The organism is Roseateles noduli, from assembly GCF_050626985.1.
In the GTDB taxonomy this organism is placed as follows: Bacteria; Pseudomonadota; Gammaproteobacteria; order Burkholderiales; family Burkholderiaceae_C; genus Roseateles; species Roseateles noduli_A.
In genome coordinates this window covers 5,938,031-6,051,377 of the sequence record NZ_CP192463.1, presented here as the reverse complement: position 1 = coordinate 6,051,377, position 113,347 = coordinate 5,938,031, and the positions used below count along the sequence as shown (strand labels likewise).

The following is a 113,347-nucleotide window of genomic DNA, read 5'->3' as shown; positions in this document are numbered from 1 at the left end:
TCCATCCGCAGCTGCCGAACGAGCCGCTGATCTTCGTGGAGATCGCGCTGCTGCCCGACATGCCGGACGCGATCGCGCCGCTGATCGGCAAGCGCAGCGAACCGATGCCGCCGAACAGCTTCAAGACCGCCGTCTTCTATTCGATCAGCAACTGCGAGCCGGGGCTGCGCGGCGTGTCGCTGGGCAACTTCCTGATCAAGCGCGTGGCCGAACATCTGAGGCAGGAGCTGCCGCGGCTCAAGCAGTTCTGCACGCTGTCGCCGCTCCCGGGCTTCGCGGCCTGGCTGCAGGCGATCCGGTCGACGGACGACGAGTCCTCCGCCCTCTCCGGCCACGCCGGTTTTTCAGGCTTGAAACCGGCGCAACGCACGCGCATCGCCGAAGCGCTCGCGCGATTGAAGCACCACACGCCGGCCGAGCTCGCCAGCCCGGGAGCCCTCGACGACGAGGCGCTGCAGGCCGACCTGCGCCGGCTGGCCGCCGTCTACCTCATCGCCCAGACGCCGCTGCCGGGCGGGGATCCGGTCGCGCGTTTCCACCTCGACAACGGCGCCCGGCTGGAGCGACTCAATCCCGGCGGCGACCGCTCGGCCAAAGGAATGAAACAGTCGCACGGGATGATGGTCAATTACCTGTACGACCTCGACCGCATCGAGCAACACCACGAAGCCTTCACCCAGGGAGAGATCGCGACGTCGCGCGCCGTCGGCAGCCTGCTCTGAGCGGGTCGCTTGCGCCACGGCCTACACGTCCTCCACGCCGCCCGCCGACGTCCTTCCAGCCCTCCGATCCATCCGCACCAACACCTTCCCCTTCCACCCTTGCCCAACGACACCGTGGCCCGCAGAGGCCCCCAGGACCCACAGGAGACACGCATGACCCAGAGTTCCACGACCCGCCGCCGCCTGCTGGGCGCCGCCGCCCTGGCTTCCCTGTCCGCCGCGGGCGCGGGCATCGCGCCGTCGGCGTTCGCGCAGGCCGCCTGGCCGAGCCGGCCGGTGGTCATCGTCGTGCCCTTCCCGGCCGGCGGCGGCACCGACGCCTTCGCGCGGCCGCTGACCGCCGTGCTGACCAAGCAGACCGGCAAGCAGTTCATCATCGACAACAAGGGCGGCGCCGGCGGCACCGTGGGCGCGACGCTCGCGTCCAAGGCCGCGCCGGACGGCTACACCTTCTTCATGGGCGCGGTGCATCACGCCATCGCGCCGGCGATGTACCCGAAGCTCGACTACAAGCTCGAGGAGGACTTCATCCCCGTCGCCCTGGTCTCCAGCGTGCCGCAGGTCATCGTGATCAATCCGCAGAAGGTGCCCGTCACCGACGTGAAGGGACTGCTGGAGCTGCTCAAGAAGAACCCCGGCAAGCTGAACTACGGCTCGGCGGGCAACGGCACCTCGCACCATCTGGCGGGCGAGCTCTTCAAGCTGCAGACGCAGACCTTCATCACCCATATCCCGTACCGCGGCGCCGGCCCGGCGCTGCAGGACCTGATGGCGGGCCAGGTGGACCTGATGTTCGACGGCCTGGGCTCGTCCGCCGCGCACATCCGCGGCGGCCGCATCAAGGCGCTGGCGGTGGCCTCCTCCAAGCGCGCGCCGGGCTTCCCGGACATCCCCAGCGCCGTGGAAGCCGGCATCCCGCAGTACCAGGTCGCCACCTGGTACGGCCTGTGGGCCCCCAAGGGCACGCCGAAGGAAGTGATCGCCGCGATGCAGGCCGAACTCCGCAAGGCCTACGCGACGGAGGAACTGAAGAACATCTGGACCGGCCTGGGCACCGACATTCCCACGCTCTACGGCGACGCGTTCGGCAAGTTCGTGCACGGCGAGGTCCTGCGCTGGGCCGACGTGGTCAAGCGCAGCGGTGCGAAACTGGATTGATGAACACCGCCAACGCCAACCTGTTCGCCGCGCTGCGCGCGAATTTCTCCGACGACCTGGACGCCTGCGCGATCGAGCTGGCCGACGGCCCCGACGCCGGCCAGCGCTACAGCTGGCGCGACATCGACCGCGCCACGGCGATGATCGCCAACCTGCTGGACTCGCTGGACCTGCCCGCGGGCAGCCGCGTCGCGGTGCAGACGGAGAAGAGCGTCGAAGCGCTGCTGCTGTACCTCGCGGTGCTGCGCGCCGGCTACGTCTACCTGCCGCTGAACACGGCCTACCAGGCCGCCGAGCTCGAGTACTTCATCGGCAATGCGGAGCCGGCGGTGGTCGTCTGCGCCGGAAAGAATTTCGGCTGGATCAGCAAGCTGGCGTTCCAGGCCAAGGTGCCGTGGGTGTTCACGCTGAACGAGGACCGCAGCGGCACGCTGCTGGATCGCGCGGTGCAGATGCCCGACACGCACCAGGTGGCCGAGAAGAAGGCCGATGACCTGGCCGCGATCCTCTACACGAGCGGCACGACCGGTCGCAGCAAGGGCGCGATGCTGAGCCACGGCAACCTGCTGTCCAACGCCGAGGTGCTCAAGCACTACTGGGGCTGGAAGGCGGACGACGTGCTGATCCACACGCTGCCGATCTTCCACGTGCACGGGCTGTTCGTCGCATCGCACGGAGCGCTGCTGGCCGGGGCGAAGATGCTGTGGTTCAACCGCTTCGATCCGCGCGGCGTGATCGCGCGGCTGCCCGACGCGACGCTGTTCATGGGCGTGCCGACGCTGTACGTGCGGCTGCTCGAGCAGGCGACCCTCACGAAGGACGCGTGCGCGCGGATGCGGCTGTTCATCAGCGGTTCCGCGCCGCTGCTGATCGAGACCTTCCACGAATGGCAGCGCCGCACCGGGTTCACGATCCTGGAGCGCTACGGCATGAGCGAGACGGTCATGCTGACGTCGAACCCGTACAAGGCCGAGGACGGCGAGCGCCGCGGCGGCACGGTCGGTTATCCGCTGCCGGGCGTGGGCCTGCGCGTCGTCGACGACGCGGGCGCGCCCTGCCCCAGCACGGGCGACGGGGAGATCGGCCACCTCCAGGTGAGCGGGCCCAACGTGTTCGCCGGCTACTGGCGCATGCCGGAGAAGACGAAGGAGGAGTTCACCGCCGACGGCTGGTTCAAGACCGGCGACGTGGGCCGGCGCGACGACCGCGGCTACGTGACGATCGTGGGGCGGAGCAAGGACCTGATCATCACCGGCGGCTACAACGTGTACCCGGCGGAGATCGAGGGCTGGCTCAACGAGCTGCCCGGCGTGGCGGAGTCGGCCGTGGTCGGCGTGCCGCATCCGGACTTCGGCGAGGGCGTGATCGCCGTGGTGGTGCCGCGATCCGGCGCCGCGCTGGACGGCGCGACGCTGGTCGCGGCGCTGAAGGACCGCATCGCCGGCTTCAAGGTTCCGAAGCGGGTCTTCGTCGAGACCGAACTGCCGCGCAACGCGATGGGCAAGGTGCAGAAGAACCTGCTGCGCGAGCGGCATCGGGGGCTGTTCGGCTGAGCATCGCCGACAATCCGTCGTCATGAGCACGCCGACGCCGCTCCCCGCCGACACGGTCAACACCATCAACACCGCCTGCCCGCGTTGCGGCGGCGGGTTCCATTGCGGCGTCGACGACGGCTGGTGCGCCTGCTTCGGCACGCGGTTGGGCGAGGGCCTCAAGCGCGAACTCGCCGCCCGCTGGCCCGACCAGTGCCTGTGCCTGCGCTGCCTGACCGAGCTGGCCCGCGACGATCCGGACAGCCACGTGCCGGACCCGCCGAACAACCCGCCCGTGCCCCCGTTGTTAGGCGTTTGAAGGCGTACCTGGCACGGCCACAATCCGACCGATGCCCCCCTCCCCATTCAGCCAGTCCGTCGCGGAGCGCCTCCAGGTGAGACGCCTGGTGGTCTTCGGCCCGTTCCTGGCGCTGGGGCTGGTGCTGGTCGTGCTGTGGGCGCTGGTGCTGTGGTTCGCGCTGCTCTATCCGAAATCGCTGGTCGCGGACCTGCAGGACGACCTGCACAGCATCGCGCTCAACGCGGCGCAGGACACCGAGCAGTTGCTGCGCGAGACCGAAGGCAGCCTGCGCACGCTGGACCTGCTGCTGCTCACGCGCAGGAACGAGCGCCAGGACCTCGACGCCACCGTGTCGCTGCTGGCCGATTCGATGCGCGACAACTCGCGCGGGATCACCGACGTGATGCTGGCCAGCGCCGACGGCCGCCTGTGGCGCATCCCGTCGGTCACCGGCGAGCCCTATGTCGACCTCGGCCCGAAGAGCTTCCTGTCCGAACTCGGCCGTCCCGGCGGACCGAGCGTCGTCCTCGGCACGCCGATCCGGCTGCGGCCGGGCGCCCACTTCGTGCTGCCGATGGCCACGCGCCTGAGCGCGCCGACCGGCGCGTTCACCGCGACGGTCGGCTTCATCGACCTCGACACCCTGCTGCGCGTGTACCGCACGCGATCGATACGCTCGGGCATGGCCGTGCTGCTGGAACGAGACGACGGCGTCGCCATGGCGCGCTGGCCCGAAGTCCCGGGCCTGGTCGGCACCAACATGCGACAGGTCCCCGGCGGCGAGGTGCTGCCGCCGAGCCCGCCGGCCAGCGGTCAGTTCATGGTGACGAAAAGCCCGGCCGACGGGCGCGATCGCATCGTTTCCTACCGCGTGCTGCAGGACTACCCGCTGCGCCTGTTCGTGTCCTTCGAGCGCGACCGCATCCTCGCCGGCTACCTGCAGCAGCGGCGCGCGGTGCTGGGCTTCTCGCTGGTGGTCACCGCGATCGCCGTCGGCCTGATGGCCTGGTTCACGCGGCTGCAGCAGCGCACCCGGCTGCGCGAGGCCGAACGCGAAGCCACCGCCGACGCATCGCCGATGGGCCTGTTCCGCTGCGATCTGCAGGGCCGCACCGTGTATGCCAACGAGACCTACCTCCGCCTGCTGGAGGTCGACCGCAAGGACCTGGCCTGGGGCTGGCTGGACCGTCTCTCCCCATCGGAGCGCGAATTGACGCGCGAGCAGTGGGCCGCACTGGTCGCCGTGGGGGAACCGGTCGACCGCGTGCGGCAGCTGACGCGCCGCGACGGCTCGGAACTGATGGTGCGTCTGCGGATGCGGCCGATGCGCCTGGGCGGGCGCATCGTCGCGCACGCCGGCACGATCGCCGACATCACGCCCGAGCTCGCCGCCCGGCGCGAGCGCGAGCGCAGCCAGGCCGTCATGAGCGCGATGGCGCAGAGCGTCAACGTCATGATGCTGGCCGTCGACACCGATGAACGCGTGCTGTTCTGCAACAAGGCCTTCGAGCGCCGCTTCGACATCCCGGAAAGGTCCTGGCAGGGCCGCCACGCGGCGGACGTCTTCGATGACCTGTACCCGGCCGTGCATCCGCTGATCCAGCGCGCCTTCGAGGGCGAGACCAGCGTCGTCGAGATGCGCGACGACGACGGCGTCAGCCGCCCGATGCCGCTGGACGGCGACGACCGCGGCGAGACGCGCTACGTCGAGCTCACCTACGCCCCGCTGCTCAACGACGACGGCGCGATCATCGGCGCCTACGGCGTCGCGCGCGACGTCACCGACGTCAAGCAGGAACAGATGCGGCTGCTGCGGGCCTCCAACACGGACCCGCTCACCGGGCTGCTCAACCGCGCCGGCTTCGCGTCGCAGGTCAACGCCGCGCTCGGGCGCGCGACGGACCGCGACGAACTGGTGGCGCTGCTGTACCTCGACCTCGACCGCTTCAAGCCCGTCAACGACGAGTACGGACATCCCGTCGGCGACGCGCTGCTGAAGGCCGTCTCCGGCCGGCTGCGTCACGCGCTGCGGCCGCAGGACCTCGTGGCCCGCATCGGCGGCGACGAGTTCGCCGTGTTCCTCACCCATGTCGCGAAACCGGTCGACGCGCAGGTCGTCGCCGACAAGCTGGTGCACGCGCTGACGATGCCGTTCCGCATCGGTGCGCTCGAACTCCACATCGGCACCAGCGTCGGGTTCTGCGTCCAGTGGGCGAGGCAGGCCGACATCGACGATCTCGTCACACAGGCGGATGAGCAGCTCTATCGCGCGAAGCGGGCGGGGCGGGGGAGATCGAGCGGGAGCCTCTGCGCGGAGCGCAAGCCTGCGTCGGGTGCGGTGGGTGCGGCGGGCGCGGTGGGCGCGGTGGGCGCGGTGGGTGCGGTGGGCGCGGTGGGCGGGGCCGCCGACTCCGGCCTGCCAGGCGCGGGCTCTCCACGGGGCATGGGGGATCCCTCCAGGACCCCCAAGCCCCATTCCGGCCCCACGGAGATCAGCTGACGTCGGAACGATCCGGGATCGGCGGACGTCGTTGCCGGGTGCGGGTCAGCCGCAGTTGCCGAAGTCGCCCGGGTCGCGGCCGTCCAGTGATGCGGTCGGCGTCGATGCGCCGTGCTTGAGGCGCATCAGCGTCATCTGCAGGACCTTGGCGTCGGCGCTGGCACGGTGACGACGCAGTTGCGCCTCGGCACGGACCTCCTGCTGGACCGCGTTCCAGCGCTGAGCCTCGTCTTCGCTGAGCAGGCGGCGCAGGTCCTCGATCCGGAAACGCGGCAGGCGACCGACGCTGTCGAAGAGCTTGCTCATCCACGGGTAGTCATGGCCCCAGCTGTCGGAGTAGACCGTCTGGCCCGCCAGGCGCTTGTTGAGCTCGTCGGCGACCCAGTCGCGCGGGCGGCCATGACGCAGCAGCAATTCGCGCGAGATGCCGTGCAGCGCCTCGGCCTGTTCATCCCAATGCTCCCACTCCGGGGCCGGCTGGATCAGCGAGCAGAACGGCAGGCCGCCCGCCTCGACGAATCCGATCTCGATCGGGTAGCTGCCGCGCCCGAAACCGGACGCCTCCAGGTCGAGGATGGTCGGCGCAAGGACCGGCGAGGCGACGGGCAGGACGGCAACGGTCATGGGCGCCAGTATGCAAGCGCCGGGCCAGCCGCGGGCGCCACCCCTCCTCAGATCAGGGGACGGCGGGCGTCGCCGAGTGCAGGGCCGCCGGAGCCGCGGGAGCGGCGGCAGGTGACGTCGGGCCCTGGGGCGCCTGGCCCGCCGCATCACCGTCGCCGCTGTCGCCCCGGTCCCGTCCCTGGCGTCGCTGCAGTTCGTGCCAGCCGTCCAGGCCGCCGTCCAGCGCCAGCACGCGCGGATGACCGCGCTTCATGAGCTCATGCGCGCCCTGGATGGCGGAGACCTCGTTCGGGCAGTTGCAGTAGAGGACCAGCAGGCGGTCGTCGGGCAACTGCTCGGCGTATTCCGGCAGGCGGGTCAGGGGGATGTTGAGCGCGCCCGGCAGCGTGCGCGGATCGGCGGCGCGGCCGGGATCGCTGCGGACATCGATGAAGAGCGGCGCCATGTCCTGCTCGCAGAGCGCGGCGGCGTCCTCGACGCTGATGCGTTCGACCTCGCCCTGCAGCTTCGCCATCTGGCGGCGGCGGCGCCAGCGGTTGCCGATCAGGAGCGCGAGCACCGCGACGATCGCAGCCACCGCCAGCAGGCCGGCGTTGGAGAGGAAGTCCAGCACGTCCTGGATCTGGTCGCTGAAGATCAGTCCGAGCCCGAGGAAACACGCCGTCCAGACCAGCCCGGCGACGGCGTCGTAGGCGATGAAACGGCGCCAGCCCATGCCGAGCGCACCGGCCATCGGCGCCGCGACGACGGAGATGCCGGGCAGGAACTTCGCGGCCAGCAGCGAGCTGCCGCCCCAGCGCGCGATGAGGCTCTCGCTCTGGCGGACACAGACGTCGGGGGACAGCGAGACCCGGCACAGCAGCCGCAGCACCCGGTGGCCGTAGCTGCGGCCGGCGATGAACCAGATGGCGTCGCCCAAGACGTTGGCCAGCACCGCCGCCACGACCAGCGACACCGCCGACAGGCGCCCCGCCGCCGCCAGTCCGCCCGCCACCACCAGCAGCGGCGCCGCCGGCACCGGCGCACCGATGCGCGCGGCCAGCGTCACGAGGAAGACGAGCAGGAAGTCGTGTTGGATCAGCAGGTCGATCAGGGCGCGCATGCGCCGCATTGTCGCGGCTGCCGAGGTCACCCGTCGGCGGTGGGGCGATTCTTCGCGCCGTTCAGGACACCAGCCGGGGCGCCTTGGGCCGGGCGACGAAGGCGAACTGCACCCACTTCGTCTCCTCGAGCTGCCGTCCGAAGAGCCGGAAGGCCAGCCGGCGCTTGAGCGACGGGGTGTACCACTGCTCGTTGATGCCCTGGACGCTGACGACCTCGTAGCCGCACTCGTCGAACATGCGCTGCGCACTGGTGCGGGTGAAGAAGCGCAGGTGCGTCCGGTCGCGGACGCCGCAAGGCTCGTAGCGGAAGTCGCGGTCGTGGACCAGCGGCCAGATCGTGTCCAGGTGCAGCAGGTTGGGCAGCGAGGCCAGCACCACGCCGCCGGGTGCGAGCAGCGGCGCGGCCAGGTTCAGCGCGGCCCAGGGATCGGGCATGTGCTCGAGCACGTCGTTGAAGACGATGGCGTCGAAATGGGCTTCGGGCAGCGGCAGCATCGGATCGAAGAGGCCTTGCATCACCCGGTCCAGGTGGGCGCCGGCACGTTCCGCGGCCCCCGCGTCGGGCTCCACGCCCCAGACCTCGGTGCCGGGGCGGGTCTGCTTGACGGCCTCTCCGAAGGCGCCGGTGTTGCAGCCGACGTCCAGCACGCGCCGGCAGTCCTGCGGGAGGAAGGCCAGCATTTCGCGACGCGCCGCGTGCGGATAGTCGAAGCGGGCCAGGGGACTGGCGGAACGGAGAGCCGGCATGGATACCTCCTCGGCGCCCGCCACGAGCACCGCGGCGGTGCGCGAAGCATAGTCAGGAGCGGCCCCGCTCGACATCCTTCTCTTACGGGACAGGGAAGTCCCGACCGGCCGGCTTCAGGACGGGGTATGCGCAACACGCGAGGACGGCGCCATCCAGGCAGCGGGCCCGCACGCTTGCCCGCTTGCTTCGACGTGCTGCCCCGGTGGCGCCGGGGCACTCCGGAACCATCGCTCCATGACAGGCGTGTGTCAGCCAGGCCTGCGGAAGCACCCTGCTCGGGCGGTGCCGCGCGGCACCCGGGCCTCCTAGCATCGCCTGAATCTTTCACACGAGACTCATCGCGCCATGGCCCACCTCCCGCCCCGCCGTTCCGCCTCCGTCCTCCGCAGCGCACCGGTGTTCCGCCTGAGCGGTCTGGCGCTCGCCGCCCTGCTGCTGCAGGCGGGCCCGGCCTTCGCCGCGTCGTTCGACCTCTGCGGCGCATTCACCGCGGCGCAGACGCTGGGCAGCGGCAGCGGCCAGACCGGCGCACTGTGCGCGACGGGCACGCTGACGGTGGGCGGCTCGACGGTCGCGGTGACGGTCAGCGGCAACAACGCGACGCTCAACAACCTCGGCAGCATCGTGCAGACGGGCACGGGCCGCGTCATCCGCGACAACACCGGCGTGCAGAACCTGGTCATCGTCAACGGCAGCGCGAGCAACAGCACGGCGCTGATGCGCGCGCAGGACGCGGACCTGATCCAGATGAACAAGTCGCCGGCCAGCGTCACGCTGACCAACTGGGGCAGCATGATCTCGACGAACGCGTCGGCGGGCGGCAACCAGGTCGTCGACTTCAACGCGATCGGCTCGGGCAGCAACATCGTCAACAACCAGGCCGGCGCGCTGATGCTCGCCTACGAGGCGGACGCGATCCGTCCCGGCGTCAACGGCATCGTCAACAACGCCGGCACCATCCGCTCGGTCACGACGACGGGTGCCAGCAGCGACGGCATCGACTTCCAGGCCAACAGCGGCATCACGTTCAACAACCTGTCGGGCGGCCTGCTCGAAGGCGGCCGCCACGGTGTTACCGGCGGCCCGGAAACGGCGATCGCCTGGACCGGCACGATCGACAACGCCGCTGGCGCGACGATCCGCGGCATGAACGGCGCCGGGCTGAACTTCGACGGCTTCAACGCGCTGCAGGTGATCACCGTCCGCAACGCGGGACTGATCACCGGCAACGGCCGGACCGGCGACGGGGACGGCGTCGACGTGGACGGTCCGCTGGACCTGAGCAACAGCGGCACGATCCGCTCGATCAACGCCTTCTCGCCGCTGGGCAGTGGACTGGCGTTCAGCGAGGGCATCTCGGCGGGCGGCGGCACGATCCGCAACACGGGCCTCATCGAAGGCCTCGTCGCGGCCGGCAACACGAACGCGGTGGGCCGCGGGATCTCGCTGGTCGGCAACGACATCACCAGCGGACCGAACAGCGGGCTGCGCGAAGCGCTCTACACGAACGCGACGGTGATCAACGGCGCCGGCGGCGTGATCCGCGGATCCAGCGACTCGGCGATCTACATCGGCGGACTGGGCGGCAGCGGCAAGCGGGTCCGCATCGACAACCAGGCCGGCGGCACCATCATCGGCGGCGGGAGCGCGGCGGCCATCCGATCGGCCTCGGACTACGACACGACGGTGATCAACGCCGGCCGCATCGACGGCAGCGCGAGCGGCGTCGCCATCGACCTCGGCGCGGGCCGCAGCACGCTGGTGGTCAGCGGCGGCCAGGCGGTGATCCTCGGCGACGTGCGCGGTGCCAGCGGCGCGGGCTCGGCGACGGTGCGCTTCGAGGTCGGCAACGGCAACCAGTTCAGCTATGCGGGGGCGTTCAGCAACGTCCACCAGATGCAGGTCGAGAACGGCCGCGTCGTGCTGACCGGCCAGAGCCAGAACGTCGGCACGGTCACGCTGGACGGCGGTGTGCTCGAGCTGCGGGGCGACCAGCGGCTGGGCGCCGCCGGCGCGTTGGAAGTGAACGGCGGCACGCTGAAGCTGAGCGGCGGCGACCAGAGCTTCGCGAGCCTGGCGCTGCTCGGCAGCGGCGCGTTCGAGCTGGACGGCGCGGGGCTTAACTTCGGCGCGCTGGGCAGCATCGTGGCGGGCAGCGTGCTGCAGGTGACGCAGGTCGGCGCGGGCTACGCGCTGCGTTTCGCGGGCGACCTGTCGCACGACCCGAGCTTCCTGAGCCTGGTCGCCGCGACGAAGATCAACGGCCTGGCGGCCACCTACAGCTTCAGCAACGGCTTCACGACGCTGGGCGCGAGCGCGGTCCCGGAGCCGTCGACCTACGCGATGCTGCTCGCCGGGATCGCGGTGCTGGGATGGCGGCTGCGCAAGCGCGGCGCGGCCGCCTGATCACGCCGCGCCGGGAGTCGCCAACCCTCCTCAGCGCATCGCCACCGGCGACCAGAAGATGTAGTCCGCCTGGTAGTCGACGACCTGCTTCAGGCCGACCGCCGCGGCATCGCAGGCGGTCTGCGGCGCGACGCCGCCCTTGGTGGCCACGCGCTGGATGTGGCTCACGCCCTGCATGGCGCCCATGCCGACGGCGGGATTGGCCTTCACCAGCTGCAGCGGAATGCTGCCCGGGGTCGCCGGCGCCACCGCGACCTGCGTGCCCGTGACCTTGGAGCCGTCGCGGGCTTCCCAGGTGGCGGGCGGGCCGTAGTACTTGCCGACCACGGTGCTGCGCCGGTCGCTCAGGGTCGCGTCCGGGCCGACGAACACCCACTCGAACTGCCCGGCCATGTCCTTCTTCGCGCGGCATTCATAGGTGATCTTGCCGACGCCGACGGTCTCCATCGACACCTTGTGCCCCTCGGGCACCTGCACGGCGGCGGGCAGGCCGGCCTGGGAGAACGCCGGGGCGTTCGAGCCGGACGGGCCGGACATGGCGCAGGCGCCCAGCAGGGCGACGGGCGCCAGCAGGACGAAGACAGACGTCGGCGACTTCGCGCGGGGGGACAAGGTGGTCATCGCAGCTCCTCAGGGTTGGCGGCAAGGCCGGAAGGCCTCACTGGAACGCTGTACGCAAACGCCGTCTTAACGGATTCGTTTTCCGCGAAAAAGGTTCGCGCACGGTCTGCGCTACGATCAGCCGATAGACCGTGAGCCTGTCATCCCGAAGTCTTCGCTTCGTCTCTCCTGTCGGAAGCCGTGCAAGTCCTCGCCTTGATTGCTTGGCGAATCTGTTCGAACCGCATGTCGCGGGGCGATTTCGGAGGAGGAGCACCATGCCTGTCCCACAAACCCTCGACGAGCTCCGTGCTTCGTTGCGGCAGAGTGTCGACGCGCTCCAGCGGCGTCAGGCCAATGAGATCCCGGAGAAGCTGATCGACCGTCTGGTCGATCTGGACTGGCTGGAATGGCATGGCGGCGGCCTTCGATTGACCACCACCGGGACCAACGTCCACCGGCAGGAGCTCGCCCGGATTCGCGCAATGGCGGAAACGTCAGGCTCATCGATCACCCCCAACCTATCGGAGGCCGATATCGCTACCCCCAACTACTCATACGAAAAACGCCAACGCGAGCTGGCCAAGAAAAAGAAGAAGGAAGAAAAGGCCCATCGCAAGGCCAGCGGTGCAGGCTCGGACGCGCCGGCGGATGAGCCGAACGCCCAAGGCGCACCGGCCGGAGGCAACGCCCCGGCGGACGACAAGCCGCAAGGCCAGGCATAACGCCAGGCAGACGGCCAGGCAGACCGCCAGGCATGCCGCCTGGCACAGCGCCTGGCGCAGCGCCTGACACGGCGCCTGACACGGCGCCTGACACGGCGTCAGGCGTGACGCCCGGCAGTACGCCAGGCCCCGAGCCTGGCGTCAGGTCGGGAAGGGGCAGTCAGCCGCACTGCCCCACGAACCCGCACGCGGTGCAGAACTCGCACCCGTCGCGGTGGATGAGCGTGGCGTTGCCGCACTCGGGGCACTTCTTGCCGGCCATCGCCACGATGCCGCCGGCTTCCGAGGCGGCGCGCGCCGTCCCTGCGGCCGCTCCCGCGGCCTTCAGCGGCGCCTGCTGCATCAGTCCCATGTCGACGAGCGGATAACCATGCTCGTCCAGCACCCCCAGCATCGCGTAGCGGTGGATGACCAGGCGCGCGACATACGCGACCGTCGACGGCCACACCTGCTGCCGTCTTTCCCCCGACAGCGTCGGCACTGGCGCCATGAAGTGGCCCAGCGGCTCGCCGACGTTGAGCAGCTTGCGCAGCTTCATGCCGATCCAGCCCGGATCGAGCACGCGCATGTCCAGTGACAGCAGCCGCGCCAGTCCATCGAGCGCCTTCGGGTAATTGCCCGAGAACCCCATCGCGCAGGGCCGCGTGACGCTGCCCCCATCGGGCGTGGGCAGACTCACCTCCTTGAGCGTGAGCGTGAACAGCTCGCCGGTCGCGGGGTTGTCGACGTCGACCGCCCAGGCGAGCGTCCCGGCCGTCCCGGTGCGCGGCTCCTCGCGCGAGAACATCGCGTCCAGCACCGGCGTCGGTCCGCCTTCCTGCAAGGCCCCGAGCTGCTCGCAGCGCCAGCGGATCACCGCCGCCGTCGCCGCGACGACGCCCGGGAACAGCCGCGGCTCGCCGAGCGGCGGCATCGGCATCTCGAACGCGCGCTCCTCGGCGACGGTCGCCAGCGCGTCGAGCTTCAGGCGCAGCCAGGCCGCGTCATTGGCGCGCAGGTCCATCGACAGCGTCTTCGCCAGCGCGCCGAGGCCGCGCGGCTGCTCCGCGCCGTTGACCCAGACCTCGAATGGCAGCGTGCGGCCGAAGAGGCCCGCGTCCGGCCCCTCCGCCGGCAGCTCGCCGACGAAGAGCGCGAAGTCGCCATGCGGGTGACGGATCATGGTCGACCACGCCGGATTGCCGCCGGGCATCTCGGGCCGGCTCGGCCAGCGCAGCGACGCGAGCACCGGCTTGGGCAGGCGCTCGACGCGCAGCCGTTGGTTGGGGCCGATGTCGGCCTTGAGCGGCTCCGGCTGGGCGATCGGCTCGACGCTGAGCACCGCGCCGAGCACGCTGTTCGGACGGTAGGTCGCGAGGCCCTTCAGCCCGCTCTTCCAGGCCAGGCGATAGAGATCCTGGAAGTCGGCGTAGGGATAGTCCGCCGGCACATTGACGGTCTTGGAGATGGAGGTGTCGACGTAGGGCGCGACGGCCGCGACCATCGCCTCGTGGTCTGACGCCTGCAGCTCGAGCGCGGTGACGAAGGCGTCGGTCAGCGGCGCGTCGGCGCCGAACAGGTGGCGGTAGAGCCGCCAGGCGTGGTCCTCGACGGCGTACTCCTTGAAGGAGTTGTCGGGCATGCGCTTCCTGCGGGTGTAGCTCCACGAGAACGCGGGCTCGATGCCGTTGCTGGCGTTGTCGGCGAAGGCCAGCGAGATCGTGCCGGTCGGCGCGATCGACAGTAGGTGCGAGTTGCGCAGGCCCTGTGCGCGGATCTTGTCCTTCAGCCACGGCGGCAGCCGCGACGCGAAGTTGCCGCCCGACAGGTAGAGATCGGCGTTGAAGAGCGGGAACGCGCCGCGCTCGATGGCGAGGTCGGCGGACGCCTCATAGGCGGCGTCGCGCATGATCTCGCTGATGCGGCGCGCCATCGCGCGGGCGGGCTCGCCGTCGTAGCGCAGGCCGAGCATCACCAGCGTGTCGCCCAGGCCCGTGAAGCCGAGCCCCACGCGCCGCTTGTTGGCGGCCTCGCGCGCCTGCTGCGGCAACGGCCACGGGGTCACGTCCAGCACGTTGTCGAGCATGCGGGTGGCGGTCCTGCAGACATCGGCGAACTCGGCCTCGTCGAACGAGGTCTTCGCCGTGAAGGCGTCCTTGACGAAGACCGTCAGGTCGATCGAGCCGAGGCAGCAGCAGCCGTAGGAAGGGAGCGGTTGCTCCGCGCAAGGATTCGTCGCGCTGATCGACTCGCAGTAATGCAGGTTGTTGTCCGCATTGATCCGGTCCAGGAACAGCACCCCCGGCTCCGCGTGGTCGTAGGTGGACCGCATGACCTGGTCCCACAGCTTGCGGGCCCGCAGGCGGCGGTAGACCCACACGCCGTCCGCCCGCTGCGTCGCGCCGGCCGCGCGCTGCTTGTCGCCGGGCGCCGCCTTGTGCACGAGCTCGATGTCCGCGTCCGCCTCCACCGCCTCCATGAACGCGTCCGTCACGCCCACCGAGATGTTGAAGTTCTTCAGGTCGCCCTGGTCCTTGGCGTGGATGAACTCCTCGATGTCCGGGTGGTCGCAGCGCAGGACGCCCATCTGCGCGCCGCGCCGCGAGCCGGCCGATTCCACCGTCTCGCAGCTGCGGTCGAACACCCGCATGTAGCTCACCGGCCCCGACGCGCTCGATTGCGTCGACTTCACGTACGCGCCCTTGGGTCGGATCCGGGAGAAGTCGTACCCGACGCCGCCCCCGCGCCGCATCGTCTCGGCCGCCTCGGTCAACGCGGTGTAGATGCCGGGATGGCCGTCCTCCTCCTCCGCGATCGCATCGCCCACCGGCTGCACGAAGCAGTTGATCAAGGTCGCCGACAGCGCCGTCCCCGCCGCCGAGGCAATCCGCCCCGCCGGCACGAAACCGCGCCGCTGCGCCGCCAGGAACTTCGCCTCCCAGTGCGCGCGCTGCTCCGGCGACTCCGCCACCGCCAGCGCCCGCGCCACGCGCGCCCGCACCTCCTCGAGGTTGCGTTCGCCGCCCTTCGCGTATTTCTCCAGCAGGACCTCGGCGCTGATGTCCTGCGGCGGGAGCGTCTCGGCGGTCGCCTGCAGCGGCAGTGGCGACGAGGCCGCGAGCGCGGCGGAAGGAACGGACGGGGGCACGGTCTGCTGGGTCATGCGGGGGTCTCCATCGGCGTCGACACAAGAGTCCCGGACCATCCTAGTCCCGCCTTGCCCGCCGTCCTGTCCCTCATCCACGAATGCGTCATGGCCTCGACGCCTGATCGTCATCCGCTCCGCCTGCCGCACCGATCCTTCAGCCGTCGCGATCACCACATCCGCTCGTCACCAAGCAGTGGTCCACGTGTCCACCGGTAAGCACGCACTTGCAGCGCGCACACCATTTGATGCGACTGCAACGGCGTTTCCCCGGGTTGGCCCCATAGATTGGTCGGATAGCGGACGCTATTCTTTTCGGTTATGACTCCCGATAAGGTCTTGCGGTCCAGCCCCAACACGTTGGGCGATCTGGAACAAGGCTGCGCCGATGCCCGTCGTCTGATCCTGGACGGCCAACTCGACGCAGCCCGTTCCCGTCTGGACGAGCTGCGCAAGATCCACGGTGACAACCACGCGCCGGTGCAGGAAACCTTCAGCGCCCTGGCCGAGGCGCATGGCGACTTCAGCGTCGCCCTCGCCCACTTCAAGCGCTTCCATCTGCTGGCCATCGAGTCCGGCGCGTCCTCGCCGCTGGCCTCGCGCGATCAGTTGCTCGCACGGCTCGTCGAGCGCCAGCAGCAGAACTCCCCGGACATGGCCTGGTGCCTGGTGGCGCTGGGCGCGGCGCGCGCGCCCGCCGGCGCGCTGCCGCACATGCTGCGCCAGCAGTGCCGCGCGCAGGACGTGCTCGCGCTCGGGCAGGGCGAGGCCATGCTCATGCTGCTGCACGACGTCGACCTGCCCACCGGCCGCAAGGTCTGCGAGCGCTTCCGCGCAGTGTGGATGCAGCAGCAGCCGGCGGCCGGTCCGCTGAGCATGGGCCTCACGGCCTGGCGCGGTCCCGGCGATACCGGCAGCGGCCTGCTCGGCCGTGCCGAGCAGGCGCTCGCGCGCAGCCAGCGCGAAGGCGCCCCGCTGCGCACCGGCTGAACGCCGGCCGAGCTCCGGCCGCCTGCACCACCGGCGGCCTTCCGCCCTCCGACCTCAGAACGGATTGATCGACTTCTCGCGCCGGTAGTGGACGTAACCGACGCTCGCCCCCGCGCGCAGCCCGACGCCCAGCCGGATCGGCGCCAGCGTGATGCCGTTGGCGCGCTGGTAGTTCACGCCCGCGCCGCCGATGTAGTACAGGCTGCCGTCCACGCCGGGGAAGCGGCGATAGATCGCGCTGGCCTTCGGCAGCTTGTAGACCAGCGTGAAGACCTTCGACGCATTGCCGCCGACGTCGAACCCCACCGACGGCCCCGCCCAGTAGACCTTGCCGCCGCCACCGCGCTTCATGATCAGCTGGCCATCGCCGTAGCGCAGGCCCACCGTCACGGCGCCGCTGGCTTCCTGGCCCTTGATGTAGGCGTTCGGGCGCCCTTGGTCCTTGAAGGCCTTCTCGATCACCTTGGCCAGGCCTTCGGTCGTTTCGCCGAAGAACTCGGTCGCCTCATGCAGGACCGAGTCCTGGTCGTAGGTGTCGTCCTCGTTGTCGGCGGCCAGCGCCGGCAGCACGGCCAATCCGGGCGGCAGCACCAGCCCCGCGGCGGCATAGCGGCCCAGCCGTCCCAGCGCGTCGCGGCGCGTGCGCATCGACGGCGCCTCGCTGAGATCGATCAGCCCCTCGGTGGGGATGTCATGACGGTCCATGTGAATCTCCGGGTAAGTCTGAATGGCGTCGGGTGATGGCGTCGCCCGCGCCGGGTCGGGTGGGACGGCAAGGGAAGTGCCCGCCCTCCGAACCGATGGATGCTACCCGCCGCCGTGACAAACGGTGTGCGCAGCGCCGCGGCGCGCCGATACACTCCCCTTCACGCCGTCGAGAGGGAACCGGTTTCCAGAACAAGGAGCGGCGATGCATGCAAAACGCAGTCGTGACAAGAGTGCATCAAGGAGGACATGCAGTGAGCAGTGATCTGCCCCGTCTGGCGCGAGCGCTGGAGTACCTGGACATGGCGTCGGCGCTTTACGTGGGCGGCGGCGCGGACCATTCCGCGCAGCTGCTGGCCGCCGCCGGCGAGCGCCTGCTGGGCGACCTCGCGCGGCTGATCCAGTCCCCCGAGCACGGCCATGAGGTCCAGCAGCTGCTGGGCCGGCTGACCCAGGCGCATGTCCCGTCGCAGGTGCCGGAGGTGGTCGGCCACAACCAGCCGCGCCAGCTCCAGGCGATGCTGTCCCGCGCGGAGACGCCTGAATCGACCGAGCTCCGCCAGGCCACGTCCGCGCTGCTGCGCGCCTCGTGGTACCTGCTGGAGACGATGGGGCTGGAACCGCTCGCGCCCTCGCGCCTGCACCAGGCGATCGAGAAGAGCACGATCTACGCCGAGCTCTGACCGCCGGCTCAACCGGAAGACACCATGAGCGCCGCCGAACGCCGTCACTTCTCCCGCATCGCGTTCGCCGGTCCGGCGCAACTGGTGACGGTCGATCAACGCCTGCCGGTGCAGGTGCTGGACCTGTCGCTCAAGGGCGCGCTGCTGCTGCTGCCGCCCGGCTCGGACGTCGAGCCCGGCGCGCTGTGCCTGCTGGACCTGCCGCTGGCGCCGCACGACGGCCGCATCACGATGGCGGCCCAGCTCGCGCACGTGGAGAGCGATCGCGCCGGGCTGCTCTGCCTGGGCATCGACATCGAGAGCATCACCCACCTGCGCCGCGTCATCGAGCTCAACCTCGGCGACGCGACGCTGGCCGAGCGCGACCTCAAGGCGCTGGTGGCGTCCTGAGCGGCAAGCGGCACTTCGCCGGCCGCTGGCCCTCACGCCCGCCCGCTCCCGCGAGCAAGTCCGGGTCGCCCGCGATCCACCCGCCGATCACCCGGCGATGAACTTCCTCAGCACCGCGAAGGCCGCGACCGGGTCGTCCCGCCACGCGCCATGCCCGACACCCGGGAAACGCGCCAGCTGACGCCACTGCGCGGGCAGCGCGTCGTGGATCTCCAGCGCGTCCTCGAGCGGGCAGACCGGGTCATCCTCGCCCACCATCACCAGCACCGGGCACAACGCCTTCTCCAGCCCCTTGAGGAGCCCGAGGTCCTGCTTCTCCCCGCTGACGAAGTGCAGCAGGATGTCCAGGTTCAGCAGCGTGCGGCCGCCCGCCTCGGGATCGGCCGCGGGCTGCGTGTTGTAGAGATGGCGCACGCCGGCCCAGTAGGCCTCGAAGGTCTCGCGCGTCGGACGGCTCCAGAAGGCCTCGGCCAGGGCGCGGGCCTCGGGGCCGCCGCGCCGTTCGAAGGCATCGAGCTTGCGCGCCAGCCCCATGTGGTGCGAGGTGCTGGACAGGATCACCTTCGAGGCGTGCCCCGGATGCCGCGCGATGTAGCGCTGCGCGACGAAACCGCCGAAGGACTGGCCCAGCACGATCGGCTTCTCGATGCCCAGCGCATCGCACAGGCGGACGATGTCGTCGGCCCACAGGTCCAGCGTCCACTCGGACGACGGACGCGGATCGCTGCGGCCATGGCCGCGATGGTCGTAGTAGACGATCTGCGCGAGGTCCGCCAACTGGCTGAACGCCGGCTTGAACGCCGCATGGTCGAAACCCGGCCCGCCATGCATGCAGATCAGCGTCGGCTTCTCCCGCATCCGTGCCCCGTCCGGCACCAGGCCGGGTCCCTCGACGTCCACGAACAGGCGGACGCCATTGCCGATATGGATCTTCATGGGCGGCGAGTATGCCGCGTCCGTCCCTCATCCGTCCCTCATCCGCGCCGCGTCCGCCCCACGGATGCCGGACTCGTCCGACCCTGGGCGGCTTCGTCGCACGCCCGCTGGCAGGCCCCGCGCACGGCGGCCAGAATGCCGTCCATGTCCGATGCGTCCTCCGCCCCGCCCGCCGGCGACCCGTCCGAGCCCCGCCGCTCGGCGCGGGACGCGGCGTTGCAGCTGTTCAACCTGCGCATGATCGCGGCGTGCTTCTATTTCTGCCTCGCGATGGCGGGCTCGCGATCGCTCACCTGGATGACGCAGGACGACGGCATCGCCGACTGGCTCATGGAGTGGCTGCGCTTCACCCGGCAGACGCTGCTGACCGCCCTCAGCGTGCTGGCCGCGCTGGCGCTGGCCGAGGCCCTGCTCACCCGCTGGCGGACCCGGTGGCCGGTCGGCTTTCGCGCCGTCGCCATCACCGCGGGCGCCACCGTCGGCACGCTGCTGCGCTACAAGGTCGCCAACCTGGGTGCTCCCGATGCGCCGCTGCATTGGGACTGGGTGTTGTCCACCTCGCTGCTGTGGCTGGTGCTGGGCGGCTTCTTCGCCGCGCTGCTGCACGGCGTGCGCGAGGAACGCAGCGCCCAGGCCCGGCTCGCCGAACTCGCCCGCCAGCACGACACGCTGCAGGCCCAGCAGATGGAGGCCCAGTTCTCCGCGCTGAACGCGCAGATCGAGCCGCACTTCCTGTTCAACACGCTGGCCAACGTGAAGCGTCTCTACGAGACCGCGCCCGAACGCGGCCGCGACATGATGGGCAGCCTGATCGCCTACCTGCGGGCCGCCCTGCCCAGCATGCGCCAGGGCATGTCCACGCTCGGCCAGGAGCTCGAGCTCGCCCGCAGCTACCTCACCATCCTGCAGATGCGCATGGGCGAGCGGCTGCGCTTCGACATCGAGGCCGACGCGGCGCTCTTCGCCACGCCGCTGCCGCCGATGGTGCTGCCGACGCTGGTGGAGAACGCCATCAAGCACGGCCTGTCCCCGCTGCCCGAAGGCGGTCGCATCGACATCTCCGCACGGCGCGACGCCGGCGGCCAGGGCCTGGTCCTGGAGGTGCGCGACACCGGCCAGGGCTTCGCCGCCAGCGGCGGCAGCGGCGTGGGCCTGGCCAACACCCGGGCGCGGCTGACGGCGATGTACGGCCGCGAGGCCTGCCTGGAGCTGGAGGCGGCGGCGCCGCGCGGCGTGGTCGCGCGGGTGCGCGTGCCGCTGGGCGGCGCGTCGCCGCTGTCGCACCCGGCGCACGCGACGCAGGCGAACGCCGCGGCCACGGCCGGGGCCGCCCCATGAGCGCGGCCGCCTGGCTGCCCCACGTCTGGCGGTCGTGGCGCTCGCTGCGCCGCGAGGAACTGTCGTGGTTCCTGCTGATGGGCATCTTCTTCGGCCTGCTGGACGTGTCCTCGATCTTCTACGTGATGGACAACCCGCGCTGGCCGGCGGCGCTGATCAACCAGATGGCGACGCCGCTGCTGGTGGCGCTGGCGCTGCTGCTGACCTGGCTGCCCGCGGCGCGCAGCGCGCTGGACGATCGCTGGCGGATCGCGCGCCTGGGCGCCGCGGTGGTGATCGGCGCGCTGCTGGCCAAGCTGCTCTACAGCCAGCTGATGCCGCTGCTGCACCTGCCCTCGATCGCCGAACTGGCGCGCGAACGCAAGGGCGAGGGGCCGTACCTGCCGATCCGCTCGCTCAACTTCATCGGCGAGAGCCTGTCGATCTGCGTGAACGCCGGGCTGTCCGTGGCCTGGATCGAGATGGTCATGCGGCGTCGCCACACCCGCGCCCGGCTGGAGGCGCTGCTGCGCGAGCAGAGCGCGATGCAGCGCGACGCGGTCGCCGCGCGGCTGGCCGCGCTGCAGGCGCAGGTGGAGCCGCAGTTCCTGTTCGACACGCTGGTCGACATCGAGCGCGCCTACGGACGCGCCGACCATGAGGCGCCCGATCAGATGGAGCGCCTGATCCGCCACCTGCGCGTGGCCCTGCCCCGGTTGCGCGATCGCGGCGTGACGCTGGCCTCCGAGGCGGCGCTGCTGGACAGTTACCTCGCCGTGGTCGCGGGGCGCCATCGCCGGCTGCTGCCCTTGTCGACCGAGTGGTCCGCGTGGCTCGCCACGCGTCCGTTGCCGCCGATGCTGCTGCTGCCGCTGGCGCAGCTGATGCTGCGCGACACCGCGCGGCTGCCCTCGCAGGCCCGGCTGAGCGCACAGGAAGCGCCCGGCGGCGGCCTGCGGCTGCGACTGTCCTTCGACCGCGGCGGACTGGGCGGCGAGGAAGCCGCGCTGCACGCGCTGGGCGAACGGCTGGAGCGCCTCGAACGCGCCCCCGGCACGCCGCCGCCGCGGCTGCAGTGCCGCAGCAATGCCGACGACACCGAATTCACGCTGGAGCTGCCCGCATGACCCCGCACCCGACCGCCGTCGTCGCCGAGGACGAGGCCACGCTGCGCCATGAACTGGTCGAGCGCCTCTCGCAGCTCTGGCCGGAGCTGGACATCCTCGGCGAAGCCGCCGACGGCGTGCAGGCGCTGCGCCTGCTGCACGAGGTCAAGCCCGACGTGCTGTTCCTCGACATCGAGATGCCCGGCGCGACCGGCCTGGACGTGGCGCGCCAGGTGCAAGGCCGCTCGCACGTCGTGTTCGTCACCGCCTACGACCAGTACGCCGTCGCCGCCTTCGACGAGGGCGCGGTGGACTACCTGCTCAAGCCGCTCGAGCCCGCACGCCTGTTCACCGCGATCCAGCGCATCAAGCAGCGCCTGGCGGGTCCGCCCGCCGACCTCAGCGCGGTGCTCAGCCAGCTCGGTGCGCAGGCGGGCGCGACCACGAAGCGGCAGTACCTGCGCTGGATCAACGCGTCGGTCGGGCAGACGCTGAAGCTGATCACCGTCGACGAGGTGCTGTACTTCCAGTCCGACAGCAAGTACACCCGGGTCGCCACGCGCCAGGGCGAGGCGCTGATCCGCAAGCCGCTCAAGGAACTGGTCGAGGAACTCGATCCGCAACAGTTCTGGCAGATCCACCGCTCCACGCTGGTCAACGCGGCGGCGGTCGCCGGCGTGTCGCGCGACTTCCGCGGCCGCATGCAGGTCAAGCTCAAGGAGAGCGAGGACGCCCTGATCGTCGCGGAGAGCTACACGCACCTGTTCCGGCAGATGTGATGGCCACGCCGCTGTCGCGTACATGACCACGAGGGCACACGACGACTCCCACAATCGTCCACAAACGACGGGAGACAGCCATGGCCATCGACGCCGCCGCGGACACCAGCACCACCGCCACCGAACACACGCACACCCGGATCTGCCCGCTCTGCGAGGCCTGTTGCGGCCTCGAGATCCGCACCCGCCCATCCGCCGAGGGCACGTCCATCGTGTCCATTCGCGGCAATGACGCGGACCCGTTCAGCCACGGCTACATCTGCCCCAAGGGCTTCGCGCTGAAGGACCTGCACGAGGATCCCGACCGCCTGCGCCAGCCGATGCGCCGCCGCGCGGACCGCTCGGGCTTCGACCCGATCGGCTGGGACGAAGCCTTCGAGGAGATCGCGCAGCGCCTGCCGCCGCTGCGCGCGCAGTTCGGCGCCGACTCGGTCGCGCTGACGATCGGCAATCCGGCTTCGCACAAGATCGGCCTGTTCAGCTACTTCCCCCACCTGGCGCGCGCGCTGGGCACGCGCAACCTGTTCTCGGCCTCGACGCTGGACCAGATGCCCAAGCAGCTCGCCTGCGGGCTGATGTACGGCCACTGGCTCAGCGTCCCGGTGCCGGACCTGCCGCGCACCGACCTGTTCATCTGCCTCGGCGCGAATCCGATGGTCAGCAACGGCAGCCTGTGGACCAGCCCCGACTACCGCGGCAAGGCCAAGGCGATGCGCGCGCGCGGCGGGCGGATCATCGTCATCGACCCGCGCCGCACCGAGACCGCGCAGGCCGCCGACGAGCACCTTGCGATCCGCCCCGGCGGGGACGTCTTCCTGCTGCTCGGCCTGCTGCACACTGTGTTCGAGGAAGGGCTCGTGACCCTCGGCCGGATGGCCGATCATGTCGAGGGCCTGGACGCGCTGCGCGCCGCCGTCGCCGACTTCCCGCCTGAACGCGGCGCCGCGCACTGCGGCATCTCCGCGGACGCGCAACGGCGGCTCGCGCGCGAGTTCGCCACGACGCCCAAGGCCGTCCTCTACGGCCGCTTCGGCACCTGCACGCAGCGCTTCGGCTCGCTGAACAGCTGGCTGATCGACGCGCTCAACATCGTCACCGGCCACTTCGACACCGAAGGCGGGCTGATGTTTCCGAAGGCCGCGGCCTTCGCCGCCAACACGATGGGCCGGCCGGGCCAGGGCAAGGGCGTCGCGACCGGCCGCCGCCAGAGCCGCGTCGCCAAGGCGCCCGAGGTGATGGGCGAGTTCCCGATCAGTTGCCTCGCGCAAGAGATCGAGACGCCCGGCGATGGCCAGGTCCACGCACTGATCACCGTGGCCTGCAACCCGGTGCTCTCGTCGCCGAACGGCGCGCGGCTCGCTCGCGCGCTCGAAAGCCTGGACTTCATGGTCAGCCTGGATCCGTACATCAACGAGACCAGCCGCCATGCCGACCTGGTGCTGCCGCCGCCGTCGCCGTTGGAGGACTGGCACTACGACATGGTGTTCGCGCAGTTGTCCTGGCGCAATCATGCGCGCTGGTCCGGCCCGGTGATGCCTGCCGATGCCGACGCGGGTGCCGGCGAGCGCGCGCCCTCCGAAGCGCCGCGCGCCGAGTGGCAGACGCTCCTGCGACTGGCCGCGATCGCCGCGGGCCAGCCGGCCGACGCGGACTTGCAAGCCTTCGACGACGCCGCGCTTCGCGCCGAGCTCAAGCGCCAAGCGGGCGACCACGCCGACACGATCTTCGCGATGCTGGACGGCGGCGCGGGCCCGGCGCGATGGCTTGACCTGGGCCTTCGCTCAGGTCCGTACGGCGACGGCTTCGGCGCGAAGCCGGACGGACTCACGCTCAAGCGCGTGCGCGCCGCGCCGCATGGCATCGACCTCGGCGAACTGCAGCCGCGGATCCCCGAAGTCCTGCGCACGGCCTCGGGCCGCATCGAGCTGGCCCCGGCCGCGCTGCTGGCGGACCTCGTCCACGCGGATGTCGCCCTGCGCCATCCGACCGGCGACGAGCTGCTGCTGATCGGCCGCCGCGAGACCCGCAGCAACAACAGCTGGATGCACAACCTGCCGGTGCTGGCGAAGGGGCGGGACCGCTGCACGCTGCTGGTCCACCCCGACGACGCCGCCCGCGCCGGCCTGACGGACGGCCAGGCCGCGCGCCTGAGCAACGCACGCGGCAGCCTGATCGCGCCGATCACGCTCAGCGCGGACATGCGACCGGGCGTCGTGAGCCTGCCGCATGGCTGGGGCCACGACCTCACCGGCAGCCGGCTCTCGGTCGCCGCCCTGCACCCGGGCGTGAACATGAACCTGCTGCTGGACGACGAGGCCCGGGACCCGGTCTCGGGCACCTCGGTGCTCAGCGGGATTCCAGTGCGCCTGAGCGCGGCGGCGTCGTGAGCAGACTGTCCGGCACACCGGCCGCCGGTGTCGCCGGGAAGCGTCCCGCCAGCACGCCGCTGACCAGTTCGAGGTGGTGCATCACCTCCCACTGCTTGCTCAGCGCCCGCGTCGGCACGATGCCGTCGATGAGGCCGGTGAGGTAACGCCGCACGGCCTCCGTGGGACCGAAGCTGACGTCGGTCCGGTCCAGCGCCGCATGGAAGGCCAGCAGCGCCTGGCGGAAGCGGGCATCCGCGCCGCCCTCCTCGGGACCGAGTCGCCCGCCCATGAAGTGCTCGATCCAGAACTCGCCGGAGGCGGGCGCGGTGCGCAGGCAACTGAGCCGGAAGGCCGCGAGCCGCGACGGCAGCTCCGGCGCTTCCGGCCGCGACGGCAGCGTCGTGTAGTCCGAGAACCCGGCCAGCCCGTCACTGCGGAAGGTCAGCGCGCGATCGGTGAACAGGTGCCGCTCGCTGACGCGCAGCTCCGGGTTCTCCGGCAGCCGGCGGTCTTCCACCCAGACGCATCCGGCAGCGCCCACCGCCGCGCGCGCCGCGGGCGTGGGTTCGATGTCCTTGAAGAACACCATCCGCACCTGCGCGCCGCCGAGCAGCGCCATCATGTCCGGCAACGGCGGCGCATCCGGCCCGACGACGATGCCCAGCGGCCGCGATCCGAACAGCTGCACGAAGCGCCGCATCACGGCCGGCGTCAGCGACGGACCGAGCATCAGGGTCGGATGGATCCATTGCCGCTGCGGCAACGACGTGAACAGCTGACGGCCCCATTCCAAGGATTGCGCCGGCGGCAGCAGTTCGAAATCCTGCCGCACCGGATTGACCACCAGCCAGACCTGCAGCCGGTGCGTCTCGCAGGCCTCGAGCGTGTGACGCACCGAGGTGGCCGCCTGGCGCACCGGCTCCAGCACCGGCTGCAACCGGCCTTCCGACCCGAGCAGCGGCGCGAGGTGCCGCAAGGCCAGCACCTCCTTCTGTTTGCCATGGAGATAGGGAAAGTACATCGACTCGGCCTCCGATTTGCCTGTTGAGGGAGGCGCGATGATGGGGAGCACTGACCGATCCGTCAGCAGCGAATGCCTTCATGTGTGAGGCAAGTCAAAGGACTCGCAAAAATGCTCGAAAGCGACGAGTCGAGATCGCACCGCCCACGGAGGTCGCGACACTGATGCGCCCCTTTTTCCGGGGAGGCGTCGCAGGCATGAAAAAGGGACCGCGTGTGCGGTCCCTGCGAGGAGAGAAAACGGTCGGCGCATCGCGCCGCCGGTCCCGTTCAAGCAGCGCTGTTCAAGCGCGGCCGTTCAAGGATTGCTCGTGGGCTTGGCCTGCTGCGCCTGGCCCATCGCGGCCAGCTCGGCCTCGCTGATGATCTCCATCGCGCGCACGACCTTCTGCACGCCGCGCACACCGCGCGCGATGTCGGTCACGCGGGTGGCTTCGCGCTCCGTCACGCGGCCCATGATGTACACGTTGCCGCGTTCGACCACCACGTAGAACGCGTTCGAGATCAGATCTTTCGCATCGACCAGGCTGGCCTTGACCTTGGCCGCGATGGCGACGTCGTTGGCGCGGCTGGACAGCGAACTCAGCATGCCGACGCCGACCTCATTGAGCACGCTGCTGACGTTCTCGACGCCCTGCGCGATGCGCTCGACGGCGGCCTTGTCCTCGTCGTTGCGGGTCTCGCCGGTCAGCAGCACCATGCGGTTGTAGCTGTTGACGCTGATATGCACGCGGTCGCCGAGCTGCTCGCGGATGCGGTTGGAGGTCTTGAGCTCGATGCCCTGGTCCTCGAGCTGCGTGCCGGAGGTGCGGCGGTCGGTCGCCACGAGGGCGCCGCTCACCGCGGCGCCGCCGACGATGAGCGGGACGCACGCGGTCTGCAGCAGGGCGGCGCCGAGCGCGGCGGCAAGCATCAGGCGGCGGTTCCAACGGGTCTGGGTCGTCATGCGGAAGTCCTTGGAGAAGTCGGAGAGGTCGGAGGGGGTCGTCGGCATCGCCGTCGGGTTCAGGATCTGGTTCAGGATCGGGTTCGAGCGCAGGGTCTGGCGCGGGGTCGAGGCCGGATCGGCGTCCGGATCATTCGCCCGCACCGAGGAGCTGCAGGTCGATCGCGTCGCTGAGGCAGTGGGAGAGCAGTCGGTGCGCCTCCGCCACCCGCGCGAAGCGGCTGTGCGGCACGCGCAGCTGCACGTCGGTGTCGAGCAGCGTGCCGCGCCACTCGTCGTCCTGCGTGCCGCTGAGCACGATCACGCTCATCTCCTGGTTGTGCGCCACCTGCAGCAGCGCAGCGGCGGCGCCGCTGGCCTGCGCCTCGAACAGCAGCAGCAGGTCGCCCGGATGGCCGAAGGTCTGGATCTGACGCATCAACGCCGACGCCGGATCGGCATAGCCCTGCGCCTGCGCGTCCAGCGCCATCGCGGCCAGGCCGGGCCGTTCCTGTTCGAAGCGGCCGGACAGCAGCGAGGCCATGTAGGTCGCGTCCGCGGCCGAGATGCCCAGGCCCGCGCTCAGCACGCGGCCGCCACCCGTCAGCGCGTCCACCATCATCTGTGCCGCGACCGCCAGCGGGCGCGACAGGCCCTCGGCGATCTGGTACAGCAGGTCCGCGCTTTCGAAGAATTGTTGTTGTATGCGTTGTTCCAACATAGGTGCGGGGATGATAAAGGCGGACGGCGGTGCCACCGGCGCCGGCGCGACCGTCGTCAATCGGGCGCCCAGCCGTCGCGCGACCACGGCGATGCCGCGTCGAACGCGCCGCGCAGCCACTCGATGCGAGTCGCCGTCGATCGCGACGACATCGAACCGGCACGGCGGCACGACGCGCTGCGTGCGAAGGAAACATTCCGCCGCGAAGATCACACGCCGTTGCTTGAGCCGGGTCACGCTGGCCGCCGCGCCGCCGTGCGCATCGCTCTCGCGGGCGCGGACCTCGACGAACACCAGCGTGCCGTCGCGGTCGCGCAGGATCAGGTCGACCTCGCCGCCGCGCGCGGACGGTCCGCGCGCCACCCGATAATTGCGCGCCACCAGCCGCAGACCCTGCCGCCGCAGATGGTCGAGGGCGCGCTGCTCGGCCTCGGCACCGCGCGCCTGCTTGTCCACGGCGTCCGTGGCGCCCGTGTTTCCCCTGGAGAATTTCTTGAACATGTCGACGTCCCCGTCCGCTTCGCTGATCGCCGCCGCTTCCGCCGCGGCCGGTCATCAGCAACACCCGGGCGGCACGCTCTACGTCGTCGCGACCCCGATCGGCAACCTCGCCGACCTGAGCCTGCGCGCGATCCACGTGCTGGGCCTGGTCGACGCGGTCGCCTGCGAGGACACGCGCGTCAGCGCTCAGTTGCTGCGCTGGCTCGGTTTGCACAAGCCGCTGGTGGCCCTGCACCAGCACAACGAGCAGCAGGCGGCCGAAGGCCTCGTCGCGCGGCTGCTGGCCGGCGAGCGCATCGCCTATGTCAGCGACGCGGGCACGCCGGCGATCTCGGACCCGGGCGCGGTGCTGGTCGCCGCGGCGGCCAAGGCCGGCGTGCGCGTCATGCCGCTGCCCGGCGCCAGCAGCGCCGCGGCGGCGCTCAGCGTCGCCGGGGACGCGCGGGCGCAAGGCTTCCGCTTCGTGGGTTTCCTGCCGACCAAGGCCGCCGAGCGCCGCACCGCGCTGCAGGCGTTGACCGGCGCGCCGCACAGCCAGGTGCTGTTCGAGGCGCCGCATCGCATCCAGGAGCTGATCGCGCTGCTGGCCGAGCTCGCGCCCGAGCAGACGCTGACGGTGTGCCGCGAGGTCACCAAGCAGTTCGAAACCATCCATACCGCGCCGTGCGCGACGCTGCCCGCGTGGCTGGCCGAGGACAAGCAGCGCGAGCGCGGCGAGTTCGTGCTGGTGCTGCATGCGGCGCCGGCGGCGTCCGCCACCGATGGTCTGCCCGACGAGGCGCTGCGCACGCTGCGCGTGCTCGTGCGCGACCTGCCGCTGAAGCAGGCCGCGGCGCTGGCCGCCGAGCTGACGGGAGAATCGCGCAAGGCGCTTTACCAGCAGGCGCTCGAATGGAAGCAGGACGCCGAAGGCGACGAGGATCAGGACCTCGACACTGACCACGACGCGGACCGCTGATCGCTTCAGCGCCGGCATCGCGCCGGCATGGCACGCCGGCATCGCGTCAGCACCGCAAGACAGACCCGACGCCCACAAGCACCGAACGCCCCGAGGGGCGTTCTTGCTTTCCGGCGCCCAGTCGGGGTTGGCGCGCTCGGACACTCAGCCGGCGGTCACTTGCCGGCAGTCCGGTTGTTGTGCTTCGCGCGGCGGATGTCGGCACTGGCGACGTCCTGCTTGCGCTGAAGCTGGCGGCGTTCCTTGGCGGTGACCACGCCGTCGGACTTGGCCTTCGCCTCGGCGTTGTTCACGCGGGCCTGTTCCTTCTCCAGATGCTGGGTTTCCTTGGCGGTCAGCTGACCGGAAGCGGCGCCGTTGGCGATGCGCTGCTGCTGGTTCGCTTCGCGCTGGTCGACGCGCGGCGTCGCGGTCGCGGCGGGGGCGGCGGTCTGGGCGAACGCCGAAGCGGCGATCAGGCTGGAGACGAGGGCGATCGACAGGGACATGCGCTTCATCGAGGTTCTCCTTGGGAGGTTGGCTGCGGTTTTCGTTGCCGCTGGGGAGACAACGAGGGTCCTGTCGGAAACGGTGACCGGGTCACCGTAAAGATCGGTGAAGCGATTGCTACCGGCGGTCACCATCCCTCCGGGAGGGTCGGCTCCGCCCGCCCCCGGGCGGGCGTCCCGGGCGATGCCTACAATCAGCCGATGATTTCGCGCGAACCCACCCTCGCCCGCCTGGTCACCGCCCGTGCCCAGCTGCTCGAACCCTTCGGCCTGACCGATGCGTCGCTCTCGCAGGCCCTGCGCCTGATCACCGAGCACCGCGTCGACGACGCCGACCTCTACTTCCAGACCACCCGCGCGGAGGGCTGGAGCCTGGAGGAAGGCATCGTCAAGAGCGGCAGCTTCTCGATCGACCAGGGCGTGGGCGTGCGCGCCGTCGCCGGCGAGAAGACGGCGTTCGCGTACTCCGACGACATCTCCGAGGCCGCGCTGCTCGACGCCGCGCGCACCGTGCGCGCGATCGCCTCGGCCGGCCAGAGCCGCCGCGTCAAGGTGCCGAGCGAGCCGATCGTCTCCGGCAGCCGCGCGCTCTATGGCGACGCCGACCCGATCGCCAGCCTGGACAGCGCGCAGAAGGTCGCCCTGCTGGAGCGCACCGAGCGCCTGGCCCGCGCCAAGGACCCGCGCATCGCGCAGGTGATGGCCGGCCTGGCCGCCGAGCACGAGGTCGTCCTGATCGCCCGCGCCGACGGCACGCTGGCCGCCGACGTGCGGCCGCTGGTGCGCCTGTCCGTCACCGTCATCGCCGAGAGCAACGGCCGCCGCGAGGTGGGTTCCGGCGGCGGCGGCGGGCGTTTCGGCCTGGCCTACTTCACCGACGAGATGATCGCGTCCTACGTCGAGCAGGCGGTGAGCGCGGCGCTGACCAACCTCGAATCGCGCCCGGCCCCGGCCGGCGAGATGACCGTCGTCCTCGGCCCGGGCTGGCCCGGCGTGCTGCTGCACGAGGCCGTCGGCCACGGCCTGGAAGGCGACTTCAACCGCAAGGGCTCGTCCACGTTCTCGGGCCGCATCGGCGAACGCGTCGCCGCCAAGGGCGTGACGGTGCTGGACGACGGCACCATCCCCGACCGCCGCGGCTCGCTCAACGTCGACGACGAGGGCTGCGCCTCGCAGCGCAACGTGCTGATCGAGGACGGCATCCTCAAGGGCTACATCCAGGACGCGATGAACGCCCGCCTGATGAAGGTCGCCCCGACCGGCAACGGCCGCCGCGAGAGCTACGCCCACATGCCGATGCCGCGCATGACCAACACCTACATGCTGGGCGGCGACAAGGATCCGAAGGAGATCATCGCCAGCATCGACAAGGGCCTGTACGCGACCAACTTCGGCGGCGGCCAGGTGGACATCACCTCGGGCAAGTTCGTGTTCTCCGCCAGCGAGGCCTTCTGGGTCGAGAACGGCAAGATCCAGTACCCGGTCAAGGGCGCGACCATCATCGGCAACGGCCCGGACGCGCTGACGCGCGTGAGCATGATCGGCAACGACATGCAGCTGGACACCGGCGTCGGCGTCTGCGGCAAGGAAGGCCAGAGCGTGCCGGTGGGCGTCGGCCAGCCGACGCTGCGCATCGACGGCCTGACCGTCGGCGGCACGGCCTGACCCTCCTGACCGTGCCAACCCTGGAATCCACGAAGGATGCCTTGCCCGATGTCGTAGTGCGACACGGGCGGCTGTCACCCCGCGGCGCTTGACGCGCCGCATTGAGCACAGGCACTATTGGCCCCATGCGTTCCGCACCCAAGTTTTACTTTGCTTATTTTTGGTTCTCGCACCGCCCCGGCGGAGGAGAGGCGAACGCATAAGCAGAGCGCCAAAGAATCCTCAAGAAACCGCCGGGCCCACAGCCCGGCGGTTTTTTTTTCGGCCGGGCGCAGTGACTACCCAGCAGCAGCCCGTCCACCACGAGAAAGCGTGATTCCCATGAATGCCAAGTCGACCAGTCCTTATCCCAGCGCCACCCAGGCGGAGCGCTGGTATTCGCCGCAGGACAAGACCTCCCAGACCGACGACGAACGCATCCTGGACATCACGCCCTTGCCGCCTCCTGAACACCTCATCCGCTTCTTCCCGATCCGTGGCACGGCCATGGAGCAGCTCGTCGTCGGCACGCGCCAGCGCATCCGCGACATCATGCAGCGCCGGGACGACCGCCTACTCGTGATCATCGGACCGTGCTCGATCCACGATCCGGCCGCGGCGCTGGAATACGCCAAGCGCCTGGTGACGCTGCGCGAGCAGCACGCCGACACGCTGGAGATCGTGATGCGCGTCTACTTCGAGAAGCCGCGCACGACGGTGGGCTGGAAGGGCCTGATCAACGATCCCTACCTCGACGAGAGCTACCGCATCGACGAGGGCCTGCGCATCGCACGCCAGCTGCTGCTGGAGATCAACCGGCTGGGCATGCCGGCGGGCTCGGAGTTCCTGGACGTGATCTCGCCGCAGTACATCGGCGACCTGATCAGTTGGGGCGCGATCGGCGCGCGCACCACCGAGAGCCAGGTGCACCGCGAGCTGGCCTCGGGCCTGTCGGCGCCGATCGGCTTCAAGAACGGCACCGACGGCAACATCAAGATCGCCACCGACGCGATCCAGGCGGCGGCGCGGCCGCACCACTTCCTGTCGGTCCACAAGAACGGCCAGGTCGCGATCGTCGAGACCAAGGGCAATCGCGACTGCCACGTGATCCTGCGCGGCGGCAAGGCGCCGAACTACGACACCCAGAGCGTCGCGGCGGCCTGCGCGGACCTGGCGACCTCGAAGCTCGACACGCGGCTGATGGTCGACTGCTCGCACGCCAACAGCAGCAAGAACCATGAACGCCAGCTGGATGTCGCGCGCGACATCGCCGCGCAGATCCGCGCCGGCGGCACCAGCATCTTCGGCGTGATGGTCGAGAGCCACCTGAAGGGCGGCGCGCAGAAGTTCAGCCCCGGCAAGGACGATCCGGCCAAGCTGGAGTACGGCAAGAGCATCACCGACGCCTGCCTGGCATGGGACGACTCGATCGAGGTGCTGGACGTGCTCAGCGCGGCGGTCCGTGCCGCGCGCACGGAGACCGTCGCACGCTGATCGCGGCGAGCGGCGTCACCCCGACACGCTCACCACGACCAGCGCTGGTTCTCGCCGCCGTTGCAGCGGTACATGATGACGGCCGTGCCCGGACGGGCGCGGCCGTTCTCGATGTCGAGGCACTTGCCGGAGTCCGCGCTGCGGATCTCGCTGCCGCGCGTGCGCCAGCGCTGGTTGGCGCCGCCGTTGCACTCGTAGGCCATGACCCGGGCGCCGTCCGAGGTGTTGCCGTTGGCGACGTCCAGGCACAGGCCCGACACGCGCAGTTCGCCGTTGCGGTTCCACTCGAAGCGCTGGTTCCCGCCGCCGTTGCAGTCGTAGACGATGAGGTTATGGCCGGGACGCGCGCCACCCTCGATGTCGAGACAGAACCCGCCCTTGCCGCGGATCTGGCGACTGTTCCAGCCGGAGTCGCCGTGCCAGTCGCCGTCGCGGTCCTTGTCCTTGTCCTTGCTGGCCAGCAGCGCGATGCCGGCGATCACCGCCGCGGCGGCCACGGCCGCGCCGACGTTGCTCGAGTTGTCCGAGCTGCCGCTGTCGCCCGTGCCGCCCGCCGCCACCGTGACCTTGAACCGGCCGCCGCAGCCGCCGTCGACCCACATCTCCTTGCTGGTCAGGTCGAAGCCCCAGGTCCGGCCGAAGCGGCAACCGCCGGCGGTCTGCTGCAGGAGCTCCACATCGGTCGCGCCGTCCGGCAGCCGGTGGCTCTGATAGCCGCCCCGCGAGTTCAGCTCGATCGTCTGTTCGGCGGCTCGTGCCGGCGCACCGCCCAGCACCAGTCCCGCCGCGACCAGCGCCGCGATGACGCGTCGCATCCAGCGCACGCGCTGATCCTGCCGACCTGGTTGGCCCATCGTGTCCTCCCCCACGTTGCCCGATCCGCGCGCCAATCGCACACGGCTTCAGGCGATGCTAAAGCGGGTCAGGCGGTGACGTCCAGCACGCGCGGCGTCCCGCCGGCGCGGTCGACATGGCTGACAAGCATCGGCCCGAGCTCGACCTGCACCCGCAGGTCGGGGAAGTTCGCGGCCGTGTAGGTGCCGTGGGAGTACGGCGGCGTCTCGATACGGCTGACCGGCGGCGCCTCCTGGCCGAGCGGATGACGGCCGTAGGTGACGTCGGCGCTGTTCTGCGCGTACATCTCCTGGAGCGGCCCTTCCGTCCCGATGAACGGGGACAGGCGCAGCACCACGGACGGCGGCGGGCCGTCCAGCATCTCCTGCTGGACTTTCGCGCGGTACTGCTGCAGCGGACTGACGTCGAACGGCGAGGTCCTGAGCGACGTCGCCTGCACTTCCGAAAACTTCAAATCGCCTCGACGGCCACCGCGCCTTCCAGCCGGTTGCCGCCCTCCCTCATGCCCATCGGTTCGTATCAAGGCGACCGTCCGGGGGGTGGCGCTTCAATCAGCGCTCAAGTCCGCGGTCGTCCAGGCCGAAATTGTCCGGGCCGCGCGTGACCGGAACGGGCCTCGCCGCCCTCGTGCCGACCGTCAATCGCCCCGGGCGCCGGACTTCGTCGCGCCGATGCCGCAGTCCTGTTCGGACAGCGGTTCCCGACGCGATCGCCGGACCGCAAGACCTGACCCGCACTTGAAAAGCGTTCGATGCGCGCGCATCTTGGAAGTCTTGCAGCGAAGCGCCGATGCGCTCACCGCCATGACCCTGCTGTTGCTCGCGCTGATCGCGGCGCTGATCTGCTTCTGGCTGATGAGCCATTCCTGGCGGCAGGCACGCCGCCGCGCCGCGCTGCGCGCGAAGGCCTTTCCCGCCGTGTGGCGCGCCATCCTGCGCCGCAACGTGCCGCAGGTCGCGCGGCTGCCGGCGGACCTGCAACTGAAGCTCAAGCGCCAGATGCAGGTCTTCCTCGCGGAGAAGTCCTTCATCGGCTGCGCTGGCCAGGTCATCACCGACGAGGTCCGCGTGACCATCGCCGCGCTGGCCACGCTGCCGCTGCTCGGCCGCAGCCGCGGCTACTACCCGAAGCTGCATACGGTGCTGGTCTATCCCGGCGCCTTCATCGTCGACCGGGTGCGGCATCAAGGCCCGCTGCAGATGCAGGACCGCCAGGTGCTGAGCGGCGAATCCTGGGGCGAGGGTCAGGTCGTGCTGTCCTGGGACGACGTGCTGCGGGACGCCGCGCAACCGGAGCGTGGTCACAACGTCGCGGTGCACGAATTCGCGCACCAGCTCGACCAGGTCAAGGGGATGGCCAACGGCGCACCGTGGCTGGGGAACCGGGCGCGTCAGGCGCGCTGGGCGGTGGTCATGCAGCAGAGCTTCGACCTGCTGCGGGCGCGGCTCGCCGCGGGCGAGCCCGATCCGCTGGGCGACTACGCGGCCACCGAACCGGCGGAGTTCTTCGCCGTCGCGAGCGAGCGCTTCTTCGGGCAGCCGTGGGCGCTGGCCCAGGCGCATCCGGCGCTGTATGCGGAGCTGCGCCGGTATTACGAGGTGGATCCTATGCTCTGGTCCTGAGCGAGGACCTCGGAGATCGTCGACGGGCCGGGGACGGCCTCAGAAGCTCTCAGAAAACCTCAGAAGCCCATCTCCGCCAGCAGCGCGTCGACGTCGTCCTGCTGCAGCGCCTTGTCGGGCGTCTGCACGCCGGCGAGCTGCTCTTCCACGGCCGCCTGCGGGGCTGCCTGTTCCTGCGCGGCAAGCAGCTGTTGCAGCGGCTCCTCGGCGGGGCGCAGCATGTTCAGCACCTTGTTGATCACCTGGCCGGACAGGTCCTGGAAGTCCTGGGCCATCATGATCTCGGTCTGCAGGCCCTTCACGCGGTCCGCGAACCCGGCGGCGCCGGCCGCATAGGCCGCGCACAGCCGCATCATCGCGCGGGCGCGTTCGACACTCAGGTCCGGCGCGGCGGCCAGACGCTGCAGCGACTCCGACAACTCGTGACCCTGTCGCGCCACCGCCTGCGCGTCCTCCTGCGCCGATTCGACGATCCCCAGCACCTTGTTGGCCGCCTGATCGGTCATGCGCTTGACGTAGTCCAGGCGCTCGCAGGCATCCGGCAACTCGTGCGACAACTTCTGCAGCGCCTGGTGCGCGGCGGCCGTGAGAGGGGTAGCGGATTGGGACATGGTGATCGAGCTCGCGAAGGGGGTCGCAGGGTCGGCGGGTGGGTTTGCGCGATGTGCGCACGGCGCTGTTGGCGGCGCTTCAGAAGCGCTCGGACGGCGCTCTTTTCAAGTGCAGAAATCTTAGTTCTGCAACTGCTGTAACCAACGGAAAGGGACGCGGGCGCCCGTGCATTTTTGGTGGGGAGCCCCGCATTTAAGTAGTTGACCCACGCCGTCGCCTGTAGCCTTCATCCCGTCCGTCTTCGGTCCGCCCTTGCTGGTGTTTGTCTTTGGCAAAGCGATCCGTTTCATGAACATGGCCACCACCCGTCCTTCGCCCGGCTTGAATCGCACCAACGCGCGGTCTGGTTCGACGTCCTCGTCGCGTTCGCCCTCGAGCGCCTCGCGCGACGACGGACGAAGCTTCGCTGCGGCGCCTCGTGCGCAGGCCGCGCAGCCGGCGCCGCCGTCCGCCTTGCGCGACGTCAGCGACATCGTCGTCGGCGTGGCGTTGATGCTGGGCGTGCTGTTCGCGTTGCTGATGTTGACGCTGTACACCCGGGACTCGATGGTCGTCGGCAAGGCGCTGCAGGAGCAGGGCCAGGCGCGCGGCACCATGATCTGCAAGGACGGGAAGGTCGCCCGCGGCGACGGCTCGCTGCCGGACCGCATCGTCGAGGACGGCGTCTTCGTCTGCACCGACTGGCGCACGCTGCAGGCGATCGAGCAGGAAGAGGCCGAGCGCGGGATGCGCAAGTACTGACCCCCAGGGGGCGCAGTCGTCAGGACCAGAGGTCCAGCGGCGGTTCGTGCGTCATGCCGCGCAGCAGGTCGCTGCGCGAGAGGAAGCCGATCAACTGGCCGTTGTCGTCGCCCACCGGCAGGCCGGGCAGGCCCAGGTCGAGCATCAATTGCGCCGCCTCGCGCAAGGGCGTGTCGGATTGGGCGACCGGCACCGGCGTCCACATCACGTCGTCCACCGGCGCGGCCAACCGCCGCGCGATGACCATGATCTCGGCCATCTCCTCGAGATCCTCCGCCAGACCGCGCGTCAGATCGCCGCGCGACACCAGACCGCGCACCTCGCCCTGGTCCCCGAGCACCGGCGCCTGCGCGACGCCGGCGCGCGACATCGTCCGCATCGCCTGGCGCAGCGACGAGCCCGACATCACGCTGATCAGCTTGCGGCTCATCAGCTGATGCACCTGCGTCAACGGCACCCGCGTGGTGTCGCCGGCGTAGGCGGCCAACGCCTCGTGCGCCATGTAGGCCGAGGGCCCGAATCCCGGCGTACCGCCGACACCGCCGCCGCCCTGCCCGACGCCGGCCAGCACCACCGTCGACGGCGTCAGGTCGCCCTGGCGAGCAATCGGCGCCACCGCGCGCGTGCGCGCCACCGCCTGCACCGGAGCCAGGTCGCGAACCTGCTCCAGGCCGCCGGTGAGGATCTTTCCGGAGGTGCCGTAGACGGAGAACATGGCGTCAGGATCTCACGTCGAAAACGCGATGCCCATTGAGGAGAACGCGCACTGCGGTGGTCGACCTCCTGCGAGTCGCCAGGCGCGGGCACTCCACGACGCAGGGGGCATCCCTCCGGGAACCCCCAGCGTCATTCCGGCCCCACGGCCAGTCTCTGACTGCACGTTGAACGGTCGACGGGGATCGGCGGCGATGCTCACGGGACCGGGTAGGCGGTCTCGTACTTCACCTCGCGAAGCACCACGTTGCTGCGCACGCTCGCGATGCCCGGGACACGGAAGACCTTGCTCTGCAGGAACTGGTCGTAGGCCTTCATGTCCGGCGCGACGATCTTGATCACGTAGTCCGCCTCGCCGGTGATCGCCTGGCATTCGACGATCTCCGGGCTGCCCGCCACCATCGCCTCGAAAGCATCCACCGCGCCTTCGGTGTGCCGCACCAGGCTGACATTCGCCAGCACGCAGATCGACAGGCCCAGTTGCTCCCGGTCCACCAGCGCCACGTGGCGCCGGATCACGCCCCGCTCCTCGAGCTCCTTGACGCGGCGCCACACCGGCGTCGCCGAGAGGCCGACCTTCTCCGCCAGCTGCTGCGTGCTCTGCCGCGCGTCGGCCTGCAGCGCCTCCAGGATCAAGCGCGTCGCTCGATCGAAACGTTCGTTCTCCATATCGGCACTTTCTGAGAATGATCTGGTCGATCCGTGCCACCGCTTTAGTAAACGGAGCAAGAAAGTGCGCATTGTCTGGGAAAGAATCCCTTCATTCATTCTTCTGACCATCCGAGCCGACCGGCGCCCCGCCCGGCCGGCTCGCCCCATTGGGGAGACAAGCCATGACCGAAGCCAGTCTTGCCGCCGCGCCGGCCCTGCGCCCCTACCAGCTGTCCGACAACCTGGCCGCCAGCGCCGGGCCGGTGTTCCTGACCGGCACGCAGGCGCTGGTGCGCCTGCTGCTGATGCAGAAGGCCCAGGACGAACGCCAGGGCCTGAAGACCGCCGGCTTCGTCAGCGGCTACCGCGGCAGCCCGCTGGGCATGGTCGACCAGCAGCTGTGGAAGGCGAAGAAGTTCCTCGACAAGGCCGCCGTCAACTTCCTGCCCGCGATCAACGAGGACCTCGCCGCCACCGCCTGCCTGGGCGTGCAGCGCGTGGCGCTCGACCCGAAGCGCACCGTCGATGGCGTCTTCGCGATGTGGTACGGGAAGGGGCCCGGCGTCGATCGCTCCGGCGACGCGCTCAAGCACGGCAACGTCTACGGCACGGCGGAACAGGGCGGCGTGCTCGTCGTCTGCGGCGACGACCACGGCTGCGTGTCCTCGTCGACGCCGCATCAGAGCGACCTCGCGCTGCAGGCCTGGTCGATGCCGCTGGTGCATCCGGGCAACGTCGCCGAGTACCTCGAGTTCGGCCTCTACGGCTGGGCGCTGTCGCGCTTCTCGGGCGCCTGGGTCGGCTTCAAGGCGATCTCGGAAGTCGTCGAATCGGGCATGACGGTCGACCTCGACGCGGTGCCGATGGACTTCGAGCTGCCCGTCGACCACACGCCGCCGACCAACCTGCACATCCGTTCCGTCGACCTGCCGTCGCTGGAGCTGGAATCGCGCCTCGCGCACAAGATCGATGCGGTGCTGGCCTTCGCCAAGGTCAACTCGATCGACAAGCACATCGTCGTCAGCCCGCGCGCCTCGCTGGGCATCGTCACCGTCGGCAAGGCGCATTACGACTTCATGGAAGTGCTGCGCCGCCTGGACCTCGACCCCAACGCGCTGGCCGCCGCCGGTGTGCGGGTCTACAAGGTCGGCCTCGTGTACCCGCTGGAGCCGACGCGCATCCGCGAGTTCGCGCAGGGCCTGACCGACATGCTGGTCATCGAGGAGAAGGCGCCCGTCGTCGAGCGCCAGATCAAGGAACTGCTGTACCACCTGCCCGACGCGCAACGTCCGCGCGTCGTCGGCAAATCCGATGAACACGGGGCCGCCGTGCTGAGCGCACTCGGCGAACTGCGGCCCTCGCGCATCATGCCGACGGTGGCCGACTGGCTGGCGCGGCTGAATCCGGCGCTGGACCGTCGCCACCTGGTCGTCGATTTCCTGACGCCCTGCCTGCTGTCCAACAGCGCCGACGCGGTGCGCCGCCAGCCCTACTTCTGCTCGGGCTGCCCGCACAACACGTCGACCAAGCTGCCGGAGGGCTCGCGCGCGCTGGCCGGCATCGGCTGCCACTTCATGGCGAGCTGGATGGAGCGCGGCACCTCGGGCCTGATCCAGATGGGCGCCGAGGGCGTCGACTGGGCCGCGCATTCGCGCTTCACGACCGAAAAGCATGTCTTCCAGAACCTGGGCGACGGCACCTACTACCACTCGGGCTACCTGGCGATCCGGCAGGCCATCGCGGCCAAGGCCAACATCACCTACAAGATCCTCTACAACGACGCGGTCGCGATGACCGGCGGCCAGCCGGTCGACGGCCAGACCTCGGTCCCGCAGATCGCGCGCCAGGTCGAGGCCGAGGGCGTCAAGCGCCTGGTCGTGGTCTCCGACGACATCGTCAAGTACGAGGGCCACCACGGCCTCTTCCCGACGGGCACGACCTTCCACGACCGCTCCGAGCTCGACGCCGTGCAGCGCGAGCTGCGCGAGATCGCCGGCGTCACCGTGCTGATCTACGACCAGACCTGCGCCGCCGAAAAGCGCCGCCGCCGCAAGAAGGGCGAGTTCCCCGACCCGGACAAGCGCATCTTCATCAACGAGTCCGTCTGCGAGGGCTGCGGCGATTGCGGGCAGGCGAGCAACTGCCTGTCGGTCGTGCCGGTCGAGACCGACTTCGGCCGCAAGCGCGTGATCGAACAGAGCAGCTGCAACAAGGACTTCAGCTGCGTGAACGGCTTCTGCCCGAGCTTCGTGTCCGTGCACGGCGCGAAGCTGAAGAAGCGCGCCGGCGCGGCCTTCGGGCCGGCGGACCTGGCGCGCGAGATCGCCGCGATCCAGCCGCCCGCGCCCTGGGCGTGGACGGGGCCCTTCGACATGCTGGTCACCGGCGTGGGCGGCACCGGCGTCGTGACCGTGGGCGCGCTGGTCACGATGGCCGCGCACCTGGAAGGCAAGCAGAGCTCGGTGCTGGACTTCATGGGCTTCGCGCAGAAGGGCGGCGCGGTGCTGTCCTTCGTGCGCGTCGCGCCGACGCAGGACCTGCTCAACCAGGTCCGCATCGACACGCAGCAGGCCGACGTGCTGCTGGCCTGCGACATGGTGGTCGGCGCGAGCGCCGACGCGCTGGCCACGATCAAGGCCGGCCGCACCGTGATCCTGGCCAACACGCATGAACTGCCGACCGCCGCCTTCGTCCGCAACCCGGACGCGAGCCTGCAGGCCGATGCGCTGATCGCCAAGATGCGCCACGCCGTCGGCGAGGGCCAGGACCTGCTCGCCAGCATCGACGCGCAGGACATCGCCAAGCGCCTGATGGGCGACACGATGCCCAGCAACATCATCATGCTGGGCGCCTGCTGGCAGCGCGGCCTGGTGCCGGTGTCCTTCGAGGCGCTGATGCGCGCGATCGAGCTCAACGGCGTCGCGGTCGAGAACAACAAGACCGCCTTCGCGCTGGGCCGCCTCGCGATCGCCGCGCCGGAGGCGCTGCGCCGCCTGGCCGGCGAGCAGAGCGGCTCCGCCGTGCAGTGGTTCAACTTCGACCAGCTCGACGACAAGGACGGCCAGCCGGGGCTGGTCTCGCGCCGCAAGGCCTTCCTGACCGACTACCAGGACGCCGCCTACGCGTCGCGCTACGAGGCGCTGGTGCAGCGCGTGCGCGCCGCCGAGTCCGCGCTCGGCGACGCCGGCAAGGGCCTGCGCCTGACCAAGGCCGTCGCGCGCTACTACGCCAAGCTGCTCGCCATCAAGGACGAGTACGAGGTCGCGCGCCTGTACACCGACGGCAAGTTCGAGGCCGCGCTGAAGGCGCAGTTCGAGGACTGGGATCACCTGAGCTTCCACATGGCTCCGCCACTGCTGTCCAAGCCGGGCGCCGACGGCCGCGCGAAGAAGATCGAGCTCGGCTCCTGGACCTTCAAGGCGCTGAAGACGCTGGCGAAGTTCAAGGGCCTGCGCGGCGGCGTGCTCGATCTCTTCGGCAAGACCGAAGAGCGCCGCATCGAGCGCCAGCTGGTGCGCGACTACGAAGCGCTCGTCGACGACCTGCTCGCGCACCTGACCGCCGCGAAGCTCGACGTCGCCATCAAGCTCGCGCGCCTGCCCGAAGGCATCCGCGGCTACGGCCACGTGAAGCTGGCGAACGTCGTCACCGTGCGCGCGCAGTGGAAGGATCTGCTCGACCGCTTCCACGGTCGCGCGGTGGAGGCGCCCATCGCTGTCGTGCCGCTGACGAAGACCCCCGAACGTGTGAAGGGCGTGGCCGAACTCTGAGGACGGGCAAGCTACAACTGTGAAGTAGCGCAAAGGCCACTGGACACGGCCGACACGGGGGCGGCATGCTTGCCGCATGTCACGCTCGAACTCCGCGCTCCGTCGTCGCTCGCTGCTGCTGGGCGCAACGGCCTCCGCCGCGCTCGCCGCGTGCGGCGGCCTGCCCTCCGCGCCCGACATGCCGATGGACGCGTCGCAGCGCCTGCGCGCGGCCAACCGCATCGGCTGGGGCGCGACGCAGTCGCAGTTGGGCGAGATCGAACGTCTCGGCTGGGGTCGTTATGTCGAACGCCAGCTCAAGGCTGATCCGAAGGCGCCGATGCCCGGGGCTGTCCAGGCCCGCATCGACGCGATGGGCATCAGCCAGGGCGATCTGCCCTCGCGCGTGTGGGCGGCCGAATCCTTCCGGCGCAACGGCGACAACAAGGTCGCGACGGAAGAGGAACGCGTCGCCGCGCGCAAGGCCTACCAGGACGCGCAGGGCCTGGCCGCGCGCGAGACCGGCGAACGTCAGCTGCTGCGCGAGCTCTACGCGGAACAGCAGTTGCTCGAACAGCTGTCATGGTTCTGGTTCAACCACTTCAACGTGCACCAGGGCAAGCGCGACATCCGGCTGCTGCTCGCCGACTACCAGGACCGTGCGCTGCGACCGCATGCGCTGGGATCGTTCCGGACGATGCTGGGCGCGGTCGCGCGGCATCCGGCGATGCTGCGCTACCTGGACAACGACCAGAACGCCGCGCGCGCGATCAACGAGAACTACGCGCGCGAGTTGCTGGAGCTCCATACCCTGGGCGTCGACGGCGGCTACACGCAGCGCGACGTGCAGGAGCTGGCGCGCGTGCTGACCGGTTTCGGCGTGCGGGTAGATCCCGAGCCGGCCAAGGTCGCGCCACGTTTCGAAGCGCTCTACCAACGCAACGGACTCTTCGAGTTCCACCCGGCCCGGCACGACTTCGGCGACAAGCAGCTGCTGGGCCGCACCATCAAGGGCCGCGGCGCCGATGAACTCGACGAAGTCCTCGACCTGCTGGTGGCACAGCCGGCGACGGCGCGTTTCGTCTGCGGCAAGCTGTCGGTGTTCTTCCTCGGCGAGCAGCCGCCGCGCGAGGTGGTCGACGCGATGTCCGCGGCCTTCCTGAGAACGAAGGGCGACCTGCCCGCCACACTGCGCCCGATGCTCTACGCGCCGCAGTTCGCCTCGGCGGACGCGCCGCGTTTCAAGGACCCGCACGTCTACCTGCTCTCGAGTCTGCGCGCCGGCTTCGAGCAGCGTGAGCTGCAGAACGCGCAGCCGCTGCAGAACTGGCTGCGGCGATTGGGCCAGGGCCTCTACGACAAGCAGACGCCGGACGGTTATCCGCTGACGGCGGATGCCTGGAACAGCCCGGGGCAGATGACGCTGCGGTTCGAAGTCGCGCGCCAGATCGGCGGCGGTGCGGCCGCGCTGTATCGACCCGAGGGCACGAACACGCCGGTGCCGCTGCCCGACCTGCAGCCGCTGCGCTTGCGCATCGAGCCGACGCTCGCGCCGGCGACGCGCACCGCGCTGGCGCAGACCACCTCCCCGCAGCAATGGCTGACGCTGCTGCTCTCCAGTCCCGACTTCATGTATCGCTAACCATGGACCGACGACATCTTCTCCGAACGCTTGCGGCCGGATCCCTGACGATCTCGCACGCCCGCCTCTTCGCCACAGGCGCCACGGGCGCCACCAGCACCGCAGGCCAGGGTCTGGAGAAGCCGGGGACGCCGGGGCCCCTTGGAGCGAATGCCGAGCGTGAGGAGGCGATTGAGCGGAGAGGGGCCCCGGCGTCCCCGGCTTCGGACGGAGGCGGACGGCCCCGCTTCCTGCTGGTCTTCCTGCGCGGCGGCTACGACGCGACCAACCTGCTGATCCCCACAAGCAGCAGCTACTACTACGAGCAAAGACCGCGCATCGCCATCGCCAGACCCTCGCCGACCGACGCTGCCTCCGCGCTGCCGCTCAACGCCGACTGGGGGCTGCATCCTGCCCTGCGCACGAGCCTGTTCCCGCTGGTGCAGGCGGGCCAGGCGCGCTTCATCCCCTTCGCCGGTACGGAGGATCTGTCGCGCAGCCATTTCGAGACGCAGGACAGCATCGAACTGGGCCAGCCGGTGGGCGGTTCCCGCGACTACAACTCGGGTTTCCTGAACCGCCTGGCGGCGGAGCTCGACGCGCAGCAGGCGCTGTCGTTCACGGACCAGTTGCCGATCGCGTTCCGCGGCCCGGTGCGCATCGCCAACGCCGGCCTCCGTGAGACCGCGCGTCCCGCCGTCGACGCGAAGAACCGCGCGTTGATCGCCAGCATGTACCAGGGCCAGCGCCTGGGCGCGTCCGTGGAGGAAGGGCTCGCGCTGCGCGAGGAACTCGCGCGCGACCTGTCGCCGGACCGGATGAAGACGATGACCGACGCCGCCGGTCGCCATGCGATTCCCGCCAAGGGCTTCGAGCTGGAGGCGCGCCGCATCGCGACGCTGATGCGGGGACGCTTCAGCCTGGGTTTCATCGATGTCGGCGGCTGGGACACGCACGTCAACCAGGGCGGCGCGACCGGGCAACTGGCCAATCGTTTCGAGGAGCTCGGCCGCGGCCTCGCGGCCATCGCGGATGAACTGGGACCGGATCTCTGGCGGCAGACCACGGTGATGGTGATCAGCGAATTCGGCCGCACCTTCCGCGAGAACGGGAACCGCGGCACCGACCACGGTCACGGCAGCGTGTACTGGCTGCTGGGCGGCGGCCTCGCGACCGGCGGTCCGGTGGCCGGCGACCAGATCGCGCTGACGGCGACCTCGCTGTTCCAGAACCGCGACTACCCCGTGCTCAACGACTACCGCGCCGTGCTGGGCGGGCTGTGGCAACGCCAGTTCGGGCTGTCCAGTGAGGCCCTGGCCCGTGTCTTCCCCGGTGTCCGCGCCAAGGACCTTCGTCTGGTCTGACACGGCTTCGCCCAAAGCCCCCAGGTCTTGCAAGCGCTTGCAGACACTGGCTTGCAGATGAGAGCAATTCTCATCTAGGATCAGACTCAAACGAGAAGACTCCTGCGGGTTCCGACCCCGCGCGACCAATGCAAATTGCAGAGAGGTTGCGCCGCGATCCGATCGGCATCGTTTCGCGGCTCGACCTCTCTTTTCTTTTTGCGTCGGGAGCCGGCCTTGCCGGACTTCACTTCCCGTTCCCGCCACAGCAAGCGTTCCTGCCAGCCCGTGTCCGCCGGCCCGACCGGTTCACGCCTCGATCGTCAGGAGTCGCCATGCCCTTGCTTCCCTCCCGCATGCCCGCGCCCCAGGGCGCTTCCCTGCCCGCTTCCGGCCCCGGCCTCCCTCCCGCGGGGGAGTCGCGGGCCGCTCCGATGGCGGTCGACGGGGGATGCGCCGCCGCGGATCATCCGGGTGTGGAGTGCCTGCGCTGGATGGCGCTGAAGATCACCTGCGGCCTCGCCCCCGACGAGCCGGCCCTGCTGCGGCAGCATCAGCTGGCGCTGGAACAGCTGGTCGACGCCGGCGTCCTCGCGCCGATCCCCGCTCACGAACAGGCCCTCCGGCTGCTGTACGGCGCCGCTCACAACTCGCTGCTACCCTGGCATTGGCGATGTGCCTGCCTGGATCAGCTCAACCGTCCGCTCGCGGCGTTGCACCGGTTGGCCGACGCCCAGGGCGACGCCGCCCTCGTCGCGCGCCTGCAGCGCTTCCATTGGCGCCTGAGCCGCAGCCCCCTTCAGGAATGACCAGGAAAGAAGAATCCCCATGAGCAAGGCCACCCGCATCGAACGCGATTCCATGGGCGAAGTCGCCGTGCCCGTCGACGCGCTGTACGGCGCGCAGACGCAGCGCGCGATCGAGAACTTCCCCATCAGCCGCCAGCCCATGCCCGAGCGCTTCGTGCGCGCACTGGTGCTGCAGAAGGCGGCCGCGGCGCGCGCCAACATCGCGCTCGAGCAGGTGCCGGCCGACATCGGCCAGGCGATCGACCGCGCCGCGACGCAGCTGCTGCAGGACCCGGCGCTGATGAGCCACTTCCCGGTGGAGATCTTCCAGACCGGGTCGGGCACCAGCTCGAACATGAACGCCAACGAGGTCATCGCCACGGTCGCCACGCGCCTGATCGGCAGCGGCGCGGCGAATCCGGTGACGGTCAATCCGAACGACCACGTCAACGCGGGCCAGAGCAGCAACGACTCGATCCCGACGGTGCTGCACATCAGCGCCGCGCAGGCGCTGCAGGGCGAGCTGCTGCCGGCGCTGGACCTGCTGGTGCAGACGCTGCAGGAGAAGATCCAGAGCGTCGGCCATCACGTCAAGACCGGCCGCACCCACCTGATGGACGCGATGCCGCTGCGCCTGGGTCAGGAGCTCGGCGGCTGGTGCGCGCAGATCGAGGCGCGCCGCGCGCAGCTGCGCGCGCTGCTGCCGTCGGTGTGCGAGCTCGCGCAGGGCGGCACCGCCGTGGGCACGGGCATCAACGCGCATCCGGACTTCGCGCGGCGCTTCGCAGAGGAGCTGTCCACGCTGACCGGCCTGAGCTTCCGCCCCGCGCCGGACTTCTTCGCCGCGCTGTCGGCGCAGGACACGGCGGTGGCGCTGTCGGGCGCGCTGAAGGGCCTGGCGGTCTCGCTGATGAAGATCGCCAACGACCTGCGCTGGATGAACTCCGGCCCGCTCGCCGGCCTGGCGGAGATCGAGCTGCACGCGCTGCAGCCGGGCTCGTCGATCATGCCGGGCAAGGTCAATCCGGTGATCCCGGAAGCGGTGACGATGGTCTGCGCGCAGGTCATCGGCCATGACGCGGCGATCACGATCGCGGGCCAGTCGGGCAACTTCCAGCTCAACGTGATGCTGCCGCTGATCGCGACCAACCTGCTGGACAGCCTGGCGCTGCTGTCCGCCGCCACCAAGGCGCTGGCGGAGCAGGCGATCCGCGACTTCAAGGTCAACACCGACGGGCTGCAGCACGCGCTGGCGCGCAACCCGATCCTGGTCACCGCGCTGAACCGCGAGATCGGCTACCTGAAGGCCGCCGCGATCGCCAAGCGCGCGTATGCGGAGAAGCGGCCCATCCTCGACGTCGCCGAGGAGATGACCGACTTCGACCGCGCCACGCTCCAGCAAATGCTGGATCCCGCGAAGCTGACCGATGGCGGACTCTGACGCGATCCCCCGCGACGACCGCGCGCTGGCGCGCCGGCATCGGCTGCGCCAGGGCTTCGGCTTCGCGATCCTGCTGATCGGCGCGGTCCTGCTGCTGCAGCAGGGCTGGACCTGGATCAGACCGGGCGGCGGCATCGGCCACGGCTCGGTGATCACGATGGCGCTGCAGGCGGGCCTGCTGGCCGCCGCGGCGACGGCCTTCGGCACGCTGCCCGCGCTGGGCACGCGCAGCCTGTCCGCGCGCGGGCAGGACGCCCTGATGGGATTCGGCGCCGGCGTGATGCTGGCGGCCTGTTCCTTCTCCCTGATCATTCCCGGCCTCGAGGCCGCGCGCGCCCATTCGACGCCGACCAGCGCCGCCACGCAGGTCGCACTGGCGGTGCTGCTGGGTGCGTGGGCGTTGATGGCGCTGGACCGCTGGCTGCCGCACGAGCACTTCATCAAGGGCCGCGAGGGCATGGACCCGACGCGGCTTCGGCGCACGACGCTGTTCGTGATCGCGGTCACGCTGCACAACCTGCCGGAGGGCCTCGCGATCGGCGTGGCCTTCGCGGCCAACGATCCGGTCGCGGCGGCCAGCCTGAGCCTGGCCATCGCGATCCAGGACCTGCCGGAGGGCTTCGTCATCGCGGTGGCGCTGATGACGGTGGGTTACTCGCGGCGCAAGGCGCTGCTGCTGGGCGCGGCGTCGGGGCTGGTCGAACCGGTCGGCGCGGTGCTGGGCGCCTGGGTCGTCTCCGGGTGGCCGCTGTTGCTGCCCTGGGGACTGGGCTTCGCGGCGGGCGCGATGCTCTTCGTCATCAGCCACGAGATCATTCCCGAGTCGCACCGCAAGGGCCACGAGCGCTGGGCGACGCAGGGGCTGATGCTCGGCTTCGCGCTGATGATGGTGCTGGACACGGCGCTGGGCTGAGCGTCCGGCGCCTGGCGTCCGGCATCCGTCACGCGCCCCTCCCGCCTGGTTTACAACTCGCCGCGTTCAAGCGGCAGCCTTTCACGCGGCCCCGGCTCGCGCACGGAACCGGGCGCCCACAAGCCCGGCACGTCCCTTCACCATCGGTGTTCTGCTTTCTTGCCTGCAGGACCCGAGCCGTGATGAAGAAGTTTTTCGCCGCGCTTGCCGCGCTCGCCGCCGCCCTCCCCGTCGTTTCGACGACCGCGCACGCCGCCGGCCTGACGCCGCTGGAACAGCGCTGGATCGCGGGCATGTCGCCGGTCCTGCAGCACGCGAAGACCTCGGGCATGCCGGTCGACATCGTCGTGCAGCCGCAGGACGCGCCGGAGGCGGCGCCGCTCGCACTGGGCTTCAAGGATGGCCGCTGCAAGCTGGTGCTCAGCCTGCGCGGCAACCCCGAGGGCGAAGCGACGACGCAGCGCCTGCCGGCGGGCCTGGAGGACAGCGCGCTCGAACTGATGGCGGCGCATGAACTCGGCCATTGCCGCCGCTACCTGGATGGCGCGTGGTTCAACCTGCCGGTGGGCTTCTCGGCCACACCGGTGCCCGAAGGCCTGAGCCCGGACCTGCAACGCGCCTACCTGTCGATGAAATCCGTGCGCCGCGAGGAAGGTTACGGCGACCTCGTCGCACTGGGCTGGACCGCGCAGCGTCATCCCGACCAGTACGCCGCGCTGCATGCCTGGCTGATGCAGGAACGCAGCCGCGACCTGCTGCCGGGCAGCCACCACGACACGCTCGCGTGGCTCAAGCTCGCCCGTGATGCGAAGGCGCTGGGAAGCGCGCCGTCGATGTTCGAGGCGGCCGCGCCGCTCTGGGCGCAGGCGCTCGACAGCGACGAGTGATCGACGGCCCCTGCGGGCCGTGATCGTCAGCGTGAGGTCGCCGCTTCGGAACCTGACGCATTCCCAGGCGCCTTGCCCGGCTTCAGGTTCTCCTCCAGGAACGCCTCCAGCGCCTTGAAGAACTCGAGGCGATGGCTGTTGCGGCTCAGGGAGTGATCGCCGCCATCCTGCTCGATGTAGCGGACCCTCTTCCCGGCGCGGCGCAGCGCCTTGGCCATGTCCTCGCTCTGCGCCACCGGCACCACCCGGTCGTCCGTGCCGTGGACCAGCAGCACCGGCGCCTGGATGCGATCGGCCTGCAGCGCGGGCGACGTGGCCCGCAACTGCGCGCGGTCCCCCCAGTAGCGGCCGATCTGCCGTTCCACCGCCTGCTGTCCGCCCGCATAACGCGACTCGTAGGCGATCAGGTCCTGCAGGTCCGCGACGCCCGCGAAGCTCACGCCGCAGCGATACAGCGACGGCGTCTTCACCAGTCCCATCAGCGCCGCGTAACCGCCGTAGCTGCCGCCCACGATGCAGACCCGCGCCGGGTCGGCCACGCCCTGTTCCACCGCCCACTCGACGGCGTCGGTCAGGTCGTCCTGCATCTCCAGTCCCCAGCGGCGCAGGCCGGCCATCGCGAATGCGCGCCCCTGCCCGTCCGAGCCGCGGAAATTGACCTGCAGCACCGCGTAGCGCCGGTTGGCCAGGAACTCGGTCCAGGTGTCGAAGTCGACGTCGTCGCGCCCCTGCGGACCGCCGTGCGGCATCAGGATCAGCGGCAGCGGTCCGCCGGCGTGGCCCTTGGGCAGGGTCAGGAAGGCGTCCATCTCCAGCCCGTCGCGCGCCCGGATGTGCGCCGCGCGCTTGCCGGCGAGCGCTTCCTCCGGCAGGTCCGGATAGGTCTCGCCGAGCAGCGACAGCCGCCCGGTGCCGCGGTCGCCGAGGTAGTACTGCCCCGGCATGCCGTTGCCGCTGCTGTAGAGCAGGTAGCGCTGCTCGTCGGCGCTGATCTCCAGCAGCCGGTTGACGCGCTTCGGCAGCGCCAGATCGATCGCCTGCACCTGCTTGCGCCACTCGTCCGACCAGAGCTCCGCCCGGGAGACGTCGCCGTCGTCGTTGCCGGCGTTGCGCAGGCCCAGGGCCTCGCCGGTCCTGGGCGAATGGATCAGCTGGCCGACGATGTCGTACTTCGCGTCCGACAGCAGCAGCCGGCGCGGCAGGTCCGGCTGGTCCAGCCGGACCGCGAAGACCGCGTCCCGGCCCTGGTGCTCGGCCAGCACGAAGAGCTCCTGCTCATCGAGGCCGAAGCCGAGCGGCCACACGGCCGGCTCGTCCCGCGTGAAGCGCCACAGCGTGCGCCAGTCCCCGCCGGACGGCGCGCGCGCGATGATCTCGTAGCGGCCGGCATCCTCGCGGATGCCCACGCGCACCCGGTGCCGCGCGTCCGCGATCCACGTCCTCACGTCGCGCTCGGGGCCCTGCACCAGCGTGCGCGCACCCGTGGCGACATCCACCTGGAAGACCGCCGCCGACAGCGTCCCCGGCGGCGGCATTTCCAGCAGCACGTGTTTCCCGTCGGCGGGCATCCAGTCGATCACGCGATCCTGGAACTGCGAGGTCTTCACCGCGCCGGTCATGCTGCCCGACTGGGGCTCGGCCTTGGTCAGGTTGAAGACCTTGGAGCCGTCCGTGCGGATCGACACCAGCCGCGACTCCGTCGTCTCGACGAGGTCGCGCTGCGCGGCAAAGCGCACGCTGGCCAGCACGTGGTCCTGGCCGACCCAGCGGGCCCAGTTGAAGCGGAAGGTCTTGTTGTCGGTGGCGGCCAGCACCTTGGACGCGCCGCCGGCCACCTCGATCCGCGTCAGCGCGGTGCCGTCGCCGTGGTTGATCAAGGCCACCACCTGCCGGCCGTCCGGCGACAGCGAGAGTCCCGACAGCATCGGCACGCCGAAGGCTTCCAGCGGCAGGCGCGGCGGTGCCGCCACGACCGCTGCGGACGCCGCGGCGCTGCTCGGCGCCGGCTCCCCGGCGGCCATGACCGCCATGACCGTCGATGAGCACGCCACCGTCAGCGTCAGCAGGGCGGCCACGCGAAGGCCCGCTCGCAGGCGGGCCGCAATCTTCCTGGACATCATGAGCACCGCGCCTCCCAACGCGGAGGGAGGCGCGACGCGCGCCCCCGGCGGGCGCGAGTTTACAAGGCGCTCAGCGCAGGTTGAAGGTCTTCAAGGTCGTCAGCGGCTGCGCGCTGGCGGGCTGCGCCAGCAACACCAGCACCCCCTCGCGGGTCAGGCCGAGCCAGCCCCCGTTCGGCGTGCGCCAGGCCACCTGACGCGTCGCGAGGTCCAGCGCCAGCGTCTGCTTGTCGGTGGACACGAACAGATGGCTGTCGGTCAGCACCATCTGGCGCTGCCAGTAGCCGTCCGTCGATTCCATCGGCCAGGACCACAGCAGGGCGCCGTCGCTCAGTTGGCGGGCCTCCACCGCCTTCGTCTGCTGGTTGGACGCATAGACGATGCCGTGTGCCGTCACCGGGTGATCCATGAACTGGCCGGCGACATCCCAGCGCTGCGCGCCGGTGGCGCGGTCGACCACGGTCAAGTGGTTGTCGACGACCTCGCCCGGTGTCATCTCGCGATGGCTCAGCAGCACGGCGCTGACGCCGTCGTCCGGCAGCACCGGCGCCTGGAAGGTGGCGAGCTGGGTGAACTTCTGGTCTTCGCGCGTGGGGACCGGCTGCTCGGCGAGGATGCCGCCGTCGCTCAGCCGGAGCACGCGGTACATGCCGCCCGCATTGATGTACACGAGGCCCGCCGTCGGGTCGACCGTCGGTCCCCATCCGATGTAGTTGACGTTGGCCACCCGGTCGGAGAGCACCGTGCGCCAGACCTGGCTCAGGTCCGCCGTGTTGAACGCGGTCACGTGGTTGACCTCGGGATCGACCGGCAGCAGCAGGCGATCGCCCGACACGGTCCAGCCCGGATCGATCGTGGCGTAGGCCTGGCTGGTGTGGTCGCCCAGGAGGTCGCCGCTGGTGGTCGACGTCATCATCACCCGGCTGCGCCGCGTGCTCCAGAACAGCCGGTCGCCCGCGACCATCGCCTGCGTCGGCGCCATCGGCAGCGTCGCCGTCCACAGGTCCTTGCCGTCCTGCAGGCCGATCACGGACGCATTCGTCGTGGCCGCGCCGTCGGCCCGCAGCATGGGCACCGCAATGCGGCCCTGTCCCAGGCCCAGCGCCTCGCCCGGGATCGTCCCGCCGTACAACCACCGCGCCCAGCGCGCGCTGAACTTCGCCGGATCGAGCGTCAGCGGCGCGTAGCCCGTGCGGGCCGACGTCCCGCCGTAGCCGGCCCAATCCGACTGGCCCGGAATCGCCGCCGGCAGCGTCGTCAGCGTGGGGGCGCCGCCGGTGCCGATCTCCAGCCGGTAACGCACCTTGTTCGGCACGTAGTTGGTGAGGATCTCGAAGAGCACGACGTTGATCTCGATCGTGCCGGTGTAGACGCCCGGCTGCAGCTGCGTCACGAAACCGACGCTGAGCTGCACGTCGCCGCTGGGCAGCACGTCGCGGTACACATGGTCCACGACACGGAGCGTCGCGTTGTTGTCCGGCACCTCGTTCCAGAGCGGACGGACGGTGTTGAGCCCGTCATGCCGCTTGGAGGCATAGATCTTGACGTCCGGGCACGAGGCGCCCGGCTCCGCGGGTTTGCAATCGGCCGTGTTCTGGCTGAGCGAATACGGGACCTTGGTCTCGTCCAGCAGGTTCCCGATCGCCTTCTCGACCGCCCCGCCGCAGCCGGACAGCATCACCGAGACCATCAGCGCCACGATTGGCGCGCACAGGTGTCCCATGGCGGGCAGGCGCCGCCGCATCGTCGACAACATGAATCTCTCCCTGATCGAAGGCGGCGCCCGATGCCCTCGTCGAGGGTCAGGTCTTGTCGCCAGCGCGCCGGAATCTACGTCCCCCGTCGTTCCCAGGCAAGCCAGTCCGAAGGGGGATCGGGAAAACGCCAAGGCCTCGCGGGGGAACCGACCCTTCAGAGAAGTTCGGCGATATGAACAAGCGTTCGCAGGCAAGCCGCCACATTCAACGCTTTCATAACGTTTTGCTCACAGGCCGAACGCTACGCTGGCGGCTTTCCCACTGAATGCTGCCGTGCCAGCCCTGCCCCGAGAGTCCTCATGTCCCTACACACCCGCCTCCTGCTCGCCGCCCTGTCTGCCGGTCTCCTGTCGTCCACCTTGCCCGCTGCCGCGGCGTCGCACTGGGAATACACCGGCGACAAGGGCGCCACGCATTGGGGCGAGATCGATCCGTCGTTCGCCGCCTGCGCCTCGGGCCATGAACAGAGTCCGATCAACATCGTCAAGACGGTGAAGGCGGCGCTGCCCGCCCTCGCCTTCCATTACGGCAACGCCGCGCCGACGATCTGGAACAACGGTCACACGGTGCAGGTGACCCTGCCGGCCGGCAACACGCTGGAGGTTGGCGGGCAGAGCTACGAGCTGCTGCAGTTCCATTTCCACACGCCCAGCGAGGAGCACATCCAGGGCAAGTCGCTGCCGATGGTGGCGCACTTCGTGCACAGGAACGCGGCGGGCGAACTCGGCGTGGTGGCGGTGCTGATCCGCGCGGGTCGTTCGAATGCGGCGTGGGACTCGGTGTTCCAGCACCTGCCGCGCGTGGGCGAGAAGATCACCGTGGATGAGCTGTCGCTGGACCTGGGCGCCCTGCTGCCGAAGTCGCTGGGTTACTACGATTTCGCCGGCTCGCTGACCACGCCGCCCTGCTCGGAGGGGGTGCACTGGATGGTGCTGAAGGAACCGGTGACGCTGTCGTCGCGCCAGATCGCCGCGTTCCGTCAGTTGGTCGGCCGGAATGCGCGGCCGGTGCAGGCGCTGAACGCGCGGGTGGTCCAGGAAAGCGAGTGAGCCGGCGCGCGGCGCCCCACGCACGACGAAGGCGCGAGCGCGGGCCGGCTCGCCGGCCGGCTCAGCCGAGCGCGCGTCCGATCAGGATCTTCTGCACCTCGGACGTGCCTTCGTAGATCTGCGTCACGCGGACGTCGCGGTAGATCCGCTCGACCGGGAAATCGCTGACGTAGCCATAGCCGCCGTGGACCTGGATCGCGGCGGAGCAGACGCGTTCCGCCATCTCGCTGGCGAAGAGCTTGGCCATCGCGGCCTCCTTCAGGCAAGGCAGGCCGGCGTCCTTCAGCGCGGCGGCGTGCCAGATCAGCTGGCGCGCGGCCTCGATCTGCGTGGCCATGTCGGCGAGCTTGTGCTGCATGGCCTGGTGCTCGAAGATCGGCACGCCGAAGGCGACGCGCTCCTTGCTGTAGCGCAGTGCCGCCTCAAAGGCCGCGCGCGCCATGCCCACCGACTGCGACGCGATGCCGATGCGGCCGCCTTCGAGCCCCGACAGCGCGATCTTCAGCCCCTGCCCTTCCTCGCCGATCCGGTTGGCGGCGGGCACGCGGCAGTTCTCGAACAGGATCTGCGCCGTGTCGCTGGCGTGCTGGCCCATCTTGTCCTCGATGCGCGCCACGATGTAGCCGGGCGTGTTCGTGGGAACGAGGAAGGCCGAGATGCCCTTCTTCCCCGCGGCCTTGTCGGTCACCGCCATGACGATGGCGACATCGCCGTTCTTGCCGCTGGTGATGAACTGCTTGACGCCGTTGAGGATGTAGGCGTCGCCGTCCACGTCATTGACGCGGGTGGCGGTCGTCTTCAGGCCGCCGGCCTCGGAGCCCACATGCGGCTCGGTCAGGCAGAACGCGCCCAGCATGTCGCCGCGCGCCAGCGGCTTGAGGAAGCGCTGCTTCTGGTCCTCGTTGCCGAAGGCCATCAGGATGCTGCACACCGGGCAGTTGTTGACGCTCACCACGGTGGAGGTCGCGCCGTCGCCGGCGCCGATCTCCTCCAGGATGATCGCCAGCGCCAGATAGTCCAGGCCCGCGCCGTCGTACTCGGTCGGCACGGCCACGCCGTAGCAGCCCAGCGCGGCCAGGCCCTTGAGCTCCTCGGCGGGGAACTGGTGGGACTTGTCCCACGCGGCCGCCTTCGGCGCGATCTGGTCTTGCACGTAGGCGCGGACGGCGTCCTGCACGGCGCGATGGTCTTCGGAAAGTAGCATGGTCAGCTCTTGGTCAGCTCTTGGACGGAGAGGGATCCGGGTTGGATCCCGTGACGGTGGCGGCGCTCGTGGCGCCGGCGTGAATGCGGTAGCGGAGCGTGTCCTGGCTGGCCACGGGCGCCCACAGGCGCGCGACGACGTGGTCGCCGTCGACGGTGAGACGCTCGCGGAGGCGGGCGTCCATGGGCTGTTCGGACAACCACGCGGTGCGCTTCGCGGGCGCCACCTCACCGGCCGCCAGCGCGAGGCGGGCGGCTTCGTTCAGCAGCAACAGGGACGCCTGCCTGCGCACGTAGGTCGGAAAAGCGGGCGCGGCGACCGCGACCAGCGTTCCTCCGATCGAGTTGCGCCAGGGGAAGCCGAACACCCAGGTCGACGCCGGGTCCGGCTGCCAATCGAGCATGTTCAAGGCGCCGCCGCCGGACTTGGCCTGGGCTTGCAACCAATACTCGTCCAGGAGGTGCTGCGTGGCGTTGGGCATGGCCCACAAGCGCGGCTCGCAGTGGAAGGGGCTGTCAGAGGACATCGGCGAGACATCGGCGCCAAGATCCATGCAGGCGTATTCGCGCACGGCTTCCCGACCGAAGTTCGACTCGGTCCGGATCCAGCGGGACGCATCCGCCGCCCGCGTCGACATCGGGCGCAGCAGTGCGCGAAGTTCGGGCGCAGCCATCGGATAACGGGTGGCCAGATCGGTCACGACACGCCAATGGCGTCGCGCCATCGCACCCGCCACGTTGGCGCCGATCAAGGTGTTGGTACCGTCGAGCAGGGCCCCCGTCAGCGCGTCCGCCTGCTGGACGAAGGCCAGCATGGCCTTCCGATCGCCCGACTGGGCCGCGAGCGCCGATCGCACCTGCAGCCAGCGCAGGCAGTTCACCGTCGTCTGCCAGGGCAGGAGCGTCGCGCGCCGGAGGTAGAGATCGCCGGCCGTCTTCAGCTTGTCGGACGGGGTGATCAGCGGCTCATCGAACGCCATGCCCGGGCGGGCGACGGCTTCGCAGCGACGGCCGATGTCGGCATGCGCCTCGGTCAGCGCGCGCAGGGCATCGGCCTCGCGCGTCCAGACGGCGACGCAATCGGTCGTCTGCGCGTCGCAATGCCAGGTTTGGCTGGCCGCGTGGCGGGCGTCGCTCGCCGGCCAGGTGCGCGGCGAAGCCGGCAGGGAAGCGATCAGGCCGGCATCCAGCGCCGCCCATCGCCGCAGACCTGCCGCGTGCGGATCGTCTCCCGCCTCGGCCAGTCCCAGCAGCGCAAAGACCGCATTGCGTTCCGGCGGCAATGTCGGCGGCGGCACGCGCAGCGCCTCCGGCACCGGACGCGGCGCGTCGTCGACCAGCCGGTTGTTGAATGCCGCCCAGGCCGCCGCGAGCGTGACCACGCCCAGCAGGCAGCCGCCCAGGATCTTCAGCGTCACGCGAGCCCACCGCTTCATCGTTCTCTCCCTGAGTCTTGATCTGTGGTCAGCGAGTATCGGACGACCGCAGCCCTCGCCCCTGCCCTCCCCCGCCAGCGGGAGAGGGGGAAAGAATGGGAGGACGCCTCGATGCCGTCAGCGAGTATCGGTGGGCCCGGAACAGGGCTTGAGGGTCCTGGAGGGAGCCCTCATGCCCTGTGATGGGCCGCGCTCGGCCTTCCGAAGGAAAGCTACCAGGGCAGCGGGCTGCCGTCGTAGTTGAAGAACGCGCCGTTGTCGCCCGGCTTCAGTCCGTCGAGCACGCCGCGCAGGCTGGACGCGCTGGTGGCGACGTCGATGTCGGCCTCCTGCCCGCCCATGTCGGTCTTGACCCAGCCCGGGTGCAGGCTGACGCAGATCGCGCGGCCGTCGAGCGTCAGCGCGACGTCCTTCATCACCGAGTTCACCGCCGCCTTCGACGCGCGGTAGACCCAGCCCGCCGAGTTCGCGCGCAGCGTCAGCGATCCCATCCGCGAGGACAGGATGCCGATGCGCGCGTCCGGCGCCAGCGCGTCCAGCAGCTGCGGCAGCACACGCATCGGGCCCAGCACGTTGGTGTGCATGACGGCGTCGAAGTCCGCCTGGCTCGGCGGCTGCAGGCCGATCGTCTTCGGGCCGTAGAGGCCGGCCACGTACATGACGCGGTTGAACTGGTAGCCGTCGAGCTGCCAGGCCAGGCCGGCGATGCTGACCACGTCGGACACCTCGAGCTTGATCGCCGTGGCACCCAGCGCCTTCAGCTTCTCGAGGCTGGCGTCGTCTCGCGCCGTCGCGACGACGGTGTCGCCGCGCTCGCGGTGCTGCTTCACGAGCTCGAGGCCGATGCCCCGCGAGGCGCCGATGATGAGGACTTGCGTCATCCGGTCGTCCTCAGATCAGCTCGACGCCGACGGCGGTCGCTTCACCGCCGCCGATGCACAGCGCCGCGACGCCGCGCTTCAGGCCGCGGTGCTTCAGCGCGCCCAGCAGCGTGACGAGGATGCGGGCGCCCGACGCGCCGATCGGGTGACCCAGCGCCACGGCGCCGCCGTTGACGTTGACGATCTCGTGCGGCAGCTTGAACTCGGCCATCGCGGCCATCGTCACCGCGGCGAAGGCCTCGTTGACTTCCCACAGGTCGACGCTCTTCGCGTCCCACCGGTTCTTGGCCAGCAGCTTCTGGATCGCGCCGACCGGCGCGGTCGTGAACCACTCCGGCGCGTTCGCGTGCACCGCGGTGCCGACGATGCGTGCCACCGGCTTCACGCCCAGCTTGTTGGCGGTCGACTCGCGCATCAGCACCATCGCGGCGGCGCCGTCGGAGATCGACGACGAGGTCGCGGCCGTGATCGAGCCGTCCTTCTTGAACGCCGGCTTCAGCGTCGGGATCTTGTCGAGCTTGGCCTTGAAGGGCTGCTCGTCGCGCGAGATCACCGTGTCGCCGCCCTTGCCGGCGATCGTCACCGGCGCGATCTCCCACGCGAAGCTGCCGTCCTCGTTGGCGCGCTTGGAACGCTCCGTCGACGCGATGGCGAACTGGTCCTGCGCCTCGCGCGTGAAGGCGTACTTGTCGACGCACTGCTCGGCGAAGACGCCCATGGCCTTGCCGCGCTCGTACGCGTCTTCCAGGCCGTCCAGCGCCATGTGGTCGTACATCTGCGCGGCGCCGTACTTCACGCCCTTGCGCGCGAACATCAGGTGCGGCGCATTGGTCATGGACTCCATGCCGCCGGCGATCAGGATGTCGGCGCTTTCGGCCTTCAGCGTGTCGTGCGCGAACATCGTCGCGCGCATGCCGGCGCCGCACATCTTGGACAGCGTCACCGCGCCGACCGATTGCGGCAGGCCCGCCTTCAGCACGGCCTGGCGCGCCGGGGCCTGGCCCTGGCCGGCCATCAGGCAGTTGCCGAGGAAGGCTTCCTCGATCGAATCGGTCGGGATGCCGGCGCGCTCGACGGCCGCCTTGATGGCGACGGCGCCCAGCTCCCACGCGGCCAGGCCGGCGAAGTCGCCCAGCAGGCCGCCGATCGGCGTGCGGGCGGCGGAAACGATGACGATGGAATCGGACATGGGGGTCTCCTTCAAAGAAATCAGGGAATGCGCCGGCAACGATGGAGGCGAGCGGCGCGGTCGGTGATCAGTGGATCGGAAGCTCGCGGTCCTGCGACTCCGGCACCCTCAGGGCCGGGGCGACGTCGCGGACGTGGAAGCGCTTGTGCGGGTCGTACGGGAACACGTCCTCGACGTGCCCCGCCAGGATGCGTTCCTTGTGGGTCTGCCAGAACGCGGGATCGAGCAGGTCGGCGTGGTGCGCCATGAAGACGTCGCGCACGCCCGGATGGCCGAGCAGGAACGGCCCGAAGGTCTCCGGGAACACGTCGTGCTTGTTCACCGTGTACCAGACCTCGCCCGACATTTCGTCCTCCTCGTTGCGGGCCTCGGGCACCTTGCGGAAGTTGCAGTCGGTCAGGTATTCGATCTCGTCGTAGTCGTAGAACACGACCTTGCCGTGGCGCGTCACGCCGAAGTTCTTCCACAGCATGTCGCCGGGGAAGATGTTGGCCGCCACCAGGTCCTTGATCGCGTTGCCGTACTCGACCACCGCGTGCGCCAGCTGCGCCGGCGACGCCTCCTGCAGGTAGATGTTGAGCGGCACCATGCGGCGCTCGATGTAGAGGTGCTTGATGACCAGGTCGTCGCCGGTCTCCTCCAGCAGCGAGGGGCAGAAGTGCTTCAGCTCGGCGACCAGCTCGTCCTCGAAGCGGTTGCGCGGGAAGGCGACGCGCGTGTACTCCAGCGTGTCGGCCATGCGCCCGACGCGGTCGTGCTGCTTCACCAGCAGGTACTTGGACTGGATCTGCTCGCGCGTCGTGTCCTTCTGCGGCGGGTAGAAGTCCTTGATGACCTTGAAGACGAACGGATACGACGGCAGGTCGAAGACCAGCATCACCATGCCCTTGATGCCGGGCGCGATGCGGAACTTGTCGCTGCTGTGGCGCAGATGGTTGAGGAAGTCCCGGTAGAAGAGGTTCTTGCCCTGCTTCTGCAAACCGAGCGTCGCGTAGATCTCCGAGCGCGGCTTGCGCGGCATCAGCGAGCGCAGGAACTGCACATAGGCGCTGGGCACTTCCATGTCGACGAGGAAATAGGCCCGCGCGAAGCTGAACAGCATCTGCAGCTCGTCCTCGCCGAACAGCGCGGCGTCGATGTAGAGCCGACGCTCGCCCGAGGGATCGGACGTGCCGTCGGCCGATTCCTTGTGCAGGAGGGGCAGCGCGAACGGCGTCTCGGTGAAGCCGTTGATGATCTTGCCGACGATGTACGCGCCCTTGTTGCGGAAGAACAGCGAGGACAGCACCTGCACCTGGAAGTTGGTCCGCCAGCGGAAGGCACCGAGCTCCTGGCCGGCGGCCTTCAGCACCAGGTCGATGTCGCGGCCGAGGTCCTCGAACTCCAGCGCCAGCTGGAAGTTGAAGACGATGCGCATGAAGGTGTCGCGCAGCGTGTCCTGCGAGGGGTAGTAGCAGCGGTAGGTCGGCTGCGCGGCCGGTTCCTCGTTCTCGATGAACTCGGTGGAGATCGCCGGCCGGACGAAGATGAACTCGTTGTGGAAGTAGCTGTGGTGGAGGATGCGCGTCGTGACCGAGTTGAAGAAGGTCTCGGCGAGCTCCGGCCGCAGGTGCTTGGTCAGCAGGCCGATGTAGTGCAGCTTGACCTGCTGCCAGACCTCGCTGGGCAGCTCGCTGGTGCGGAAGCGCTGTTCCAGCTCGATGACGGCCTCGTCGACGCGCAGGTCGTAGAACTCGATGCGCTCGCGCTGCGCGCGCTGCTGGCCGTGCCAGTCGGCCTGCTCGAAGCGCTGCTTGGCGGTCGCGGACGCGGCGCGGAACAGGCGGTAGTGCTTGTCGAAGCCCGCGAGCATCGCCTGGGCGATCTCGAACGCGCGCGGATCGTTGAGCTCGTGGGGGAACATGGCGTCTTGCTCCGTCCCGGTCGTGTCCGTTGGTATCCGCGCGGAGGCCGTCCGGGCTCAGCGGCCCATGGCCGCCTCGTAGCGGCGGTGCAGCGCCTCGAGGGCGCTGCGGTAGGCGGGACCGACGTCCTCGGCCTTCCCGACGGTGATGCTCAGGTCCTTCAGCAGTCCGTTGTGCAGGCCGTAGACCCAGCCGTGCACGGCGACCGACTGCCCGCGCGCCCAGGCGTCCTGGACCACGGTGGTCTGGCAGGCGTTGCGGGCCTGTTCCAGCACATTGAGCTCGCACAGCGCATTGGCGCGCTGGTCGGCGGCCACCTGGTCCAGCCATTCCTGGTGGTGGTTGCGCACGTCCTGGACGTGACGCAGCCAGTTGTCCACCAGGCCGACGCGCAGGTCTTCCAGCGCGGCGCGCACGCCGCCGCAGTTGCTGTGGCCCACGATGATGATGTGCTGGACCTTCAGCTGGTCCACGGCGAACTGCATGACCGACAGGCAGTTCAGGTCCGAATGGACCACGACGTTCGCGACGTTGCGGTGGACGAAGAGCTCGCCCGGCAGCAGGTCCACCAGCTCATTGGCCGGGACCCGGCTGTCCGCGCAGCCGATCCACAGGTATTGCGGCGTCTGCTGCTTCAGCAAGCGCGAGAAGAAGCCGGGCGACTGTTCCTCAGTCGCGGTGGCCCAGCGCTTGTTGTTGTCCAGCAGGTCTTGAAGTTCGTTCGTGCTCATGGACGTGGATTGTCGCGGTTACGGACCGACACGCGCCTGTCGCAACCGCGAAGGCCTCACATCGTTTCGGCGAAGAGCTCGCGGCCGATGAGCATCCGGCGGATTTCCGACGTGCCCGCGCCGATTTCGTAGAGCTTCGCGTCACGCCAGAGGCGGCCCAGCGGGTACTCGTTGATGTAGCCGTTGCCGCCGAAGATCTGGATGCCTTCGCCGGCCATCCAGGTGGCCTTCTCGGCGCACCAGAGGATGACGGACGCACAGTCCTTGCGCACCTGGCGGACATGCGCGCCATCGAGCGCATCCAGGTTCTTGCCCACGGTGTAGCAGAACGCGCGGGCGGCCTGCAGCACGGTGTACATGTCGGCGACCTTGCCCTGGATCAGCTGGAACTCGCCGATCGACTGGCCGAACTGCTTGCGGTCGTGGATGTAGGGGACGACGTTGTCCATCACCGCCTGCATGATGCCGATCGGACCGGCGGCCAGCACGGCGCGCTCGTAGTCCAGGCCCGACATCAGCACCTTGGTGCCGCCGCCGACCTGGCCCAGCACGTTCTCGGCCGGCACCTCGACGTCCTGGAACACCAGCTCGCCGGTGTGGCTGCCGCGCATGCCGAGCTTGTCGAGCTTCTGCGCGATCGAGAAGCCCTTCATGCCCTTCTCGATCAGGAAGGCGGTCATGCCTCGGGCGCCGAGTTCCGGCTCGGTCTTGGCATAGACGACCAGCGTGTCCGCGTCGGGACCGTTGGTGATCCACATCTTGTTGCCGTTGAGGACGTAGTAGCCGCCCTTGTCCTCCGCGCGGAGCTTCATCGACACGACGTCGGAGCCGGCGCCGGGTTCGCTCATCGCCAGCGCGCCGACGTGTTCGCCGGAGATCAGCTTGGGCAGGTACTTCTGCTTCTGGGCCTCGGTGCCGTTGCGCTTGATCTGGTTGACGCACAGGTTGCTGTGCGCGCCGTAGCTCAGGCCGACCGAGGCGCTGGCGCGGCTGATCTCCTCCATCGCCACCATGTGGGCCAGGTAGCCCATCGCGGCGCCGCCGTATGCCTCGGGCACGGTGATGCCCAGGACGCCGACGTCGCCCATCTTGCGCCACAGGTCCATCGGGAACTGGTCGCTGCGATCGATCTCCGCGGCGCGAGGGGCGATCTCGGCTTGGGCGAACTCGCGCACGGCGTCGCGCAGGGCGTCGATGTCCTCGCCGAGATGGAAATTCAGACCGGGCAGGCTCATGGGTTTGTCTCCTCGACCGCCTCCGCGGACGCCTCTCCGGGCGCCCGCTGGGCTGTTCGTCTTACGTTTACGTAAACGTCAATTGTAGGGCAGGTCCGTACCGCTTCGGATATCGCATAAACGCTTAAGAGGGTTTCAGTACTGCCACCGCCGCTGGCCTTCACCCCTACCCTCTCCCGCAAGCGGGAGAGGGGGTAAGAAGGGTGCCGCGATCAGGAGGATCAGGAGGTCAGCTCGGTGGCTCGGTGGCTCGGTGGCTCGGTGGCTCGGTGGCTCGGTGGCTCGGTGGCTCGGTGGCTCGGTGGCTCGGTGGCTCGGTGGCTCGGGCCTCGGGAAGCCGGGCCGCCCCCGGCGATTTAGCGGAGCCTGCCGAGCGTATGAGCCGGGGGCGGCCCGGCTTCCCGAGGCTGCGCTCGGTAGACGTCAGAGGAAGCGTTCGAGCAACTTCCGCGAATGCCGATCCAGCGCAAACCGGTCCGGCACTAGGAAGTGCAGCCCGTGGGAGCTGGCGATCAGCAGCCGCCCTTCCCCGATCCGCCGGATGTCTTCCTCGCTCTTGAGGATGAACCCGGTCGTGCCGCGGTCGGTCTCGACGGTCCATTGGGACGGCGTCGAGAAGGTCGAGACCTCCAGCAGTTTCAGCACCGTCGGCGTCATCTCGCGATGCGCGAGTTCGTCCTGGAGCAGTTCGCGCTGCGCCTGGGGCAGGTCCGTGAGCCGGTCGATCCAGGCGATCTCATGCCCGTCGGTGCCGACCAGCGACAGGCCCTCATCGGGCGCGCTCAGCGGATGGGCCCGCACGGGCGTGACGTTGTCGTGGGTCTGGCCGGCGGCGTCGACCAGCATCAGCCGGCCGTAGGCATTGCGCGCCAGGGTCTGGATGTTGTTCATGAAGGAACCTCGGCGCGATCAGGCCTGCGTGGCCGTGTGGACGTTGACGTTGGGCGCGACGACAACCACGTTGTCCTGCTCCTCCGCATCGACGCGGCGGGCCTGCGCTTCCCACAGGCGCCAGTAGGCGCCCTGCTTGGCGATCAGCTCGTCGTGCGGTCCGACCTCGACGATCTCGCCGCGGTCCATGACCACCAGCCGGTCGGCCTTGCGCAGCGTCGACAGCCGGTGGGCGATCGCGATCGTCGTGCGGCCACGCACCAGGTTGTCCAGCGCCTTCTGGATCTCCTTCTCCGTCTCCGTGTCCACGGCCGAGGTCGCCTCGTCCATGATCAGGATGCGCGGGTCGATCAGCAGCGCGCGGGCGATCGAGATCCGCTGGCGCTCGCCGCCGGACAAGCCCTGACCCCGCTCGCCGACCAGCGAGTCGTAGCCCTGCGGCAGCCGCAGGATGAATTCATGCGCATGCGCGGCGCGGGCCGCGGCGACGATCTCCTCGCGCGTCGCCTCCGGCTTGCCGTAGGCGATGTTCTCCGCGATCGTGCCGAAGAACAGGAAGGGCTCCTGCAGCACCAGCCCGATGTGGCGCCGGAAGTCCGACAGCCTGAAGCGCCGCAGGTCGACGCCGTCGAGCTTGATCGCCCCTTCGGTCACGTCGTAGAAGCGGCAGATCAGGTTGACCATCGTGCTCTTGCCCGAGCCGCTGTGCCCGACCAGACCGATCATCTCGCCCGGCTTGATCACCAGGTTGAGGTCGCGGATCACCGTCCGGTTGCCGTAGCGGAAGCCGATGTCCTGCAGCGACAGCTCGCCCTCGACCTTGTCCAGCACCACCGGCTGCGTCGGCTCCGGCACGTTGGAATGGTGGTCGAGGATGTCGAAGATCCGCTTCGCGCCGGAGGCCGCCTTCTGCGTCACCGACACGATCCGGCTCATCGAATCCAGCCGCCCGTAGAAGCGTCCGATGTAGGCCAGGAAGGCGGTCAAGGTCCCGACGGTGATCTGCGCGTGCGCGATCAGCCAGATGCCGAAGGCCCAGACGACCAGCAGGCCGATCTCGGTCAGCAGCGAGACGCTGGGCGTGAACAGGCTCCAGGTCTTGTTCAGCCGGTCGTTGACGACCAGGTTGTGCTTGTTGGCGTTGCGGAAGCGCTCGGCCTCGCGGCGCTCCTGCGCGAAGGCCTTGACCACGCGGATGCCGGGGATGGTGTCCGCCAGCACCGAGGTCACCTCGCCCCAGACGCGGTCGATCTTCTCGAAACCGGTGCGCAGCTTGTCCCGCACCAGGTGGATCAGCCACGCGATGAAGGGCAGCGGCACCAGCGTGGCCAGTGCCAGCCACGGGTTGGTGTGGAACAGGATCACCGTGATCATCGCCAGCATCAGGCAGTCGGTGATGAAGTCCAGCGCGTGCAGCGACAGGAACACGCTGATCCGGTCGGTCTCCGAGCCGATGCGGCTCATCAGGTCGCCGGTGCGCTTGGAGCCGAAGTACTCCAGCGACAGGCCCAGCAGGTGGTCGAAGGTCGCCGTGCGCAGGTCCGCGGCGATGCGCTCGGACACCAGCGCCAGGATGTAGGTCTTGGCCCAGCCCAGGATCCAGGACACGATCGCCGCCCCGAACAGCCCGCCCAGGTACATGACCACCAGGCTGGTGTCGATCTGCTTGCCCTGCTGGAACGGGATCAGGACGTCGTCCATCAGCGGCATCGCCAGGTAGGGCGCCACCAGCGTCGCCCCGGTCGCGCCCAGCATCAGCAGGAAGCCCAGCAACAGCTGACCCCGGTAGGGCCCGGCGAAGCGCCACAGCCGCAGCAGCACCCAGGTGGACGGCGGTGTGTGCAGCTCGCGGGCGCAGGAGGGGCACTCCTCGCTGTCCTCCGGCAGGACGGCCTGGCAGCTCGGGCAGAGCTCGGGCTCCTCGTCCAGGCGGGCCTCGACCTCGTCGCGGCGGTTGAAGGCGTCCTGGAAGCGCTGGGCCTGCAGGTTGGCCTTCATCGTGAAGCGCCACTGCGCCAGCCGGCCGTCGGTGTCGACCAGCTCCAGCGTGCCCAGCCCGGCGTGGTCGGACAGCACCAGCCGCAGGTCCGGCGTCAGCGGCCACTCCCGCAAGACCGGGGCGCCGGCGTCATCCTCGGACGCTTCCAGGGACAGCAGCCGTTGATCCGTGAGTCGCAGACCGCCCGCCGAGAAGCGCAAATGCCCGTCCAGGTCAACCTCGAGCGAGGCCCGGACGTTCTCGCCACGCCGCAGGCGTGTTTCGAAAGCCTCGGCGGCCGGAACGCCGCCGGCACCGGCCGACGCGACAGGATGTGAATGCTGCATTTGTGATTCTTCTGGCGATCCGCGAAACAGGAGATTTTCGGGAGATTTCCCCGAGACATTTCTGCCACCGCCCCCCAACGGGGCAACACCCGGACCAGCCGGGTCGTGGCATGTTTCGCACAATTTTCGCTTAAGCGCACAATTGTGCTTCGCATCATTGTCCGGTGGTCCGCCGGACAGCCCCCTTCCACGTTTCCACCCCTCATGAGCCGACACGACGACATCAAGCTCCTGCGCATCAACTACCTGCGCGGCCCCAACATGTGGACCTATCGCCCCGTGCTGGAAACCTGGCTGGACCTGGGTGGCCTGGAAGAACACCCCTCCCACCTGATCCCCGGCTTCACCGAACGCCTGTGCAAGCGCCTGCCGGCGCTGGAAGAGCACCACTGCGGCGTCGGCGAGCGCGGCGGCTTCCTGCAGCGCCTGACCGAGGGTACCTGGATGGGCCATGTGCTGGAGCACATCGTCATCGAGCTGCTCAACCTGGCCGGCATGCCGACCGGCTTCGGCCAGACGCGCTCCACCTCGCGCCACGGCGTGTACCGCATGGTGTTCCGCGCCCGCGACGAGCAGGTCGCCCGCTGCGCGCTGGAGCAGGGCCACGCGCTGCTGATGGCGACGATCAACGGCGACGGCTTCGACGTCGACGCCGCCGTCGTGGCGATCCGCGACAAGCTCGACGACTGCTACCTCGGCCCGTCGACCGCCGCCATCGTGGCCGCGGCGACCGACCGCCGCATCCCCCACATCCGCCTGAACGACGGCAACCTGGTGCAGCTCGGCTACGGCGCGCGCCAGCGCCGCATCTGGACGGCCGAGACCGACATGACCAGCGCGATCGCCGAGGGCATCGCGCGCGACAAGGACCTGACCAAGGAACTGCTGAAGTCGGTCGGCGTGCCGGTGCCCGCGGGCCAGGCCGTCAAGACCGCGGCCGAGGCCTGGGACGTAGCCCAGGACCTGGGCCTGCCGGTCGTCGTGAAGCCGTCGGACGGCAACCACGGCCGCGGCGTCACGCTGGACCTGCGCCACGAGGCCGACGTCGAGGCCGCCTTCCACGTCGCCGACAAGGAAGGCTCGGAAGTGCTGGTCGAGCGCTACATCCCCGGGATGGAGCACCGGCTGCTGGTCGTCGGCGGCCAGGTCGTCGCCGCCGCCCGCGGCGAGGAGGCCTGGGTCACCGGCGACGGCACGCACACCGTCGTCGAGCTGATCGACCTGCAGATCAACACCGACCCGCGCCGCGGCACGACCGAGGACTTCCCGCTCAACCGCATCGACATCACCGGCGACCCGGTCGTGCTGCTGGACCTGCAGCGCCAGGGCCTGACCGGCGACGGCGTGCCCGAGGCCGGCCAGCGCGTGCTGATCCAGCGCAACGGCAACGTCGCGATCGACTGCACCGCGCAGATCCATCCGGAAGTGGCGCATGCCGTCTCGCTGGCGGTGCGCACCGTCGGCCTGGACATCGCCGGCGTGGACCTGGTCTGCAGCGACATCTCGAAGCCGCTGTCCGAGACCGGCGGCGCGATCGTCGAGGTCAACGCCGGCCCCGGCCTGCTGATGCACCTGAAGCCGGCCGAGGGCATGCCCCAGCCGGTGGGCCAGGCCATCATCGACCACCTGTTCGCCGAGGACGAGAGCGGCCGCATCCCCATCGTGGGCGTGGCCGGTTCGCGCGGCACGGCGCAGATCGCGCGCCTGGTCGGCTGGCTGCTGCACCTGAACGGCCGCCACGTCGGCCTGGCCTGCGGCGCCGGCCTGTTCCTGGGCACCCGCCGCGTCGAGCGCAAGCCCAGCGCGACCTGGGCCGCCAGCCACCGCCTGCTGATGAACCGCGCCGTCGACGCCATCGTGGTCGAGAACGGCGCCGGCACCATCCTCGGTGACGGCCTGGCCTACGACCGCTGCCAGGTCGGCGTCGTGACCGACATGGGCCGCGTGCCGCAGCTCGACGACCACGACATCCAGACCGAGGACCAGCTCTTCAAGGTGTTGCGCACCCAGGTCGACGTCGTGCTGTCCGACGGCGTCGCCGTGCTGAACGCCGACGAGCCGAAGGTGGCCGAGATGGCCGAGCTGTCCGACGGCGAAGTGATCCTCTACGCGCTGGACGCCGGCAATGCCGCGCTGACCGAGCACCGCGGCAAGGAAGGCCGCGGCGTGTTCCTGCGCGGCGGCGCCGCGATGCTGGCGCAGGGCACGTCCGAGACCTCCGGCGCCAACGTCGAATCGCTGCAGGCCCGCTTCCACGCCGTCGGCCAGGAGATCGCGACCGACGCGGTGCTGGCCGCCGTCGCGACCGGCTGGGCCATGGGCATCTCGCCCGAGCTGATCTCGGCCGGCCTGGACACCTTCGTGCCGGACCTGCCGCAGTAATCACGGCCCGGCGCGAACCACCGCCCCAGACCCGCCCCTTTCAAAGAACAGTCGAACCCGAAAGACGACAGATGGAAGTCTCCCGCACCCGCGCCCTCCGCGGCCCCAACATGTGGAGCCGCCACACCGCCATCGAGGCAGTCGTGCACTGCAGCGACCCGGAACGCACCATCGCCGACATGGCCGGCTTCGAGGCCCGCCTGCGCGAACGCTTCCCCGGCATCGGCCCGCTGCGGCCGGCCAGCGCCGCCAAGACGCCGATCACGCTCGCCCACGTGCTGGAACAGGCCGCGCTGGCGCTGCAGGCGCAGGCCGGCTGCCCGGTGACCTACAGCCACACGCACACCACGTCGGAAGCCGGCACCTACCAGGTCGTCGTCGAGTACAGCGAGGAAGACGTCGGCCGCGCCGCCTTCGACAAGGCCGTCGAGCTGATCAACGCCGCGCAGTCGGGCGCCGCCTTCGACGCCGACGCCGCCGTCAAGGCGCTGCGCGAGACGGACGAGGACATCCGCCTCGGCCCCTCGACCGGCTCCATCGTCGACGCCGCCTGCAAGCGCGGCATCCCGTTCCGCCGCCTGACGCAGGGCTCGCTGGTGCAACTGGGCTGGGGCGTGAAGCAGCGCCGCATCTGGGCCGCCGAGGTCGACGCGACCAGCGCCGTCTCCGAATCGATCGCGCAGGACAAGGACCTGTCCAAGCGCCTGCTGCAGTCGGCCGGCGTGCCGGTGCCCATCGGCGCGCCGGTGGCCTCCGTCGACGAGGCCTGGGCACTGGCGCTCGAGATCGGCCTGCCGGTCGTGGTCAAGCCGCTGGACGGCAACCAGGGCAAGGGCGTGACGGTGAACGTCGCCTCGCGCGAGCACATGGAGATCGCCTACAAGGCCGCGGACGAGATCGGCACGGTGATGGTCGAGAAGTTCCTGCCCGGCAGCGACTACCGGCTGCTGGTCGTCGGCGACAAGCTGGTGGCCGCGGCCCGCCGCGATCCGCCCAACGTCATCGGCGACGGCGTGCACACGGTGCGCCAGCTGGTCGACAAGGTCAACGAGGACCCGCGCCGCAGCGACGGCCACGCGACCTCGCTGACCAAGATCCGCCTGGACGACATCGCGATCGCGCGCCTGGACCTGCAAGGCCTGACCCCGGAGTCCGTGCCGGACAAGGGTCGCCGCGTGATCCTGCGCAACAACGCCAACCTGTCCACCGGCGGCACCGCGACCGACGTGACCGACGACGTGCATCCGGAAGTCGCGGCCCGCGCGATCGCGGCGGCGACGGTCGTCGGCCTGCACGTCTGCGGCGTCGACGTCGTGGCCGAGAGCGTGCTCAAGCCGCTCGAGGAACAGAGCGGCGGCATCGTCGAGGTCAACGCCGCGCCGGGCCTGCGCATGCACCTGAGCCCGTCCTACGGCAAGGGCCGCGACGTCGGCGAGGCCATCATCTCCAGCATCTACGGCGGCAACCGCGGCGCGGCGAGCGAGGACGGCCGCATCCCCATCGTCGCGGTGACCGGCACCAACGGCAAGACGACGACGTCGCGCCTGGTGGCGCACATGTTCGCGACGCAGGGCCTGCGCGTGGGCATGACCAACACCGACGGCGTCTACGTCGACGGCCGCCAGACCGACAGCGGCGACTGCTCCGGCCCGAAGAGCGCGCGCAACGTGCTGATGCATCCGGACGTCGAGGCGGCGGTCTTCGAGACCGCGCGCGGCGGCGTGCTGCGCGAGGGCCTGGGCTTCGACCGCTGCCAGGTGGCGGTGGTGACCAACCTCGGCGAGGGCGACCACCTCGGCATGAACTTCCTCAACACCGTCGAGGAACTGGCGCTGGTCAAGCGCGTGATCGTGCAGAACGTGGCGCCCAACGGCTATGCGGTGCTCAACGCCGCCGACCCGGTCGTGGCGAAGATGGCCGACGTCTGCCCGGGCCAGGTGATCTTCTTCGCGAGCGACCGCCATCACCCGCTGATGGCGACGCACCGCGCGCAGGGCAAGCGCTGCGTCTACATCGACGGCGACGCGCTGGTCGCGGCGCAGGGCGCGTGGCGCGAGTCGATCCCGCTGCGCGACATCCCCTTCACCCGCGGCGGCGCGATCCCGTTCCAGAACGAGAACGCGATGGCCTCGGTCGCGGCGGCCTGGGGCGTGGGCCTGGACTGGGACACGATCCGGCGCGGGCTGGCGAGCTTCATGAGCGACCCGGACAGCGTGCCGGGCCGCTTCAACGTGATGGACTATCGCGGCGCGACGGTCATCGCCGACTACGGCCACAACGGCGACGCGATGCGCGCGCTGGTGCAGGCGGTGCAGGCGCTGCCGGCCAACAAGCGCTCGGTGGTGATCTCCGGCGCCGGCGACCGCCGCGACGAGGACATCCGCATCCAGACGCAGATCCTGGGCGAGGCCTTCGACGAGGCCATCCTGTTCCAGGACGCCTGCCAGCGCGGCCGCGAGGACGGTGAAGTCCTGGCGCTGCTGCAGCAGGGCCTGAAGGGCGCGACGCGGACCAAGCACATCGAGGAGATCCGCGGCGAGTTCGTCGCGATCGACCGCGCGCTGGCGCGTCTGCAGCCGGGCGACCTGTGCCTGGTGCTGGTCGACCAGGTCGAAGAGGCCCTGGCCCATCTGAACCAGCGCGTCCGGGAAGCCTGATGGTGGCCGGTCGCTGGCGTCACTGGCCGGCGCACTGGTGGAACGGCCTCAGCGTCGCCCTCGGGGTGATGCTGGTGCAGGTGATCGTGTCGCACGCGGCTCCGGCCGAGCTGTCGCACATCGCCTCGCAGCTGGCGATGGCCTGCGCCATCTGCGCCAGCCTGGCCGATCTGCCGGGCAGCGTCCGGCGCAACCGCAACCGCGTGCTTACCGCCGGCGGCATGACGCTGCTGGCCGTGGGGCTGGTCGCGGTGCTCCGTCCGCATCACGCCGCGATGGGCGCGCTCGTCGCGGTGCTCGCGTTCGGCAGCGCCATGCTGCTGAGCTGGGGACCGCGCGCGGGTCCCGTGTCCTTCGCGCCCATCCTGGCGATGGTGTTCGCGCTCGCGTGGCCGCCGCAGCCGCTGTCCATCGTGCTGGCGAGCGGCGCGGCGGGCATCGCGCTCTACCTCGTGTGGAGCGTGATCTCCAGCGCGGTCCTGCATTGGCGTTTCCACCGGCTCGCGCTGGCCGAGGCGCTGCACGGCCTGGCGCAGCTGATGAGCGCGCGTGCCGAGCTGCTCGGCAGCGGCGGCGCGGCGCACGCGATGCGCGACTGGCTCGGCAACGAAGCCCAGTTGGCGGAACTGCTGCAGACGGCGCGCGACCAGGTCTTCCCGCGCGCGAAGACCGATCCGCGCAGCGCGGCGGTCCTGCTGCACATCGTCGAGCTGCGCGACCTGATGCTCGCGAGCCGGCTGGATCTGGAGCTGCTGGGCGAGGACCCCGTCGGACAGCAGATGCGCACCGCGCTGGTCAGCCGGCTGCGGGCGCTGGCGGTGCTGCTGGACGAGTACCGCGACGCGCTGCTCGACGAGCGGGCGCCGGCGATGAACACCGTGCGTCCGACGCGCTGGCCCGATCTGCCGCCGCAGGATCCGCGCAGGCGCCTGCAGCTCGTGCTGCAGGACCGGCTGTCCCACCTGGACGGCGAGGTGCTGGCGATGGGCCGCGCGCTCGACGCCTCCCTGCCCTTGCCGCCGCTGCCGCTGGACGCCGGCGAATTGCGGAGCTTCGTGACGCCGGTCGGCTGGCCCATCGGCCTGCTGAAGGCGCAGCTGCACCTCGACTCGCCGGTGATGCGCCACGCGCTGCGCAGCACGCTGGCGCTGTCGGCCGCTTACTTCATCGCCCTGGCGCTGCCCTGGGCCTCGCACCCGCACTGGCTGGTGCTGTCGGTCGCGGTGGTGCTGCGCGGCAGCCTCGACCAGACGCTGGAGCGGCGCAACATGCGGGTGCTCGGCACGGCAATCGGCTGCGGGCTGATGCTGGCGCTGTCGCTGATCCCGAACCAGACGCTGTGGATCGTCGTGCTGCAGATCGCCGTCGGCATCGCGCATGCGTTCGTCACCCGCCGCTACCTGATCACGGCGATCGCGGCCACGGTGATGGCGCTGTTGCAATCGCACCTGGCGGATCCGACGCATGGGATCGCGATCTCGGAGCGGCTCGCGGACACGGTGCTCGGCGCGATCCTGGCCTGGGCCTTCAGCTATGTGCTGCCGGCCTGGGAGCGGCGCAACCTGCCGCGCGCGCTCAAGCGGGCGCGCGGCGCGCTGCAGCAGTACGCCATGCAGGCGATGACCGCGGCGATGACGCCGGCCGGTGCGCTCACGCAGCGGATGGCGCGGCGTCAGGCCTACGACGCGCTCGCGGCGCTGTCGGCGGCCCTGACGCGCAGCGCCGCCGAACCGCGCCGCGTGCGTCCGCCGCTGCAGGAGCTGAACATGGTGCTCGACCACGGCTACCGGCTGATGGCCCACCTGTCGATGATGCGGCAGAGCCTGATGCGGCGCGCGAAGGATCTGGACGCCGATTTCCTGGCGGAGATGCCGGAGGCGGCCAAGCGCCTGCAGCGGGCGCTTGCCGGTCAGGAGCCGGTGCCGCACGCGGTGCAGGCCTTGCAGGACTGGAGCCTGCTGCCCGACGTCGGCCCGCTGGAAGACCTGCGGCCGTGGATGCGGCGCCGGTTGCAGGTGAGCCTGGACGACGCCGCCCGCGCGGGCGAGGCCGCCGATGCGGCCTTCGCCGCGATGGCCGCGCCGCCGGAGCCGGACGTGACGCTATCGCGCTTGCAGTGACGACACCCTCTTGCTCCCTCTCCCGCTTGCGGGAGAGGGTAGGGGTGAGGGCCAGCGGCGGTGGAAGTACTGAAACCTTGTCGGTCTTCGCTCAGCCCAGCTTGATCTCGATCTTGCGCGGTTGCGCATGCGCGGCCTTGGGGATGCGCACGCGCAGCACGCCGTTGCTGAGCTCGGCGCCGATCTGCTCGGCGTCCAGCTCCTTGCTCAGCGTGAACGCACGGCGATAGAACTGGCGCGACACCTCGACGTGGCCGGCCTTCAGGCCATCCGGCAGATCGAGTTGCATCTCCGCCTCGATGATCAGCCGGTCCTTGTCGACGCGCAGCTGGAGCTGCTCGCGGGGCACGCCCGGCAGGTCGGCGAAGAGGGTCAGGCCTTGCGCGTCCTCAATCACATCGACGGCGGGCTGGATCGCATAGTCATCGCGACGGCGCGCGCTCTGCGCGGTGGTCGACGCGTTGGTCTTCACTTGCTCGGCCGCGTCGGCGGCGGGGGTCTGGACAGCAGTGGTCATGGTGTTCTTTCGTCTCGCGTTCGGTTCGTGTCGGGTGTCGGTGGACGGTGGCGTCCGCAGCTCAGTGGATGTCGATGCGGCGCGGCTGCGGCGCGGGGCGACGCTTGACGCTGACGCGCAGCACGCCGTCCTTGTAGGAGGCCGAGACCTGTTCCGGATCGATGTCGTCGGGCAGGCTGACCACGCGGCGGAACTTGCCGGCGAAGCGCTCGCGCTGATGGACGACGGTCTTGTCGGCGGCCTTGGCGGGCGCGGCGGTCCCGCCTTCAGCGGCGGCGGCAGCGGCGGTCGCAGCGGTGCTGTCGCTATTCGCGGTCAACGAGACGGCGCGCTCGCCGGACAGGCTCAGCACACCGCGATCCAGGTCGACGCCGATGGTGGCCGGATCCAGGCCCGGGGCGAAGGCGTAGACCTCCACCGCTTCCGGCGACAGGCCGACGTTCAGCGCGGGATAGCCGCCGCGCGGGGTGCCGCGGCCGGCGGTAGATTCGAGCAGGCCGCTCATCTCGCGCTGGAAGCGGTCGAGGTCGTTGAACAGCTCACGGGCAAACAGTTGACGGTACATGCGGGGCTCCTTGGCTTCCTGCGGGTGGATCGCGGCGGAACGTGTCCGCCATGACTCCCCAGCTAGGTGCGCCAAGCCGCACTTCAAGATCTTGAAATTGGGGGTCGCCCGTCCCCATATGCCGCGCCCGCTGCGCGAGCCGAGTCCGTTTTCTGCCTGCTTTCCGCGGTTCCTATTGCAGTTCCTTTTGCAGATCTTTTTGCGGATCTTTGAATCTCCGCAAGTCATTGATCAAAAATGACTTTCTTCAGTTTCTGCGCTTTATTTTGCGGATCTTTTTGCGCATCTTTTTGCACGACGCTTCAGGTCGTATGCCTGACTCCGCTGTCGGCCCCATGGACCCGCGACCCGCTCACTTCAAGCGCAGCACTTCCTGCTCCGTCACCGCCGACGCCTTGTTCCCCCAGCTCTGCCGGATCACCGTCGCGACGGCGGCCATCTCGGCCTCGGTGAGCACCTGCCGCAGCGGCGGCATGCCGTACGGACGCGGATGACCCGGCGTCGTCGGCGCGTAGCCGCCGTCCGCCAGCATCTGCAGCACGTTCTGCGGCGCGTCCAACGTCACCGCGCGGTTGCCGGCCAGCGGCGGATAGGCCGGCTCGTCGGCGATCCGCCGCCCCTGCCCCTGGTCGCCATGGCAGTCGGCGCAGTGCTTGGCGTACACCTGACGACCGAGGTCCATCTGCGCCGGCGGCGCCGGCCTGAACTCGGCGGCCGGCGACCCCTCGCGCGGCAGGCCGCGCAGGTAGACGGTCATCGCCTGCACATCGGCGTCGGTCAGATGCTGGAGGCTCTCCGCGACGACGTCCGCCATCGGCCCGAGCGCCGCGCCCTTCGGCGACCAGCCGGATCGCAGCCAGGAGCGCAGCTCGGCCTCGGACCAGTCCTGCACGCCCGCCGCCTGCGGATCGGCCAGCGACGGCGCGATCCAGCCCTGCACGCCGACCCAGCCGCCGCGCAGTCCCGCCGCGTCCCGCAGCGCGCCAAGGCGATTGCGCGGCGCGTGGCACTCGGCGCAGTGGCCCACCGCCTGGACGAGGTAGCGACCTCGTTCCAGCGCTGCCTGACCGGCGACCTCCTGCGCCACCGCGCGATTGATGCGCGGGTCGTCGTGCGAGGGCGCATCACCGGGCGTGAAGTACATCAGCCGCCACACCGCCAACGCGGACTGCCAGCGGTACGGCCACCCGAGTTGATGCGGCGGCGCCGTCTGCGTCACCGCCGGCTGCTGACGCAGCCACGCGAAGATCGCATCGGCATCGTCTCGCTTCATCGCCGTGTAGCTGGTGTACGGAAAGGCCGGATAGAGCAGCCGCCCATCGCGGCTGCGGCCATGGTGCATCGCGCGCCAGAAGTCGTCGCCGGTCCAGCGGCCGAGGCCCGTCTCGGGATCGGGCGTCAGGTTGCTGCTGAACAGCGTCCCGAACGGCGTGCCGAGCGGCAGCCCGCCGGCCAGCGGTGCGCCGCCGCGCGGGCTGTGGCAGCCGGCGCAGTTGGCGATGCGGGCCAGGTAGGCACCGCGGGCAATCAGCGCGGGATTGGTGTCCTCGGCGCCGGACTGCACCGGCCGGCCTGAGAGCCAGAGCTCCCGGCCCCACGCGCCGGCGAGCAGCAGCAGCGCCATCAGCGGCACCGCGATCACGACGCCGATCAGCAGGCGGACGAAGGTCCTCATCGGCGCCGAGCCGGCGGCGTCCCTGGCGTTCGCTTCGCCGCTCATGGCGCGAGCCCTCCGCACGGGACCGGCAAGGGCGTCGTCGACGGCGGCTCCGGATGCGCCCCCGCGGGCTTCGCGGCGAGCCAGCTCGCGACGACGGCGATGTCGTCGGTCGACAGCGCCTTGGCCACATCGGCCATGCAGTCGGGCGCATGCGCGCGGCGCAGTCCGCTGCGCCACGCGCCGAGCTGCCCGACCAGGTAGTCGCGCGGCAGCCCGAGCAGCCCCGGGATCGCCGGCTCGCGCCCCGCCATCAACGGTCCGTGACACGCCGTGCAGGCCGGCACCTTGCGCGCGGGATCGCCCTGCGTGATCAGCCGCTCCGCGCGCGCCTGCTGTTCCGGGCCCAGGCCCGAGGGCCCCGGCGCCGGATAGGGCACGTCGAGCGCGGCGAAGTAGCCGGCGATCTCGCGCAGGTAGTCGTCGCTCATGTTGCGCAGCAGGCCGGCCATCAGCGCGTGATGGCGGCGGCCGTCGCGGAAGCTCTGCAGCTGGTTGTAGAGGTAGCCGGACGGCTTGCCCGCGAGCCGCGGGAAGTAGCCCTGCGTCGTCGCCCGGCCCTGCGCGCCGTGGCACAAGGTGCAGGCCTGGACGCGCTCGGCGATGTCGTTGGTCAGCGGGCGCAGCGGTCGCGCGCCGGGATCGGACGGCGGCGAGGAAACCCCTTGCGCGAACGCCGCGGACATGTCGGAGACAAGAGAGACGGCGGAGAGTCCCAGGCCCAGCACTGCGGCGATGAGGACACCCGGGGGGCAACGGGAGATCTTCATCCGGCCATCATCGCCGATCCCCGTCCTGAACGCCGCCGTGGCCGCCGCCGTGCCCGCCGCGTGATCGCCGTCGTCAGCGCCGTCGTCAGCGCCGTCGTCAGCGCCGCTGGTCCGGGCCGGGCCATCGCAGGGCCGCCCAGCCGTCGCGGCCCTGGTGCTTGGCCTGGTACAGCGCGCGGTCGGCTAGCGCGATCAGGTCCGCCGCCGGCACCTCGCCGTCGGCGACGCTGGCGATGCCGATGCTGGCCGTGATCGCGATGCCCGCCGGCCGCGCGGCCCGCACCGCCTCGACGATCTTGGCCGCGACCTGCTCGGCCTCCTCGGGCCGGTTCAGGCCCTCGAGCACGGCGACGAACTCGTCGCCCGCGATCCGCGCCACCTGGTCGCTGCCCCGCACGACACGCCGCAGCACGGTCGCGAAGTCGCGCAGCACCGTGTCGCCGACGCCGTGGCCGTGGGTGTCGTTGATCGACTTGAAGCGGTCGACGTCAAGGAACAGCAGCGCCAGCACCCGACCCTCGCGCATGTGGCGCCGCTGCCGCGCCAGCGCGCCCTCCAACGCCTGGTCGAATTCCCGCCGGTTCGGTAATCCCGTGAGCGCGTCCGAACTGGCCAACCGCGCGAGCTGCGCCTCCGCCTGCTTCATCACGGTGATGTCGATGGACAGCGTGAAGATGCCCGACACGCGCCCGTCGGGCCCGACGTCGGGCACGTAGATCGAGCGCAGGTGCCGCTGCTTGCCGAGCATCGTCGCCGTGATCTCGAACTCGACGCGCTCCCCGCCCAGCGCCAGCGCGAGCTGGGCGCTGCGCTGGCCGGTGCTCTCGAGGCCGAAGACCTCATCGATGTGCAGCCCCGTCACGGCCTGGGGATCGAGGCCGAACCAGCTCCGCATCGTCTCGTTGGTGTAGCGCAGCCGACGCTCCGCATCGATGTAGGTGATGAAGACCGGCAGGTTGTCGGTGATCGCTTTCATCCGGCGCTCGCTGGCGGCGACCCGCGCCTCGGCGCGCTTGCGCTCGGTGATGTCCATCGAGCAGGCGTAGAAGCCCTCGACGCGGCCGCCCGCGAGCTCGGGCACGAAGCTCTGGTGGAAGTGCAGCGTCTCGCCGTCGATGACCTGCTCCGCGTCGAAGGCCACGGACTCTCCCTGCAGCACGCGGTCGACGAAGGGACGCATCTGCGCGGCGTTCTCGACGCCGCGCACTTCTTCCAGCGTCTTGCCGACCAGACTGCCGGGGTCGCTGTGGAAGACGCGGCCGACCTCCGCGTTGGCGAAGCGCAGATGCCCCGTCCCGTCGTAATGGCTGATCAGCGCGGGCACGTTGTCCGCGATGCCGCGCAGGCGCTGCTGGGTGCGCAGCAGGTCGCGCGACCGCAGCAGGACCTGCGAGGTCGCCATCACCGAGAACAGCGCCAGCATCGCCAGGCCGGCCAGCATCAGCAGCTCGGTCTGGCCGGCCTCGCGCGACAGGCGCTCGCTGATCGTGGAGCGTTCGGCGCGCAGCGACGAAGTCAGCTCGCCCAGCAAGTCGCGCAGCTCGTCCATGTGGTGGAGGCCCTGGTCGCCGAGCACCAGTTCCAGCGCCTCTTCGTGACGACCGGAATCGTGCAGACGGATCGTCTGGTTCATCTCGTTCATCTTGAGCTGGACCAGCTCCCGGATGCGGACGAGCCGGGGCGCGTGGGCGGGGTCGTCGTCGCGCGCGAACAGGTCGTCCACGCGGCGGTCGAGGCTGCGGATCGCGTCGCGGTAGGGCTGCAGGTAGCTGGCGCGCTGGGTCAGCAGGTAGCCGCGCTGGCCGGTCTCGGCGTTGAGCAGATCCTCCATCAGCAGCGTCATCGCCGGCACGACGGTGTTGATGCGGTCGGCGCGGCGCAGGTCGCCGAGCGTCGCGCGGGCGCGCCAGGCCAGCAGCGCCACGATCACCGCCATCGCGAGCAGCGCCAGCATCAGCAGGCCCACGCCGCGACCGAGGCTGGTGCGGTGGGTCGACTCGGCGGAAGAACGCATGCAACGGCTCGGGCGGATCGGTCTCGGGGACCGGATGGATGACGCGAAGGCAATGCGCGCAATGCGGGGACGCGCGGAGGTGCGCGATCGAACGCGAACTCGACGCGCACTCGACGTGGAATCGACCGGCCGTGGCGGCGGCGGGGCCGGTAGGGATTCGGGCGATTATGGGGATGGCCGTGCGATTGCCGTCAAGCTGGCATCGGCCCCGGTGGTCCGGTGGCGCACGCATGCGACAGTCCGGGGATGTCCGCCATCCCACTCCTGCGCCGGCCCGAGCCGCACGGCCACGCGAAGGTCAGCTTCGTCGAGCTGTTTTTCGACCTCGTCTTCGTCTTCGCCGTCACGCAGTTGTCGCACACGCTGATCGGCCACTTCGCGCACGACGGCGTCACGCTGCACGGCGCGCTGCAGACCGGTTTCCTGATGGCGGCCGTGTGGTGGGTGTGGATCTTCACCTCCTGGGTCACCAACTGGCTGGACCCGGAACGCCTGCCGGTCCGGATCTGCCTGTTCGCGATGATGCTGGGCGGGCTGCTGATGTCGGTCTCGCTGCCGCAGGCTTTCGGTGAGCGCGCGTTGATGTTCGCAGCCTCGTTCACCGCGATCCAGGTCGGGCGGACGCTGTTCTTCCTCTGGGCGGCGCGCGGAGCGGATGCGGTCCTGGTGCGCAATTTCCAGCGCATCGGCGCGTGGCTGGTCGTGTCGGCCGTGCTGTGGATCGCCGGTGCGCTGACCCCCACGCTGCGGGTGCCGCTGTGGGTGGCGGCGCTGGCGATCGAGGTCGTCGGTCCCTCGGCCGGTTTCTTCGTGCCGGGCCTGGGGCGCTCGACGACGGCGGACTGGACGATCTCCGGCGGTCACCTGGCCGAGCGCTGCGCGCTCTTCGTGATCATCGCGCTGGGCGAGTCGCTGCTGGTCACGGGCGCGACCTTCGCGGCGGAGCCGCTGACGACGATGAGCCTGCTGGCCTTCCTGGTGTCCTTTGCCGGCAGCATCGCGCTGTGGTGGCTGTACTTCGACACCACCAACGACTTCGCGACCGGCCGCATCGCCCACAGCGACGATCCGGGGCGGCTGGCGCGGCTGGCCTACACCTACATCCACCTGCCGATCGTGGCGGGGATCATCGTCAATGCGGCGGCGGACGAGTTCGTCCTGGCGCATCCGGACGGCCACACCGATCTGAAGACGGCGCTGTGCCTGCTCGGCGGCGTGGCGATCTACGTGATCGGCGTGGGGCTGTTCAAGCGCGCGGTCGTCGGCCGCTGGCCGTGGTCGCACGGCGTGGCGGTGATCGCGCTGGCGGCGGCGGGGCCGTTCGTGCCCGCCTGGCCGCCGGTGGCGACCAGCGCCTTCGCCTGCGCGGTGCTGGTGGCGCTCGCGGTATGGGAGCGGCACTCGCGGGCGCAGTGTCTCGTTCCCGACAGCGGGGATGCGGACGACGCGCCTAGCATCGGCGCATGAGCGCGCCCTCCTCCACTGCCCCTTCCGCAGCCTCCGCCGCCTTTGCGGCGGAGTTCACCGTCGATCCTCATCCGGCCGACGCCCTGTTCCCCGCTTCAACGCGACGGCTGACCGTCGAGACCGAGCCCGGCGTGCGCATCCATGCGCGCGTTTGCGGCGAGGGCCCGCCGCTGCTGCTGATCCACGGACATCCGCAGACGCTGGTGATCTGGCACCGCGTGCTGCCGGTGCTGGCGGCGCGCTTCACCGTCGTGATGCCGGATCTGCGCGGGTACGGCGATTCCTCGAAGCCCGCCGGCGATGCGGACCACGGCAACTACAGCAAACGCCGCATGGCGCAGGACCTGGTCGCCGTGATGGCCGCGCTGGGCCATGCGCGCTTCCGGGTGCTGGCGCATGACCGGGGCGCGCGCGTCGCGCACCGCATGGCGGCGGATCATCCGGCGGCGGTCGAGCGACTCGCGCTGCTGGACATCGCGCCGACGCTGGCGATGTACGAGCAGACGACCGAGGCGTTCGCGCGAGCGTACTGGCACTGGTTCTTCCTGATCCAGCCGGCGCCGATGCCGGAGCGGCTCATCGAGGCCGACCCGGCGGCCTACGCGCTCGACGTGATGGGCCGGCGGCACGCGGGCCTGTCGGCTTTCGATCCGCGCGCGTTCGCCGAGTACCAGCGCGCGCTGGCGCTGCCGGGCACCGCGCACGGCATGTGCGAGGACTACCGCGCCTCGGCGGGCGTCGACCTCGAACACGACCGCGCGGACCGCGACGCCGGCGCGACGCTGCCGATGCCGCTGCGCATCTACTGGGGCGCGCAGGGCGTGGTCGCGAAGTGCTTCGACCCGCTGAAGGAATGGCGACGCGTCGCGGCGGATGTCGACGGCGGTCCGCTGCCGTGCGGTCACTACATCCCGGAGGAAGCGCCGGACGAGTTGCTCGCGGCGGTGATGCCGTTCCTCACCGAGGGGCTTTGAGGGACGACAGCGAGCGGCCCGTTAGGCTGCAAGCATTGCAGTTTCCGAAGTGGACGGAGTGACGGGATGAACAAGCTGGTCGCCCTCGGGCAGTTTCTGGGCGGAGCGGTCCTGTGGATCGCGGCGGTGGTGGCGGGCTACAACGCGCTCAAGCCGCTGATCGGCGCCGGGGAAGGCGCAGGCGCGCCGGTCGGTGCGGGTGGCGCGTTCGTGATCGTGCTGCTGCTCGCGGGCGTGGGAACGTGGCTCATGCGCGCCGGCTGGCGCCGCCTGCGGGCGCGGGCGGGTGGGCATTGCTGAACGTCTCACGACTCTCTCCGGGCCGGCGTTGCTCATGCGCAGCTAGGCGGCCTGCTTCTGCATGTCAGCGACGAGTTCCGGTCGCGACGAGTGAGCGAACGACTCGCGCTTCAATGTCAGCGCGTCGATCATGGCTTGATTGGTCAGCAGGAAGTTGTCCAGCAAGGTGTACCAGTTCAGCACGAAACGCTTCATGCGCCGTTCGTCGCTGACCAGGCCGGGCAATCCCTTCGCAAGCTGCCCCTCCATCCGGCTTCGAATCTCCGTATCCGTCTCGGAAATCTTGCGCCCGATCAGGATGAGTTCGAAGTGCATCACTTCGCTGCCAAACTCCGCGTGCTTCTTGATCAGCTGTGCGTAGCCATCCAGTTGCTGGAGGTGCTTGTAATTGAGCGCGATGCCTGGACGCTTGATCTCCACCACGATGCAACGATAGATTTTCCGGCCCATCGAATCGTGGTGCGGGACTTTGCGGGCAAGGAACAAGTCCGTCTGCTTCCTCGCGCCATCGATGGCTGAGGAATCGGCCGCATCCAAAGCGAACGTCCTAGTCGAGTCCAAGATGAGCCTATTCCCAGATCAAGTCCTAACCAGTGATCGCGGCCCACAGCTTTTCATGAAGTTGAAGCGCGTGCGACAGGCGATTTTGCAGGGTTGGCGGGTCGGAGACCTGCTTCGCGATGGCTCCGTCAATTTGCCGCAGTGCGCAACGGCGGCTGTGGACTACCTGATCGTCGTCACCAGCCGCCAACTCAACGTTGGATTCGGAGACAACTTCAAGCAAATGTTTGGAGATGACGTTTTCGAGAGATTGAACCCAGATGTAGTTTCCTCAGCGCCGACCGACGAACAGATCCTGCGACTTCCCCCATGCCACATCTTTGTGCTGAGCATCGAAGAATTTGAGCGGTTGGTCAGTGGCGTCAAAGCGGGCGACCTTAACCTCGTGAGTCTGCTGGAGGAGGTGGCGGTGGCGATCACAGAACCCGGCGGAAAACGAATGTTTTTCCATCAGATGCTCGATGGCAAAGATCGCGCAGACTGGCCAAAGAGTCGCCTTATGTCCGAGGCATGCGACCGCGTCACAGACGATGTACTTTCACATTTGCAGGATCAAGAGGCCGTCGAAACTTTGAGGGAAGCACGTAGCTAGCAATCGGCTGCGATGTAGCAGATCCAGTCATCTCACTTGGTGCTCCGATCGGCGATCATTTCTGAAGAGCACACCCATGTCCACAAGCTCTTGTCACGAGTGCTCGCGGAGGAGAGTTTTGAATGATCCTTGGTCGATAGTTTAGTTGTCGCCAGGCGTCAACTTCATCACAAGTTCATTCACGTCCGCGCATCGTCACGCCTCACCTGGCGATCGTCGGATAGAGATCGTCCATCCACACGACCTCGTCCGCGTAGGACTGAAGGTCGGTCGACAGATTGGCCTGCAAGCCACTGACCCAGACTTCCTTCTTGAGGTCGGACTTGACGTACGAGATCGCCTCTTCGAAATCGCCGTCGCCCGCCGACAGGATCAGTCGGTCGTAGACGTTCTGCACCGCGAGCTTGATCAGCAACGTTGCGATCGCGACGTCCACGCCCTTCTGCACTTCACGGTCGAACTGGACGCCGCAATCCGGGCATTGAAGATGCAGGTTCTTCATCTCGTACAGCTGGACCCGCATCTTCGGACCGCGCGGCGGCGCTGCCTTGAGCCACGTGTGGAACGCGTTCTGCTGATCCGTCGCCAGGTCGCGCGTGGAGTTCAGGTAGTAGCTCTCGTAGATCGGACCACCGTTGCGCTGGACGAGCTCATTCTTGAGCTTCAGGTAATCGAACGGACGGCCGCGACCCACGTTGAACAGGTAGGCGCCGTCGATGATCCAGACCGTTTTCATGCTTCCTTTCGGTTGAGGCGATTCTAGGCAGCGTCGCGCGCCACAGCCCTTCAAGCTTGAGCAAGCCACAGAAGCAAAAAAGGGCGTGCACTCCTGCACGCCCAAAGGGGCACCGGTAAAGGTCCGGTCGGGTTTGAAAGGGGCCGGGTCTTGCCCGGCCGGGGCTCAGGCTGGCGTCGTCCAGCCGCCGCCCAGTGCGCGGACAAGTCCGACCGTCGCCTGATACTGCGCGGCCTGCACCTGCAGCGCTGCGCGGCGGTTGCGCAATTCACTGCGGCGCGCATCCAGCAGATCGAGCTGGCTGACCAGCCCGTTGCGGTAGCGCGAGTCCGACAGCGCCGTCGCGCGCGTCGACGACTGCACCGCCTGGCCCTGCACCTCCGCCTGCTGCGACAAGGTCTGCAGACCGACCAGCGAGTCCTCGACCTCGCGCAGCGCCTGCAGCAGCTGCTGGCGGTAGTTCGACATCGCCAGGTCCAGGCCCGCCTTCGCCGACTCCACGCCCGCCTTGCGGCGGCCGCCGTCGAAGATCGGCAGCGACAGCAGCGCATCGACCGACCACGCGCGCGCCGACCAGCGGAACACGTCGCTCAGCTCCGGCGACGCGTAGCCGCCGTTGGCCGTCAGCGACAGGCTCGGGAACCACGCGGCCTGCGCCACGCCCACCCGCGACTGCGCCGCGAGCAGGCTGCGCTGCGATGCGGCCACGTCAGGGCGACGCGCCAGCACCGTGCTCGGCAGACCCGAGGGAATCGACGGCAGCGGGGCGAACGCCGTGTCTTCCGCCACCTTGAAGCCCGAGGCGGGCTCGCCCAGCAGCACCGACAGCGCGTTCTCCAGCTCGGCACGGCGGCGGTCGAGGCTGATCGCCTCGGCCTCGGTCGCGGCGACTTCCGTCTGCACGCGCGCCAGGTCCAGTTCGGCGACGTCGCCCGCTTGATAGCGACGTTGCGTCAGCGCCAGGGTCTCGCGGTAAGCCGCGACCGTGTCGCGCACCAGGCGCCGTTCCTGATCAGCGAAGCGCAGTGCCAGGTAGGTCTGCGCCACGTCCGCCTGAACCATCAGCCGCGTGGACTGCAGCAGCGCTTCACGCGATTGCGCGTCCAGCGAAGCCGCGCGGGTGGCTTCCGAGAGACGACCGGACAGGTCGACTTCCCAGCTCGCCGCCAGACCGGCGTTGTAGACCGTCGTGGCGGCCGGACCTTGGCCCGCCACCGTGCCGCGCGCGGCGCCGGCGCTGGCGCCGACCTGCGGCAGGCGGTCCGCATTCGTGCTGCGCAGCAGCGCCCGCGCTTGCGCCAGTCGCGCCGCCGCGCCCTGCAGATCGTTGTTGCCGACCAGCGAGCGGCGGATCAGGTCATTCAGCGTCGCATCGCCGAACGCGAGCCACCAGTCGCCGCGCGGCTCGGCATCAGCCGGCGGGGCGACCGCCCAGCGCGCCTCGCCCACCGTCGCGGTGTCCTGCGACTTGAAAGCCGTCGGCGTCGCCGGGAGGCGCGATTCGTCGATCGGCGGCGGTGTCGCGCAACCGGCCAGCACCAGGGCCGCCAGCAGCGTCGTCATCATCAGTTTCGTTGTCATGGCATCACTCCTTGGAGCCGCACGGAGCCGCTGAGGGCTCCGCCGGCCCCGGAGCCCGCCTTGCGGCGGAACTCCAGGTGTCGTGGATCAGGATTGCGAGTTACTCGTGCTCGTGGCGCGGCGCGGCGGGATGCGGACGGGCATTGCCGCCCGGGCCGAAGTCGTGACCCGCGCCCTGCTCGGGCTGCACGAAGGCCTCGACGTCATGCGGCACCTCGCCGTGCTGCTTGAGCGGCTTGTTGCCGGTCAGGCGACGCACCACCACGTAGAACACCGGCGTCAGGAACAGGCCGAAGGCCGTCACGCCGATCATCCCGGCGAACACCGCCACGCCCATCGCGTTGCGCATCTCGGCGCCCGCGCCCGTGGCCAGCACCAGCGGCAGCACGCCCATCACGAACGCCATCGACGTCATCAGGATCGGACGCAGGCGCAGCCGGCTCGCCTCGATGGCCGCCTGCAACGGCGTCCTGCCGGCGAATTCAAGCTCCCGGGCGAACTCCACGATCAGGATCGCGTTCTTCGCCGACAAGCCCACCAGCACGATCAACCCGATCTGCGTGAAGACGTTGTTGTCCCCGTGGCTGAGCCAGACGCCGGTCATCGCGGCCATCAGCCCCATCGGCACGATCAGGATGATCGCCACCGGCAGCGACAGGCTCTCGTACTGCGCGGCCAGCACCAGGAACACCAGCAGGATGGCCAGCGGGAAGACCCACACGCCGGAGTTGCCGGCCAGGATCTCCTGGTAGGTCAGCTCGGTCCACTCGTAGCTGATGCCCGGGGGCAGCGTCTCCGCGGCGATGCGCTCGACCGCGTCCTGCGCCTGGCCGGTCGAATAGCCCGGTGCGGCGCCGCCGTTGATGTCGGCCGACAGGAAACCGTTGTAGCGCATCGCGCGTTCCGGACCGAAGCTCGGCTGGACCTTCATCAGCGCCGACAGCGGCACCATCTCGCCCGAGGCCGAACGCACCTTCAGCAGGCCCACGTCCTCGGCACGGGCGCGGTAGGCGGCGTCCGCCTGTACGCGGACCGTGTAGGTGCGGCCGAACTTGTTGAAGTCGTTGACGTACAGCGAGCCCAGGTAGATCTGCATCGTGTCGAACACGTCCGTCACCGCCACGCCCAGCTGGCGCGCCTTGGTGCGGTCGAGGTCGGCGTACAGCTGCGGCACGTTCACCTGGTAGCTGCTGAACAGACCCGCCAGTTCCGGCGCCTTCTGGGCCTTGGCCATGAAGGCCTTGACCGCCTGGTCGAGCGCCTCGTAGCCGAGGCCGCCTCGGTCTTCCAGCTGGAACTTGAAGCCGCCGGTCGTGCCCAGGCCCTGCACCGGCGGGGGCGGGAACATCACGACGAAGGCGTCCTGGAGCTGACCGAAGTCGGCGTTCATCTTGGCCGCGATCTCGCCGGCCGACAGGCCCTTGCCGGTGCGCTCGTCGAAGGACTTCAAGGACGCGAACACGATGCCCGAGTTCGAGCTGTTGGTGAAGCCGTTGATCGACAGGCCCGGGAACGAGATGGCGTGCTCGACGCCGGGGGTCTTCATCGCGATCTCGCTCATGCGGCGGATCACGTCTTCGGTGCGGTCCAGCGTGGCGCCGTCAGGCAGCTGCGCGAAGCCGATCAGGTACTGCTTGTCCTGCCCCGGCACGAAGCCGCTCGGCACCGCCTTGAACAGACCCACGGTCAGGCCCAGCAGGCCGGCGTAGATGAGCAGCATGATCACCTTGCGGGAGATCGCCTTCGTCACGCCGCCGCTGTAGGCCTTGGCGCCGCGGTTGAACAGCTTGTTGAAACCGCCGAAGAAGCGGCCCAGCACCTTGTCCATCGCGCGGGTCAGCCAATCCTTGGGCGCGTCGTGGCCCTTGAGCAGCATCGCGGCCAGCGCGGGCGACAGCGTCAGCGAGTTGACCGCCGAGATCACCGTCGACATCGCGATCGTCAGCGCGAACTGCTTGTAGAACTGGCCCGTCAGGCCGGTGATGAAGGCCAGCGGCACGAACACCGCGACCAGCACCAGCGCGATCGCGATGATGGGGCCGGACACTTCGCGCATCGCGCGGTAGGTCGCTTCACGCGGACTCAGGCCCGCCTCGATGTTGCGCTCGACGTTCTCGACGACCACGATCGCGTCGTCCACCACGATGCCGATCGCCAGCACGAGGCCGAACAGCGACAGCGCGTTGATAGAGAAGCCGAAGAGATGCATCACCGCGAAGGTGCCGATGATGGACACCGGCACCGCCAGCAGCGGGATGATGGACGCGCGCCAGGTCTGCAGGAACAGGATCACGACCAGCACGACCAGCGCCACCGCTTCGAGCAGCGTGTGGACGACGGACTCGATAGACGCCCGCACGAACTGCGTCGGGTCATAGACGATGGAGTAGTCCACGCCTTCGGGCATGGCCTTCTTCAGCTCGGCCATCGTGGCGCGCACGTTGTTCGAGATCTCGATCGCGTTCGAGCCCGGAGCCTGGAAGATCGGGATCGCCACCGCGGACTTGTTGTCCAGCAGCGAACGCAGCGCGTATTCCGCGGCGCCCAGCTCGATGCGGCCCAGGTCGCGCAGACGCGTCACCTGGCCGTTGGCGCCGGACTTGACGATGATGTCGCCGAATTCCTGCTCGCTGTTCAGACGGCCTTGCGCGTTGATCGGCAATTGCAGGTCGATGCCCTGCAGGCCCGGCGAGGCGCCGACGACACCGGCGGCCGCCTGCACGTTCTGCTCGCGGATCGCCTGGACGACGTCGCTGGCCGACAGGCCGTGTTCGGCGACCTTCTGCGGGTCCAGCCAGATGCGCATCGAGTAGTCCCCCGAGCCGAACAGCTGCACCTGACCCACGCCCTGGATCCGCGCCAGGCGGTCCTTGACGTTCAGCACCGCGTAGTTGCGGAGGTAGGTCATGTCGTAGCGGTCGTTGGGCGACAGCAAGTGCACGACCATGGTCAGGTCGGGGCTGCTCTTGACCGTCGTCAGACCGAGTCGGCGGACCTCCTCGGGCAGGCGCGGCTCGGCTTGCGAGACGCGGTTCTGCACCAGCTGCTGGGCCTTGTCCGGGTCGGTGCCCAGCTTGAAGGTGACCGTCAGCGTCATGAGGCCGTCGGTCGTCGCCTGGCTGCCCATGTAGAGCATGCCTTCGACGCCGTTGATCGATTCCTCGAGCGGCGTGGCCACCGCTTCCGCGATGACCTTGGGGTTCGCGCCGGGGTACTGCGCGCGCACCACCACCTGCGGCGGCACGACTTCGGGGTATTCCGAGATCGGCAGCACGCGCACGGCGAGCAGCCCGGAAACGAAGATCAGCACCGACAGCACGCCCGCGAAGATCGGGCGGTCGATGAAGAATTTGGAGAGATTCATGTCAGTCTTTCAAGTCGACTGGATAAAACGGCAAAGGGTCCCCCGCGGGGCGGCGTCGCGCCGCCCCGAAGGCTGTCCGGAGCCCCATTGGGGACGGGTCTTGCCCGTCCCTTCGGGTTCAGGTCAGGTCTTGTCCGCCTTGGGGGCGCCGTCCTTGGCCTGGATTTCTGCCTTGGCGTTCATCGGGACGATGGTCGGAGCGACCAGCGCGCCGGGACGCACGCGTTGCAGGCCGTTGACGACCACGCGCTCGTTGGCCTTCAGGCCCGACGTCACGACACGCAGGCCGTCGACGTTGGCGCCCAGCAGCACCTCGCGGTAGCTCAGCGTGTTGTCCGCGCCGACCACCATCACGAAGCGCTTGTTCTGGTCGGTGCCGACCGCGCGCTCGTTGACCAGCACGGCCGCGCTCTTCTTGGCCTGGCCCAGGCGGATGCGGGCGAACTGGCCCGGGATCAGCGCGCCGTCCTTGTTGTCCAGCACCGCGCGCACGCGCACCGTGCCGCTGCGGGCGTCGACCTGGTTGTCGATCAGCTGCAGCTTGCCGTTGAAGGGCGTGTCGGCGGTGGCCGCGGTGCCGATCTGCACGGGGATGCTCGACAGGTCACCGGCGGCGATCTTGGCGTTGCCGTGCAGCTCGTTCAGCGCGCGGGCGACGGTGCCCTCGTCGGCATCGAAGCTGGCGTAGATCGGGCTGACCGAGACCAGCGTCGTCAGCACCGGCGCGCCGGGACCGGCGGCCACCAGGTTGCCCTGCGTGACTTCCAGCTTGCCGACACGGCCGGCCACCGGCGCGCGGACCTGCGTGTAGCCGAGGTTCAGCTTGGCCGACTGCAGCGCGGCCTGCGCGGCGCGCAGGTTGGCGTTGGCTTCATTGGAGGCGTTGCTGCGCTCGTCGAGCTCGCGCTGCGCGATGGCGCGCTCGCTCCACAAGCGGGTGGAACGCTCCAGCTCGCTCTTCGAGTACGTCACGCGGGCCTGCGCGGCCAGCACCTGCGCCTCGGCGCGATCGACCTCGGCCTGGTAGGGCGCGGGATCGATGGTGATCAGCAGGTCACCGGACTTCACCAGCGCCCCTTCCCGGAAATGCACCGACTGCACGGCACCGGAGACGCGGGCGCGGACGTCGACGCGCTCGACAGCCTCCAGGCGGCCCGAGAACTCGTCCCACGCGGCCACTTCCTGGCTCGCGACGGTGGCGACGGAGACGGGAATCGCCTGCGGCGCGCCCGACGGTTGATTCGCGACCGCCTGCTGGCTGTGCAGGCCGACGACGAGGGCCCCGACGACCGCGGCGACGGCGGTGAGCGAGGTGGCAAAGATCTTCTTGTTCATGGTGGGTGCTCCGGTGACGGGGGTAGACGTTGGGAGTTCTTTGAGGGCTCTTGGGGTCAGGCGGGTTGCAGCCGGGGTTTGCCGGCCGGTGGGATCAGGGACAGGAAATCGGCCAGCTTCTGGCGCAGGGCGCTCGCCCACGGCAGCTGGAGGGCGGACAGCGAGGGCAGCTTCATCAGGCTGCAGGGCCAGCCGCTGGGGCCGGCGATCAGCGCCTGCTGCACGTCGACGCCGGCGCGCTTCATCGCGCGGGCATAGGCCAGCGCCTCGTCGCGCATCGGGTCGTCGTCGGCGCTGACGACCAGCGCCGGCACCAGGCCCGCGAGGCGGCCGGTGTTGGCCGGCGCGGCGTAGGGATGGTCGCCGTCCTCGCATTCGCCGAGGTAGGCGCGCCAGCCGTGCATCCATCGGCATTCGCCGTAACCGGCGTCGGCCTGGCGCAGCGAGGCGGTGCCCATGCACGGGTTGAGCATCGGTCCGATCAGGATCTGGCCGGAGAGCTTGCGGTGGCCCTGGTCGCGCGCCATCAACGCCAGCGCGGCGGCGAGGTTGCCGCCCGCCTCTTCACCGGCGACGAGCAGCGGCGCGCCTTTGCCGGAGAGCCGGGTCCGCGCCTTGTGCAGGCCGGCCAGCAACGCATCCAGCGTCTTCAGCGCGGTCGGGAACACGTATTCCTGGCCGGTCGGGTAGTCCACGTCGACGACCACGGCGCCCGCGTCCGCCAGCAGCCGCGAGACCAGTTCGCCGCTGTCCAGGCCCCCCTCGGTGAAGGCGCCGCCGTGCAGGTGCATGACGACCGGCGCATCCTTGCGACGGACCGCGCTCTTGTACACGCGCACCGGCACGACGCCGTCGCCGGCGGGCAGGAGGTCGTCGTGGCAGGAGGTCAGCGGCAGCGCATCCATGGCAGGGCCAAAGGCCTGCTCCGCGTGGGGGCAGGCCGGTTCATGTTGCAATGCAGCGAAATTTAGACAATGGACGCCGTCCGATAAACAGCCCGGGACGCGCATCAGCGTTTCATCGACGAAACAATCGATCGGGCAGGATGGCGACCTCGCGCGCGCGTAGACGCGCCGTGGTGTCGATAGCGGTGGCGGCGGGCAGCCGCACCAGTCAGGGTGAGAAGGGGTCACGGATGGACAAGCTCAATGCCATGCAAGCTTTCGCGCGCGTCGTGGAAGCCGGGACGTTCACGCGGGCGGCGGAATCGCTGGACCTGCCCAAGACCGCGGTGACGCGGCTGATCCAGTCGCTGGAGGACCACCTCAAGGTCAAGCTGCTGAACCGCACGACGCGGCGCGTCAGCGTGACGCCGGACGGCGCCGCGTATTACGAGCGGGTGACGCGGCTGCTGTCCGACATCGAAGAGCTCGAGGGCTCCGTCTCGCATGCGCGCGCGGCGCCGAAGGGGCGGATCCGCGTGGACGTGGCCTCGTCCGTGGCGCGCCTGCTGTTGATCCCCGCACTTCCGGAGTTCTATGCAAGACATCCGGACATTCAGATCGACCTCGGCGTGTCGGACCGGCCGGTGGACCTGATCGGCGACAACGTCGACTGCGTCGTGCGCGGCGGCGAGATCACCGACCAGTCGCTCGTCGCGCGCCGCATCGGCGACTGGGGCTACGGCTGCTGCGCATCGCCGGCCTACATCCAGCAGCACGGCCTGCCGCAGCATCCGCTGGACCTGGAGTCGGACCAGCATCATGTGGTCAGCTATTTCTCGACGCGCACCGGCAAGCGTTTCCCGTTCGACTACAGCAAGAACGGCCAGCGCTACGAGATCTACGGCCACTACAAGGTCTCGGTCAACGACGGCAACGCCTACATGACGGCGGGCCTGACCGGGCTGGGCGTGATCCAGGCGCCGTACTTCATGATCAAGCCGCACATCGACTCCGGCGAGCTGGTGCCCTTCCTCTGCGACTGGGAATCGGACCCGCTGCCGCTGTACGTCGTGTACCCGCCGAACCGGCACCTGAGCACCAAGCTGCGGGTGTTCGTCGACTGGATCGCGGAGCTGTTCGAGCGCCATTCGCAATGGCAGAAGCAGCTGGTCGCGAGCTGCGAGGCCAAGCGCACCGAGTCGGACGCGGAATACATCCCGCTGCAGGCGAATGCGGCGAAGCAGGCGGTGCTGAGCGCGGCTTGAGGGTCGCGATCGAGGCGTGAGTCTTCACGCCGACCCGACGCCGCTTGAGCGGCGTCACGGCTCGCGCCCATAATCGCCGCCGACCTCCGGTCGCCGCCAAGCCTTCGGAAGCGTTCGCGCCTCCGGCCGCGGGGATTCCCCGCGGCGCTTTCCATAGTCAGTCATCCGGCGCCGATACTTAACCGCGCTGCCGCGCGGAGCTGTATCGGTCGAGACCGGCCAGTTGGCGGCGCCTCCGGGGGTCACCTGTTGCCCCCGTCGCCGCGATCGCGGCGGCGACAAGGACCGCCCCGCCTGCCGATGACCGCTGCCGCGCCGTTGCCCTATCCCCGCTGGATCGCGCTGGCGCTCGCCCGCGCGCTGCAGGCGGACGACGAGTCGCCGCGTGCGCGCGAGGCCGATGCGCTGCTGGCGCGCGCCGAGCAGTGCCTGGGCGCTGAAGCGCGGCCCTGGTTGAAACCGCTGTGCGTCGCGCTCGCGCGATGGACGACGCCGGTGTGGCGGTCGCACTCGGTCGGCAGCCTCGCGGACGCCCTGCTGGAGATCGGGGCCTTCCATGAAGGCTTCGATCTCGAACGTTTCCCTCAACCGATCGTGCGCCGCCTGCTGCTCCGGCCATCGCGGATGCGTCCGCTGCCCTTCGCGCTGGCACAGCTGGTGCTGCCGGACTGGCCGACGGAGGCCCACCTCGCCGCATGGCTGGGACTGACGCTGGACGAGCTCGATCACTTCGCCGGACCCTCGCGTCACTACCGCGAGGCGGTCGCCACGCCTCAGCGACCGCATGTCGCGCCGACGCCTCACTACCGCTGCCTGCTCGTTCCGAAGCGCCGCGGCGGCCTGCGTCTGATCGAAGCACCGCTGCCGCGCCTGAAGGCCGTCCAACGCCGTCTGCTCGATGGCCTGTTGAACACGCTGCCGTGTCACGAGGCTGCCCACGGATTCGTGCCCGGCCGCAATGTCGCGACGAATGCGGCGGTCCACGCCGGCCAGGACTTCGTCATCCGCTTCGACCTGCGCGACTTCTTTCCCGGCATCGGGCGCGCGCGCATTGCGGCCACGTTCCGGACGCTGGGCTTCTCCGACGCCGTCGTCGAGCGGCTCACGACGCTCTGCACCGCGCGCACGCCGGCGCCGGTTCGAGAGCGCCTGCGCGAGGACGGATCGATCGACTTCGACGGCGCGAAGCGGCTCGCCTCGCCGCACCTGCCGCAGGGGGCGCCGACGTCGCCCGCCCTCGCGAATCTGTGCGCGTTCCCGCTCGACCTGCGGCTGGACGGACTCGCCCATCGCTTCGGCGCGCGTTACTCGCGGTACGCGGACGACCTGGTGTTCTCGGGCCCTGCCACGCTGCGCCGGGACCAGCGCGAGTTCCGCGCCTGGGTCCAGGCGATCGTCGAAGACGAGGGCTTCCGCCTGCGCCGCGACAAGACGCGTGCGATGCCCTCGGGCGGCCGGCAGCAGGTGACCGGCGTCGTCGTCAATGCGAAGCCGAACCTCGCGCGCGAGGACTTCGATCGATTGAAGGCCGAGCTGCATCGGCTCGGTGGGCTCGATGCTGTCGACGCGGCGCTGCGCTCGCAACTGCTGGGGCGACTCGCGTGGGCGCGACAGTTCCTCGCGCCGACACGCGTCGACAAGCTGCAGCGGATGTTCGACACGATCGCGTTCGAGTCAGCCCGCTGACCTCACTCGCTGCTCAATGCGGCGCCGCGTTCAGTCAGCAGTTGCGTGAGCACACTGCGATGGCAGCGCGGCGGGTTGTCGCAATAGCAGCCCATCGACAGATTGGACGAGTGCGACAGCGCCGCCAGCGTGTCCAGCATCTGCGACGGCGCGGATTCGCTCATCTCCTTGCGATACGCACGGGCGAAGGCGTTCCACTGCTTGTCGTCCTCGGCGGCCCGACCTTGGGCCATCAGCTCCGCACTGGGCGACAGCAGCGGCAGCCAGCTGTCGTAGTAGTCCAGACGCCCGTAATCCTCCTTGCGGACCCCGCGCGGAGGGCGGCGAACGGTGCCAAGACGAGGGCCTTCATCAGGCAGGCGCGGTGTGACGCCGAGTTGGACGATGCGGATGGTCATGGCGTCATGGTCGCCCGGCATCGCACAACTTCAAGCGCAGAATCCCCGACCCCGACCCGAGACACTACGATCGCGCTCATGGCTTCACTTCATGATTGCATCGATTTCATCGGCAAGTCAGCGCTCAGCCACGATCTACAAGATGACGTATCCGCCACTGGTCAAACGGCGATGACCTTCCCTCGAAAGACGAATGCCTGCTCATGAAAGCTCACGTCGACCTGTCCATCTTCTCGACGCCCAATACCTCGTTCGGCATGGCCTCGGGAGAGCTCGAGTTCGCGGTGCTGCCAAGTCGCGGAGAAATTGTCAGCCTCGCCGGCCCGACCGGCGGGCAGCCCCTGCCGCTGTTGCAGCGGATGGGGAACTTCTCTCTTCAACTCAAGGTGGACGATGTGGTTCACGCACCCGGAGCGCCATCTCCTCACGTGATGCTGCTGCTGGAGCCAGCAGTCATGGCGGGAGACGATCAAGCGGAGGCCTTGGGCCTCTATCTCGAACACGCGTTCGGAATGTTCTTTGACCGATTTGGAGAATGAAGTCAGCAGCGATCATTCCTGCGCGCGCTGCCTCGGCACGCTGAGCCGCACCCGCAGCCCCTGCCCCGTCGTCGCGTCGAGCAGCTCCAGCATCCCGCGGTGCCGCTGCGCGATGTCCACCGCGATCGCCAGGCCCAGGCCGCTGCCCGTCCCCTTGGACTCGCTGCCGCGCTCGAAGCGGCGCAGCGCGCGGTCGCGGTCCTGCGGCGGGATGCCGGGACCGTTGTCCTCGACCTCCATGCGGGCCCAGTCGCCGTCGCTGCCGGTCCGCACCGTGATGCGCGGATTCGGCCCGGCGTAGTTCAGGCTGTTGTGCAGCACGTTGGCCAGCAGCTCCCGCAGCAGGAAGCTCTGGCCCAGCGTCGGCGCGCTCTCGAGCTCGAACTCGAGGTCCGCGCCCGCCTGCAGCGCGCGCGGCACCCAGTCCTCCGCCACCTGCGCGGCGATGTCGCGCAGGTCCAGCGGCTGCTCGCGGCCGCCAGGCTCGGCCTCGGCGCGCGCGATCGACAGCATCTGCGTCGCCAGGCGCGCGCTGCGGTCCACCGAGCCTTGAAGCCGCTTCAGCACCGGCTCCATCTGCGGATCGTGCGGCTCCAGCAGCGCCAGGTCGATCTCGGTCCGCAAGGACGTCAGCGGCGTGCGCAGCTGATGCGCCGCATTCGCCAGGAAGTCCTGCTGCGCCGACGACGCCCGCCGCAGCCGCTCGAAAAGCCGGTTGAACGCCGCGATCAGCGGCTTCAGTTCGCCGGGCACGTCGTGCTGCAGCGGCTCCAGGCGCGCGAGGTCGCGCTGCTCCAGCTCCGCGCTCAGCTGCGACAGCGGTCTCAGGCCGCGGTAGGTCGCCCACCAGCCGGCGCCCGCCAGCAACACCGCCATGCCGCCGATCAGCAGGCCCACGACCACCAGCAGCTGCTGCTGCAGCGCGTCGCGCTTGTTCAGCGTCTCGGCGACCAGGATCTGGCAGACATGCCGGTCGCCGCAGGTGGCGCCGAGCGCCGCCGCGCGCAGCGATTCGCCGTCCAGCGTCGCCAGCGTGAAGAACCATTCGTTGGGCTGGCGCTTGGGCAGCTTCAGCCGCGCGAGCTGCGCGTCGCCGAGCAGCACCTCGCCCGCCGGATCAAGCACCAGGTAGTAGACGCGGTCGGTCCGGTCGAAGCGCAGCGCGCGATCGGTCGGGCCCGAGACGTCGACGACGACCTGCCCGTCCCGCTCCCTCAGCAGGCTGGCCACGGCGAGCGCGGTGTCGCCCAGCGCCTGGTCGAGCCAGGAGATCGCCGTGTCGTGCATGACGCGATACAGCATGAAGCCGGCCGCGGGCACCGCGACCAGCACGGGGAACATCAGCCAGATCAGCAGCCGCTGCTTGAGGCTGAAGGTGCGGCCGCCGCCGGATCGGGGGCTTCCCGAGGGCCGGCTTACGCCACCTGGCGGGGACGACTCGGTCATGCCGCGGGGGTCAGGCCTTGGCCGCCGGCGCGGGCGGCATCTCTTCCAGCAGATAACCCAGGCCGCGCACGGTGCGCAGCTGCAGGCCGGCCGGCTCGATCTTGGCGCGCAGGCGCGAGACGCAGACCTCGATCGCGTTGTCGCTGACGCCCTGCTCCCAGCCGTTGCTGGCCGAGGCGATCTGCTCCTTCGCGACCACCTTGCCGGCGCGCGCCAGCAGGAAACCCAGCACGTCCCACTCGCGGGCGGAGAGCGCGAGCGGCTCCTCGGCGATGTAGGCGCGGCGCGCCTCCAGGTCCATCCGCAGCGACGAGAGCCGCAGCTCGTTGCCGGTGCGGGCCTGGCTGCGGCGCACCAGCGCGCGGGCCCGGGCGATCAGCTCGCTCAGCGCGAAGGGCTTGACCAGGTAGTCGTCGGCGCCGCCCTCCAGGCCGCGCACGCGGTCCTCGACGGCGTCGCGCGCCGTCAGCAGCAGCACCGGCGTCGTGCTGCCCTGGGCGCGCACGCGCCGCAGCGTCTCGAAACCGTCGATGCCGGCCAGGCCGATGTCCAGGATGAGCAGGTCGTAACGGTCTTCGCGCAGCGACAGCGGCACGGGCTCGCCGCGGGCGCTCACGTCCACGACCCAGGACTGTGAGCGCAGGGCCCGGGCGGTGGACTCCGCCAGGAACTCATCGTCTTCGACCAGGAGGATTCGCATGGAGCGGCAGCATAAGCCTAGAGCCTTGCGGCGGCCAATCGACCACCTGTCAGAAACCTGAGGGCAACGGCACCGACAGCTTGCGGACAGGTTGGCGTCAAGTCCGCAACAGCGAGCTTGGACAGACTGCCGCTCATGCCGAACACCGCACCCCTCGACGGTCTTTCCCGACCGGATTCGCGCCCCGCCGTGCTGCTCCTGCACGGCCTGTGCGCCAACCCGCTGGAGATGATGCCGCTGGCCCGTGCCCTGCGCGACGCCGGCTACGTCGTGGAGGCGCCCGCGCTGGACGGCTACGGCGTCGTGCCCCCGGCCGCCGGCGCGCCGGCGGTCGACCCGCCCGCCCGCCGTCCGGTCCCGCCCTTCGAGGCGTGGGTCGACCTGGCCGCCGCGCACTTCGACGCGCTGGCCGCGAAGCACAGCCGCGTGGCCGTCGGCGGCCTGTCGATGGGCTCGGTGCTGGCGCTGGCCCTCGCGCTGAAGCGACCGGCGGCCGCCTTGATGTTGCTCTCCACCAGCCTGCACTTCGACGGCTGGAACGTCTCGCCGTGGCGCCGCCTGCTGCCGCTGGCCTACGTGCCGCCGCTGCGCCAGTGGCTGTCCTTCCGCGAGACGCCGCCCTACGGCATCAAGAACGAGCGGCTGCGCGAGTGGGTCGCCCAGGCGATGACTTCGAGCCACGTCTCCGCGGCCGGCGCGGACCGGCTGCCGGCCGCGTCCCTGTACCAGGCCTCGCGAATGATCCGCCTCGTGCGCCGCCGGCTGGGCGAGATCGACGCGCCCGCCGTCGTCCTGCATGCGAGCGAGGACGACGTCAGCGGCCCCCGCTCGGTGCTGGACCTGCAGCGCCACCTGGGCACGACGCCCGAGGTGCATTGGTTCCATCACAGCTATCACATGTTGACATTGGACAACGAACGCGGCGCCGTCACGCAGGCGGCGCGCCAGTTCCTGCAGCGGATGGTGCCGGTCGAGGCACTACCCGAACACCCTGCTTCTTTGACCACGACCGAGGACCACCGCCATGAGCAACACGCTTGATCAACTCCGCCAACTGGCCTGCCACGAGCTGGGCATGACCGACGACGGACTGAAGAACGACGTCACCTTCGCCGAACTGGGGCTGGACTCGCTGATGCTGGTCGACTTCATGTTCGCGGTGGAGGACAAGTTCCACATCGAGATCGACCACGACACCGCGATGAAGCAGCCGACGATCGTCGGCCTGGCCGCGATCGTGGACGCGCAGCTGGCCGCCAAGGCCAGCGGCACGCCCGCGGCCGTCGCCGCCTGAGCGCCGGTGCCGGCATGAGCCCGGAAGCGGTATGGATCACCGGCATCGGCGCCTGCAGCGCGCTCGGCCCGGACGCGGAATCGCTGGCGCAGGCGCTGGCGCAGGGGCGGTCGGGGATCACGCTGCAGCCGGGAGAACCGACGCGCGGCGTGGCGCCGTTCGCGGCGGCGGCGGTGACGCAGCCGCTGGGGCAGGACATGCCGCCGGCGCAGCGCAACCTGCACGACCGGCACAGCCTGATGGCGCTGCACGCGGCGCGAGAGGCCTGGACGCAGTCCGGCCTGCCGGCGACGTCGGCGACGCCGGAGCGGGCGGCGGTGGCCTGGGGCACGGGGCTGGGCGGGTCGAACGCGCTGCAGCAGTCGTACGGCGAGCACCTGACGAAGGAGACGCCGCGCATCCATCCGTACACGGTGGTGCGGGTGATGAGCAACTCGGCCGCGTCGCACCTGGCGATGAAGTACGGGCTGAAGGCGGCGATGCTGACGATCTCCAACGCCTGTGCCTCGTCGGCGCAGGCGATCGGCGAGGCGCTGATGCTGCTGCGCCAGGGCCGCGCGGATGTGGCGCTGGTGGGGGGCTCGGAGGCGATGCTGAACCCGGGCTCGGTGGCCGCGTGGCAGGCGATGGGCGTGATGGCGCCGGCGGATCCGGAGGATCCGTCGCGCAGTTGCCGGCCGTTCGACGATGCGCGCAAGGGCCTGGTGCTGGGCGAGGGCGCGGCGGCGCTGGTGCTGGAGACGGCGAGCCACGCCCGCGCACGCGGCGCGTCGGCGCTTGCCGTGCTGGCCGGCTACGGGCATAGCGTCGACGCGGTCCACCTGTCGCGGCCCGACGCCGACGGCCAGGAGCGCGCGCTGCGCGCCGCGCTGGCCGATGCGGGGATCGAGGCCTCGCAGGTCGGTTACGTGAACGCGCACGGCACGGCGACGGACGTCGGCGACACCGTCGAGGCCGAGTCGCTGGCACGCGTCTTCGGCGTGCGCGGCGTGCCGGTCAGCGCGACCAAGGCGCTGCACGGCCATCTGATCGGCGCCGGCGGCGCGCTGGAACTGATCGCCTGCGTCCAGGCGATGCGTCGCGGTCAGCTCCCGCCGAACGCGCACGTCAGCACGAGCGTGCTCGAGGAAGTCGCCGACGTGATCCGCGAACCGCGAGCCTTCGACTCATCCAAGTCAATGGTCAGCAATTCCTTCGCATTCGGCGGAAGTAACGTATCGCTTGTGATCAGTGCAGCATGACCGCGTGCGGCATACGCTGCATGCATGCACCTGACCTATACGACGTTTGATTCTGTGGATGACCTCGACAGCGTCGAGGTCATCGCCATCTATCTCGATGAAGCCCTGAAGGCGAATGACGCAGCGTACTTGGCGCACGCCTTGGGCGTCGCTGTTCGTGCCAAAGGGATCGAAGAAGTTGCACTGGCGTGCGGACTCTCTGGCGACGAACTTCTCCGCGAATGCAGCGCAGGCGGGCATCCGACCTTGAAGACATTGCTGGCCGTCTCCAGCGCGCTTGGCATCAAGCTCATCCCGCGTCGGCTGGCGGCTCACTGAGCCGCTCTTCTATCGCTTCACCTCAAACCGCTCCAGCATCGTCGCCAGCTCCGCCGCGGAGCGCAGGCCGAGCTTGGTGAACGCCCGCGCGCGGTGGACCTCCACCGTGCGGATCGCGATGCCGAGTTCGTCGGCGACCTGCTTGTTGAGCTTGCCGGCCGCCACCAGCACCGCGACCTCGCGTTCGCGGTCGGTCAGGCTGGCGAGCTTGCCGGCCACGTCCGCTTGGACGCGGGACTCGCGCCAGCGGTGGATGTCCGTCGCGATCGCGCGCTGTACCTTGTTGACCAGCGCCTGGTCGTTGAACGGCTTCTCGACGAAGTCGAGCGCGCCCTTCTGCATCGCGTCCACCGCCATCGGAATGTCGCCGTGACCGCTCAGGAAGATCACCGGCAGCGGCACGCCGCGCGCGATCAGCTCGTCGTGCACCTGAAGGCCCGACAGCGGCTCCATCCGCACGTCCAGCACGATGCAGCCGTGCGGCTCAATCGCGCGATCGAGCGCCTCGAACAGCGCCGGACCACTCGCGTGCGGCTCCACGCGCAACCCGTGCGTGCGCATCAGGAAGGCCAGCGCGTCGCGCACCGCCGCCTCGTCGTCCACCAGGTGGACCGTCGCCTGTGGGTCGCTCATCGCGCGCCCTCCTTGTGTTGTCCGATGCCACGGTCAATGCCAGCGCCAACACCCATGCCGGAGCCGGCGCCGCTGCCGCCGACGAACTCGCTGCCGTCGCACGCGCCCTGCCCCGGGCACAGCGGCAGCGTGAAGCTGATCCTCGCGCCGCCGAGCGCACTCGCGCCGGCTTCCATGCCGCCGTGGTGCGCCTCGATCACCGAACGGCAGATCGCCAGCCCCATACCCATGCCCTCGGACTTCGTCGAATAGAACGCGGTCGTCAGCTGATCGATGCCGCGCCCCTGGAGACCGGGGCCGTTGTCGTCGACATCGACCCGCACGAAGCGCTCGCCGACGCGCTGCGCGGCGATGCGCACCTGCGCGCCCGGCCGGCCGTGCAACTCGTCGAGCGCATTGCGGACCAGGTTGATCAGCACCTGCTCGATCAGCACCGCGTCGGCCTGCACGTCCGGCAGACCGGGTGGCATCGTCACATCGATGAGCACGCCGCGCAGGTCGCGCTTGAGCAGCGCCAGCACCCGCGCCGCGAGTTCCGGCACCGCGCAGCGCTCCGGCTGCGGCGCGCGCCGCGTCACGAAGGCACGGATGCGCTGCACGATGCGCCCCGCCTCCTGCGCCTGCTCGCCGAGCCGGCGCAGCGCCTCCAGCACGATCTCGTCGGCCTGGCCGGCGCGCTCCAGCGAGCGCAGGGCGCCGGCGTTGTAGCCGGCGATCGCCGCGAGCGGCTGGTTCAGCTGATGCGCCAGCGCCGACGCCACTTCGCCCAGCGTGCTCAGCCGCGCCTGGTGCGCGAGCGCCTCGGTACGGCGCCGGTCGCGCTCTTCCGTCTGCTTGCGCGCGCTGATGTCGACGATGGACCCCATCCAGCCGATCTGCACGCCGTTCGCGTCCACCAGCGGCGCCTCGAAGATCATCACGTCCAGCACGTGGCCCTCGCGGTGCATCCAGCGCGCCTCGTAACCCTCGCGCGGCGCGCCGCCGGCCATGTTGCGCTGGTGGCGGCGCAGGCTGTCTTCCATCTCGTCGGGCAGCCAGTAGGGCATCGGCGGCAGGCTGCCGAGCAGCTCCTCGGCGCTGTAGCCCACCAGATCGCAGAACGCGCGGTTCAGATGCGTCACCCGGCCATCCAGATCGCGACCGCGCAGACCCACCGTCAACGAATCCTCGACCGCGCGGCGCCACGCCGCCTCGGTGCGTGCCTCGCCTTCGGCGCGCCGCACCTCGCGCATCTGCCGGCGCAGCATCCCGCTGGCCAGCGCCGACAGCAGCAGGAACACGCCCATCAACCCCGCCGCCAGCGTGTACCACCACGGGCGATGCGGCACGCGGGTGTTGAGCTCGAGCCAGGTCTCGCGCATCGCCGGATCGACGCTGACGCGGTAGCTCTGCGTGTCGGGCAGCGCGAGCGCGTCGCCCGTCTGCGCGAGCCGCTGCCCGAGTCCATCGACCAGCCGCACGTCGTATTTCTGCGCGAGCCACCACGGCAGCGTCTGCCGCAGCAGCGCGCTCGGCGCGAAGCGCACGACCAGCCGGCCGCCCTGCGGCCGCGGCGAGCTCCAGTGCGCGGTCAGCCCGCCTTCGTCCAGGCTCACGCCGCTGCGCTCCCGCGACGGCGCCACCGCCTGCGGCATCTGCTGCGGCACATGCGCGATGACGCGGTTGTTGCCGTCCAGCACCGTCACGCTGACCCACAGCCGCCTCAGGCCTTCGGCGACCGCGCGATGGTTCAGCAGCATGTTGTCGTCGACGTTCCCGGGCAGTTGCTGCGCGAGCCGGTCCACCGCCGCGTGCTCCGCATTGAGCCAGTCGGAGATGCGCGCCTCCAGCGACAGCGAATCGGCGATCAGCGTGAGCCGTTCCTCCTCCAGATCGCGCATGTCGCTCAGGCGCAGCCACACGCCGACCGACGCGGCGAAGGCCACCGCCAGCAGCAGCGGCAGGGCCCAGCTCGCGCGTTTGAACAGCTGGAGGAGACGTCGGGACACGGCCATGGCGGCAGTCTAGGCGCTGCGCAGAGCGCACGCCGGGCCCTGTGCGCTGCGTGTTTCCCCAATGTGGAAGTCCACAACTGGCGGCGCGGGGACCGGATTTCCACAATCCGCCACATTCCGCGACAGGTCGTCACTGCGCCTTCGTCACTGCACCTGATCGGCGGATTCCGAAGAACACCAGGAGACCGCATGTCCGCCACCTTCCCCCGCCGCCTGCTGCTGTCGGCCGCCCTCGCCACCGTCGGCCTGTGTGCCGGCCTCGGCACCGCCGCGACCGCCTTCGCCCAGGCGCCGATCGTGATCAAGCTGAGCCACGTCGTCGCCCCCGACACCCCCAAGGGCAAGGGCGCGCAGCGCTTCAAGGAGCTCGCCGAGGAGCGCAGCAAGGGCCGGCTGAAGGTCGAGGTCTACCCCAACAGCCAGCTCTACAAGGACAAGGAAGAGCTGGAGGCGCTGCAGCTGGGATCGGTCCAGATGCTGGCCCCGTCGCTGGCCAAGTTCGGCCCGCTGGGCGTCAAGGAGTTCGAGGTCTTCGACCTGCCCTTCCTGTTCAAGGACGACGCGTCGTTCCGCAACACGACCAACACGCTGGGCATGGAACTGTTCAAGAAGCTCGAGCCCAAGGGCATCAAGGGCCTGGCCTTCTGGGACAACGGCTTCCACATCATGAGCGCCAACAAGCCGCTGCACCATGTGGCGGACTTCAAGGGCCTGAAGATGCGCATCCAGTCCTCCAAGGTGCTGGACGCGCAGATGCGCGCGCTGGGCGCGATCCCGCAGGTGATGGCCTTCTCCGAGCTGTACCAGGCGCTGCAGTCCGGCGTGGTCGACGGCACCGAAGGTGTGCCGTCCAACTTCTACACGCAGAAGACCTACGAGGTGCAGAAGCACACGACGATCAGCAACCACGGCCACCTGGCCTATGCGCTGATCATCAACAAGAAGTTCTACGACGGCCTGCCGGCTGACCTGAAGGCGGTGGTCGACAGCAGCGTCAAGGACGCGACCACCTACGCCAACGCGATCGCGCAGACCGAGAACCAGCAGGCCTTCGAGAAGATCAAGGCCAGCGGCAAGACGACCATCTACACGCTGACGCCGGCCGAGGTGAACGAGTGGAAGCTGGCGCTGATGCCGGTCCACAAGGAGATGGAGTCGCGCGTGGGCAAGGCCACCGTCGAGGCTGCCTACAAGGCCGCCGGCTTCGTCCCCCCGACGAAATAAGTTCCCCCCCTACCGGCTCACGCCGGCCCCCCCAGGGGGCGGACCCCAGGAGCCTGGCAAAGCCAGTTCTCCGGGCTCCCGCTTGATACGTCCGCCCGCCTGCGGCGGCGTCCAGTGCCGCGCCCCTGCCTAGGGCGGCGCGGTTTTTCTTTGTCTGAAGGAGATCGCCATGTCCCTGAGATGGTTGGATCGATTGGAGGAGACGCTCATTGCGTTCCTCATGGGCGCCGCGACGCTGGTGATCGCGATGGCCGTGCTGCACCGCTTCCTGGCCGGCGTGCCGGCCGTGCAGGACTACGTCATCCGCATCGACGTGAGCTGGGCGCAGGAGCTGTGCATCTACATGTTCGTGTGGATGGCCAAGTTCGGCGCGGCCTACGGCGTGCGCGCGGGCACGCACGTCGGCGTCGACGTGGTGGTGCGCAAGCTCAAGCCCGAGCACGCGAAGTACCTCGTGATCTTCAGCCTGCTGGCCGGCGCGCTCTTCACCGCGACAGTGGGCACGCTGGGCGCGACCTTCGTGTGGGAGAACGGCGCGCACTACGCCTTCACGCACGCGCTGGGCATCGAGAACCCCGACCTCTTCGAAGGCCCGACCTCGCCCGACCTGGAGATCCCGACCTGGATCGCCTACTCCTGCGTGCCGCTGGGGTCCTACCTGATGTGCTTCCGCTTCCTGCAGGTGTGCTGGACCTTCATCCGCACCGGTGAAGCGCCGCATGCGGACCACGGTCACGTCGAAGGCATCGAGGACGACGTCGCCGCGGTGGGCTCGGCCAAGACGGCCGAGGAAGCTTCGAAGGGAGACCGCGCATGAACACGCTGATCATCTTCTCGCTGCTGGTGGTGCTGATGCTCACCGGCATGCCGATCTCGATCTCGCTGGGCCTGACGGTCCTGACCTACCTCTTCACGATGACGAACGTGCCGATCGAATCGGTCGCGCTCAAGCTGTTCACCGGCATCGAGAAGTTCGAGATCATGGCCGTCCCGTTCTTCATCCTTGCGGGCAACTTCCTGACGCACGGCGGGGTGGCGCGGCGGATCATCCACTTCGCCACGACCATGATCGGCCACTGGTACGGCGGACTCGGCCTGGCCGGCGTGCTGGCCTGCGCGATGTTCGCGGCGATCTCGGGCTCGTCGGTGGCGACGGTCGTCGCGGTCGGCTCCATCATCCTGCCGGCGATGACCAAGCAGGGTTACCCGAAGCAGTTCGGGGCCGGGGTGATCACGACGTCCGGCGCGCTGGGCATCCTGTTCCCGCCGTCGATCAACCTGGTGATGTTCTCGATCGCCACGGCCGGCATGTCGGCCACGGGCCCGCACGGCGAGGTCGTCGGCACCGCGTCCGTCGGCCAGCTGTTCATGGCCGGCGTCGTGCCGGGCGTGTGCCTGTCGATCCTGCTGGGCATCACCACCTGGTACCGCGCCAAGAAGTACGACTACCCGCGCATGGTCAAGGCCACCTGGGGCGAACGCTTCAAGGCCTTCCGCGACAGCTTCTGGGGCCTGATGCTGATCGTCGTCGTCATCGGCGGCATCTACAGCGGCAAGTTCACGCCGACCGAGGCCGCCGCGGTGGCCGCCGTCTACGCCTTCATCATCTCGGTCTTCGTCTACAAGGACATGGGCCTGAAGGACGTGCCCAAGGTGCTGCTCAAGGCCGCGGCGATGAGCTCGATGCTGCTGTACATCATCACCAACGCGGTGCTGTTCAGCTTCCTGATGGCGTCGGAGCAGATCCCGCAGACGATGGCCGCGTGGATGTCGGCGCAGGGCTTCGGGCTGTTCGTGTTCCTGCTGCTGGTCAACCTGATCCTGCTGGGCGCGGGCAACTTCATGGACCCCGCCGCGATCGTGCTGATCATGGCGCCCATCCTGTTCCCGGTGGCGGCCAAGCTGGGCGTCGATCCGGTGCACCTGGGCATCCTGATGGCGGTGAACATGGAGGTGGGCCTCTGCCACCCGCCGGTGGGCTTGAACCTCTACGTGGCCTCGGGGATCACGAAGATGGGGATCACCGAACTCACCGTCGCCGTGTGGCCATGGCTGCTCACGATGCTGGGCTTCCTGATGGTCGTCACCTACTGGCCGACGCTGTCGCTGGCGCTGCCGAGGGCCTTGGGCCTGGTCGGCTGACGGCGCGCTCATCGCCTCTCGAAGCCCCGCCGGCGCGCTTGCGCCGCGGGGCTTTTCTCATGGCGCGATACCTGCTCTCGAGGGCCCTTGCCTCCCCCGCAAGAGGTAGGCGTGTGGCGTGCCTTCCGCCGGATTCCGCAACACGGGTAACGGTCGATGTCAGAGGGGCGGGATCGATTGACGCGACCTGCAGCGGCCCCCTTTAATCCGCTGCCCTGAAGCACGACGCGTGCTCGGGTCACGATCACGCCGGCCGCTGCGCCGAGAGGAATCCCATGGCGCTCGCTCCCCGTCCCACCTCCGCTGAATGGCTCCGCCGGTCCGCCGTCCGCTCGACCCGCGCCGCCTTGGCCGCCGCCCTGCTCGCCGCGCTGAGCGCCTGCGGCGGCGGGAACGGCGGTGAGCCCACGCCGCAGGCCAATCCGCCAGTCGCCACGGATCCGGGATCCGGTGGCGGAACCGGCACGGGATCGGGTGGCACGGGCAACACCGGCGGTGGCGCCGGCAGCGGCACCGGTGGCGGAGATCCCACCGCCGAGATTCCGCCTCCCCCCTCCACGCCGATGCTGCCCACCACGCCGGTGGATCCCGAGCCCGCGCCGCCTCCGCCGACCACGCCGACCGCACCGTCGCCTGCACCTTCCCCCGCTCCGGCGCCATCGCCTGCCCCGGCACCGGCACCGACGCCCGCGCCGCCGCAATCGTCCGGCCCGACCGCCACGACCGCGCTGCGCCTGCCGCTGGAACTGCTGGGCCCCGGCCTGCCCAGCGCGCCGACGGTGGCGACGGCGAACCTGACGCTCGACGTGAACGGCGTCGGCGCCGCCACCGAGCTGTGGCTGCGCTGCCATCGCTGCGGCTTCTTCGGCCCGCCCGAGTACGAGGCCACGACCGAGACGCCCGCCAAGGTCAAGGCGAGCCTGCGCATCCTCGGCGGCACCGCGGCAGCGAACGCGAGCGCGATCCCCTGGGTCGACATCACCGACGCGACGATGACGCTCGCCGACGCCGAGCGCGTACAAGGCGGCCTGCAGCGCGGCGGCGGCCTCTACACCGCCCGCATGAAGCTGACGCTGGACGCGACCACCCGCGCGCGTCTGGTCAGCGGCGTGAACCTGGTGCAGTTCCGCTTCAACGGCACCGACGGCGAGTCGAACGGCTACCGCGTCATCGACCTGCAGTTCCGCAACGCGCAGGGGCAGAGCCTGGCGACCAACCCGGTAGCGCGCGCCGACATCAACGCCGAGAAGGTGGCCGGCCGCACGCTGACCGCCGACGTCGCCGCCGGCGAGAAGCTGTGGAAGGCGGAGAACCGCCTGATGAAGTCCACGCTGGTGAACCACCAGCTCCGCGCGGCATGCGCCTCCTGCCATGCGTCGGACGGCCGCGACCTGCAGTACTTCAACTACTCCAACAACTCGATCGTCCAGCGCTCGCGCTTCCACGGCCTGAGCGAGGCCGAAGGCGGCCAGATCGCCGCCTACCTGCGCTACGCGCTGCGCGAGATGCCGCATGTGGCGCAGGCCGCGCCGTGGAATCCGCCCTACCAACCGGGGCCGGGTCTTGACAGCAGGCCGGTCACGGAGTGGTCCGCCGGTGCCGGACTGGATGCCGTCCTCGACTCGCCGACGGACGCGGTCAAGGCGCTGTTCGGCAAGCCGCTCGACGGCTCGGCGCTTGCGTTGACGCAGGCCGACGTGGACAAGGTGATGGACGCCGACGCGACGCTCAACACGCGTGAGATCCCGCTGCCGATCCAGTTCCCGGACTGGAACTCCTACCTGCCGGCGATGCATCCGCTGGACATCTGGCCGACCGGCGCCAACGCGGCGGGGTCGTTCGAGAAGGGCGCGACCTTCACCGCCGACAACCGGCGCCTCGATCCGCTGGCCACCTCGAAGAAGATCGCCGCCTGGTTCGAGTCCCACCGCTCCGGCACCTTCGGCGACTGGAGCCACCTGACCCCGCAGCAGCGCAACGAGATCCAGTCGATGCTCCAGCCCTCCGGCTTCGAGCTCTACGCCTTCCTCGGCGGCGGCCGCGGCAATCACATCGCGGCCACGGGCCAATACGGCGCGCAGGTCGGCGCGGCGCAGCTGCTGAAGTCAGCCTCCTCCGCCCGCATCGCCTCGGAGCCCGCCGCCTTCACGACCAACGCCTTCATCGAGCGGGTGGTCGGCAACGCGCTGCAGTGGAACCTCGTCCAGCAATGGGAATGGGCGCAGCGCTACGGGCTGGAAGGCGACCAGCGCTGGTTCATCGGCAACTACGACGCGACCGCCAAGACCTGGGCCGGCCGGGGCGAGAAGCGCGGTTGGCCGTTCAACACCGTCAGCGCCTTCTTCCTGGCACCGCACATGGTCTACCAGCAGGACACCGACGCCACCGGCAAGATCACCCGCGAGTGGCTGCTGGCCTGGGAGACCGGCAACAAGCTCGGCTCCTACACGCGGACCAACGCCTGGTACCAGATGCAGGTCACGCTCAATCCCGGCGCGCAGAGCGACTGGGTGAACTTCTCCGTGGACTGGCCCTATCTGACCGGCTTCGACTCGCTGCTGTCGCAGACGCTGGGCGACGCGACGCCGGCGCAGTCCACAGCCGCGCTGATGAGCGACATCCGCCTGCTGCAGGCGCGCATCAAGTCGGCGCAGTTCGTCAACAACAGCATCCCGCTGTGGGTGCCCACGGACACGCGCTCGATCATCAACAACCGCGGACGCTTCAGCAAGGCGGCGGTGGTCAAGCACCTGAACCCGATCAACTTCATGGAAGCCGTCTCCACGCAGGCGACGCAGACCTCGCCGTTCCGCAGCCTCGACAAGCTGCAGGCCGGTCTCACGCTGAAGCTGCTCAACGGCGCATTCAAGCAGTTCAACCAGCTCTACACGGTCACCGATCCAGCGATCTGGCGACGGTGCGACCCGAACAACATGGACCTCGGCGAAGCCGAACCCACGGCCGGCTTCGGCTTCTGCCTGGACCGGACCAAGCAGCCGCTGACGCTCAAGTCACCCGGCGTCTACGTCATGGCGTCCACGGACTACCGCAGCACGGCCGAGCAGAAACTGCAGTACGCGGTCTGGAAGGCGGGCACGCTCGGCGCTGACCCGGACCGCGTCAAGATGCTGAACGACTGGCTGCTGCGCGCCTGGCCGTGAGGCCGGCGCCTGCAGCGGCAGGACGGTAACCGGACGGTTGCCGATCGACGTTCAGACGCCGCCGCGATAGCTGCCCTGGTCGGCCGAGAGGCCGGCCTTGACGCCGCGCGACAGTTCGTCGGCGTAGACCTCGTCGCGACCCGCGGCGATCGCGTCCAGCACCTGCTGCGCGACGTCGAGCGGATCGGCCTTCGGCGCGTCGAGGCGGGCCGTCATGTCCGTGTCCATGAAGCCCACGTGCAGTGCGACGACCGACGTGCCCTGCTCCTTCAGCTCCAGGCGCAGGCCGTTGGTCACCGACCAGGTCGCCGCCTTCGACACGCTGTAGGTGGCGGCGCCCGTGAGGTTGAGCCAGCTCAGCACCGACAGCACATTCACCACCGCGCCGCCGCCCTGCGCCTTCAGCACGGGCGCGAAGGCGCGCGTCAATTCCAGGGGACCGACGACGTTGGTCTCGAACTCGTCGCGCAGCGCCGCCAGCGCGTTGTCGCCCAGCAGCGGCGAGCCGCGCGAGATGCCCGCGTTGTTGATCAGCAGCGTGACGTCGCCTGCGGCGCGCACGGCGGCTTCGATCTGGTCCGGCTTCGTCACGTCCAGCGTCACCGGCACGACGCCGGGCAGATCGATCGACGACGGATCCCGCGCGGCGGCGTAGATCTTCTTCACGCCGGCGGCCTGCAGCGCCTTGACGAAGCTCTTGCCCAGACCGCGATTGGCGCCGGTGACGAAGGCGACGGTGTTCTTGAAGTCCATGATGAATCCTTGGCGAATGGCGAATGGCGAATGGGGAACGGGGAACGGGGAACGGGGAAACGAAGGGATGAGCGGCGCTGTCGGGTGGGAGGACGCCGGGATCAGACGCGCTCGAGCACCGTGGCGATGCCCTGCCCACCGCCGATGCACTGCGTGGCGACGGCGTAACGACCGCCGGTGCGCTGCAGCAGCGCGGCCGCCTTGCCGGTGATGCGCGCGCCGGTTGCGCCCAGCGGATGCCCGATGGCCAGGCCGCCGCCGTCGAGGTTCACTCGTTCCGGGTCCAGGCCCAGATCGCGGATGCAGGCCAGCGCCTGCGAGGAGAAAGCCTCGTTGAGCTCGACCACATCGATCTGGTCGACGCTCAGGCCGGCACGCTTGAGCGCCAGTTGCGTCGCGGGCACGGGACCGATGCCCATCACCGCCGGATCGACGCCGACGCTGGCGAAGCTGACGACGCGCGCCAGCGGCGCGATGCCATGGCGACGGGCGAAGTCCTCGGTGCAGACCAGCACGACCGATGCGCCGTCGGTCAGCGGCGACGAGGTACCCGCCGTGACCACGCCGTCCGGTCGGAACACCGGCTTCAACGAGGCGAGTGCCTCCAGCGTCGTGCCGGGACGGATGCAGCCGTCTTCGTCGACCGTCTCGCCGGCGGCATTGACCACCGGCACGATCTCTTCGCGCAGCAGCCCATCGGCGCGCGCCGCGGCCGCCTTGCGATGGGAGGCCAGCGCGAACGCCTCCTGATCCGCGCGGCTCACCTCCCAGCGCTGGGCGACGTTCTCGGCCGTATCGCCCATGGAGATATACGCGTCGGTGTCGGCCTGCAGCGCCGGATGCGGCGAGAAATTGAAGCCGCCCTGCGGCACGAAGGTCATCGACTCGACGCCGACGCAGAGGTAGGCCTCGCCGATGCCGGCCTCCAGGTTCGCGGCGGCGATGTGCACCGCCTGCATCGACGAGCCGCAGAAGCGGTTCACCGTCATGCCCGGCACGCTGTGCGGCAGGCCCGCCAGCAGGCCCACGATGCGCGCCAGGTTGTTGCCCTGCGCGGCCTCCGGATAGGCGCAGCCCAGGATCACGTCCTCGATCTCCGCGCCGGCCACGCCGGTGCGCGCCAGCAGCCCGCGCACAGCCTGCGCGGCCAGATCGTCGGGCCGCGTCTGGGCCAGCGCCCCCTTCTTCGCGAAATGGAACGGCGTACGGGCGTAGGCGGCGATCAGCGCTTTCATTCACGTCTCCTTGAGCGTTTCAATGTCGCTCGACATGAATAATGTAATGTCGACCGTCATCGAAACGCAGCGGGGTACTGGTCTTGCCCCTGGTGACGAAGGGGATGTAGGTACGCGCAGCCCCGGATCCCCCATGTCCACGGGGGAAAGTCCCGACCCCGGCTTCAGCCGCGCTTCAGCCTTGCCGCGCACCGTGAGGGCTCGCGGGGTTGGCGCTTGGAGGTCGGCATGGAGCACCTGTCGTGGAGGACTTGGCGGAGGATCGTCGGCGTGGCCTTGGCCGCCGGCATCGCGAGCGTCGCTGGCATTGCTTCGGCGGCACCGGAGGCGGACCCGGCCGCGTCGGCGCCGCGGCCGGCGCTGGCCCTGGCTCCGGTATCCCCATCGGCATCGGAAGCGGCCACGTCAGCCGAGCGAGCCCGCCAGCCGCTCGCGCTGCAGGCTTCGCTCGCGGCCTTGCGGAGCCGCCTGCGGGCGACGGCGACCGGCGTACCGGAGGGCGCCAGATCCAACGTGATGCTGAACCGGAGCTTCGACATCCAGGTCATTGAACTTCCGCGCGAGGGTGCGCCCATCGGCCCTCCGCCCAAGCGTGCGCATCACGCGCTGAGCATCGGCATGGAGGGCCCGAAGCAGATGTTGCGGGGGCTTGGACTGGACGCCACCGAGTGCGCCGCGCGCTTCCGCATGCCGTCGAAGCTGAGCCGCAAGGGTGACGGATCGGCGCAGATCGACGTCACTGCCCAATTGGGCATGGGCTGCAAGTTCTGAAGTCCTCGGTATCCCCCCGGAAGTCCTCGGTAGCAAAACCGGGGAAGTACGGTGGTGTCTGGGGACGGCATTGCTGGGGGTTCAGGCGCTTGCCGCCTGGGCCCCCTGCAATGGCGGCCAACGCCTCGGCAGCCGCAGGTGGGTGGTCGCCCGAACGCCCGAACGACGCCCCTACGCGTACAACGTCGCGCGACCTTCCCGGACGAAGCCTGCAAGCCGTAGCCCACAGGACTGCGCCGTCCGGATCGCCAGGTGCGTCGGGGCGCTCACGGCGGCCAGCATTGGCATGCCGGCGATGGCGGCCTTCTGGACCATCTCGAAGCTGGCTCGGCTGGTGACTGCGGCGAAGCCTTGCGACGCGTCGATGCTGGCTTTGGCCATCGCGCCGATCAGCTTGTCGAGCGCGTTGTGGCGGCCGACGTCTTCGCGCACGAGGACGACTTCGCCATCCGGGCGGCACCAGGCCGCCGCGTGGATGCCGCCGGTGCGTTGCTGCAGCGGCTGTGCCGCGGCCAGCTCGCGCATCGCGCGCGACAGCGCCGGCACGAGGGCTGCGGTGTCGCCGAGGGCGGCCGGCAGCGGCGGCACCGGCCGATCCGGCACGCGGAAGACCTGATCGAGGTTGTCGGTGCCGCAGAGCCCGCATCCGGTGCGGCCGGCCATGCTGCGGCGGCGTTCCTTGAGCAGCGCTTCGCAGCGCGCCGTGACGCGCAGCTGCAGCGCGACGCCGTTGGGCCGCGTTCGCACTTCCACGTCGAGCAGGTCGGCCGGCGAGGCCAGCAATCCTTCGGTCAGCGAGAAGCCGAGCGCGAAGTCCTCGAGGTCCAGCGGCGTCGCCAGCATCACCGCGTGAGACAGTCCGTTGTACTCGAGCGCGATCGGGACTTCCTCGGCGACGAACTCCTCGTCCGCCGCGCGCGTGGCGCCAAGCCGCTCGGGCCGCACCGCGATCAACGCGGACGGCAGCGGCGCGTCGTCCTCCGCGTCCGGCAGGGCGCAGGCGTCGTTGATCGGGTCGATCGTCGCGTCGTTCGGTGCGTCGTTCGGCGCGTTGCTCGTCGCGCCCTTCGGCGCACCGTTCACGGTGTCGTTCATGGCGGCGGCCTCGCTGCGTTGCCGGTGTCGGCCTCTCCGTCGCCCCGCCCGGCCGGCGTGATCCTCGCGATCCAGCGCCCGTCCTCATCGACATGCAACCGGACCCAGCCCGGCCCCTGCTGGTCGCCGACGCGCGCATCGCTCATCAGCGTATAGAGCCGCAGCAGCACGCTGACACGCAGCCCCGTGCGCTTGGCCAGCCGCGGCAGCGAGACGCCGTTGCCGGCATCCAGCTCCGCCAGCGTTTCCAGCGCGAAACGCGCCTGCGCGGCCATGTCGCCGTCGTCCTCGCTCCCGTCCTCGACCTGGCGGTCCGGACCGTCTTGGACTTCAGCGGCGGGCGCGTCGGCGCGGTTCATCGCCGATGCCTCAGGCGTGCGCCCCGGCCACCGAGCGCGCCTGGTCCTGCGGCAGCGGCGCGTCCTGCTCGCGCAGCGTCAGCACCACCGGGATGGACTTCGACGTCGGCGTGCCCGCGCCGATGGACACGCTGCTCAGCGGCACCAGCGCGTTGGTCTCCGGGAAGTAGCTGGCCAGGCAGCCGCGCGGGATGTCGTACTCGATGAGCACGAACTTCTCGGCGCGACGCGTGTCGCCGTCGCTGTAGACGCTGGTGATGTCGACCCACTGGCCGGCCTTCATGCCGATCGCCTTCAGGTCTTCCCGGTTGATGAACACCACGCGACGATGGCCCCAGACACCGCGGTAGCGATCGTCCATGCCGTAGATCGTCGTGTTGTACTGATCGTGCGAGCGTACCGTCGCCAGATTGAAGACCACCGTCTTCTCATCGCGCATCCGCGCGCGCGCCTGGTGCAGCGGCGTGTCCGTCGGCAACTGGTAGGCGATGAAGTTGGCCTTGCCGGTCGGCGTGTTCCAGACGCGTTCCGACGCGGTGTTGCGCAGGCGGAAGCCGCCCGGCGTCTTGATCTTGTCGTTGAAACCCTTGAAGTCGTCGAAGACCTCTTCGATCTTGTCGCGGATGCGCGAGTAGTCCTCCACCAGCCACATCCACGGCGTCTTCGAACGACCCTTCAGCGTCGCCGCGGCCAGGCGTGCCACGATCATCGGCTCCGACAGCAGGTGCTCCGAGGCCGGCGCGTTCATGCCGCTGGAGATGTGGACCATGCTCATCGAGTCTTCCACCGTCACGCCCTGCGGGCCGGTGGCCTGCATGTCGATCTCGGTGCGACCCAGGCAGGGCAGCACCAGCGCCTCCTTGCCGTGGATCGTGTGGCTGCGGTTGAACTTGGTGGTCACATGGACGGTCAGGTCGGTGGACCGCAGCGCCTTCCACGTCGCGATCGTGTCAGGCGTCGCCGCGGCGAAGTTGCCGCCCAGCGCGAAGAACACCTTGCCCTTGCCGTCGAGCATCGCCTGGATGGACTCGACGGTGCCGTAGCCGTTCTCGCGCGGCGGCTCGAAGCCGAACACCTGGCCCAGGCGGTCCAGCAGCGCCTTGGGCGGCTTCTCGTAGATGCCCATCGTGCGGTCGCCCTGCACGTTGGAATGGCCGCGCACCGGGCAGGCGCCCGCGCCTTCCCGGCCCAGGTTGCCGCGCAGCATCAGCAGCGCCGCGATGTGCTGGATGGTCGCGACCGAATGCTGGTGCTGCGTGATGCCCATGCCCCAGCAGATGATCACGCGCTTGGCCTGCGCGTAGAGGTCGCCGGCGGCGCAGAGCTGCTC

Annotated in this window: 93 protein-coding genes and 2 pseudogenes (2 of these 95 cut by a window edge); 46 read left to right on the top strand and 49 right to left on the bottom strand. The window is 69.7% G+C overall.

Annotated features, from left to right (window positions below; translation table 11 throughout):
* The 5 genes from ACQ4L4_RS26375 to ACQ4L4_RS26355 all read left to right on the top strand — a co-directional run.
* On the top strand, positions 1-722 hold the 3' portion of the coding sequence (locus ACQ4L4_RS26375; RefSeq protein WP_431101747.1) for a malonyl-CoA decarboxylase domain-containing protein. The gene continues 586 nt to the left of window position 1, outside the view; only the last 722 of its 1,308 coding nucleotides appear in the window; its start codon lies beyond the left edge, outside the window; its stop codon occupies positions 720-722.
* Between the two features lie 153 nt (positions 723-875).
* Positions 876-1,880: a Bug family tripartite tricarboxylate transporter substrate binding protein gene (locus tag ACQ4L4_RS26370; protein WP_431101746.1), complete on the top strand. Its 1,005-nt coding sequence runs from the start codon at positions 876-878 to the stop codon at positions 1,878-1,880.
* On the top strand, positions 1,880-3,433 hold the full coding sequence (locus ACQ4L4_RS26365; RefSeq protein WP_431101744.1) for a malonate--CoA ligase: 1,554 nt from the start codon (positions 1,880-1,882) through the stop codon (positions 3,431-3,433). Before ACQ4L4_RS26370 ends, ACQ4L4_RS26365 begins: the two co-directional genes overlap by 1 nt.
* Positions 3,434-3,455: 22 nt before the next feature.
* Complete coding sequence (locus tag ACQ4L4_RS26360; protein WP_431101743.1) at positions 3,456-3,731, top strand: cysteine-rich CWC family protein; 276 nt, start codon at positions 3,456-3,458, stop codon at positions 3,729-3,731.
* 31 nt (positions 3,732-3,762) lie between these two features.
* Entirely contained in the window at positions 3,763-6,213 is a 2,451-nt protein-coding gene (locus ACQ4L4_RS26355) for a diguanylate cyclase domain-containing protein (protein ID WP_431101742.1), read from the top strand.
* A 45-nt stretch (positions 6,214-6,258) separates the two neighbouring features.
* On the opposite strand, the gene ACQ4L4_RS26350 is transcribed toward ACQ4L4_RS26355, so the two are convergent.
* From ACQ4L4_RS26350 to ACQ4L4_RS26340, 3 genes are all read right to left on the bottom strand, one after another.
* Positions 6,259-6,837, bottom strand: a complete 579-nt coding sequence (locus tag ACQ4L4_RS26350; RefSeq protein ID WP_377157573.1) for a 3'-5' exonuclease — start codon at positions 6,835-6,837, stop codon at positions 6,259-6,261.
* Between the two features lie 52 nt (positions 6,838-6,889).
* Positions 6,890-7,939, bottom strand: coding sequence for a VTT domain-containing protein (locus ACQ4L4_RS26345; RefSeq protein WP_431101741.1), 1,050 nt, complete (start codon positions 7,937-7,939; stop codon positions 6,890-6,892).
* A gap of 61 nt (positions 7,940-8,000) precedes the next feature.
* Positions 8,001-8,687 carry a class I SAM-dependent methyltransferase gene (locus ACQ4L4_RS26340; protein WP_431101740.1) on the bottom strand — a complete coding sequence of 229 codons (687 nt, stop codon included), beginning with the start codon at positions 8,685-8,687 and terminating at the stop codon, positions 8,001-8,003.
* Between the two features lie 346 nt (positions 8,688-9,033).
* Here ACQ4L4_RS26340 and ACQ4L4_RS26335 point away from each other — a divergent pair, with 346 nt between their 5' ends.
* Positions 9,034-11,094 carry a beta strand repeat-containing protein gene (locus ACQ4L4_RS26335; RefSeq protein WP_431101738.1) on the top strand — a complete coding sequence of 687 codons (2,061 nt, stop codon included), beginning with the start codon at positions 9,034-9,036 and terminating at the stop codon, positions 11,092-11,094.
* A 30-nt stretch (positions 11,095-11,124) separates the two neighbouring features.
* On the opposite strand, the gene ACQ4L4_RS26330 is transcribed toward ACQ4L4_RS26335, so the two are convergent.
* Positions 11,125-11,715, bottom strand: a complete 591-nt coding sequence (locus tag ACQ4L4_RS26330; protein WP_431101737.1) for a DUF3455 domain-containing protein — start codon at positions 11,713-11,715, stop codon at positions 11,125-11,127.
* 257 nt (positions 11,716-11,972) lie between these two features.
* Here ACQ4L4_RS26330 and ACQ4L4_RS26325 point away from each other — a divergent pair, with 257 nt between their 5' ends.
* A complete protein-coding gene (locus ACQ4L4_RS26325) occupies positions 11,973-12,419 on the top strand; it encodes a hypothetical protein (protein ID WP_431101735.1) in 447 nt (148 codons plus the stop codon).
* A gap of 160 nt (positions 12,420-12,579) precedes the next feature.
* Here ACQ4L4_RS26325 and ACQ4L4_RS26320 read toward each other — a convergent pair whose 3' ends face one another.
* Positions 12,580-15,561: an adenosylcobalamin-dependent ribonucleoside-diphosphate reductase gene (locus ACQ4L4_RS26320; RefSeq protein ID WP_431101734.1), complete on the bottom strand. Its 2,982-nt coding sequence runs from the start codon at positions 15,559-15,561 to the stop codon at positions 12,580-12,582.
* A 321-nt stretch (positions 15,562-15,882) separates the two neighbouring features.
* Between ACQ4L4_RS26320 and ACQ4L4_RS26315 the strand changes: the two genes are divergently transcribed.
* Complete coding sequence (locus tag ACQ4L4_RS26315) at positions 15,883-16,533, top strand: hypothetical protein (RefSeq protein WP_431101733.1); 651 nt, start codon at positions 15,883-15,885, stop codon at positions 16,531-16,533.
* Positions 16,534-16,587: 54 nt separating this feature from the next.
* Here ACQ4L4_RS26315 and ACQ4L4_RS26310 read toward each other — a convergent pair whose 3' ends face one another.
* Complete coding sequence (locus ACQ4L4_RS26310; protein WP_431101731.1) at positions 16,588-17,238, bottom strand: DUF1134 domain-containing protein; 651 nt, start codon at positions 17,236-17,238, stop codon at positions 16,588-16,590.
* 254 nt (positions 17,239-17,492) lie between these two features.
* Between ACQ4L4_RS26310 and ACQ4L4_RS26305 the strand changes: the two genes are divergently transcribed.
* Together ACQ4L4_RS26305 and ACQ4L4_RS26300 are read left to right on the top strand one after the other, a co-directional pair.
* On the top strand, positions 17,493-17,921 hold the full coding sequence (locus tag ACQ4L4_RS26305; RefSeq protein ID WP_431101730.1) for a hypothetical protein: 429 nt from the start codon (positions 17,493-17,495) through the stop codon (positions 17,919-17,921).
* Between the two features lie 24 nt (positions 17,922-17,945).
* Positions 17,946-18,311: a PilZ domain-containing protein gene (locus tag ACQ4L4_RS26300; RefSeq protein WP_431101729.1), complete on the top strand. Its 366-nt coding sequence runs from the start codon at positions 17,946-17,948 to the stop codon at positions 18,309-18,311.
* A gap of 87 nt (positions 18,312-18,398) precedes the next feature.
* On the opposite strand, the gene ACQ4L4_RS26295 is transcribed toward ACQ4L4_RS26300, so the two are convergent.
* Complete coding sequence (locus tag ACQ4L4_RS26295; RefSeq protein WP_431101728.1) at positions 18,399-19,247, bottom strand: alpha/beta fold hydrolase; 849 nt, start codon at positions 19,245-19,247, stop codon at positions 18,399-18,401.
* Between the two features lie 144 nt (positions 19,248-19,391).
* On the opposite strand from ACQ4L4_RS26295, the gene ACQ4L4_RS26290 reads away from it, so the two are divergent.
* From ACQ4L4_RS26290 to ACQ4L4_RS26275, 4 genes are all read left to right on the top strand, one after another.
* Positions 19,392-20,585, top strand: coding sequence for a sensor histidine kinase (locus tag ACQ4L4_RS26290; RefSeq protein WP_431101726.1), 1,194 nt, complete (start codon positions 19,392-19,394; stop codon positions 20,583-20,585).
* Positions 20,582-21,691 (top strand): histidine kinase, encoded by a 1,110-nt coding sequence (locus tag ACQ4L4_RS26285; protein WP_431101725.1) that lies wholly within the window; start codon positions 20,582-20,584, stop codon positions 21,689-21,691. Before ACQ4L4_RS26290 ends, ACQ4L4_RS26285 begins: the two co-directional genes overlap by 4 nt.
* Positions 21,688-22,449 (top strand): LytR/AlgR family response regulator transcription factor, encoded by a 762-nt coding sequence (locus ACQ4L4_RS26280; RefSeq protein ID WP_377157594.1) that lies wholly within the window; start codon positions 21,688-21,690, stop codon positions 22,447-22,449. Before ACQ4L4_RS26285 ends, ACQ4L4_RS26280 begins: the two co-directional genes overlap by 4 nt.
* Before the next feature lie 80 nt (positions 22,450-22,529).
* Positions 22,530-24,836 (top strand): molybdopterin-dependent oxidoreductase, encoded by a 2,307-nt coding sequence (locus tag ACQ4L4_RS26275; RefSeq protein WP_431101724.1) that lies wholly within the window; start codon positions 22,530-22,532, stop codon positions 24,834-24,836.
* On the opposite strand, the gene ACQ4L4_RS26270 is transcribed toward ACQ4L4_RS26275, so the two are convergent.
* The 4 genes and pseudogenes from ACQ4L4_RS26270 to ACQ4L4_RS26255 form a co-directional block, all read right to left on the bottom strand.
* A complete protein-coding gene (locus ACQ4L4_RS26270) occupies positions 24,796-25,839 on the bottom strand; it encodes a sce7725 family protein (RefSeq protein ID WP_431101723.1) in 1,044 nt (347 codons plus the stop codon). The genes ACQ4L4_RS26275 and ACQ4L4_RS26270 overlap by 41 nt on opposite strands.
* A 297-nt stretch (positions 25,840-26,136) precedes the next feature.
* Positions 26,137-26,784 carry a BON domain-containing protein gene (locus ACQ4L4_RS26265; protein ID WP_431105018.1) on the bottom strand — a complete coding sequence of 216 codons (648 nt, stop codon included), beginning with the start codon at positions 26,782-26,784 and terminating at the stop codon, positions 26,137-26,139.
* Positions 26,785-26,914: 130 nt separating this feature from the next.
* Positions 26,915-27,436, bottom strand: a pseudogene (locus tag ACQ4L4_RS26260) (SIS domain-containing protein); the annotation flags it as partial.
* Between the two features lie 104 nt (positions 27,437-27,540).
* Positions 27,541-27,985, bottom strand: a pseudogene (locus tag ACQ4L4_RS26255) (YraN family protein).
* On the opposite strand from ACQ4L4_RS26255, the gene rsmI reads away from it, so the two are divergent.
* Entirely contained in the window at positions 27,984-28,943 is a 960-nt protein-coding gene (gene rsmI / locus ACQ4L4_RS26250; protein ID WP_431101722.1) for a 16S rRNA (cytidine(1402)-2'-O)-methyltransferase, read from the top strand. The pseudogene ACQ4L4_RS26255 and the gene rsmI sit on opposite strands and share 2 nt — an antisense overlap.
* Positions 28,944-29,098: 155 nt before the next feature.
* Here rsmI and ACQ4L4_RS26245 read toward each other — a convergent pair whose 3' ends face one another.
* Positions 29,099-29,440, bottom strand: coding sequence for a hypothetical protein (locus ACQ4L4_RS26245; protein WP_431101721.1), 342 nt, complete (start codon positions 29,438-29,440; stop codon positions 29,099-29,101).
* A 192-nt stretch (positions 29,441-29,632) separates the two neighbouring features.
* On the opposite strand from ACQ4L4_RS26245, the gene tldD reads away from it, so the two are divergent.
* Both tldD and ACQ4L4_RS26235 read left to right on the top strand, forming a co-directional pair.
* Positions 29,633-31,096 carry a metalloprotease TldD gene (tldD, locus tag ACQ4L4_RS26240; RefSeq protein WP_431101720.1) on the top strand — a complete coding sequence of 488 codons (1,464 nt, stop codon included), beginning with the start codon at positions 29,633-29,635 and terminating at the stop codon, positions 31,094-31,096.
* A 321-nt stretch (positions 31,097-31,417) separates the two neighbouring features.
* Positions 31,418-32,569, top strand: coding sequence for a 3-deoxy-7-phosphoheptulonate synthase (locus ACQ4L4_RS26235; protein WP_431101719.1), 1,152 nt, complete (start codon positions 31,418-31,420; stop codon positions 32,567-32,569).
* A gap of 29 nt (positions 32,570-32,598) precedes the next feature.
* Here ACQ4L4_RS26235 and ACQ4L4_RS26230 read toward each other — a convergent pair whose 3' ends face one another.
* Together ACQ4L4_RS26230 and ACQ4L4_RS26225 are read right to left on the bottom strand one after the other, a co-directional pair.
* Positions 32,599-33,423, bottom strand: a complete 825-nt coding sequence (locus ACQ4L4_RS26230; protein ID WP_431101718.1) for a lectin — start codon at positions 33,421-33,423, stop codon at positions 32,599-32,601.
* A 68-nt stretch (positions 33,424-33,491) separates the two neighbouring features.
* Positions 33,492-33,878 carry a hypothetical protein gene (locus ACQ4L4_RS26225; RefSeq protein WP_431101717.1) on the bottom strand — a complete coding sequence of 129 codons (387 nt, stop codon included), beginning with the start codon at positions 33,876-33,878 and terminating at the stop codon, positions 33,492-33,494.
* Positions 33,879-34,227: 349 nt separating this feature from the next.
* Between ACQ4L4_RS26225 and ACQ4L4_RS26220 the strand changes: the two genes are divergently transcribed.
* Positions 34,228-35,046, top strand: coding sequence for a zinc-dependent peptidase (locus tag ACQ4L4_RS26220; protein ID WP_431101716.1), 819 nt, complete (start codon positions 34,228-34,230; stop codon positions 35,044-35,046).
* 59 nt (positions 35,047-35,105) lie between these two features.
* On the opposite strand, the gene ACQ4L4_RS26215 is transcribed toward ACQ4L4_RS26220, so the two are convergent.
* Complete coding sequence (locus ACQ4L4_RS26215) at positions 35,106-35,657, bottom strand: protein phosphatase CheZ (RefSeq protein WP_377157611.1); 552 nt, start codon at positions 35,655-35,657, stop codon at positions 35,106-35,108.
* A gap of 289 nt (positions 35,658-35,946) precedes the next feature.
* Between ACQ4L4_RS26215 and ACQ4L4_RS26210 the strand changes: the two genes are divergently transcribed.
* Complete coding sequence (locus ACQ4L4_RS26210; RefSeq protein ID WP_431101714.1) at positions 35,947-36,399, top strand: hypothetical protein; 453 nt, start codon at positions 35,947-35,949, stop codon at positions 36,397-36,399.
* Positions 36,400-36,418: 19 nt separating this feature from the next.
* Here ACQ4L4_RS26210 and ACQ4L4_RS26205 read toward each other — a convergent pair whose 3' ends face one another.
* Together ACQ4L4_RS26205 and ACQ4L4_RS26200 are read right to left on the bottom strand one after the other, a co-directional pair.
* Positions 36,419-37,114: a CBS domain-containing protein gene (locus ACQ4L4_RS26205; RefSeq protein ID WP_431101713.1), complete on the bottom strand. Its 696-nt coding sequence runs from the start codon at positions 37,112-37,114 to the stop codon at positions 36,419-36,421.
* Positions 37,115-37,311: 197 nt separating this feature from the next.
* Entirely contained in the window at positions 37,312-37,782 is a 471-nt protein-coding gene (locus tag ACQ4L4_RS26200; RefSeq protein ID WP_297525094.1) for an Lrp/AsnC family transcriptional regulator, read from the bottom strand.
* A 164-nt stretch (positions 37,783-37,946) separates the two neighbouring features.
* Here ACQ4L4_RS26200 and ACQ4L4_RS26195 point away from each other — a divergent pair, with 164 nt between their 5' ends.
* The 7 genes from ACQ4L4_RS26195 to ACQ4L4_RS26165 all read left to right on the top strand — a co-directional run bounded on the left by ACQ4L4_RS26195 (position 37,947) and on the right by ACQ4L4_RS26165 (position 48,506).
* Entirely contained in the window at positions 37,947-41,534 is a 3,588-nt protein-coding gene (locus ACQ4L4_RS26195; protein WP_431101712.1) for an indolepyruvate ferredoxin oxidoreductase family protein, read from the top strand.
* A 76-nt stretch (positions 41,535-41,610) separates the two neighbouring features.
* On the top strand, positions 41,611-43,155 hold the full coding sequence (locus ACQ4L4_RS26190) for a DUF1800 domain-containing protein (protein WP_431101710.1): 1,545 nt from the start codon (positions 41,611-41,613) through the stop codon (positions 43,153-43,155).
* Between the two features lie 2 nt (positions 43,156-43,157).
* Entirely contained in the window at positions 43,158-44,498 is a 1,341-nt protein-coding gene (locus ACQ4L4_RS26185) for a DUF1501 domain-containing protein (RefSeq protein ID WP_431101709.1), read from the top strand.
* Between the two features lie 473 nt (positions 44,499-44,971).
* On the top strand, positions 44,972-45,286 hold the full coding sequence (locus ACQ4L4_RS26180) for a hypothetical protein (RefSeq protein WP_431101708.1): 315 nt from the start codon (positions 44,972-44,974) through the stop codon (positions 45,284-45,286).
* Positions 45,287-45,305: 19 nt separating this feature from the next.
* The gene (locus tag ACQ4L4_RS26175) at positions 45,306-46,706 is read left to right on the top strand and encodes a class II fumarate hydratase (RefSeq protein ID WP_431101706.1); all 1,401 of its coding nucleotides are present in this window, start codon (positions 45,306-45,308) and stop codon (positions 46,704-46,706) included.
* Positions 46,693-47,619 (top strand): ZIP family metal transporter, encoded by a 927-nt coding sequence (locus ACQ4L4_RS26170; RefSeq protein ID WP_431101704.1) that lies wholly within the window; start codon positions 46,693-46,695, stop codon positions 47,617-47,619. Before ACQ4L4_RS26175 ends, ACQ4L4_RS26170 begins: the two co-directional genes overlap by 14 nt.
* 182 nt (positions 47,620-47,801) lie before the next feature.
* Positions 47,802-48,506 (top strand): hypothetical protein, encoded by a 705-nt coding sequence (locus ACQ4L4_RS26165; RefSeq protein ID WP_431101703.1) that lies wholly within the window; start codon positions 47,802-47,804, stop codon positions 48,504-48,506.
* A 26-nt stretch (positions 48,507-48,532) separates the two neighbouring features.
* Here the strand turns inward: ACQ4L4_RS26165 and ACQ4L4_RS26160 are convergent, their stop codons facing one another.
* Positions 48,533-50,623 (bottom strand): alpha/beta hydrolase family protein, encoded by a 2,091-nt coding sequence (locus tag ACQ4L4_RS26160; protein ID WP_431101702.1) that lies wholly within the window; start codon positions 50,621-50,623, stop codon positions 48,533-48,535.
* 73 nt (positions 50,624-50,696) lie between these two features.
* Positions 50,697-52,382: a hypothetical protein gene (locus tag ACQ4L4_RS26155; RefSeq protein WP_431101701.1), complete on the bottom strand. Its 1,686-nt coding sequence runs from the start codon at positions 52,380-52,382 to the stop codon at positions 50,697-50,699.
* Between the two features lie 300 nt (positions 52,383-52,682).
* Between ACQ4L4_RS26155 and ACQ4L4_RS26150 the strand changes: the two genes are divergently transcribed.
* Entirely contained in the window at positions 52,683-53,432 is a 750-nt protein-coding gene (locus tag ACQ4L4_RS26150; RefSeq protein ID WP_431101700.1) for a carbonic anhydrase, read from the top strand.
* Positions 53,433-53,493: 61 nt separating this feature from the next.
* On the opposite strand, the gene ACQ4L4_RS26145 is transcribed toward ACQ4L4_RS26150, so the two are convergent.
* The 9 genes from ACQ4L4_RS26145 to ACQ4L4_RS26105 all read right to left on the bottom strand — a co-directional run bounded on the left by ACQ4L4_RS26145 (position 53,494) and on the right by ACQ4L4_RS26105 (position 65,227).
* Positions 53,494-54,636, bottom strand: coding sequence for an acyl-CoA dehydrogenase family protein (locus ACQ4L4_RS26145; RefSeq protein WP_431101699.1), 1,143 nt, complete (start codon positions 54,634-54,636; stop codon positions 53,494-53,496).
* A gap of 13 nt (positions 54,637-54,649) precedes the next feature.
* A complete protein-coding gene (locus tag ACQ4L4_RS26140; RefSeq protein ID WP_431101698.1) occupies positions 54,650-56,071 on the bottom strand; it encodes a hypothetical protein in 1,422 nt (473 codons plus the stop codon).
* Between the two features lie 212 nt (positions 56,072-56,283).
* Positions 56,284-56,952: an SDR family oxidoreductase gene (locus tag ACQ4L4_RS26135; protein WP_431101697.1), complete on the bottom strand. Its 669-nt coding sequence runs from the start codon at positions 56,950-56,952 to the stop codon at positions 56,284-56,286.
* A gap of 10 nt (positions 56,953-56,962) precedes the next feature.
* Complete coding sequence (locus ACQ4L4_RS26130) at positions 56,963-58,141, bottom strand: acetyl-CoA C-acyltransferase (protein WP_431101696.1); 1,179 nt, start codon at positions 58,139-58,141, stop codon at positions 56,963-56,965.
* 67 nt (positions 58,142-58,208) lie between these two features.
* Positions 58,209-60,044, bottom strand: coding sequence for a bifunctional isocitrate dehydrogenase kinase/phosphatase (gene aceK / locus ACQ4L4_RS26125; RefSeq protein ID WP_431101695.1), 1,836 nt, complete (start codon positions 60,042-60,044; stop codon positions 58,209-58,211).
* 57 nt (positions 60,045-60,101) lie between these two features.
* Positions 60,102-60,776, bottom strand: a complete 675-nt coding sequence (gene can / locus ACQ4L4_RS26120; protein WP_377157639.1) for a carbonate dehydratase — start codon at positions 60,774-60,776, stop codon at positions 60,102-60,104.
* Positions 60,777-60,832: 56 nt separating this feature from the next.
* Positions 60,833-62,011 (bottom strand): isovaleryl-CoA dehydrogenase, encoded by a 1,179-nt coding sequence (locus ACQ4L4_RS26115; protein ID WP_431101694.1) that lies wholly within the window; start codon positions 62,009-62,011, stop codon positions 60,833-60,835.
* A 423-nt stretch (positions 62,012-62,434) separates the two neighbouring features.
* Positions 62,435-62,902: a DUF1854 domain-containing protein gene (locus ACQ4L4_RS26110; RefSeq protein ID WP_431101693.1), complete on the bottom strand. Its 468-nt coding sequence runs from the start codon at positions 62,900-62,902 to the stop codon at positions 62,435-62,437.
* Positions 62,903-62,920: 18 nt separating this feature from the next.
* The gene (locus tag ACQ4L4_RS26105) at positions 62,921-65,227 is read right to left on the bottom strand and encodes an ABC transporter ATP-binding protein (protein WP_431101692.1); all 2,307 of its coding nucleotides are present in this window, start codon (positions 65,225-65,227) and stop codon (positions 62,921-62,923) included.
* A 204-nt stretch (positions 65,228-65,431) separates the two neighbouring features.
* Between ACQ4L4_RS26105 and cphA (ACQ4L4_RS26100) the strand changes: the two genes are divergently transcribed.
* The 3 genes from cphA (ACQ4L4_RS26100) to ACQ4L4_RS26090 all read left to right on the top strand — a co-directional run bounded on the left by cphA (ACQ4L4_RS26100) (position 65,432) and on the right by ACQ4L4_RS26090 (position 72,386).
* On the top strand, positions 65,432-67,609 hold the full coding sequence (gene cphA / locus ACQ4L4_RS26100) for a cyanophycin synthetase (protein WP_431101691.1): 2,178 nt from the start codon (positions 65,432-65,434) through the stop codon (positions 67,607-67,609).
* Positions 67,610-67,680: 71 nt separating this feature from the next.
* On the top strand, positions 67,681-70,266 hold the full coding sequence (gene cphA, locus ACQ4L4_RS26095; RefSeq protein ID WP_431101690.1) for a cyanophycin synthetase: 2,586 nt from the start codon (positions 67,681-67,683) through the stop codon (positions 70,264-70,266).
* Positions 70,266-72,386, top strand: coding sequence for an FUSC family protein (locus ACQ4L4_RS26090; RefSeq protein ID WP_431101689.1), 2,121 nt, complete (start codon positions 70,266-70,268; stop codon positions 72,384-72,386). The genes cphA (ACQ4L4_RS26095) and ACQ4L4_RS26090 overlap by 1 nt, the downstream gene beginning before the upstream one ends.
* Before the next feature lie 91 nt (positions 72,387-72,477).
* On the opposite strand, the gene ACQ4L4_RS26085 is transcribed toward ACQ4L4_RS26090, so the two are convergent.
* The 5 genes from ACQ4L4_RS26085 to ACQ4L4_RS26065 all read right to left on the bottom strand — a co-directional run bounded on the left by ACQ4L4_RS26085 (position 72,478) and on the right by ACQ4L4_RS26065 (position 77,969).
* A complete protein-coding gene (locus ACQ4L4_RS26085; protein WP_431101688.1) occupies positions 72,478-72,903 on the bottom strand; it encodes an Hsp20/alpha crystallin family protein in 426 nt (141 codons plus the stop codon).
* A 61-nt stretch (positions 72,904-72,964) separates the two neighbouring features.
* On the bottom strand, positions 72,965-73,468 hold the full coding sequence (locus ACQ4L4_RS26080; RefSeq protein WP_431101687.1) for an Hsp20/alpha crystallin family protein: 504 nt from the start codon (positions 73,466-73,468) through the stop codon (positions 72,965-72,967).
* Positions 73,469-73,820: 352 nt separating this feature from the next.
* Positions 73,821-75,188 (bottom strand): c-type cytochrome, encoded by a 1,368-nt coding sequence (locus ACQ4L4_RS26075; RefSeq protein ID WP_431101686.1) that lies wholly within the window; start codon positions 75,186-75,188, stop codon positions 73,821-73,823.
* Complete coding sequence (locus tag ACQ4L4_RS26070) at positions 75,185-75,955, bottom strand: c-type cytochrome (protein ID WP_431101685.1); 771 nt, start codon at positions 75,953-75,955, stop codon at positions 75,185-75,187. Before ACQ4L4_RS26070 ends, ACQ4L4_RS26075 begins: the two co-directional genes overlap by 4 nt.
* A gap of 97 nt (positions 75,956-76,052) precedes the next feature.
* Positions 76,053-77,969, bottom strand: a complete 1,917-nt coding sequence (locus ACQ4L4_RS26065) for a diguanylate cyclase domain-containing protein (protein WP_431101684.1) — start codon at positions 77,967-77,969, stop codon at positions 76,053-76,055.
* A 246-nt stretch (positions 77,970-78,215) separates the two neighbouring features.
* On the opposite strand from ACQ4L4_RS26065, the gene ACQ4L4_RS26060 reads away from it, so the two are divergent.
* The 3 genes from ACQ4L4_RS26060 (at position 78,216) to ACQ4L4_RS26050 (ending at position 80,710) form a co-directional block, all read left to right on the top strand.
* The gene (locus tag ACQ4L4_RS26060; protein ID WP_431101683.1) at positions 78,216-79,436 is read left to right on the top strand and encodes a low temperature requirement protein A; all 1,221 of its coding nucleotides are present in this window, start codon (positions 78,216-78,218) and stop codon (positions 79,434-79,436) included.
* Positions 79,433-80,410: an alpha/beta fold hydrolase gene (locus tag ACQ4L4_RS26055; RefSeq protein ID WP_431101682.1), complete on the top strand. Its 978-nt coding sequence runs from the start codon at positions 79,433-79,435 to the stop codon at positions 80,408-80,410. The genes ACQ4L4_RS26060 and ACQ4L4_RS26055 overlap by 4 nt, the downstream gene beginning before the upstream one ends.
* Before the next feature lie 66 nt (positions 80,411-80,476).
* Complete coding sequence (locus ACQ4L4_RS26050) at positions 80,477-80,710, top strand: hypothetical protein (protein ID WP_431101681.1); 234 nt, start codon at positions 80,477-80,479, stop codon at positions 80,708-80,710.
* A 42-nt stretch (positions 80,711-80,752) separates the two neighbouring features.
* On the opposite strand, the gene ACQ4L4_RS26045 is transcribed toward ACQ4L4_RS26050, so the two are convergent.
* Entirely contained in the window at positions 80,753-81,247 is a 495-nt protein-coding gene (locus tag ACQ4L4_RS26045) for a hypothetical protein (protein WP_431101680.1), read from the bottom strand.
* Positions 81,248-81,326: 79 nt separating this feature from the next.
* Between ACQ4L4_RS26045 and ACQ4L4_RS26040 the strand changes: the two genes are divergently transcribed.
* Complete coding sequence (locus ACQ4L4_RS26040) at positions 81,327-81,863, top strand: hypothetical protein (RefSeq protein ID WP_431101679.1); 537 nt, start codon at positions 81,327-81,329, stop codon at positions 81,861-81,863.
* A gap of 202 nt (positions 81,864-82,065) precedes the next feature.
* Here ACQ4L4_RS26040 and ACQ4L4_RS26035 read toward each other — a convergent pair whose 3' ends face one another.
* The 5 genes from ACQ4L4_RS26035 to ACQ4L4_RS26015 form a co-directional block, all read right to left on the bottom strand.
* Entirely contained in the window at positions 82,066-82,599 is a 534-nt protein-coding gene (locus ACQ4L4_RS26035; RefSeq protein ID WP_431101678.1) for an NYN domain-containing protein, read from the bottom strand.
* Between the two features lie 165 nt (positions 82,600-82,764).
* A complete protein-coding gene (locus tag ACQ4L4_RS26030) occupies positions 82,765-84,180 on the bottom strand; it encodes an efflux transporter outer membrane subunit (protein ID WP_431101677.1) in 1,416 nt (471 codons plus the stop codon).
* Between the two features lie 100 nt (positions 84,181-84,280).
* Positions 84,281-87,544 (bottom strand): efflux RND transporter permease subunit, encoded by a 3,264-nt coding sequence (locus ACQ4L4_RS26025; protein WP_431101676.1) that lies wholly within the window; start codon positions 87,542-87,544, stop codon positions 84,281-84,283.
* Positions 87,545-87,667: 123 nt separating this feature from the next.
* Positions 87,668-88,879, bottom strand: a complete 1,212-nt coding sequence (locus tag ACQ4L4_RS26020) for an efflux RND transporter periplasmic adaptor subunit (protein ID WP_431101675.1) — start codon at positions 88,877-88,879, stop codon at positions 87,668-87,670.
* Positions 88,880-88,935: 56 nt separating this feature from the next.
* Positions 88,936-89,784 carry an alpha/beta hydrolase fold domain-containing protein gene (locus ACQ4L4_RS26015; protein WP_431101674.1) on the bottom strand — a complete coding sequence of 283 codons (849 nt, stop codon included), beginning with the start codon at positions 89,782-89,784 and terminating at the stop codon, positions 88,936-88,938.
* A 230-nt stretch (positions 89,785-90,014) separates the two neighbouring features.
* Here ACQ4L4_RS26015 and ACQ4L4_RS26010 point away from each other — a divergent pair, with 230 nt between their 5' ends.
* Positions 90,015-91,028, top strand: coding sequence for a LysR family transcriptional regulator (locus tag ACQ4L4_RS26010; protein ID WP_431101673.1), 1,014 nt, complete (start codon positions 90,015-90,017; stop codon positions 91,026-91,028).
* Between the two features lie 300 nt (positions 91,029-91,328).
* On the top strand, positions 91,329-92,714 hold the full coding sequence (locus ACQ4L4_RS26005) for a reverse transcriptase family protein (RefSeq protein WP_431101672.1): 1,386 nt from the start codon (positions 91,329-91,331) through the stop codon (positions 92,712-92,714).
* A gap of 2 nt (positions 92,715-92,716) precedes the next feature.
* Here the strand turns inward: ACQ4L4_RS26005 and ACQ4L4_RS26000 are convergent, their stop codons facing one another.
* Entirely contained in the window at positions 92,717-93,112 is a 396-nt protein-coding gene (locus tag ACQ4L4_RS26000; protein WP_431101671.1) for a DUF488 domain-containing protein, read from the bottom strand.
* A 203-nt stretch (positions 93,113-93,315) separates the two neighbouring features.
* Here ACQ4L4_RS26000 and ACQ4L4_RS25995 point away from each other — a divergent pair, with 203 nt between their 5' ends.
* A complete protein-coding gene (locus ACQ4L4_RS25995; protein WP_431101670.1) occupies positions 93,316-93,651 on the top strand; it encodes a hypothetical protein in 336 nt (111 codons plus the stop codon).
* A 12-nt stretch (positions 93,652-93,663) separates the two neighbouring features.
* On the opposite strand, the gene ACQ4L4_RS25990 is transcribed toward ACQ4L4_RS25995, so the two are convergent.
* Entirely contained in the window at positions 93,664-95,097 is a 1,434-nt protein-coding gene (locus ACQ4L4_RS25990) for a sensor histidine kinase (protein WP_431101669.1), read from the bottom strand.
* A 10-nt stretch (positions 95,098-95,107) separates the two neighbouring features.
* Positions 95,108-95,797 (bottom strand): response regulator, encoded by a 690-nt coding sequence (locus tag ACQ4L4_RS25985; protein ID WP_431101668.1) that lies wholly within the window; start codon positions 95,795-95,797, stop codon positions 95,108-95,110.
* A gap of 135 nt (positions 95,798-95,932) precedes the next feature.
* Between ACQ4L4_RS25985 and ACQ4L4_RS25980 the strand changes: the two genes are divergently transcribed.
* Genes ACQ4L4_RS25980 through ACQ4L4_RS25965 form a run of 4 tightly spaced genes read left to right on the top strand, consistent with a single transcriptional unit; the run spans position 95,933 to position 98,650 of the window.
* Positions 95,933-96,838: an alpha/beta hydrolase gene (locus ACQ4L4_RS25980; RefSeq protein WP_431101667.1), complete on the top strand. Its 906-nt coding sequence runs from the start codon at positions 95,933-95,935 to the stop codon at positions 96,836-96,838.
* Positions 96,822-97,091, top strand: a complete 270-nt coding sequence (locus ACQ4L4_RS25975) for an acyl carrier protein (protein WP_431101666.1) — start codon at positions 96,822-96,824, stop codon at positions 97,089-97,091. The genes ACQ4L4_RS25980 and ACQ4L4_RS25975 overlap by 17 nt, the downstream gene beginning before the upstream one ends.
* Before the next feature lie 14 nt (positions 97,092-97,105).
* Positions 97,106-98,332 (top strand): beta-ketoacyl-[acyl-carrier-protein] synthase family protein, encoded by a 1,227-nt coding sequence (locus tag ACQ4L4_RS25970; RefSeq protein ID WP_431101665.1) that lies wholly within the window; start codon positions 97,106-97,108, stop codon positions 98,330-98,332.
* A 24-nt stretch (positions 98,333-98,356) separates the two neighbouring features.
* Complete coding sequence (locus ACQ4L4_RS25965; protein ID WP_431101664.1) at positions 98,357-98,650, top strand: addiction module antidote protein; 294 nt, start codon at positions 98,357-98,359, stop codon at positions 98,648-98,650.
* A gap of 9 nt (positions 98,651-98,659) precedes the next feature.
* Here the strand turns inward: ACQ4L4_RS25965 and ACQ4L4_RS25960 are convergent, their stop codons facing one another.
* Entirely contained in the window at positions 98,660-99,283 is a 624-nt protein-coding gene (locus tag ACQ4L4_RS25960) for a response regulator transcription factor (protein ID WP_431101663.1), read from the bottom strand.
* The gene (locus tag ACQ4L4_RS25955) at positions 99,280-101,277 is read right to left on the bottom strand and encodes a sensor histidine kinase (protein ID WP_431101662.1); all 1,998 of its coding nucleotides are present in this window, start codon (positions 101,275-101,277) and stop codon (positions 99,280-99,282) included. Before ACQ4L4_RS25955 ends, ACQ4L4_RS25960 begins: the two co-directional genes overlap by 4 nt.
* A 189-nt stretch (positions 101,278-101,466) precedes the next feature.
* Here ACQ4L4_RS25955 and ACQ4L4_RS25950 point away from each other — a divergent pair, with 189 nt between their 5' ends.
* The 4 genes from ACQ4L4_RS25950 to ACQ4L4_RS25935 all read left to right on the top strand — a co-directional run bounded on the left by ACQ4L4_RS25950 (position 101,467) and on the right by ACQ4L4_RS25935 (position 107,804).
* The gene (locus tag ACQ4L4_RS25950; protein WP_431101661.1) at positions 101,467-102,501 is read left to right on the top strand and encodes a TRAP transporter substrate-binding protein; all 1,035 of its coding nucleotides are present in this window, start codon (positions 101,467-101,469) and stop codon (positions 102,499-102,501) included.
* A 175-nt stretch (positions 102,502-102,676) separates the two neighbouring features.
* Positions 102,677-103,318 carry a TRAP transporter small permease gene (locus tag ACQ4L4_RS25945; protein ID WP_431105017.1) on the top strand — a complete coding sequence of 214 codons (642 nt, stop codon included), beginning with the start codon at positions 102,677-102,679 and terminating at the stop codon, positions 103,316-103,318.
* A complete protein-coding gene (locus ACQ4L4_RS25940; protein WP_088404913.1) occupies positions 103,315-104,643 on the top strand; it encodes a TRAP transporter large permease in 1,329 nt (442 codons plus the stop codon). The genes ACQ4L4_RS25945 and ACQ4L4_RS25940 overlap by 4 nt, the downstream gene beginning before the upstream one ends.
* Before the next feature lie 275 nt (positions 104,644-104,918).
* Entirely contained in the window at positions 104,919-107,804 is a 2,886-nt protein-coding gene (locus ACQ4L4_RS25935; protein ID WP_431101660.1) for a hypothetical protein, read from the top strand.
* Between the two features lie 51 nt (positions 107,805-107,855).
* Here the strand turns inward: ACQ4L4_RS25935 and ACQ4L4_RS25930 are convergent, their stop codons facing one another.
* Complete coding sequence (locus ACQ4L4_RS25930) at positions 107,856-108,557, bottom strand: SDR family oxidoreductase (protein ID WP_431101659.1); 702 nt, start codon at positions 108,555-108,557, stop codon at positions 107,856-107,858.
* Positions 108,558-108,658: 101 nt separating this feature from the next.
* The gene (locus tag ACQ4L4_RS25925; RefSeq protein ID WP_431101658.1) at positions 108,659-109,792 is read right to left on the bottom strand and encodes a thiolase family protein; all 1,134 of its coding nucleotides are present in this window, start codon (positions 109,790-109,792) and stop codon (positions 108,659-108,661) included.
* 228 nt (positions 109,793-110,020) lie between these two features.
* On the opposite strand from ACQ4L4_RS25925, the gene ACQ4L4_RS25920 reads away from it, so the two are divergent.
* Positions 110,021-110,563: a hypothetical protein gene (locus tag ACQ4L4_RS25920; RefSeq protein WP_431101657.1), complete on the top strand. Its 543-nt coding sequence runs from the start codon at positions 110,021-110,023 to the stop codon at positions 110,561-110,563.
* A gap of 171 nt (positions 110,564-110,734) precedes the next feature.
* Here ACQ4L4_RS25920 and fdhD read toward each other — a convergent pair whose 3' ends face one another.
* The 3 genes in view from fdhD to ACQ4L4_RS25905 are tightly spaced (at most 10 nt apart) and all read right to left on the bottom strand, a layout consistent with a single transcriptional unit that may run on beyond the window.
* Positions 110,735-111,658, bottom strand: a complete 924-nt coding sequence (gene fdhD / locus ACQ4L4_RS25915; RefSeq protein ID WP_431101656.1) for a formate dehydrogenase accessory sulfurtransferase FdhD — start codon at positions 111,656-111,658, stop codon at positions 110,735-110,737.
* Positions 111,655-112,017 carry a hypothetical protein gene (locus ACQ4L4_RS25910; RefSeq protein ID WP_431101655.1) on the bottom strand — a complete coding sequence of 121 codons (363 nt, stop codon included), beginning with the start codon at positions 112,015-112,017 and terminating at the stop codon, positions 111,655-111,657. Before ACQ4L4_RS25910 ends, fdhD begins: the two co-directional genes overlap by 4 nt.
* A 10-nt stretch (positions 112,018-112,027) precedes the next feature.
* Positions 112,028-113,347: the 3' portion of an FdhF/YdeP family oxidoreductase gene (locus tag ACQ4L4_RS25905; protein ID WP_431101654.1), read on the bottom strand. Its footprint extends 1,038 nt past the window's final position; 1,320 of the gene's 2,358 nt are visible here — the last part of the coding sequence; its start codon lies beyond the right edge, outside the window — the gene reads right to left on this strand; it ends in the stop codon at positions 112,028-112,030.

Bases quoted from the DNA above. Each gene is read 5' to 3' on its own strand.
- ACQ4L4_RS26370 (WP_431101746.1), top strand. From the start codon at position 876: ATGACCCAGAGTTCCACGACCCGCCGCCGCCTGCTGGGCGCCGCCGCC.
- ACQ4L4_RS26365 (WP_431101744.1), top strand. From the start codon at position 1,880: ATGAACACCGCCAACGCCAACCTGTTCGCCGCGCTGCGCGCGAATTTC.
- ACQ4L4_RS26360 (WP_431101743.1), top strand. From the start codon at position 3,456: ATGAGCACGCCGACGCCGCTCCCCGCCGACACGGTCAACACCATCAAC.
- ACQ4L4_RS26355 (WP_431101742.1), top strand. From the start codon at position 3,763: ATGCCCCCCTCCCCATTCAGCCAGTCCGTCGCGGAGCGCCTCCAGGTG.
- ACQ4L4_RS26350 (WP_377157573.1), bottom strand. From the start codon at position 6,837: ATGACCGTTGCCGTCCTGCCCGTCGCCTCGCCGGTCCTTGCGCCGACC.
- ACQ4L4_RS26345 (WP_431101741.1), bottom strand. From the start codon at position 7,939: ATGCGCGCCCTGATCGACCTGCTGATCCAACACGACTTCCTGCTCGTC.
- ACQ4L4_RS26340 (WP_431101740.1), bottom strand. From the start codon at position 8,687: ATGCCGGCTCTCCGTTCCGCCAGTCCCCTGGCCCGCTTCGACTATCCG.
- ACQ4L4_RS26335 (WP_431101738.1), top strand. From the start codon at position 9,034: ATGGCCCACCTCCCGCCCCGCCGTTCCGCCTCCGTCCTCCGCAGCGCA.
- ACQ4L4_RS26330 (WP_431101737.1), bottom strand. From the start codon at position 11,715: ATGACCACCTTGTCCCCCCGCGCGAAGTCGCCGACGTCTGTCTTCGTC.
- ACQ4L4_RS26325 (WP_431101735.1), top strand. From the start codon at position 11,973: ATGCCTGTCCCACAAACCCTCGACGAGCTCCGTGCTTCGTTGCGGCAG.
- ACQ4L4_RS26320 (WP_431101734.1), bottom strand. From the start codon at position 15,561: ATGACCCAGCAGACCGTGCCCCCGTCCGTTCCTTCCGCCGCGCTCGCG.
- ACQ4L4_RS26310 (WP_431101731.1), bottom strand. From the start codon at position 17,238: ATGGACCGTCATGACATCCCCACCGAGGGGCTGATCGATCTCAGCGAG.
- ACQ4L4_RS26300 (WP_431101729.1), top strand. From the start codon at position 17,946: ATGAGCGCCGCCGAACGCCGTCACTTCTCCCGCATCGCGTTCGCCGGT.
- ACQ4L4_RS26295 (WP_431101728.1), bottom strand. From the start codon at position 19,247: ATGAAGATCCATATCGGCAATGGCGTCCGCCTGTTCGTGGACGTCGAG.
- ACQ4L4_RS26290 (WP_431101726.1), top strand. From the start codon at position 19,392: ATGTCCGATGCGTCCTCCGCCCCGCCCGCCGGCGACCCGTCCGAGCCC.
- ACQ4L4_RS26285 (WP_431101725.1), top strand. From the start codon at position 20,582: ATGAGCGCGGCCGCCTGGCTGCCCCACGTCTGGCGGTCGTGGCGCTCG.
- ACQ4L4_RS26280 (WP_377157594.1), top strand. From the start codon at position 21,688: ATGACCCCGCACCCGACCGCCGTCGTCGCCGAGGACGAGGCCACGCTG.
- ACQ4L4_RS26275 (WP_431101724.1), top strand. From the start codon at position 22,530: ATGGCCATCGACGCCGCCGCGGACACCAGCACCACCGCCACCGAACAC.
- ACQ4L4_RS26270 (WP_431101723.1), bottom strand. From the start codon at position 25,839: ATGTACTTTCCCTATCTCCATGGCAAACAGAAGGAGGTGCTGGCCTTG.
- ACQ4L4_RS26265 (WP_431105018.1), bottom strand. From the start codon at position 26,784: ATGACGACCCAGACCCGTTGGAACCGCCGCCTGATGCTTGCCGCCGCG.
- rsmI (WP_431101722.1), top strand. From the start codon at position 27,984: ATGTCGACGTCCCCGTCCGCTTCGCTGATCGCCGCCGCTTCCGCCGCG.
- ACQ4L4_RS26245 (WP_431101721.1), bottom strand. From the start codon at position 29,440: ATGAAGCGCATGTCCCTGTCGATCGCCCTCGTCTCCAGCCTGATCGCC.
- tldD (WP_431101720.1), top strand. From the start codon at position 29,633: ATGATTTCGCGCGAACCCACCCTCGCCCGCCTGGTCACCGCCCGTGCC.
- ACQ4L4_RS26235 (WP_431101719.1), top strand. From the start codon at position 31,418: ATGAATGCCAAGTCGACCAGTCCTTATCCCAGCGCCACCCAGGCGGAG.
- ACQ4L4_RS26230 (WP_431101718.1), bottom strand. From the start codon at position 33,423: ATGGGCCAACCAGGTCGGCAGGATCAGCGCGTGCGCTGGATGCGACGC.
- ACQ4L4_RS26220 (WP_431101716.1), top strand. From the start codon at position 34,228: ATGACCCTGCTGTTGCTCGCGCTGATCGCGGCGCTGATCTGCTTCTGG.
- ACQ4L4_RS26215 (WP_377157611.1), bottom strand. From the start codon at position 35,657: ATGTCCCAATCCGCTACCCCTCTCACGGCCGCCGCGCACCAGGCGCTG.
- ACQ4L4_RS26210 (WP_431101714.1), top strand. From the start codon at position 35,947: ATGAACATGGCCACCACCCGTCCTTCGCCCGGCTTGAATCGCACCAAC.
- ACQ4L4_RS26205 (WP_431101713.1), bottom strand. From the start codon at position 37,114: ATGTTCTCCGTCTACGGCACCTCCGGAAAGATCCTCACCGGCGGCCTG.
- ACQ4L4_RS26200 (WP_297525094.1), bottom strand. From the start codon at position 37,782: ATGGAGAACGAACGTTTCGATCGAGCGACGCGCTTGATCCTGGAGGCG.
- ACQ4L4_RS26195 (WP_431101712.1), top strand. From the start codon at position 37,947: ATGACCGAAGCCAGTCTTGCCGCCGCGCCGGCCCTGCGCCCCTACCAG.
- ACQ4L4_RS26190 (WP_431101710.1), top strand. From the start codon at position 41,611: ATGTCACGCTCGAACTCCGCGCTCCGTCGTCGCTCGCTGCTGCTGGGC.
- ACQ4L4_RS26185 (WP_431101709.1), top strand. From the start codon at position 43,158: ATGGACCGACGACATCTTCTCCGAACGCTTGCGGCCGGATCCCTGACG.
- ACQ4L4_RS26180 (WP_431101708.1), top strand. From the start codon at position 44,972: ATGGCGCTGAAGATCACCTGCGGCCTCGCCCCCGACGAGCCGGCCCTG.
- ACQ4L4_RS26175 (WP_431101706.1), top strand. From the start codon at position 45,306: ATGAGCAAGGCCACCCGCATCGAACGCGATTCCATGGGCGAAGTCGCC.
- ACQ4L4_RS26170 (WP_431101704.1), top strand. From the start codon at position 46,693: ATGGCGGACTCTGACGCGATCCCCCGCGACGACCGCGCGCTGGCGCGC.
- ACQ4L4_RS26165 (WP_431101703.1), top strand. From the start codon at position 47,802: ATGAAGAAGTTTTTCGCCGCGCTTGCCGCGCTCGCCGCCGCCCTCCCC.
- ACQ4L4_RS26160 (WP_431101702.1), bottom strand. From the start codon at position 50,623: ATGTCCAGGAAGATTGCGGCCCGCCTGCGAGCGGGCCTTCGCGTGGCC.
- ACQ4L4_RS26155 (WP_431101701.1), bottom strand. From the start codon at position 52,382: ATGTTGTCGACGATGCGGCGGCGCCTGCCCGCCATGGGACACCTGTGC.
- ACQ4L4_RS26150 (WP_431101700.1), top strand. From the start codon at position 52,683: ATGTCCCTACACACCCGCCTCCTGCTCGCCGCCCTGTCTGCCGGTCTC.
- ACQ4L4_RS26145 (WP_431101699.1), bottom strand. From the start codon at position 54,636: ATGCTACTTTCCGAAGACCATCGCGCCGTGCAGGACGCCGTCCGCGCC.
- ACQ4L4_RS26140 (WP_431101698.1), bottom strand. From the start codon at position 56,071: ATGAAGCGGTGGGCTCGCGTGACGCTGAAGATCCTGGGCGGCTGCCTG.
- ACQ4L4_RS26135 (WP_431101697.1), bottom strand. From the start codon at position 56,952: ATGACGCAAGTCCTCATCATCGGCGCCTCGCGGGGCATCGGCCTCGAG.
- ACQ4L4_RS26130 (WP_431101696.1), bottom strand. From the start codon at position 58,141: ATGTCCGATTCCATCGTCATCGTTTCCGCCGCCCGCACGCCGATCGGC.
- aceK (WP_431101695.1), bottom strand. From the start codon at position 60,044: ATGTTCCCCCACGAGCTCAACGATCCGCGCGCGTTCGAGATCGCCCAG.
- can (WP_377157639.1), bottom strand. From the start codon at position 60,776: ATGAGCACGAACGAACTTCAAGACCTGCTGGACAACAACAAGCGCTGG.
- ACQ4L4_RS26115 (WP_431101694.1), bottom strand. From the start codon at position 62,011: ATGAGCCTGCCCGGTCTGAATTTCCATCTCGGCGAGGACATCGACGCC.
- ACQ4L4_RS26110 (WP_431101693.1), bottom strand. From the start codon at position 62,902: ATGAACAACATCCAGACCCTGGCGCGCAATGCCTACGGCCGGCTGATG.
- ACQ4L4_RS26105 (WP_431101692.1), bottom strand. From the start codon at position 65,227: ATGCAGCATTCACATCCTGTCGCGTCGGCCGGTGCCGGCGGCGTTCCG.
- cphA (WP_431101691.1), top strand. From the start codon at position 65,432: ATGAGCCGACACGACGACATCAAGCTCCTGCGCATCAACTACCTGCGC.
- cphA (WP_431101690.1), top strand. From the start codon at position 67,681: ATGGAAGTCTCCCGCACCCGCGCCCTCCGCGGCCCCAACATGTGGAGC.
- ACQ4L4_RS26090 (WP_431101689.1), top strand. From the start codon at position 70,266: ATGGTGGCCGGTCGCTGGCGTCACTGGCCGGCGCACTGGTGGAACGGC.
- ACQ4L4_RS26085 (WP_431101688.1), bottom strand. From the start codon at position 72,903: ATGACCACTGCTGTCCAGACCCCCGCCGCCGACGCGGCCGAGCAAGTG.
- ACQ4L4_RS26080 (WP_431101687.1), bottom strand. From the start codon at position 73,468: ATGTACCGTCAACTGTTTGCCCGTGAGCTGTTCAACGACCTCGACCGC.
- ACQ4L4_RS26075 (WP_431101686.1), bottom strand. From the start codon at position 75,188: ATGAGCGGCGAAGCGAACGCCAGGGACGCCGCCGGCTCGGCGCCGATG.
- ACQ4L4_RS26070 (WP_431101685.1), bottom strand. From the start codon at position 75,955: ATGAAGATCTCCCGTTGCCCCCCGGGTGTCCTCATCGCCGCAGTGCTG.
- ACQ4L4_RS26065 (WP_431101684.1), bottom strand. From the start codon at position 77,969: ATGCGTTCTTCCGCCGAGTCGACCCACCGCACCAGCCTCGGTCGCGGC.
- ACQ4L4_RS26060 (WP_431101683.1), top strand. From the start codon at position 78,216: ATGTCCGCCATCCCACTCCTGCGCCGGCCCGAGCCGCACGGCCACGCG.
- ACQ4L4_RS26055 (WP_431101682.1), top strand. From the start codon at position 79,433: ATGAGCGCGCCCTCCTCCACTGCCCCTTCCGCAGCCTCCGCCGCCTTT.
- ACQ4L4_RS26050 (WP_431101681.1), top strand. From the start codon at position 80,477: ATGAACAAGCTGGTCGCCCTCGGGCAGTTTCTGGGCGGAGCGGTCCTG.
- ACQ4L4_RS26040 (WP_431101679.1), top strand. From the start codon at position 81,327: ATGAAGTTGAAGCGCGTGCGACAGGCGATTTTGCAGGGTTGGCGGGTC.
- ACQ4L4_RS26035 (WP_431101678.1), bottom strand. From the start codon at position 82,599: ATGAAAACGGTCTGGATCATCGACGGCGCCTACCTGTTCAACGTGGGT.
- ACQ4L4_RS26030 (WP_431101677.1), bottom strand. From the start codon at position 84,180: ATGACAACGAAACTGATGATGACGACGCTGCTGGCGGCCCTGGTGCTG.
- ACQ4L4_RS26025 (WP_431101676.1), bottom strand. From the start codon at position 87,544: ATGAATCTCTCCAAATTCTTCATCGACCGCCCGATCTTCGCGGGCGTG.
- ACQ4L4_RS26020 (WP_431101675.1), bottom strand. From the start codon at position 88,879: ATGAACAAGAAGATCTTTGCCACCTCGCTCACCGCCGTCGCCGCGGTC.
- ACQ4L4_RS26015 (WP_431101674.1), bottom strand. From the start codon at position 89,784: ATGGATGCGCTGCCGCTGACCTCCTGCCACGACGACCTCCTGCCCGCC.
- ACQ4L4_RS26010 (WP_431101673.1), top strand. From the start codon at position 90,015: ATGGACAAGCTCAATGCCATGCAAGCTTTCGCGCGCGTCGTGGAAGCC.
- ACQ4L4_RS26005 (WP_431101672.1), top strand. From the start codon at position 91,329: ATGACCGCTGCCGCGCCGTTGCCCTATCCCCGCTGGATCGCGCTGGCG.
- ACQ4L4_RS26000 (WP_431101671.1), bottom strand. From the start codon at position 93,112: ATGACCATCCGCATCGTCCAACTCGGCGTCACACCGCGCCTGCCTGAT.
- ACQ4L4_RS25995 (WP_431101670.1), top strand. From the start codon at position 93,316: ATGAAAGCTCACGTCGACCTGTCCATCTTCTCGACGCCCAATACCTCG.
- ACQ4L4_RS25990 (WP_431101669.1), bottom strand. From the start codon at position 95,097: ATGACCGAGTCGTCCCCGCCAGGTGGCGTAAGCCGGCCCTCGGGAAGC.
- ACQ4L4_RS25985 (WP_431101668.1), bottom strand. From the start codon at position 95,797: ATGCGAATCCTCCTGGTCGAAGACGATGAGTTCCTGGCGGAGTCCACC.
- ACQ4L4_RS25980 (WP_431101667.1), top strand. From the start codon at position 95,933: ATGCCGAACACCGCACCCCTCGACGGTCTTTCCCGACCGGATTCGCGC.
- ACQ4L4_RS25975 (WP_431101666.1), top strand. From the start codon at position 96,822: ATGAGCAACACGCTTGATCAACTCCGCCAACTGGCCTGCCACGAGCTG.
- ACQ4L4_RS25970 (WP_431101665.1), top strand. From the start codon at position 97,106: ATGAGCCCGGAAGCGGTATGGATCACCGGCATCGGCGCCTGCAGCGCG.
- ACQ4L4_RS25965 (WP_431101664.1), top strand. From the start codon at position 98,357: ATGCACCTGACCTATACGACGTTTGATTCTGTGGATGACCTCGACAGC.
- ACQ4L4_RS25960 (WP_431101663.1), bottom strand. From the start codon at position 99,283: ATGAGCGACCCACAGGCGACGGTCCACCTGGTGGACGACGAGGCGGCG.
- ACQ4L4_RS25955 (WP_431101662.1), bottom strand. From the start codon at position 101,277: ATGGCCGTGTCCCGACGTCTCCTCCAGCTGTTCAAACGCGCGAGCTGG.
- ACQ4L4_RS25950 (WP_431101661.1), top strand. From the start codon at position 101,467: ATGTCCGCCACCTTCCCCCGCCGCCTGCTGCTGTCGGCCGCCCTCGCC.
- ACQ4L4_RS25940 (WP_088404913.1), top strand. From the start codon at position 103,315: ATGAACACGCTGATCATCTTCTCGCTGCTGGTGGTGCTGATGCTCACC.
- ACQ4L4_RS25935 (WP_431101660.1), top strand. From the start codon at position 104,919: ATGGCGCTCGCTCCCCGTCCCACCTCCGCTGAATGGCTCCGCCGGTCC.
- ACQ4L4_RS25930 (WP_431101659.1), bottom strand. From the start codon at position 108,557: ATGGACTTCAAGAACACCGTCGCCTTCGTCACCGGCGCCAATCGCGGT.
- ACQ4L4_RS25925 (WP_431101658.1), bottom strand. From the start codon at position 109,792: ATGAAAGCGCTGATCGCCGCCTACGCCCGTACGCCGTTCCATTTCGCG.
- ACQ4L4_RS25920 (WP_431101657.1), top strand. From the start codon at position 110,021: ATGGAGCACCTGTCGTGGAGGACTTGGCGGAGGATCGTCGGCGTGGCC.
- fdhD (WP_431101656.1), bottom strand. From the start codon at position 111,658: ATGAACGACACCGTGAACGGTGCGCCGAAGGGCGCGACGAGCAACGCG.
- ACQ4L4_RS25910 (WP_431101655.1), bottom strand. From the start codon at position 112,017: ATGAACCGCGCCGACGCGCCCGCCGCTGAAGTCCAAGACGGTCCGGAC.